The following is a 115,343-nucleotide window of genomic DNA, read 5'->3' as shown; positions in this document are numbered from 1 at the left end:
TTATTTTCAAGATTTTTAATATCAACATTTAAAATATTTTTCTTTTTATCTTCTAAATCTTTTATTTTAATTGTCGTAATATTTTCAAGGTCAAATTCTAATTTTGGAATAGTTTCATTTTTAATTACTTCAATTTCTAATTCTAAATCCTTTATTTCATTTTGTGCATTTGTTATTAGATTTTGATAATTTAATATTTGAACAGAAGCTATCATAGATGATGTGTTATCTAATTTTTCTATATATTGATTAATCTTATTAGTTTCTGAAATATACTTTTGTAAATTTTTTGAATAATACTCAATTTTATTTTCTAAAGATTTTATATGTGTTTTAGACAAAAAATTTATATGTTTTTTTAAAGTTGGAACTTCTTGTGATTTAAGTAAATTTATTTCTCTATCTATATTTTTAATATTTTGTGTTTTCAAAATATCAATTTGTCTATCAATATCCTTTATTTCCTGCTCTTTTATTATATTTATTTGTGATTTTATATCTTTCACATTAACATTTTGTATAAAATCTATCTCTCTTTTTGTATCCGAAATACTATTATCAAGTGATGTTTTATACTCTTTTATTTTCTCTACGGATAAGTCTTGAATAAATTCTAAAACTTCTTTATTTTTAACAATTGCAACTTCATTTGTAAATGCTTCAGTTTTTATTTCTAAAAAGTTTTTTACACCTTTTACTTGTTTGATTGATGTAACAACACCTTTTTCAAAACTATTAGCTTCAGATTTCACATCTTCAATTGAAAATACTACTTTTAATTTTTGTTCTAAGGAATTAATATCTTCAATTATTTCTTTATTTATATAACCTAATTCTACATGTGATTTCACTTCAAATATTGGTGTTTTAGAATAAATATAAAAGGCTGAAATTATAGTTATGCATAAAGTAAAAAATATAATAAATACTTTTTTATTCCACACTATTTGAAATAACTCTCTTAAGTCTATTTCCTCTTCCGTAATGTTCTTATTTTCTTTCATTTTCATCCTAATAAAGTTGAAGAAAAAACAAAATAAAAAATACTAATTAATAAAGTGGCTGTTAAAAGCATACCTATAAAATATATTTTTGTTTTTTTATTCATTTTAATAATCCAAATTTTTTCTTGTATTATAGAATAATTCTATTTATATAGCCTTAATTATAGATTATTCCTTATTATAGGGATTAATTATATATAAAATTTCTATAAAAGGCTGAAAATATGGAAGTTTATGAAAAAATAAATCTATTAATAAAAGAAAAAAAAATAAATAAGAAAAATTTTGCATTAAAACTTATCACTCTCGAACCGAAATTAAAAAGTACTGGAGAAATTCCTACAGTTAAAGCTATTTATGCATATCTAAATGGTGATATTGCACTTAAAATCGAACTTATCCCATATATAGCAGAAGTTTTAGAGATTCCTGAGCAGTTACTTTTTGATGATAGCGGTCGTGCTAGAAAAATTTATTTGAAGCATATTTTACAAAATGCTTCTAGTGAGGAAAAAGAGTTTATCAAATCAAAGGTTTGTTCGGAGCAAACTTCTAAAATTTATATCCCAAAAGACAGATTTCATACTATTCAAGATTTACTTGTATATGCACCTGAGATATTTCTTGAAAATCTAGAAAACACTTTGAAGAACTACAAAGATTTAACTATAAAATTCACAAAATAATATAAGGTGAGATTAAATATATTTTTTAATCTCGTCTGCCCATAACACATAAGCTTTCCCATTTATATGTAAATCATCCGATGTAAACTCATGTTTTAGCATTTTATTTGATGATAATATTTTATTTAAATCTATAAAAATCAAATTATTATGACTTGCAAATTGTTTTAATTTTGTATTTAAATTTTCAACTTTTATATTAAAATTCTCTGCTCTTTTTTCACCAACATAAAGAGTTGATTGAATATACACTTTTATATCTTTTTCTTTTAATATTTGAACTATTTTTTGATAATTCGTAAAAATCTCATCAACAGATTTTCCTCTCATAATATCATTTACACCTATCATTATAAAAACTTGTTTTACGCTTTTATTGATACTATCAAGTCTTTGTAAAACTCCATCTGTTGTATCACCACTAATTCCTCTATTTTGAATCAATCTTGAATCCAATAACTCAGCCCATTCGCCCTCATCAGTAATTGAATCACCCAACATAACTACTTTATATTTATCATTTTGGGCTAACATTTCAAATTGGCTTTTTTTGTGTTTATAATATGGGTCATCTTGTATTTTCCACTCTTGTACTTGTTTGGGTTCTTTCATATTACATCCACTTAATAAAAGTGCAAATAAAAACCCTGATAATATTTTTTTTTTCATTTTATACTCCTAAAAAACTCTCTACTTTTTTTGTAACTTGCTCTTTTGTAAGTCCATTAATTGCCGCATAACATAAAGCTCCACCACAACCAACACCCTCTTTTGCTTCACCTTCATCATATAATTTTAATGCAGGATGAGAAGATTCACTAAAATCAAAATCACTAGCATAAGCATTTATTGGGAAATCAAGTTGCTCTAAAAGTGCTTTAATATTTGAGTTTTCATCTTTATTTATCCATTTTGTGGTACTTAGTGCTAAATTTGAAGAATCAATAACTCCACCCATACTTCTTAAAATAGAGTTCACCACAAGTAAAACAGCTGCCATTTGAGTTCCACCTGCTAGAATAATTTTTAGATTATTTACCCTACTTCCTAAAATAAATCCAGCATTAAAAATAATCATATTATCACTTATACTTGAAAGTATTTCAAATAAATCACCATTTAAATCTACTCTTTTTAAAGCTTTTTGCATTGTTTGATTTTTTATATCACTTGGATTATTTTTATATGAACTTGAAAAATATCCCTCACATTCATATTTTAAACCCAAAGCTGTTGCATTTGCTGTTGTTGTTCCTGCTGGAATTGATTCTGCAAGAATTACATAATCGTCATTAATTTGATAATTTTGACCAAATTCAATACCTTTTTGGAAAATTTCCAAAGCAGGAATTTTTGCTCCATCATCAATTCTAGCACTTGGTTTTATTGCAAAATCATGAATTTTAAAATAATCAATTTGAGGAACTACATCTAACCCCAAATCTAATATTTCTATATTTGAATAAGCTTTTAACTCATGAACAGCTCTTGTAATAAGTGCAGGTGTTGGAACACCTTTTGGAGTTTGCGCAATATCAGGCATTGAACGAACTTGTTTTGTACACAAAAATTCTGCATCTAAAGTTGGTGTTAAATATAATTTGCCAGGAATTCCAGCTTGTGAAATATTTGGAATCTCACAAGTTTTTGTAACACTTGCACTTAATAAAAATGTTGCTTTTTTACCTCTTAGAAATTCTAAAAAATCAACTTTTCCTAAAATCGTTTCAAAGTTCATCTGAACCCTTTATTTATAATTTTTATGAAGTATATCAAATCTTAGATATAAATAATTAATGAATTATTATTCAATTTATGAGTATTTCAGTTATTTTAAAATTTTTATAACCTTATTTGTATTCAAATAATAATATAATATGAAAAATTCATTAGGAGGATTTTATGTCTAGTAAAGCAATAAAAATGATTATTCCAATCGCGCTTATACTTATACTTTGGTTTATTCCAGCACCAACGGGATTAACACAAAATGGTTGGCATTTCTTAGCAATCTTTTTTGCTGTTGTTGTTGGTCTTATTTTAGAACCAGTTCCAGCGGCACTTGTTGGTTTTACAGGTATTTGTTTGGTTGCTCTTTTAGGACTAATTGGAAGTCCAAAAGATGGTATAGCTTGGGCTTTGTCTGGTTTTTCAAATAGTGTTATTTGGTTAATTTTTGCAGCATTTATGTTTGCACTTGGTTACAAAAAAACAGGTCTTGGAAAAAGAGTATCATTAATTATGATTAGATATATGGGTAAAAGCTCACTTGGTCTTGGATATGCAGTTGCATTTTCAGATTTAGTTTTAGCTCCATTTATGCCATCAAATACAGCGAGAAGTGGTGGTTCTGTTTACCCTGTTGCTATTAATATTCCGCATATTTTTGATTCATATCCGGATAAGGATCCAAGAAAATTAGGTGCTTATATTTCATGGGTTGCAATTGCGACTACTTGTGTTACAAGTTCTATGTTCTTAACAGCTCTTGCTCCAAACTTACTTGCAGTTGATTTAATCACTAAAAGTACAGGTCATGCAATTAGTTGGGTTGAGTGGTCATCTGTTATGTTACCACTTATGATTCCACTTTTTTTATTAACTCCTTGGTTAGCTTATGTAGTTTATCCACCAACTCAAAAAAAATCTCCAGAAGCTCCAGCTTGGGCAAAAGAAGAACTTAAAACATTAGGTCCTGTTACATTTAAAGAGTATTTAATGGGTATTCTTGCTACTGTTGCTTTGATTCTTTGGATATTTGGAAAAGAGTTTGGTGTAGATGCAACAACTGTTGCTATCTCAATTGTTGCTATTATGGTTTTAACAAATGTAATTACTTGGGATGATTTAATTTCAAACAAAGCAGCATTTGATGTATTAATTTGGTTCTCATCTTTAGTTGCAATGGCATCTGGACTTCAAAAAGTTGGTGTTTTAGCTTGGATTGGAGCAAATACACAAACAATGTTATCAGGTATGGCTCCAACAACTCTTATTATTTCATTACTTGTTTTATTTTTCTTGTTACACTACTTTTTTGCTAGTGTTACAGCACATGTTACTGCACTTATTCCAATCTTTATGGCAATTGCAGTTAATTTATTAACTCCTGAACAAATTGTTCCATTTACAATTATTCTTGCAGGAAGTTTAGGTGTTATGGGAATTATAACTCCTTATGGAACTGGTCCATCACCTATTTGGTATGGAGCTGGATATATTTCTCAAGGCAAATGGTGGGCTTTAGGCGCAATATTTGGATCTTTATATCTTGCAGTTATGATTTTAGGTGCATTTATATTTATTTAGTACTTTAAAAAAGAGAAAGAAATTTCTCTTTTTTAAATCATTGTTTGATAAATCAAAACACAAGCTATCAAAAATAAAACTACTTTTACAACTTTTACATAACTCTCTTTTGGAATCTTATCTTTTATTTTAAGCCCAACAAACATAGCAATTACAACAATAATCAAACTACTAAAAGATAAAGTTAACAACTCCTGATTAAAAGAACCATGAAAAGTAAAAAGCACTATTTGAGTGATTTTACCAAATAAAAAACATAAATTTGTAGATTGGATTATCTCTTTTTTTGAGTGTTTTGATTCAAGTGAATAAATTATCAAAATTGAAGCCATAACATTTGTCAAACCACCTATTATTCCAGCAATTAATCCAAAAACTACCATTGATAATGTTTTCTTTTCTTTTATCCACTTCATTTGTATTTTAAACTTTTGAATAAAAAGATACAAAAGAATTGAAAAAGCTAACAATAATTTAAAAAGTTCAGAACTAGAATAAATAAGTATTTGTGTACCTATTGCACTCCCAATCATTCCAATAATTGCCAAAGGATAAAATCTTTTTATAGCTTGTAAAAAATTCCCCTCACTATAAATTGAGATAAGATTTATCAAAAGTGTGGGAATTGCTATATATAAAATTGCAGTTTTCATATCTGTAACCATAGCCAATAAAGGCGTTGCAATCATAGGAAATCCAAAACCAATACTTCCATGAACTAAAGAAGAAACAAATATAATTAGTGAAAAAATGATTAAAAAATCAGTTGAGAGTTCCATAATAAATCCTAAAAGATTTATTATAGAGAAATATTATTTAAAAGAAGAGTTTTCTTCTTTTAAAAGTTTTTATTTAGTATTTCTAAAAATTCTTTTGGATTTTTATATCCAACAATTTTTGATGAATTAAGCTCTTTTTTATCTTTATCCCAAAAAATAAGTGCAGGAGGACCTACAACTCCAAACATTTTTTGCAAAGCTTTATCTTCATCACTATTAGCTGTAACATCAGCTTTTAAAAGTGTAAAGTTTTGAAGTTTTTTCATAACCTCTTCGTCTTTAAAAGTTATCTCTTCAAACTCTTTACAAGCAACACACCAAGAAGCCCAAAAATCTAAAAGCACTGGTTTATTTGAGTTTTTGATTGCAAGTTCCAGCTCTTTTATATTTTTTATTTTATGAAAAACTAATTCATTTTCTTTTGATATATTTGCAGAGCCTGTCAACTTTTCAAGTGGTTTTAATGGATTTGTAGAACCACTTATAAGACCCACCAACAAAACCACTCCTAAAATAAATAAAACCGAACTAGCTAATTCAGCAATCATATTTGATTGAGTTTTTAAATATATTGCTGTTGCTAGGAATAATAATGCCCATAAAGACATAATAATTGAAGCACTCAAAACTCTATCAAGGAGCCAAATAGCAACTCCTAACATTATAATTCCAAAGATTTTGGTAATATTTTCCATCCAACCACCTGGTTTTGGCATAAATCTTCCAGCACCTAAACCAATAAGTAAAAGAGGAACTCCCATTCCTAAACTCATAACAAATAAAGCCATTCCACCAAGAAGTGCATCACCTGTTTGACCTATATAAACCAAAGCACCTGCAAGTGGTGGAGCAACACATGGACCAACTATTAAAGCTGATAAAAATCCCATTATTGCAATTCCAACTATTCCTTGTTTTTCTTTTCCATCTGTTGTTTTATTCAGTTTTGTTTGTAAAGATTGAGGAAGTTTTATTTCAAAATATCCGAACAGTGAAAATGCAAGTGCCACAAAAACTAAAGCAAAAACAACTAAAACATAAGGATTTTGAAGTGCAACTTGTAAGTTTGCGCCAAAGACTCCTGCAATAATTCCAGCAATTGTGTAAGCCAAACTCATTGAAAGTACATATATTAAAGATAAGAAGAAACCTTTTTTTGCTGTCATATCCTCATTTTTTGAAGCACCCACAATAATAGATGATAAAATTGGAATCATTGGAAAAACACAAGGTGTTAAAGAAAGTAATAATCCAAAACCAAAAAAAGTTGCTAAAACCAGAATTAAATTTCCATCTTTTAAACTATTTGCAATTGAATCTGTTTCATTTAAAGTTGTGGCTTCAGCTTTTTGTTCTTCTTTTATAGTCTGTATTTTTGAAATATTATTGTCAAATGTAAGTAAATATTTTTCACTCATAGGAGCATAACAAAGTCCAAGTTTTGAGCATCCTTGAAATTTGATTTCTATTTCATAATCATTTGATTCAGCTTTTAATTTTAATAAACTAATAGGAATAGTTAAATCTAAATTACTAAAATGGACTACATATTCTTCATAAGCCACTGGGTTTGGGACATTTATCTCTTTTGTAATCTCTATTTTTTCAGGTTTAGAAATAAAGATTTTTAATTTATCAGAATACAAATAAATATCTTTGCCTAAATCTAATTTAAAATTTACACTATCTTCATTTTTTGAAAATGTTGGTTTAAAAGCCTCATTAGGTTCTAAAAATTCTTGGTTTAACCCAGCTGCAAATGAGTATATAAAAACACATATTAATAATAAAAGTTTTTTCATCAAATATCTTTATTTAAAGTTTTCTTTTGATGCTTGAAGTAACTCAGCAGAGTCTAAAACACCAACATAATCTTTTACAACTTTCCCATTTTTAAAATAAATCAAAGTTGGAAGAGCAGAAACTCCATATTTTTTAGCAAGATTTAACTCATCATCAACATTTACTTTATAAACATGTACATTTTTAGGTTTTGAAGTACTAAAATTTTCTAAATTTTCTGCCACAATTTTACAAGGTGGACACCATGGAGCATAAAAATCAACAATTACATTTTTGCCTTTTATTTTTTCTTCAAAATTATCTATATTTAACTCTTCATAGGCATAAGCACCCATTACACTAATTAAAATTATTAGAAATATCTTTTTCATTCTCAACCTTTTTATTTTTTTTATTATATTTAATCTTTGTAAAGAGTTTGTTTACATCATAGTTTTATAATCTGATACTTATTTAATATTATAAGATTTTATTATATATTTTATGTTAATATAAAATTTATCAAAAGGACAATAATGAATATGTTAGCTGAATTACAACCCAAAATAGTAGAAAAAATGATTGATGATAATATTATAATGATTGATGTTAGAAGAAAAGAAGAATTCAAAAGAACAGGAGTTATACGAAATGCTCATTTATTAACTTTTTTTGATGAATTTGGAGAGTATGATATAAAAAATTGGATGAAAGAGTTCAATAAATTAGTTACTTCAAAAGAGCAAACTTTTATTTTAATTTGTGCTCATGCAAATAGAACAAAAGTTATTGGAAATTTTTTAATAGAGCAAGGGTACAAAAATGCAGCTCATTTGTTTGGTGGGATGGCTTTATGGAAACAAGAACTAAAAGAAACTTTGACTTACAATTAGAGTATTTATAGGAGCAAATTATGCTCCTATATTATCTTTTTTTATTCTTCTTTTTTGCGGATTACTTGAACAACTAACTTTTAGGCTTTTTTCAATAAATTCCATAATTCTTTCTGCAATATTAATATTTGTAGATTTTTCAATTCCTTCCAAACCTGGGCTTGAATTTACTTCCATTACAAGTGGTCCTCTTTTTGATGGAATCATATCAACTCCACAAACACCAAGTCCCATAGCCCTTGCAGCTGCTATTGCTGTTGCTTTTTCTTTTCTATTAAGTTTATATGCAACGGCACTTCCACCTTGATGTAAGTTTGATCTGAAATCTCCCTCAGCACCTTGTCTTTTCATTGCACCAACAACTTCATTATTTACTACAAATGCTCTAATATCAGCTCCACCTGCTTCTTCGATATACTCTTGAACAAGTAAATTTACATCCATTCCATAAAATGCATCTAAAACAGATTTTGCTGCTTTTTCACTATCAACTAAAACAACACCAACACCTTGTGTTCCTTCAAGAATTTTTAATACTAAAGGAGCTCCTCCACTTAGAGCAATCACATCTTTAGCATTTGATTTATTTGAAGCAAAAACAGTTCTTGGCATATCAACACCATTTTTTGATAATACTTGCAAACTTCTTAATTTGTCTCTACTTCTAGTAAGCGCTAAATTTCCTGTTGTACTAAATACATCTATCATTTCAAAGTGTCTTACCATTGCAGCACCATAAAATGTTCTACTAGCACCAATTCTTGGTATTATTGCATCAGGAGTTGGTAGTACTTTTCCTTCATAATTTACAACTAACTCATTTTTCATAATTTCAATAGTACATTTCAAATAATCTATTACTCTAACTTCCCAACCTTTTGCAGTCGCTTCTTCAACTAACCTTCTTGTTGAATATAGATCTTTATTTCTTGATAATATATAAATTCTCATATTAATCTCTTTTAATTTACTTTTGTAAGATATTCTTTTGAAACATCAACTAAAAACCGCTCAGTTAAAAACTTTCTTCCTATTAACATAGGATACTTCATATCAGAACGATCAGTCAAAGAAATAACTGTTTTATATTTTTTACCAAAAAACAATATATCTACTTTTATAGATGCTCTTAATTGTACAGTTCCATTTGAACTTTTTACTCTTTTATATTTATAAAGTGGCATTTTCATTTTTTTGCCATGATAAGCTGGATGAATTTCATCTAATAATGTAAAATTAACAAATTTCTCATCGTCAATAAAAATATCATCGCAATGTAGGGAATTAGAATCAGCTCCTGTGTCAATTTTTACATCTAAATCAAACAGTTCTAAATCTAAGATAGATACTATTTCTCTTCTTCCTATAATTCTTTTTTGTGACATAATATACCTCTTTAAAAGGATATTATATCACAAAATTATTTCATAAAATTATGAATTTTATTTTTTAGTATCTAATGCTTTTTGAAGTATTGAAATCACATCTGCTAAGTTTTCATAAGGGATATGAGATTTCCATTGAATATCTTGTCCATTTAAAGAAATACCAATACTAACTATATCCTCTGTATCTTTTCCATAAGGTTCAGTTACATTTGAAATAGAAATTTTTCCTTTTTTAGTACCAGATAAATCTAATGTTCCTAATTCTGTAATAGTTGACATTTTAATCCTTTTTATTTTACTTTAATTCTACAACAATAAACTTGTTTTTAATTAAAACTAAAGAAAATCTGGCGCTGGTTCAGCTAAATAAAAACCTTGTAATTCATCAACACCTAATTCAACCAATGAATCAAATACTTCTTGAGAATGAACAAACTCAGCAATTACTCTTATGTTTAAAGCTTTACTAAAATCAATAATTGATTTGACCATTTCATATGAGTTTTTATCTGAATAAATATTTTTAATTAATGAGCCATCTATTTTTATATAATTTGGTCTAATTTTTAGAATATGTGCAAAATTTGAATATCCTGTTCCAAAATCATCAATTGCAATTTTTATGCCTTGTTTTCTATACTTACTAATAAAATCCTCAAGCAAAGTATAATCACTAATATAATCACTTTCTAAAATTTCAAAAACGACTCTTGATTTATCTTCATTAGTAATTTTATCAAGACTTTCATCTAAAAAATTTATAAACTCCCCATCTAAAATATCTTTAAAACTTAAATTTATAGATATTTGTTTATCGGTTTTTCCTAAATCTTTTAAAGCTTTTGATATAACTTGATTCGATAATTGAAGATATTGTTTCGTTTTAACAGAAATATCAAGGAAAAAATTAGGACTTAAATATATATTTTCACCCTTTTCATTTATATCTTTTATTCTCATCAAAGTTTCATATTTAACAATATTTTTATCTACATCAAAAATAGCTTGATAAAAAGGTACAACACTATCATTTTTAAGTGCTTCTTTTATTTTCTCTCGCCAATATATAGACTTTTCAATCATCTCTTTTGTATCAATATCATTGTTATAAACAAAATAAGGAATATTGTTCTTTTTAGCTTTTTTGAGTGCAATTCCTGCTGTTTTTATAGATTCTTCTTGAGCAATTGAAATACCCAAAGTTATATTTACGAAAATATCAAGGTCAAGATGTTCAATATAAAGCGGTTTATTTTTAAAAAGTATAGTTAAGTCTTCTATTAATTCATTAAATCTAAAAAATCCCATCATTTTTTTATCAGCTAAACAATATACATTTCCATATATTCTATAAACTGAAACATCATATTCTAATGAAAATTCATTTAATATTTTTCCAACTTCAATTAAAACTAAATTACCAGTTGAAAACCCATAAAGTTCGTTTATATCGTCAAAAGAATCTATATCAATTAAAGTTATTGATACAAAATCATTCTCTTTTATCTCTTCTTCTAAAGCATATCTATTTTTTAAATTTGTCAATTCATCAAAGTATAATTTATTCTCTATCTCTTTTGTTTTTATACAAACCTGTTCATCAAAAGTTTTTTTATTTGTTTCAACTTGATTAATTGAAGCAATTATTTTTATAATCGCAAATGCTGTAATTACTAAAAATACAACAAATGCAAATATTAAACTATACAATATAAAATAATTTATTTTAGGAGATAATAAAAATACTACAAAAGATACATATAGTAAAAAAATTATAATAAACAACCAAGCTATTTTTAAAGATATTTTATTATTCAAGCAATCTCTCTTTTATTTTATAAAAAATTTGCTATTTTTTGTCCAAATCTCACATTTTTATCGAGTAAATCTTCAAGTTCTACCATTTCTTTTTCCCAAATCATAACAACAGTTGAACCCATTTTGAAATACCCTAAACATTCACCTTTAGTTATTTCAATATTTTCATAAGTATATACTTTCATCTCTTTTGCATTTGTGTTTGTTTCAACTCTATCTTCAAATTCAAACACCATTTGTCCAACATTTAAAGCTCCTACAAAAACCATATAAAAGATTTTTCCATTTGTTTCACACTCTAAAATTACTCTTTCATTTTGAACAAAAAGTTCAAATTCTTTATTTAAGTATTTTAGATTTACAGGATAGAGTTTCCCTGGAACATGAATTAACTTTAATAATTTAAAATCACATGGAGCATGGTATCTGTGGTAATCTTTTGGTGATAAATAAAAATTCATAAAAGAACCGTCTTTAACTTTTTCAAAGTTTGAAGAACAATAATAAGTTAGCAATTCTTCAACGCTATATTGCATTCCTTTTATTTGTAAAGCAATATCATTTTTAATTTCTCCACATTGTGTGATTAAACTGTCAGTTGGAGAAATAATTACATTTTTATTTTCATCTATAACTCTTTTTATGATTAATTCTCTTGTGAATAAATCATTTAAAGATTTATAATATCTTGAATGTTTAAATTCGCTCATATTTAAACCCATAAGTTTTACATAAGAAGCATTTATGATTTTTTGAATAAATGAGGGAAACTCTTTTTTAGCGAACTTTCCAAAATTTAAAGAGATAAGATTTGTAATATGCATTATTTTCCTTTATTAAAATCAATTATTACTATATTTTATCTATTTTTTCTTCTTAAATTGCTTTAATAAATATTTAGCTAATCTTGCAACATTAATTTATCAAATTTTTAAGGATTATTTATGTACAAAATAGTAATTGCAAATCAATGCGCATGTTTTAAAAAAAGCAATTTAGAAAATAATTTAACTTTTGAATCAAAAGACGAAGCTTTAAGCAAAGCAATAGAAATGAAAAATTTTATGAATAAAGATTTTTGTAAAAAACATGAATTTGAACTTCAAGAAATGTTCAATAATTTTGTGATTTCATTTTATAGTGAAGCTAGAGATAATTGCTGTGGAAATGGTTGTTGCATGTAAGCAACAACTATTTTTTAGGCATTAAAATATACATTTTCCCTTTTTCTTTCATCTTCCCAGCATAAGCAAAAGCATCTTCTCCATATCCCCAAAAGAAATCAGCTCGAATATTACCTTTTATAGCTCCACCAACATCAGCAGCTACCATTAACTGATTTATAGGTTTTTTATCAATAGGATTTTTTGTACTAAGAAAAACAGGCATTCCAAGAGGAATAACACTTCTATCTACTGCCAAATTTCTTTTAGCTGTAAGTTGTGTTCCTAAACTTCCGGTTGCTCCTTGATTTGATTTATGAAAAAATACATAACTTTCATTTTGATTTAAAACTTCATCCATTTTTGAAGGATTTTTATCTAAATATTTTTTCATTCCCTGAGCTGATAATTCATCTTTTCCTATATAACCATGATTGAGCATATAAGTCCCAATTCCTTTGAATTTTCTTCCATTTTGCTCAGCATAACCAACATTAATTAATTCACCATTGTCTAATAGTATTTTCCCTGAACCTTGAACATGAAGTAAAAATAAATCAACTTTATTATCCACATAAGCAATAATTTCAAGATTTTTACTAGGATTACTTTCTATTTGAGCTCTTGAATCATAAGGAATTACTTTATTATCAACTATTTTTCCTCTTAATTTATAAGTTTTTAATTCAGGATAAGCTGATACAAAATCAACAATCATCATATCTTTTGGAGTTTTATAAACTGGATATTTGTATCTATTATTTTTTTTCAAACTTCCGTAAAGAAGTGGTTCATAATAACCTGTAATAATTCCTTCATCCAAAGCGTTATCATCTAAAAGTTTATATGGTTGAAAATTTATAGTAAAAAACTTTCTTCCATCTGTTTCATTTTCAGCTTTTTGGCAAACTTCTCTAAATAATTCATTTCTTTTAGATTTTGTACAATCTTTTTTAAAAACATCTAATGCATGAGCTAAATCATCACTATAAAAACCTTCAATTTCATTAAACCCAACAGCTTGCATTTTTTTTGTATCAGTTTTTACTTCTTTTTCAATCTTTTGTTCTTCAGGAATTACTTTTTCTTTTGTTGCACACCCTGAGAAAATAAATAATGCTATTAATGATATAAATACTAAAGATTTCATGAGTCACAAGAAGTAGGTAATAAGTTTGTGGAATGTACTTCTTTTAATCCACATGAATCACAAATAAATTCAACATCATTTACTCCTGAACAGCCATGATTTTGAACAGTTCTTGATTTTATGATTTCAGATTTAAATGTCGTTTTTGTTTTTTCATCAAAAAAGACTTTTGCTTTTTGCCCACAAGATGGACATTCACCAGTAAGTAATTTTTCTAGCCTCGAGGTTTTACTTTTTAAGTATAAAAGGACAGAAAAAATAACTATTAAGAATAGTATTAGTAAAAAAAACAAATTTTGCATGAAGCAGAGATTTACTCTACTTCAGCATCGATAACATCATCGTCATCTTTTTTTGCTTTTTGGTTTGGTTGAGCACCAGCTTCACCACCCTCTTTCTTGTACATAGCTTCTGCTAATTTATGAGATTTTTCAGTTAATGTTTTTAATTTTTCTTCAATTTGTTCTTTTGAAGCATTATCATCTTTTAAAGTCTCTTCTAATTCAGCAGCTGCATCAATAATAGCTTTTTTCTCTTCTTCTGAAACAGCGTTTTCATTTTCTTCTAAAGTTTTTCTTGTTGAATGTAATAATCCATCAGCTTGATTTCTTACTTCAATTAATGCTTTTTTCTTAGCATCAACATCTTTATTTGCTTCTGCTTCTTGAACCATTTTTTCAATTTCAGCATCACTTAATCCAGATGAACCAGAAATAGTAATTTTATTTTCTTTACCAGTTCCTTTATCTTTAGCAGATACATTTAAAACACCATTTGCATCAATATCAAATGTTACTTCAATTTGTGGAACTCCTCTTCTTGCTGCTGGAATATCCGAAAGTTCAAACATACCTAAAGATTTATTATCTTTTGCAAATTCTCTCTCACCTTGTGAAACATGAATAGAAACAGCAGGTTGATTATCTTCAGCTGTTGAGAAAACTTGAGATTTTTTAACAGGAATTGTTGTACCTTTTTCGATTAATTTAGTCATAACTCCACCTAAAGTTTCAATTCCAAGTGAAAGTGGCGTAACATCAAGTAAAAGTACATCTTTAACATCACCTTTTAAAACTCCAGCTTGAACAGCAGCACCAGCAGCTACAACTTCATCAGGATTTACACCTTTATTTAAATCTTTTCCAAAGAAATCTCTTACAACTTTATTTGCTTTTGGAAGTCTTGTACTTCCTCCAACCATAATAATTTCTTGAATTTCACTTTTATCCAATCCAGCATCTTTAAGTGCAATTTTGATGTGATCTAAAGTTTCAGTAATTAAATCTTCTGTCATAGACTCAAATTTTGCTCTTGTTAATGATTTAACTAAGTGAACAGGACCTGCATTTCCCATTGAAATAAATGGTAAATTGATTTCTGTTGATTCAGCTGATGATAACTCTTTTTTAGCATTTTCAGCAGCATCTTTTAATCTTTGTAATGCCATTTTGTCATTTTTAACATCAAAACCATTTTCATCTTTAAACTCTTTTGCTAACCAATCAATAATTCTATTATCAAAGTCATCTCCACCTAAAAATGCATTTCCATCAGTTGATAAAACTTCAAAAGTCCCATCACCAATTTCTAAAACAGTAACATCAAATGTTCCTCCACCTAAATCGTAAACTAGAACTTTTTCTTCACCTTTTTTATCTAAACCATAAGCTAAAGATGCAGCTGTTGGTTCATTGATGATTCTAAGAACATTAAGACCAGCGATTGTTCCAGCTTCTTGAGTTGCTTTTCTTTGTGCATCATTAAAATATGCAGGAACTGTAATAACAGCTTCTGTTACTGTTTGACCTAAATATTCTTCCGCATCAGCTTTTAGTTTTCCTAAAATTTTTGCAGAAATTTCTTGAGGTGTATAAACTTTCCCACCAATTTCAACAGCTGCTGCTCCATTTCTATCAACAATTTTATATCCAACTTTTGATTGAGCTTCTTTTGCATTTGGCTCATCCATCATAAGACCCATAATTCTTTTAATAGAATAAATAGTTTTTTCAGGATTTGTAATCGCTTGTCTTTTTGCAGGATCACCTACTAAAACTTCACCTTTATCTGTAAATGCCACGATTGAAGGAGTTGTATTTTTACCTTCTTTATTAGGGATAATTTTAGCTTCCCCACCTTCATAAACTGCAATACAAGAGTTTGTTGTTCCTAAATCTATTCCAATTACTTTACTCATTTTTTGTCCTTTTATTAAGTTTTAATTTTTTATTTAATTTATATCTTTTCAAATCTATCTAGTTTTATGACATCACGGTCAAAGTGCTTATTTTTTACAGATTGAAACCATTGCTGGTCTTAATAATCTATCTTTTAATAAATAACCCTTTTGTAACTCAGATACAATTGCACCATCTTCATGATCAGCACTATCAACTTGCATTACAGCATTGTGTACATTTGGATCAAATTCACCATCTGTTTCAATTTTTGAAATATTATGTTTTTCGAAAGTTGTATTAAAACTTTTTATTGTTAAAGCTATTCCTTCTTTTACTTTTTCAAGTAATTCTTGCGCATCTACTTGTGAATTTGAAGATGCTAAAGCTAGCTCCAATGTATCAATTGGTGTTAATAAATCTTTTGCGAATTTTTCACTTGCATAATCAATAGCTTGATATTTTTCTTTTTCTAATCTTTTTTTAATATTCTCAAAATCCGCATGAACTCTTAAATATTTATCTTCACTATCTTTTAATTGTTGTTCTAACGAAGCAATTTTATCTTCTAAAGTCTCTTCTTTTGTAGTTTCTTCAACTACTTCTGCTTGAACTTCTTCTTGTATTAATTCTTCTTTTGTTTCTTCACTCATTTTATCTCCTAAAAAGTTGTAATTTTTTCATAAAAATATTCATAATCTTTTGGTAATTCACCAATAACTAACATTTTAACATCTTCATTATTGATTTTACAGTAGTTACAAATTCCAATATAATTTGATGGTAAAAACTTATCAAAATATAAACCTTCTTTTAATTCATCTAAAATTTGACCTTTTAGAAAACTATTTATTGTATATTCATCAAAGTCATAATTTAAAGCTAAATTTAAAAACTCTTTGTAATTAAAAATCTGAAAATCTGAATTCTGCAAAGTTTGATTTATTGATTCATAAACCTCATAAGCACCCACATCTTTTGAAATCTTTGTAATATCTTTTAAATCTAAACCTATCATATCATTCAAAAATCGATAAAGTGCATCTGAATATTTTACACTAATTGCAAATGAAGAAAATTCTAATATCATATATTTATTTTCAACATTTAAAATGTTTTTTAATACATCAGATTTCTCTTTTTTTATAAAAACAGACAGCCCTATTTCTGAAGCAAAATATTCCAATGCTCGTAAGTTTACACTTTTTAGTTCAAAATTAAGTTTTGATTGCCAATATTGTTTTAAAGCTTCAGTAGTTGGAGTTCGTCCACTACTTATATGTTCTTGTGCAAGATAACCCTCATCACCTAACTTTTTAAAGTAACCTCTAATAGTTGCTGGTGAGTAAGTAATATCGTACATAGATTTTAATTGAGTTGAACCAATTGGTTCTAAATGCTCAATATAAGCTTTAATAATATATTGTAATAAAAACTCTTTTTTATCTATCACTAATTACGACCATTTTTATAATTTAGCACTCAGTATCTTAAACTGCTAAAGAATTATAACCTATTGAGTCTTTATTTGTCAAGTATTTTATCATCAATTAATATTTTATTTTTGTAAGATAAAGACCATTGGCAATTACTGGCATTTTAAAGATTTTTTTTTCTAATCTTAATTGTTTTTTTAAGTCTTCAATGGTTAGTTTTTTATCATTAATAGCCAATAAAAATCCAACCATTAATCTAATTTGAGATCTCAAATATGAGTTTGCAGTAAATTTAAAAACAAAAATATCTTTATATTTATAAAAAACTGTATTATAAATTTCTCTTGTTGTAATATCTTTGTCACTTCCTGTTTTGTGAAAATATTTAAAATCATAAACTCCAATAAACTCTTTTATTGCTTTTTTAATAAGTTCTTCATCAACATTTTCTACATAAGTAATAAATTTATCATTAAAAGGAGTTGTAGGTTTTGAAGTAATTATATATCTATAATCTCTTTTTTTAGCATGAAATCGTGAGTGAAAATCATCTTTTACTTTTGATATTTTAAGAATTTTTATTGAAGATGGAAGATTTCTATTTAAAACTTCTTTTAATTTAGAAAAATCATTCCAGAAATCAGGAACTAAACAATTAAAAACTTGTCCTGTTGCATGAACTTCTTTATCAGTTCGTCCACTTAAAACTATATTTGTTTCTATATTTATTTTTTTAAATGCAAATAAAAGTTTGTCTTCAATTGTTTTGCCATTTGGTTGCTTTTGGCTTCCTTGGTATAAACTTCCATCGTAAGCCAGAGTAAATTTTAAATTCATAAATTTATATTAATACTCTTTTCTAACTGTTTTAAAATACAACAAATATGTTCCAGCAAGCCAAAAAATAGGGATTGCATATAAAGCATGTAATAAAATCTTATCACCAATTAATTTAATTAAAACATAATATAGAACTACCGAAATCAAAGAGTAAAAAACTGCTCTATTTTTTTCATATCTTGGATTAAAATATCCAAAAGTAATAACTAAGAAAAGTGATATTATAGGAAATAATGAAGTTAACATAAAAAATGTTAAGTCATCAATATTAGTATTTTGCTGAATATTTTTTTTCCAGTATTCATAAGAATTAGTAAAAATATCTGTCTTACTATCTGCAATAGAATCATTTATATACATAGATTTAAAATCAATTTGATTAAACTCTTTTTCATCAATAACAAAAGCTTTACCATCATTTAATTTAAAACTCAAAGAACCTTTATCATTATCTAAAACTGCTGTTTGACTAACAATGAATTGATCTTTTTTATCTTCTGTTTTAAAAAGTTTTACTTCATCGTAAACTTTATCATTTTTTTCACTTATATAAATTAACCAATCACCAAACTTTTGTCCAAATTCACTAGCTTTTATATTAAAATTTGCTTCTGTTTTCTTTTTATCTAAAAATTGTTTTGTTAAAAATTTTGTTTTTGGAATTAATCCAACAGAAATTACCAATAACATAACAGATAAAAGAAGAGTTACAGGTACAAATATTTTTAAAATTTTTATAGGATTTAATCCAAAAGATGTAATAACTGTTAATTCATATTCTCCTGCTAATTTTGCCAATGTAATAACTAATGACAAAAAAAATGAAATAGGCATAGTAAAAAATATAATTTGAGGTATAACATACGAAAATAGCGTAAATAATTCAAAAAAATCAAGAGTGATAATAGAAGTTAAAGCTGCAATTTTCACTAAAAAAATAACTGAAGTTATAAAAAATAGTCCTAAAAATATTGGGAAAAATGTAATAGCTAATTGAGAATGTAAATATTGTTTTAATTTCAAAAAAAGACCTTTATAATTGTTTCTAAGTCAAAAAAATATTCTGTAAAAAATCCCAAAACTAAATAGGGAATAAATGGAGTTTGAATATCTTTTTTTACAAAATTTGAATAGATTGCGGGAATTATAGCGAAAATTGCAGCTAAAAATATAGCAATTAAACCACCATTTATTCCAAGAATAATTCCCATCATTGCAATTATTGGAATATCACCCTCACCTAAGGCTTCTTGAGTTTTTAAACTCTCATCTTTTAGAATTCTTGATTTTATATTTTGTATATAAAAAGTGATTACAAAATTTAATAAAACAAAAGCTCCTGTAAATAAAAAGGCATTTTTAAAAGCTTCGATTATAGAAAAATTTGTGGCAATTAATGAGAGAATAAAAACTATTAAAAGCAAATAATCAGGAACGGCTTTATATTTAAAATCAATAAAAGATAGAGTTATTAAAACATAAGATAATAAAACCATAAAAATAAATTCTTGATTTAAACCTAATTTTAGGAATAAAGCTAAAGTTATAATTCCACTTATTAACTCAATAAAAAAATATAAAAAAGATATTTTTGTTCCACAATAAGAACATTTTCCCAAAAGAAATAAATATGAAAAAAGAGGAATATTATGGTACCAATAAATCACATGGTTACATTTTGGACAATGACTTCGAGCTGTCATTAAAGATTCATTTTGGGGTAATCTTAAAATTAGTACATTTAAAAAAGAACCAATACATATACCAAAAATAAAACTAAATAGCTCCAAAGCGTCTCTCTCTTTTAGAAAAATCACTTAAAATATCATCAAGTTCTACTTTTGAAAAATCAGGCCAATAAGTTTGAGTAAAAAACATTTCAGCATAAGCGTTTTGCCACAACAAATAATTTGAAAGTCTCACTTCTCCACTTGTACGAATCAAAATATCCACATCACCCATTCCAGCTGTATCAAGGCAAGATTCTAAATTTTGTTCTGTTACTTCAAGATTTTTTTCATTTAGTTTTTTAATAGCTCGTATTATTTCGTTTTTTGAACCATAATTTAAGGCTAAAACTTGAGTTAAACCTTTACAATGTGAAGTTTTTTCTTCTGTATTTGATATTGTTTTTTGTAAAGATTTTGAAAATCTTGTTAAATCTCCAATTGCTTTAAATTTAACATTTTGTTTTAAATAAACTTCTAACTCTTTTTTTAAATATCTTTCAAGAAGTTTCATCAAAAACTCAACTTCAAGTTTTGGTCGTTCCCAGTTTTCTGTGGAAAAAGCGTATAAAGTTAGATATTTAATTCCAATATCAGAACAATATGTAGTGATTTCTCGCACAACCTTTGCACCCTCTTCATGTCCTGCGGTTCGATTTAATCCTCGCTCTTTTGCCCATCTTCCATTTCCATCCATAATAATGGCAATATGTTTAGGAATATTTGAATCACCCATAAATTTCAAACTCTTTTTCTAATTTTTCTAAAATTTCTAAAGAAATATCTAATTTTGAACCTTTGAATTCATAAGAGTTATCTTTTAAAATAAGCTCTATATTATTGTTTTCACTTCCAAAACTATTTTCTTCATTTAAAATATTCAAACAAACTCCATCAAGATTTTTATTTTCTAACATTCTTGTAGCACTGTTTATTGCAGTTGTTTCATCCATTTCAGCTTTAAATCCAATTGAAATAATGCCATCTTTATCAAGAGATTTTAAAATATCCATATTTTGTTTTAACTCTAAATTCCAAGAAGTACCAATTAACTCTTTTTTTAATTTTCCATTTTGAGCAAATGAGGGAACATAATCACTAACAGCCGCCACCATAAATAAAAATGGTTTTTTTAGTATTAATGTAGGAGTTGAATTATCCATTAAAGTGGGTTTTGTAAGAATTCCTTTTTTAGCAACTCTTATTGAATCAACCAAATATTCATACATTTCACTTGAACTTTCCACTTTTATAATATGAATATCTTTTGGTAAATTTTCATAACCTCTTGAACTAACAAAACAAACATCACCACCTTTGTAATACAAAGCCTTTGCAAGATTTGAAGCCATTTTTCCAGATGAAAAGTTTGAAAGGTATCTTACATCATCAATTTTTTCAATTGTTCCACCACCACTTATTACTACTTTTCTATTTGTCCAATAATCTTGCTTTAAAAGTTCTTTACAAGTAACATCAAAAATATCAGCAGGTTCCGCCATAGCTCCATCACCCACATCTTTACAAACCAACTCTTTTGTTTGTGAAGAAATAATCTCATAATTACAAAGTTTTAACATTTTAAGACTTGATTGTGTGATTGGATTTTTTAGCATATTTGTATTAGCTGCTGGTGCAATTAGTTTCATTCTTGGATATGCAAGTGCAGTTTGAAGTAAAAGGTTATTTCCAAGTCCATTTGCAAGTGCATTTATAGTGTTTGCACTAGCTGGTGCAATTACGAAAATATCTGACCATTTTCCAATATCTATGTGATTATAATCTTGGCTTTTATCCCAGTTTTCACTACTTTCATCAAGAACTTTATTTTGTGAAATTGCTTCAAAAGTTATAGGATTTATAAACTTTTTAGCACTTTCTGTCATAATAACTCGAACTATCGCCCCCGCTTTTATATAAAGTCTTATTAAATCCAAAGCCTTATAAATAGCGATTGAGCCAGTAACTCCAACTAATATTTTTTTATTTTTTAATAACATTTGAAATCTTTATTTTTTACTTGAAAAATGCTTGTAAAAGTAACCATCAATAACTTTTGCTTTTGCACGAGTAAGATATAATTCACCTTTTTTTACATTTCCAGTTACAGTTGAACCAGCACCAATTAGAACATCATCTTCAATATTTACAGGTGCCACAAACTGTGTATCGCTTCCTACAAATACATTTTTTCCTATAATTGTTTGATGTTTATTAACTCCATCATAATTACAAGTTATTGTTCCACATCCGATGTTTGTTCCCTCATCAATAGTACAATCTCCAAGATAAGATAAATGACCAGCTTTTACACCATTTAAAATAGCTTTTTTTGTCTCTACAAAGTTTCCAATATGAGTTTTATTAAGTTCACTTCCAGGTCTTATTCGCGCCATTGGTCCAACATCACTATCTTTGATGATTGAATCTTCAACAACTGAATTTGTTTTAATATGTGAATTTATGATTTTTGAGTTTCCAAGAATACTAACACCATTTTCAATGATACTTTCACCAAGAATTTCAACACCCTCTTCAATATAAATAGTATCAGGCAACCTCATAATAACACCCTCTTTCATAAAATCTTTTTTGATTCTATTTTGATGAATAACCTCAGCATCAGCTAATTCAACTTTTGAGTTTACACCTTTGAAATTTTCTTCATTCACAACAAGTGGTTTTAAAGTTTTTCCTTCTTTAATCGCCATTTCCACTAAATCTGTGATGTAATACTCTTTTTGAGCATTGTTATTATTTAGTTTTGCTAAGTTTTCAAGTAAAAACTTTGTTTCAAACTGATAAATTCCTGCGTTTGCAGTTGTAACTTTTAACTCATCTTCGTTTGCATCTTTTTGTTCAACTATTTTTTTAACATTTCCATTTTCAATAATAACTCTTCCATAACCATCAGCACTTTGTAGTTCTAAAACAGACATAACAATAGTTGCATTTATGTCAAACTTTTCTAATTCACTTGCTTGAATTAAAGGCATATCACCATTTAGAACCAATACTTTTTCATATTTTGGAAGAATTCCCATAACCGCTCCACCAGTTCCTGGAAAATTTATATGGTCTTGAATAACAAAATTTATATTTGAAAAATATTTTTCCATTTCTGCTTGTACTCTTGAAGCTTGATGAAATAAAACCACTGTAATATCATCACTAAGTTTTAGTGCTTCTTTGATTGAATAATATAACATTGGTTTCCCAGAAATTCTATGTAATACCTTTGGAGTATCTGATTTCATTCTAGTACCTGCACCTGCTGCTAAAACTATAATTGATTTATTAAACATTTTTTTCCTTATTAAATTAAAGCTTCATTTATCTCATTTTTGAGATTTTGAACAACTTCTTTAAATGCAAGTTGCATTTTATCATCTGTAATATTACTTGAAAGCAATTTTTCTATTTTATTCTCTCTATTTTTAAAAAATAAAGCAACTTTTTTATTTTTTGGATTTCGATTATACATTAAAACTCCTGAGGCAATAAGTGCAACAATAAGTCTTGTATGTCCAAAAGTTGCAGCATAATTTAATAAAGTAAATCCAGAATTATCAGGTAAATTCATATCCGCACCAGCTGCAATTAACCATCTTGCAATTTTATAATTTCCATGCCATTGAGTATGATGAAGTGCTGTTCGTCCATGAATATCTTTTATACTTAAATCTGCTTTTTTTGTTAAAAGTTTTTCTACAATTACTAAATCATTCGCAATTACAGCTTTATGAATTACGGTTCTGCCATCATTATCTTGAGTATCAATATTTACTCTGTATTTTAAAAAATAAATCAATCTTTCGATAAAAGCATCTTTCTCTTTTTTGTCACTTATTTTTAAGCCTTCTTCAACCATATACATAAGTGGTGTGTAACCTCTTTTGTCTTTAATATTTAAATTTATTCCATAATTTATAATAGTTTTTAGAGTCTCAAAGTCATTATATAAAACCATATCAAATAAAATATTTGTTCCATCTAATCTTTGTCGTTCAATATTTGGTCTGTAAGTAAGAACTTTCTTTAGTAAAATATCGTATTTTTCATCATATTTTATTTCATTTGAAAAAAAAGCATGTGGTTTTTTAAACCCTTTTATAATTGCAATTATTTCAACAATATCATCAACTACGCCTTTTTCATCTAAATCTCTTGCATCAATATTTGCTCCATGAGATACTAAAAAATCTATCATTTTATAATTTGAGTAACCTTTTAATATCTCTTTATGAACTATATTTTTCTCAAATTCATCACAAATATTTACATCAGCTCCACAATTTAATAAGAATTCTACATTTGTAAAATTTTTATTTTCAACTTCTTTTTGTAATTTTGTTTTTCCATTTTCATCTATTTTATCAATCTCAAAACCATGTTCTAAAAATAAAAAACCTAAAGGCAAATACTCTTTATCTTCTGTTATGATTTTATATTTTCCCTCCGGTTCTTTTGATGAGTTTTTTTGCAAATCAAAAACATATAAAAGCTCATCAATTATGTTTTTATGATGATTATCAATAATATTTGTATTAATACCTTTTTTTATTAAAAGTTCAATTAAAGGTAAATTTTTAACTCCTTGTAAAATTGCATTAAAAAGTACATTTTGTCCATCTTTATCTAAAAAATTTACATTTATTCCATTTAAAATTAACTCAGTAGCCAAAGAAGTATCATCTTTTAAAACTGCACTAAAAAGTGCGTTTTGATGATTTTCATCTAATATATTTAAATTGTTTATATTATTTATCACATCCTTTAAAATATCAAGATTCCCACCCTCAACAGCATCAAATAAAACTGTTTTTCCATGGCTATCTTTTATATTAAAATCTGCATTATAGTTCATAAAAATCTGGAAAATTTTATTATTTCCCATAAGTGCAACATTTTGAAAAACCGTTCTTCCTGAATTATTTTTATGATTTATATGGAATCCATTATCAAGTAAAAAACGAATCATCATTCCGTCATTTCTATTTATTGCTTCATCTAAAATAGTTTTTTTATGAAGGTCTTCTATTGTTAAATTTGCACCGTTTTTTATTAAGATTTTTAAAGCTTCGAGTTTTCTTTTTGCAGCAAGAGAAAAAAGAATCGTTTGTCCTTTTTCATCTTTTTTGTTTATATTTACGCCCTTATTTATGTATTTTTCAATTTTATCTATATCCATGTCATCTGATAATAATTCTTCAAAAAATAAATCTTCATTGACTTTAAAAAATCCAAACACGATATTAAATCCTTCTACATTTTAGAGCTTTGGTAAGTATATAATTCTAGCTAATTTTATATTAAATTGTTTTTCGTCTTCTTGGTCGATAACTTTTTTTAGAATTAACTGCTTCTTTAGAATCGTTTTCTTTTCGCGGGAATGGTTTTGAAAAAGTTTTTTTAGGACTTTCTTCTTCAATCAAATTTCCTTTTAAAGATTTTTCAATAAATGAATTAAAAGAGTTTCTTAAAATATACGCCTTATCATGATCAGGAAAAAGATCAGGAAGTTTATATGAAAGCCATAAATATAAAGATATTTTTTTAACCTCATCCTCTACCAAAAGTAAATCTCTTTGTGTTATCGCTTTTTTTGGCAATGTAATAGATGGTTTATAATGGCAAACTTTTTTCTTAATAACACTTGCAATATAAGCTTCATAAGCTTGTAAAATGATATTTGATTTTGTTGTTATTGGAGCTTGTGCTAAAAGATATTTATCTTCAAGTTTTAGATTAAATCTTGTATCAACAATGGCTGCAGCTTCAAGCATTGAAGAAATATTAGCAGCTATAAATGGACCTGAGAAATACATATTATCAGCAAAAAACTTTAATACTTTTGTTAAAGAGTTTGTTTTTATGTGAGCTGCTAGTGCTTCAAGTTGGTTATTATTTATTTTTACTTTAAAAGGTGGTTTTATAGTTTTTATAGGGCTTTCAAATTCAACTCTTACATGTTCTAAAATATCTCTTCTTGTAGCTCCCAAATATCCAGCTTCAAAGTGTCCAAATCTTCCTGCTCGACCTGCTATTTGAGTGATTTCATTTACCGTTATTTTTCTTTTACTAACACCATCAAATTTTGTATCAGTTGTAAATAAAATAGTTTTAATCGGAAGATTTAATCCCATGGCAATGGCATCGGTTGCTATTAAAATTTGGCTTTTTTTTTCTCTAAATCTTTTTGCTTCATCTCGTCTTACTTCTGGTGATAAATTTCCATAAATAACGGAAACTGTATATTTTTTTTGAAGTTTTTGTTTTAACTGTAAAACATCTCTTCTTGAAAAAGCAATAAGTGCTGTTCCATCTTCAAGTCTGTCTAAAGATGTCCATTTTGGTAAAACTATTAATTCATTTTTTCTTTGATGTTTTACAATTTCTAAATCTTCCTCAAGATAAGCAGCTATTCTTTTAACTGCATCAAGAGCATTTACACTTCCAGTCATAATGATTTTTTTTGCAGGACAACCAATAATTGCATTTACCCAAGCCCAACCACGATCAGCATCATCAAGCATTTGAACTTCATCAATAACAGCCACATCAACATCTAAATCAAAATCTATCATTTCAATAGTTGAGCAAACATGAGCCGCATCTTCATGAAGCATTTGTTCTTCACCAGTTATTAGTGAAGCTTGAATATTTGAAGCTTTTAAATCTTCATAACCTTCCAATGCCAAAAGCCGTAAAGGCGCCAAATAAAGTCCAGAATTAGCCTCTTTTAATTGCTGCATTGCATTATAAGTTTTACCTGAGTTTGTAGGTCCTACATAAAATTCTAATTTTCTGTTTAGACTTCGCGCCAATGGATATAAAGTTTTTAAATCACAATTTAATAGTGATTGTAGTTGTTGTTGCCAGTTTTCTTTCATGGGCGTATTATAATCAATTCAATATAATACAAGTTTAAATAACTAAGGATTTTAATGAATTGTGAATATTTTGGGAAATGCGCTTCTTGCGTTTTATATGATAAATCTTATGAAGAGCAACTAAACTTTAAAGAACAAAGAGAAAAACAGAGATTTTCAAACTTTACTACAAAACCATTTGATATTATAAAAAGTGAAAAAAAAGCTTTTAGAAATAGAGCTGAGTTTAGAATTTGGTGGGAAAAAGATGCAAATGAAAAAGTAGTTTATTCTTATGCTATGAATGATTTTAATAAAAATATTTTAGAAATAAACTCTTGCCAAATAGTAAGTTCACATATTCAAGAAATTATGCCAAAACTTCTAGCCCTTGTTAGTTCAAATGAAGAACTTTCATCAAAACTCTTTGCAGTTGAGTTTTTAGGTAGTTCTACAAAAGATTTATTGGTAACTTTAATTTATCACAAAAAACTTGAAGAATCTTGGAATCACTTAGTAAGAGGACTTGAAGAAAAATTAAATATCAAAATCATGGGAAGAAGTAGAAAACAAAAAATTATAATAAATAGTGATTCAATAAATGAAAGCCTAAATATAAATAATCAAGAGTTTAAATTTGTTTATCAAGAGGGTGGATTTACCCAACCAAATACAAATGTAAATATTCAAATGATTGAATGGGTTTTAAATAATATAGAAACTTCGTCAAAAGATTTATGTGAACTTTATTGTGGTGGTGGAAATTTTACAATTCCATTATCTACTAAATTTAATAAAGTTTTAGCTACAGAAATTTCAAAAACATCTATAAAATCAGCTTTAAACAACTGCCAATTAAACAATATCTCAAATATTAGTTTTATTCGTATGAGTGCTGAAGAGTTTGTACAAGGTCTTCAAGAAGTGCGAGTTTTCAATAGGTTAAAAGATATAAATCTAAAAGATTATAACTTTGATACTATTTTTGTAGATCCACCAAGATCAGGACTTGATGATACAACCAGAGCATTAGCAAAAGATTTTGAACAAATTATATATATCTCATGTAATCCAGAAACTCTTCATAGAGATTTAGAAACACTCTCACTTACCCATAAAATCGTAAGATTTGCACTATTTGATCAGTTTGCATATACAAATCATATAGAATGTGGTGTAATTCTAAAAAAGATTACATAATTTAATCTAACTTTAAGAAATGGTGTGCAATAATTTCAATATAAAGATTAGGGACCAATGGGTTCCGAAGAGAAGATTTTTTCCTCTCTATGCTTGGGACTTTTAAAGAGAAACAAGAAGGTACTAGGATGTGAGTCAAATCACAATGTGTCATATTAAAAAGGATTTATTATGAGAATTAATACAAATGTTTCATCTTTAACAGCTCAAGAAGCTGCACAAAATACAAGTAAAAATATAACTGGTTCATTAGAAAAACTTTCTACTGGTTTAAGAATTAATAAAGCTTCTGATGATGCTTCTGGTTTAGCAATTGCTGATAAATTAAGAACTCAAGCAACTTCTATTAATCAAGGTATTGCAAATGGTAATTCAGCTGTTTCTTTACTACAAATTGCTGATAAATCAATGGCTGAACAATCGAATATTCTTGATACTATTAAAGCTAAATTAATTCAAGCAAATACTGATACTACATCAAATGATGGTAAATTATCTATTGCAAAAGATGTTAATAAACTTTTAGAACAATTAAATAATATTGCTAAACAAACTAACTATAATGGTACATCTTTATTACAATCTGGTAGAGGAAGTGCTCAAGAATCAAAAGGGTTATCATTCCAAGTTGGTGAAGATAGAGCAGATTTAATTAAAACAAAAACTATTCAAGCTAACTCTACAGGTCTTAAGTTAACTACACTTAAAGGTGGGGCAAGTGCCGCTGCTGTTTTAACAGCAGGTGCTGTTTCAACAAAATTTGGTAAAACTATTATATCAGCATCACAAAAATTAATTGATAATGCTATTTCAAAATTAAATGGATATAGAGGTGACATTGGTTCTACTCAAAATCAAGTTGAATCTGCTGTTAGAAACTTAATGACTCAATCTACTAATGTTAAAGCTGCTGAATCTATTATTAGAGATGTTGATTATGCGCAAGAGTCTGCGAATTTTAATAAACAAAACATTATTTCTCAAGCTGGTTCTTATGCAATCAGTCAAGCAAATTCTGTTCAACAAAATGTATTGAAATTGCTACAATAATTTCTAGGTTTGAAATAACTTTCAAACCTAAAAATTCAAAAAAGGAGATTCTTTTAGTCTCCTTTTTTATTAAATTACTCTTTCTAAGCATAAAATATAATCATCAATAACTTTTTCTATTTGTTTTACAAAAACTTCTTTTATTTTCTTTACTTTATTTTTTTCATTCTTAATTTTTATATCATTAAAATGATAAGATAAATATGGAACTACCATTTGAAAATAATTACTAATTATTTGGTAAAGTAAGGGTATTCTACCCTCTACTATTTTTGTTGGTATTATGAATATTTTCTCATAAAATTCATTATAAGATTTAAATGTTTCACCTTTTATATCATTTAGAATCTCTTTAATCTCTTTATTTAAAAATAATATCTCTTTTCTAAAATGTTTTTTTGATTCTTTAGATATTTCTTTAAATGAGTTTTGCTGTAAGAATTTTGTTAAATCTTCATTTATTGATTTAACATTATTTAAATTTTCTACTTTTACATCTTTTATTTTTTTAGATATCGTACCTTGAAAGTATGCACCATTAGTTGAAAGATTATATATTGATAAATTCTTATTCTTTCTTGATATTTTAAGTTCTGCACTCTTTATAGAACTATAGAAAAGTGATGTTGTAAAAACTTCTTTTTTAAAATTACCTTTTACTTTTATCAAACTTTCATCGACAATAAAAATATCCCTATTTTGTTTTTTTTCAAGATTTAATACTTGTACATTTGAACCTGATGCCTTTGAATGAGATTCTCCAGTTGTTTGATTTAATGCTAAATCAAGTCCAATTAAGTATATTTTCTTTGGATTAAAATTCATCAAAAGAGCTAATGTTATTTCACCAACACTAAAACCATCATAAACAATATTATTTAAATGAAAAGGTGTAAATATTTCAAATAAGAAAAGTTTTTTCTCATTAAACTTTTTCAAAATTTTTTCATTTGTCATAACTGATGCCAGAATAATTGTATCATTACTAATTTTTGCTACACTTTCATTATCAAACTGTAATTTTTCTAAAATATCACTTTCATCAATAGTTGAAATCATATCTATCTTTATATTATTTAATAGTAACTTTTTATATGCGGCACCTATTGTTACAATAAAGAACTTATTTTGATTTACTTTTATCCATTCTAAATTTTCATCCAAAGAAGGTCCTGCCGCAATATATAAAATTGGAACATCTTTAAAAAGTTTAGATTTCTCACTTATTTGATTTAAAAGTAAAGTCTTATATCCATTATTAAAAACTTTTGTTGATCTATTAATATGAATATATAGCATTCTTATATAGTCATATGCAGTTGGTCTCGCAGATTGTAATATACTTAGTATATTATCAATATATCCATCAATATTTATTCCAGTTGATGAAATCTTAATTAAATAATTTTCTAAATTCTCATAATTAATAAAATTAGATATTTTATTTTCTTCTTCTAAAACATTATCCATTATTGAAAAAATTGCACCTTTATTTGCAAGAATAGTATAATCAACAGTAAACAAAGACAATCTAAATATTTCAAGATTTCGTTCAAGAATTAAATATACCTTGGCATCCACTTTTTTAGCAATTCGTGGTATATGTCGTCCTAAAAGGGTACCTAAGAAAATAAATTTTTTTATTTTCTTTACTCCTTTTTTATTTTTCTCTAAAAAATCATTTAATGCATTTGCATATTCCCACATATTATTACTTGTCAATGAAATAGATTCACTTATCTTTTCATGATTAAATCTATTATTTATATCTATTTCTACCTGATTTTTAAAAAGAAAATATTCTGGAAGGTTAAAAATAGAATTTTTTTCATTAAATTCTATTTTCTTAACTATCTCATCATTCATCTTTTTTGGATTCTTATTATATAAATATTTATTATTTATAATGTCATATATATCAAAATCTCCACTTTCTAAAACAAATTCGAGTGCATATTTTTCTTTATAAGTTCCATTTTCTATCATCATTGAAAGTTGTTCAACTCTATGATAAAGTTCATTATCATATTCACTTAAAAAAACTAGATTTGCTAGAAAAGTAGTTGTTAATGCATTTTGTAATTGTATTTGTGCTTCTGTCATAAAATTCCTCTTATTCTCAATAATTTGTATAGTATTAAATATTTGCTATCTTATTTTTTATAAACTCTCTAATTTCCTTAATCATATAATTTATAGCATCTTCACCCATACCTGGATATAATCCAATCCAAAAGCTATCATTCATAATTTTATCAGTAACTGTTAATTCACCAACAATTCTATAATCAGTATCTAAAATCATACTATCAAACATAGGATGTCTTGTCATATTTCCTGCAAAAAGATTTCTTGTTTGAATTTTATTTTCTTCTAAAAATTCTACTATTTCATTTCTAGTGAAGTTTACGCCATCTTTTAATGTCATCATAAATCCAAACCAACTTGGGTCTGAGTTTGGTTGAGTCTCTACTAATTGAAGTTCTTTTAAATCTTTAAGTCCATCATATAATTTCTTTTGATTTTCTTTTCTTTTTTCTACAAAGCTTGGGAATTTTTCAAGTTGTGCGCATCCAATAGCTGCTTGCATATCAGAAACTTTTAAATTAAATCCAAAGTGTGAATACACATATTTATGATCATAACCTTTTGGTAATGTTCCAAAACTTTGTGAAAATCTACATCCACAAGTATTATCAATACCACTTTCACACCAACAATCTCTTCCCCAATCTCGCATACTAAGCATGATTTTTTTTAGAAGTAAATTATCTGTATAAGTAGCTCCTCCCTCACCCATAGTCATATGATGTGGTGGATAAAATGAACTTGTTCCAATATCTCCCCAAGTTCCTGTTAGTTTTCCCTCATAAGTTGAACCAAGAGCATCACAGTTATCTTCTATTAACCAAAGATTATGTTTATCACAAAACTCTCTTACAGCTCGTAAATTAAAAGGATTACCTAAACTATGAGCTATCATAACAGCTTTTGTTTTAGCACTAAGTGCTAGTTCAAGTTTAGTTACATCAACATTTGCATAAGTTAAATCCATATCTATAAATACAGGTACCGCACCATATTGAACTATTGGAGCTACTGTGGTAGGAAATCCGGCTGCAACAGTTATAACTTCGTCCCCTCTTTTAACTTGTCTCTCTTTCAAAAAGGGAGAAGTAAGTGCATAAAAAGCAAGAAGATTTGCCGAACTTCCAGAATTAACTAAAAAAGTCCATCTTACACCTAAATATTTTGATAATTGTTTTTCAAATTTCTTAGAGTAGTTACCATAAGTTAACCAAAAATCTAAAGAACTATCTACTAGATATTGCATCTCTGTCTCGTCAAATACTCGCCCTGCATAATTTACTCTTGTTTCACCATCTACAAATTTTTGCTCTTGTTTTGGTTTATGCACTAGTTCATAATACTCTTTTGTCTTTTCTAATATTTCTTTTTTTAGTTGTTCTTGTTTTGTCATTACTTATCTTTCCAAATATTATCTATCTTTTTTAAATAGGGGTCTTCTATTATTACTTTTACATCTAAATTATTCAAATTATTTTTAAAATATTTTCTCATTTTTATGATTGCATTTTTATGAGAAGTAAAATCAAAATCACCAATTTCATTTAAAAGTCTTTCATTATTAGATGTATATTCATTATTTAATCCATCATTTAAAACTCTTGTTTCTGATTTAAAATCACTTGTTTCATTTACAATATTTACTAAACTAAGTAAATCTATTTTTTGACCCGTAGTTACATTATAAATCTTTTCTTTCGCTTCATTGTGAATAAACCAATCAATCATTTTAACTAAATCATCAATATAAATATAATCAAAATAAACATTTTTATTTATTACTATTGGTAAATTCAAAAGATTTTTAACTATTGCATTTGATATAAATTTATATCTATAATTCTCATATTCACCATAAGCCCCAAATATTCGTAATTGTAGAATATTATCGGATTTCTCAATATATTTTGAAGTAACAGATTTATAAAATCCATATTCATCCAATGGCTGAGATAAAAGATATTCTTCTTCTTTTGCATCAACTATTGGTTTATGTTTACAATATTCTGCACCACTACCAAATGATATTATTTTTTTAACATTTCTTTCATGTTTTGCAATATTGAAAAATATTCTAAGATTATATTCTGTAATATTTTTCATATCAAAAGTATCTCTTCCTCCTCCACGATTTGCAAGATGAATAATAATATCTATCTTATTTAATAATATATATTTATCAACAGCACATTCATCGACTAAATCAAGTTCTTTACTTGATGGTATAAATAATATGTAGTTTGAATAGTTACATAATAAATATTTCTTTAAATGAGTACCTACAAAACCATTTGAGCCTGTTATCAAAATATTCATATTAATTCTTTAATTTTTTGTATAATTTGTTCAGCAGTAAAATTAAATTTTTCTCGTATAAACATTTGACTACCTACATAATGAGAATATTCATCAGGTAAAGCAAATCTTTTAAATACTGGATTTTGCGATGATTCTGCTATATATTCTGAGACTACACTACCTAATCCCCCAATTATACTATGCTCTTCTATTGTAAATACATATTTTTTTGTATTTATTATATTTTCTAATGTCATATAATCAAATGGTTTAATAGTATGCATACTTATTAAATCTATATCAATATTATTATTTTCTAAATCTTTTGAGATTTCAAGAGCTATATCAGAAGCATTACTTGTAAATAAAATTGCTATATTACTATTTTCTTTTTTTTGTATATAGTTAGCTTTTCCTAGTTTTATTTTCTTTAAAATATCACTTATTGTGGGTTCACCTCTTTTAGCTAATCTAAAATATATTGGTCCAGTATGATTAATAGACTCTTTGGTAATTTCTTCTACTTCATAAGGATCACATGGACAGAAAACTGTCATATTTGGTAACGCTCTCATAATTGCTATATCTTCTATGGCATGATGTGTTGCTCCAGCTGGTCCATAAGTAATACCTGCTCCAACACCTACTAGCCTAACATTAGTATTCATATATGCTACATCAACTCTTATTTGTTCAAAAGGTCTCATTGTTACAAATGGAATAATGCTATAAACATAAACTATTTTACCACTTAGTGCTAAACCTGATGCAATACTTATAGCATTTGCTTCTGCAATTCCAACATTTAAAAACCTATCTGGGAATTTTTGTTCAAATTCCTCTAAAACAGAAAACCCAAGATCAGGAGTTATAACGAAAATTCTTTCATCTTTTTCTGCAAGTTGAGTTAATATTTTTACAAAAGTATTTCGCATTATTCTCCAATAATTGCGTATGAAATATATGAATCATACTTTGTTTTACGAAGTTTTAAATTATTTATACCTATTGTTTCAAGAACAGCCATTGTCTCACCTGGGAAATTTTTTGTATTTAACTCATCAAATGCAATTATCGAACCTTTTGCCATTCTTGTAATAAAATTATTTATAGCAATTTTTGTAGGCTCATATATATCAAAATCTAAATATAATAAAGATATCATCAAATGCTTATTCGATTCGATGTAAGCAGGAATAGTTTTTGTTGCATCACCTTTAATCAATTCGATTTTTTCAATATGATTTAAAGGTCTATTTTTATCAAATAATTGAATTGAAGTTTTTAATTCTTCATATATATCTTTATGAGTAGATAGGTCACCCGATTTATAATCTATCTCATCATTTTTATCTTCTATTGATACCTCAGGAAAACCTTCAAAAGTATCAAATACAATAATTTTTCTATTATGATTATAAGGCTCATTTATACTACTCAATTGTCCAAATGACAATGCACCACCACCCATATATGTTCCACATTCAACAATACTACCAGGTATATCTAGTTGCATATTAAATATTTCATTTTTTGCTAAAAATCTAGATAAATCTTGTCTTCTAATATATTTAGTGAAATTTTGCAACTTATTAATTGTAGGGATTGCTGATGATTCAAAATAATTTGAATAATCCTTAAATAATTCTTGCTCAACATTAGTGTGTTTATTTATATTACCCTGAAAATACATTTATTGTTCCTTTTATTTATTTTAATTCTTTTAAAGCTTGGATTAATTCTTCTTTATTTGGTGATTTATAGTGCCAAAGAAATTCATTTTCCATAAAACTAATTCCTTTACCTTTAATTGTATGAGCTATGATAACTTTCGGTTTAGAGTTTTTTCTAAGCAATGCTTCTTCTATCTCTTCAAAATTATGTCCATCGATTTCTATTACATCCCAATTAAAAGCTTTAAGTTTTTCATTTAGAGGTTCAAGATTTATTACTTCATTTGTTTTACCATAACCTTGTAATTTATTATAATCTATGATAAGTGTTAAATTGTTAAGTTGCTGATGTGGTGCAAACATAATAGCTTCCCAAACAGAGCCTTCATTTAATTCTCCATCTCCACACATAACATAAACATGATTATCAAGTTTATCTACTTTATTAGCTATTGCCATACCTAGTCCTATTGATAAACCATGTCCCAAAGAACCAGAAGAAACTTCTACCCCAGGAACAGCTTCTTTATCCAAATGACCAGGCAAAAGACCGCCATCAATATAAAATCCATCCAGAAGTTTTTTATCAAAAAAACCTTTTTCTGCCAAAGTGGCATAAAGAGCAGAACTTCCATGACCTTTACTTAAAATAAATTTATCTCTATTTTTTAATAAAGAATTTTTTTCATCTATATTCATTATTTTAAAATACAAAATTACTAAAATATCTACCGTAGAAAGTGCCGTTCCCGAATGAGAGGCAAAAGATCTTGAATTCATTTGAAGAATAGATTTTCTTATATTTTTTGATATTTGTACTAAATCCATACTATTTACTCCATTCTATATCTTTTAATCTGGTATTAAAAAATACTCATATTAATTTTCTAAAGGCTTAACTATCATTAAAGAATGTAACTTTTCTTTCGAGATAAAAGGATGCATATCTTCAATTGGTTTATTAACAATAAGTTTTGGCTCAACTGAAGTCATTTTTTTGTCCAAAATGATATTTATTAACTCAGGTCTATTAGTAGAAAAAATATCTTTTAACTCATCATCTATATTATTCAAATCGTCAATATTCCTACCATTTAATCCATAAGCTTTTGCTATTTCAACTAAATTTGGAACACTATAATCATCTACTGTTCCCGAATATTTTTTATCAAAATATAATTCTTGAAATTGTCTTACCATTCCTAAATTTTGATTATTTAATACAAATATCTTTATAGGTAAATTTCTTCTTTTTATTACTTCTAATTCTTGAATATTCATCTGAATACCACCATCACCAGCAATTACAACAACTCTTTTCTCAGATGCAATACATGCACCAATAGCACTTGGTAAAGAAAATCCCATTGCACCCATCCCACCAGAAAAGAGTACTTGCTGGGATTGTTTAATATTTAAAGATTGTGCTGTCCACATTTGATGTTGTCCAACATCAACTGCAATAACTTCATTAGTTAAATAATTTGATATTTTAGAAATTATTAAATTAGGAACTTTTATATTTTTATCAATCCCCTCAATTGAAGAAAATTCATTTTTATAGACTTCAAGTGTTTTCAGCCAATCACTTATATTTATTTCAATTCTTTCTTTATTTAATTCATTTATAAAAACTGCTATATCACTATTAATAGCTATATCAACATTAATTTTAGAACCTAATTCATTTTTATCTATATCAACTTGTATTATTTTTGCCTCTCTTGCAAATGTTTCTAAATTTGTACCTGTTTGTCTTGTGTCCAATCTAGAACCTAATACTAAAATTAAATCACTATTTGCTAATGTTAAGTTCCCATATCTATTTCCATATGAACCAATTAGTCCCATATTATACATATATTCATCACTTATTGCATCTTTCCCCATTAATGAATATACAACTGGAATTCTAGTTAATTCTAGCCAATTTAAGAGTTCATTTTGTGCATTAGATAATCTAACGCCACCACCTATTAAAATAACTGGTCTTTTAGAATTATTCAGACTTTTAATAACTTCTTCTATTTGAGTGTCTACATTCGCTTTTTCTAATTCTTTATATTCATCAGAACCAACAAAGGAATCTAATGTATTTATATCTACTTCATTTCTTTGTATATCCATAGGAATATCAACAAGTACAGGACCTTTTCTTCCATTTTGAGATAAATAATAAGCTTTTTCTAATTCATATCTTAATTCACTAATATTATTAATCATTACTGCATATTTAGTAATAGGTTTTACAATACTAACAATATCTGTTTCTTGAAAACCTATTTGTCGAACTGGTTTATCATATTTATATTCATAAGTATTTACTTGTCCTGTTATAAACAAAGTAGGTACAGAATCAAAGAAACAACTACCAATTGGCGTTATTAAATTTGTAGCTCCAGGTCCACTGGTTGCCATAGCAACACCACTTTTTCCACTAACTCGAGCATATCCTTCCGCAGCAAATCCAGCACCTTGTTCATTTATGCAATTTATCATTTCTATATTTTCATATTTATCTATAGAATGATATAAGTGAGCCACTGCTCCACCAATATATCCAAATACTTTATTTATATTTTTTTCAAGTAAAAATTCAATAATATAATCTGATATTTTAGTCATTATTTCGTCCACTCAATATTTTTATTTCGAGCATCTTTTACATAATTTTCTAAATCATCTTTTGTCAAAACATTTCTATCTTCTTCATAATAAGCTTTATACCATTTTACAGTTTTCTCAAATGTAGTTTCACTATCCCATACATCTTTCCATTTAAGTAAAATATGAGCTTTTGAACAATCAAGTTTCAGCAAATTTGCTTCATGAAGTTGATTTGGGTCACGATGAATTTCGTAATCAATTTTATCCCAATGTTTCTTAACATTTTTAACTACTTCTTCTACCGTAATATTTCCCTCATCTGATGGGCCAAAGTTCCAAGCATCGCCAAACTCTTGCTTTTCTTCGAGAAGTTTTTGTCCTATGTGTAAGTATCCACTTAGAGGCTCTAACACATGTTGCCATGGTCTTGTAGCATGTGGGTTTCTGATGCTTACTTTTTTACCTTGTGAAACAGAAAGCATAATGTCAGGCAGAAGTCTATCTTTTGCCCAATCTCCGCCACCAATTACATTTCCAGCTCTACATGATGAGAGTAAAGTATTATGTTTAGTTTTATAATCACTGATATTAAAATAAGAATTCCTATATGATGATGCTAAAATATCTGCACATCCCTTAGATGAACTATATGGATCATATCCACCCATTGGGTCATTTTCTCTGTATCCCCATATCCACTCTTTATTTTCATAAGCTTTATCACTTGTGATATTTACAATAGCTTTTACATCAGCTTTTCGGCAAGCTTCAAAAACTTTTAGCGTTCCAATAACATTTGTTTCATATGTCTCAATAGGATTTTCATACGAAAGTCTCACAAGAGGCTGAGCAGCAAGATGAAAAACAATATCTGGTTTATAAGTTTCAAAAGTTTGATTTAATTTATCTAAATCTCTAATATCACCAATTATTGAGATAATATCAAGATTTAATAGCTCTATATGATTTGGAATTGTTGGTGCTTCAAGGGAATATCCTACAACTTTTGCACCCATTTGATTTAACCAATAAACAAGCCAAGAGCCTTTAAATCCAGTATGTCCAGTAACCAATACTGTTTTATCTTTATATATCCCAGAAAAAAGATTTTGCATTACCATACTTTCCATGGTGCTTTATTGTTATCCCAAAGTTTATTTAAATCATTTTTATCTTTTAAACTATCCATGGGTGACCAAAATCCTTCATGTTTGTAAGTAAAAAGTTCACCATCTAGTGCAAGATTTTTAAGTGGAGCTTGTTCAAATACAGTATTATCTCCCTCTGTAATATAATCAAATACTTTGGGCTCACATACAAAATAACCAGCATTTATCCAATGCCCATCACCTTTTGGTTTTTCTTTAAACTCTTGTACTTGATTATTTCCATCAATATTTAATGCTCCAAATCTTCCATCTGGAAGATGCGCAGTTAAAGTCATGGCCTTTCCATGTGATTTATGAAATTTAATTAATTCATAAATATCTATATCACTAACTCCATCTCCATATGTAAGCATAAAAGGTTCATTTCCTACTATATCTTGAGCTCTTTTTATCCGTCCACCTGTCATACTATTTAGACCCGTGTCAAGAAGAGTTACTTTCCATGGTTCACTCGAGTTGTTTAAAACTTCCATCTTGCCATTTTGCATATCAATCGTTACATCACTTTGATAAAGAAAATAATTTGCAAAATATTCTTTTATATAATAACCTTTATATCCAAGAAGAATAACAAAATCATTAAATCCATACTTTGAATAAATTTTCATAATATGCCATAAAATTGGCTTACCACCTATTTCAACCATTGGTTTTGGTCTTATATCTGTTTCCTCCGATAGTCTTGTTCCATATCCCCCTGCTAATAACAATACCTTCAATTAATTTCCTTTTACTCATTTAAAAAATATTTAATCATTTTATTAAGATTATATCAAACTATTTTTTTATTTTAACTCTAATTAAAATAATATTTATGTAGAATCATTATAAATAACTATTAAAAGAGGCTTTAATGATATTTGATTTTACTATTTGTATAATAACATTTAATAGAGGTAAAAGGGTATTAAGTTTAGTAAATACATTGTTGGAAAATTTAGAAAAAAACTGGTGTGTACTCATTTTAGATAATGCTTCCACAAATGGAGTTGAATACTATCAAAAAATACATAATATTTCTAAAATAAATAAACAAGTTGATTATATTAAACATGATGTAAATGGTCAATTTCATGGTAATTATTTATCTTGTTTTAAACATACAAAAACGAAGCATTTTATGATTTTAAGTGATGAAGATTTTATTAATCATTCAGGAGTAAAATCAGTTTTAGAAGATATAAAATTAAAAGAAAACTTGGGTATGTGTAGAGCTTCAATTGGAACACATGAATCTTTAAAAGTAGACTTAAATAGTTTTGTTTTTGCTAATTCTTTTTACAAAGCAGGGGAAGAAGCGATGAAAGGTATTTGTTTCTCAGGGAACTATATCTCAGGAATAATTTACAATTTAGATTTAATTAAAAAATATGATTTAATCCCAATTTTAGAAAAAAATATTGAAAAACATGCTGCATATCCTCATATATACTTTGATTTATTAATTAGTGCAAAATGTGATGTAATGAGAAGTTCTGAAATCGTTGTTTTAGAGGGTGTTCCTGAAAAAACACTTGATGAAAGAGGAATTGAATATACAACATTTGAACATGTAGGTATGTATGGTTTTGGAGCAAGAATTAACCAATTTTTTTCACTTAGAGATGGAATTTTTGATGCTGTTAATCTCCTTAAAAAAGAAAATTCAACTGATGAATTTATTATATTCTTAGGTATTTATTTATTATTAGTTCAAAAATATTTCTACTTAATTGCCGATTGTAATATGCATAGTTATAAAAAGAATTTCTTAGAAGAAAGTCTCCTAAAAGAATCTTTTTATTATATCACGACATCTGCTGTTTTTGCATATCCGCAAATCGAACCTTTTAAAGAAACAGTACTAAGTGCTTTAACAGATATCTATCAAAGCCATAAATAATATTTAAATTTAAAATCAATCAATATATTATTTGATTGATTTTAAGATTTCTTGCGAAATTAGAAAATCTATTTCTTCATCTATATCAATAGAATTTTTTCTATCCATTTTATAAGCAAAAATATTTTCTTTTAAAAAAAGGTTCTCTTCTTCTAGCAACTTATTTGTTTTACATATATAAATAGCACCATTTAATCTATAGTATTTTTCTAAATCTTGGCTTCGTTTGTTAAAAATATCTTCTCTTAAAAAATTTTCCATTGATAAATCATTGTTCAAAGTATTACACCATAAAGGAGAGTGTTCAGTTTCACATACACTTATCACTGCATCTGCATTTTTTTCTTCTAAAAGCTCTATTGCTTCATCTATATGTTTTTCAGTTCTAAGAGGGCTTGTAGGTTGAAGTAAAATTATATAATCATACTTTTTTTTTATATTTTCAATAGTATGTTTAATTGTATCAAATGTTGTAGCTGTATCACTTGATAACTCATTTGGTCTAATAATAGTACCTACTTTATATTTTTTTGAAATTTCTAAAATTTCAGAATCATCACTTGATACAATAATATTATCCAAATACTTACTTTTTAAACCTGCTTCAATAGTATGAACAATTAAAGGTTTCCCACATAAATCAAGAATATTTTTTCGAGGTAAGCGTTTACTTCCACCTCTAGCTGGTATTATTGCTAAAAAAGTTTTATTTTTATACATTAAAAAACTTCTCCATACTCTTCATTAGCTTTTTTATACTCTTCAATTCTTCCAATATCTAACCAATACTCTCGCAAAGGGAAAGATATTGTATTTTTACTTTCATTTATTAATTTTTCAAAAAGTGTTGGCATATCATAGAATTCATTTTGAGGAATATAGTCTAAAGATTCAGAAGAAAGCATATATATGCCTGCACTAATAAAAAATTTATGTATGGGTTTTTCTTCTATTGAAAGTATTTTATTATCATCAACTTTTACAACACCATAAGGCACTTGAAAATCATATTCTCTTACACACATAGTTGCAATCGAACTATTTTCTAGATGATAATCATGTAAATGTTCAAAATTTACATTTGTAAGTAAATCTCCATTCATTACAAAAAAAGGCTCATTTGGTTTCTTTGGCAAAAGGCTCAGTGCTCCTGCTGTCCCCATTCGTTGTTCTTCAAATATATATTCTATATCTACTCCAAACTGCTTTCCATCACCAAAATAATCTTGTATAATATCGGATTTGTAATTCACACACATTATTATATTTGTGTATCCATACTGTGCAAACTTTTCAACAATAGTTTGAAGTATTGGTTTATTTCCAACTTTAAGCATAGGTTTAGGGGTGTTTTCAGTAAGTGGTCGTAATCTTGTGCCTAATCCTCCTACCATTAAAACTACTTTATTAGTTTTAATTTTTGGTTTTAATAGTTCATCTATTTGCTGAATTCCTATAACTTTACCATCATCATCCACCACAGGTATTTGGTGTAATTTTTTAATAAGTGCTAATTGAAGAATCTCTTCTTTTGTATCACTTATCTTTGCAATAGTAGGTGATTTAAATATAATTGTCTCTATAGAACTATTTAATCCAAGACCTTTTATCAATCCTCTTCTTATATCACCATCGGTTAATGTCCCTAAAAGTTTGTTATTTTCATCTACAATTAAAGCTATCTGCATTGAACCTTTATCTATTAAAATTAGAGCTTCTTTTATGGTTGCGCTTGGCTTTAATTTTATATTTTCTATATTTTTCATAAATTTACCTTTAAATTATAAAAACTCTTTTTTAAAATATTATCTAAATCTATTTTTTTTATCTCTTCAATAATTTTTTTACTAGCACAACCCTCACCATAAGGATTTCTTGTTGTTTGAAGTATATCTTGGAATTCTTGTGTATAAAGTTTTTCAAATGCTTTTGAAATAGATAATTTTACAGGTTCACAATCTATTACACTATCTGCTTTTATACGCCCTTTTTGTCTATCACCAATATTTATTGTAGCAATTTTAAAACTAGGAGCTTCCGCCAAACCACTTGAGCTATTTCCTACCATTGCATCTACATATTGTAATGCACTTAAGTATCTTAATTGTCCAAGAGATGTAAACCCAATCGCTTTATAAGAATTTTTATTTACATACTCATCAATCATCTTATTTATAACTCTTCCATCTGTATCACTATTTGCTTTTGTGAAAATTATATTTGTATCTTTTAGTTCATCAATAACATCTAAAAGTTCTTGAAATTGTTCGCGTGTAGTTGAACTTTCTAAAGTTACTGGATGAAAAGTTACTAAGATATTTTCTTTATTTAATTTAAAATCAATCGACTTTTCAAATTCTTCTTTTGTTAAAAGTTTTAGTTTTTTAATATTTTCAATCCCTAATCCACCAACATTAAAAACTCTTGAAGGATGTTCACCTAATTGAATAACTCTATTTTTGTATTCATTTGTAGCAGTAAAATGCAAATGGCTCATTTTTGTAATACTATGACGAATTGATTCATCAAATGCACCTTCAGTAGTTTCACCACCATGCAAATGTGCAATAGGAATTTGTGCAATCATTGCAGCACTAACACATGAAAATATTTCATATCTATCCCCAAGGACTATTAAAACATCTGGTTTTAATTCTTCATAAGCTTCAGAAAAAGAAATTTGTGCAAGACCGATTGATTTTGAAATACCCACAGGAGTATCAGAAGATAAAAGCATCTCTATTTTTTTATTTATTTTAAATTCTTTTTCTATTTCTTTATAAGTGAGCCCAAATTCTGGGCTTAGATGCATACCTGTAACTATAAGTTGAAGTTGAAGCTCTTTATCTGCTTCAATTTCTTTCATAAGCCAATAAAGTAATCCATATTCAGCTCTTGTTCCTGTAACTACACATACTTTTTTCATATAATTTCATCTTTGTTATAATCTTTACTTGACACAGTTCCAATTATTTCATCCCATCGCATTGGATTTATTCCATTTCCTGGTCTTTTTACAGCTAAATTTGTTTCATTTAATGTATCGCCTTTTTTTATAGCTGTTTTTGCTACTATACTTTTTCTTGCAATTGATATGTTTGGCATTTCACTCTTTGATGGTTTTTTAATACTATTTCCAAGAGCTAATTCAATATTTCTAATTGCTTTAACCATTGCTTTTAATTCATATGGTTCTAAACTTGCTTTATGATCAGGTCCTTCCATAGTACAATCAAGTGTAAAATGTTTTTCTATACAAGATGCACCCATTGCAACTGCAGCTGTTGGTACTTCTATTCCTAAAGTGTGGTCACTATATCCGTAAGCCACATCAAATGTATTTCCTATAGTTATCATTGCTCTTAAATTTACATCTTCCATTGGAGTTGGATACATAGTATTTGCATGTAGTACTGTAATATTTTCTTTTCTTGTTCCAGCTTTATATAATACATCTAAAGCATCTTCAATTTCACCAATATCAGCCATTCCTGTTGAAAGAATTACTTTTTTATTTAGTTTTCCTATATGTCTTAAATATGGAAGATTTGTTATTTCTCCACTTGGGATTTTAAATATTTCAAGTCCTAAATCATTTAAAAGCTCAATACTATCATGATCAAAAGGAGTTGATAGAAACATAATATTTTTGCTATTACAATATGAAATAAGTTCTTTATGAGTTTCAAGATCAAGTTCTAGCTTTTTAAGCATATTAAACTGTGAATCATCTGCATCATTCATATTATTTTTTTGATAATCTGCTTTTTGTGCATTTTTACTTACAAGATTAGAAGCTTTGAAAGTTTGAAACTTAACGGCATCCACTTGTGCTTCCACTGCTACATCTATTAACTTTTTTGCCAGTTCGATTGAGCCGTTATGATTTACCCCTGCTTCTGCAATAATAAAAACTTTTTTAATTTTATCTTTCATTTTACTAAACTCCCCGCTTTTACAAATCCATTTATTTCTATATATTGTTTTGAAGTAGTATTACTTCCAACAAAAGTATTTGCTTTTACAATAACTCCACCATTTATAACACTTGCAGTTGAAATATGACAATTATCTTCGATAATAACATCATGTTCAATTAGTGCCTTTGTATTAATTATACAATTTTTTCCAATTTTTGCATTTGCATTTACTAGTACATGATGCATAATTACAGTTCCTTCTTCTATGAAAGAGTGTTTTGAGACATATGAAAGTGGTGAAATTATCGCAGGAAGATTAAATCCTATCTCTTTTAATTTATTAAATAATTTTACTCTTATGTGGTTTGATTCTATTTGTCCTACTGTAATTATTGCATTTTTACAAGTTTCAAATATCTCTTCTAAGTCATCATCACAAGCAATGATTTTATACCCTAAAATATCACTTCCGATTAACTCTTTTTTATCTATAATTCCAATAATTTGATATTTGTCTTCTTGCTCAAGTACATCAATTACACTATGACAATGTCCCCCACCACCTAATAAAACTATTTTCTCTTTCATTATAATATTACCGAGCTTGGAATATTTACAACTCTTTCTTCAAGATATTTAGAGTTCTTTAAATCATCCTTTTGACAATCTTTGAACATTTCTAATTCATTCATTAGACGCCAAATAGGTCTTGTCATAACGCCATTTTTATTTGTAAATTCTAAAAATTCATCTCTTTGATTCTTATCTTTTAATAAAATAGCTTGAAGCCAATAGTTTGCTTTTGAGTCTTTTGGCTCTTCTATAAAAATGATATCTTCTTTTGCAAAAAATTCTTTATATTTTAAAGCTAGTTCTCTTTTAGATTCTAAAAATCCATTTAGTTGTTCTAATTGTGCTACAAGTAATGCTGCATTTAGATTTGGAAGTCTATAATTATAAGCTATTTCATCATGTACATATTCGTACGGATGAGGAATTTTTGCTGTTGTTGTTATATGTTTTGCTCTTTTGGCTAAGACTTCATCATCTGTTACAATTACTCCACCACCACCTGAAGTTATGATTTTATTTCCATTAAAAGAAAAAGCTGCAATTTTCCCAAAAGTACCTGTGTGTTTTTCTTTATAGTAACTTCCAAGAGATTCTGCTGCATCTTCTACTAAAATTATATTCCAAGTATCGCATATCTCTTTTATTTCATCAATTCTACATGGATGTCCAAAAGTATGCATTGGAACACATGCTTTTATTATCTTTTTTGTAGTTTTATTTATACATTGCTTATTTACAAGTTCACAATTTGATTCTAAAAACTCTTTTAATGATTTAGGACTCATTCCCATTGTGTCTAAATCAACATCAACAAAAATAGGCTTCGCTCCAATATAAGAAATTGCATTACATGTTGCTATAAATGTAAGAGCTTGAGTTATAACTTCATCATCTTTTTGAACATCTGCTAAAATAAGTGAGATATGAAGTGCAGCTGTTCCATTTACAGTAGCTATCGCATATTTACTTCCTACTTTTTTAGCAAACTCTTTTTCAAAGGTATCTACATATTTTCCTACACTTGATACAAATGTAGAATCTATACAATCATTTAAATATTTCTTTTCATTTCCTACAAATCGAGGTTCATGTAAAGGAATAAACTCATTTGTTTTAAATGTTTGTTTTATAAAATCTGTTATGTTTTGCATAAACAGCCTCCAATTATGCTTACGCATATAATTTCTGGTTCCGAATCTAAAAGAGTGAAAATATTCACTCTTTTTTTACGATTCTCACATCTTTCCATCAAGATATTTACCTGTTTCTTTATGTCCAAAATCAGGAATCATTGTGAAAAATTCTTTTATGATATCTTCTTTTGTCCATGATAATTCTTGCTTATATTTTTTTATTATTGTTTCAAAATGATTTAATTTTGTTTCATCATAAATTGCTTCATTTTTAATTATTCCTAGATTTTCAAATCTATTCATATCTAAAACTTCAGAATCAGTAAAAAACTCTTCAAAATCTTTTTCACCTGTTGTATCACTTGAAGTAAACAAACATGGCCACTGTTTTTTTAATTTGGTATTATTATTATTTTGTTGTTGTGAAAAGAAATTTCTTGCTTCTTCTTCATCTTTACATAGGTATGGTTCATATCCTAAATCTTCAAGATATTTTACTGCAATATTTGCAAAAGTTATAAGATGTAGATTCTCACTAAGTTTTGGGAAAAATATATCTCTATTTTCTCCAAAAATACAAGACATAAGGCAAAGTTCACCCGATTCTTGTGGTGTTACAAAATATCTTTTTATATCATTTGGTGCAACTATTGGTTGATTTTTTTTGATTCGTTGATCAAATCCATGAAGAAGACTTCCATCAGAAAAGGCAACATTTGCAAATCTTGCCATTGAAACATTTATTTTTTTTGATTTTTTCATTACAAACATTTCCATAATTCTTTTACTTGCGCCCATCATATTTACAGGATTTGCAGCTTTATCTGTACTTACACAAAAATATTTTTTTACTCCTTTATCAATTGATTGTTGAAGTGTTTTATCTGTATTAAAAACATTTGTTTCAATCATTCGCATAAGAGTAAATGGATCTTTTTCACTTCGTACATGCTTTAATGCTGATAAGTTTAAAACATAATCATATTTTCCATCAGATTTTATAAAAGCATCATATTCAAATGAACCAATATCTAAAGCAAATGTTTGGAAATCTCCATCAATATATCCAAAGCTACTTCTAATATCTCGAACTAATTCCACCATATTATTTTCACTAATATCAACAATGTGAAGTTTTTTAGGATTTCTTTTAAAAATTTCTTTTGTAACAGCTTGTCCAATACTTCCTGCTCCACCTAGAACTAAAAAGGTTGAATCAGAAACTCTTTTATATAGTTCTTCATTTCTATTATTTATATCTTCTGAAAAAAGCTCTTTAGTTCGACCAATTAGTTCTAATATATTTATCATTTTTTAGCTTTAAGTAAATTTTTAATAGAATATACCTAAATTATATTTAGGTTATACTAATGATAAACAACTCAATCCCAGAAGATATTATAAAAATACAAAAAAAATTAATTATCCTTGAAAAAGATTCTAGAAATTACAAAAAATATACAAAAATTCTTGCTAAACATGTAAAATCATATACTATGAAAAAAAGAGTAAATTCGCATATTAAAACTATTGAAAGTATAGAAAAAATAGAAAAAGAAAATAATTAAAATAAAAAATATTACAAATTGTAATAGAATTCTTTAGCTTGTAAAAAACCTGCTAAAATTCCAACATAAAATAAGAAGAAACAAACATAGGAAATAACATGGATGACAATCAAAGAAAATCATTAGACTTGGCAATTAAACAAATAGATAAAACATTTGGTAAAGGAACACTTATTAGATTAGGTGACAAAGTTGTAGTTCCTATGGAAACTATTAGTACAGGTTCTTTAGGGCTTGACTTAGCACTAGGTGTTGGTGGTCTTCCAAAAGGAAGAGTTGTTGAGATTTATGGACCTGAAAGTTCTGGAAAAACAACACTTACATTACATGCCATTGCAGAGTGTCAAAAAGCTGGTGGAGTTTGTGCATTTATTGATGCGGAACATGCTTTAGATGTTGGATATGCAAAAAACTTGGGTGTTGATACTGATAATTTACTTGTTTCACAACCTGATTTTGGGGAACAAGCTTTAGAGATTTTAGAAACAGTTATTAGAAGTGGTGCTGTTGATTTAGTTGTAATTGACTCAGTTGCTGCTTTAACTCCAAAAGTTGAGATTGATGGAGATATGGATGACCAACAAGTTGGTGTTCAAGCTAGACTTATGTCAAAAGCATTAAGAAAAATCACTGGTTTATTAAACAAAATGAACTGTACAGTTATTTTTATTAACCAAATAAGAATGAAAATTGGAATGACAGGTTATGGAAGTCCTGAAACTACAACAGGTGGAAATGCACTTAAATTTTACTCATCAGTAAGACTTGATATTAGAAGAATTGCTACACTTAAACAAGGTGAAAATTCAATCGGAAATAGAGTAAAAGTTAAAGTTGTAAAAAATAAAGTTGCAGCTCCATTTAAATTAGCAGAATTTGACATTATGTTTGGAGAGGGAATTTCAAAAACTGGAGAATTAGTTGATTATGGTGTTAAACTTGACATTGTTGATAAAGCTGGTGCTTGGTTCTCATATGGTGATTCAAAAATTGGACAAGGAAGAGAAAATTCAAAAGTATTCCTAAGAGAAAACCCAGAAATTGCAAAAGAAATAGAGAAAAAAATCCTTGATTCTATGGGAATTAATGATGCTTTAATCACTGGAAGCTCTGATGATCTTGATGATGCATCTGAAATAGACGAATAAAAAATACTTTAACCAAATAGGAATTTTTTCCTTTGGTTAAAATCCCTGCACTTTAAATACTCAAAAAAACTACAAAAGCAAACAACAAATTTATTTTAGCTATAATCTATAAAATATATGAATATAGGAGACCTAAGTGGTATTTATCGATAATGTATACGCTAATGAAGTATTAGATTCAAGAGGAAATCCAACTGTAAAAGCAACAGTTATATTAAGTGATGGTACAAAAGGTAGCGCAATAGTACCAAGTGGTGCTAGTACAGGTAAAAGAGAAGTTTTAGAATTAAGAGATGGTGATAATAGATTTTTAGGAAAAGGTGTTTTAAAAGCTGTTGAAAATGTAAATACTACAATTGCTAACGAATTAATCGGATTAAGCCCTTTTAATCAAGCAGAAATTGATGCAACTATGAAAGATATTGATGGAACAAATAACTACTCAAATCTTGGTGCAAATGCTGTTTTAGGTGTTTCTATGGCAACTGCACGAGCAGCAGCTGAATCTTTAAAAATCCCATTATATAGATATTTAGGTGGAGCAAATGCTATGACTATGCCTGTTCCTATGTTTAATATCATAAATGGTGGAGAACATGCAAATAACTCTGTAGACTTCCAAGAATATATGATTTTACCTGTTGGCTTTGAAAACTTCAATGAAGGATTAAGAGCTGTTGCAGAAATTTATCAACACTTAAAAAAAGTTATTGATTCTATGGGTGAAAGTACTGCAGTTGGTGATGAAGGTGGATTTGCTCCAAATTTAAAATCAAACGAAGAACCAATCACTGTAATTATGACTGCTATTGAAAAAGCAGGATATAAAGCTGGTGAACAAATTGCTATCGCACTTGATGTTGCGGCATCTGAGTTAATTAATGAAAAAGGTTTATATGTTCTTAAATCTGAAAATAAAGAACTAACTTCTGCGCAACTTGTGGATTATTATGCTAATTTATGTGCAAAATATCCAATTGTTTCTATTGAAGATGGATTAAGTGAAGATGACTGGGACGGATGGAAAATTCTAACTGATGTTTTAGGACATAAAGTTCAATTAGTTGGAGATGATTTATTTGTAACTAATGCTTCAATTTTAAGTGAGGGAATTAAAAAAGGAATTGCAAATTCTATTTTAATTAAACCAAATCAAATTGGAACTGTAAGTGAAACGATGCAAACAATCAGACTTGCACAAAGAAATAACTACAATTGTGTAATGTCACACAGATCAGGAGAAAGTGAAGATGCATTTATTGCAGATTTTGCTGTTGCTTTAAATTGTGGTCAAATTAAAACTGGAAGTACTGCCAGAAGTGATAGAATTGCTAAATACAATAGACTTATTGAAATTGGCGCTGAAATCGGTTATAGTGAATATTTAGGGAAAGAACCTTTTAAAAAATAATAATGATTGATGAAGCAAAAAATGCGTGTTTATAATAAGTTTATATTAATTGCTCTATTTTCTTTAGCACTTACTATTTATCTTTCATATCACGCAACAAATGTTCTTTTTGGAGATAACTCTTTACAAGTTTATAATTCTTTGAAAAATAAAAAAGAGTATCTCGAAGAAGAGATTTTACGATTGCAAAAAGAAAATGCTTACTTACAAAAAGAGTATTTTGAATTAAAAAACTTGGAGCCAGAAGAATGAAAACTTTATTTTTATTTATACTAACTGTTATTTTAGCCTTAAACCTAAATGCAAGAGAAAATCCATTTGAACCAACAGATTCCTTTGAAGATGAAGTTGGGAAAATTGTACAAATGGATGAGAATTCAGTAAGGAAATCTATGGAAGAAACTCCATATATTAAAGAAATGCAAGAAAAAATGTCAAATGTTACAGGTCAAAATAAAACTAAAGTTGAAGAAAATATAAATAAAGCTATGCCAGCAGTTGAGCCAAAAACTTACTCAAAAAAAGAAGTTGATACTCTAATTCAAAAAACTCAAAAACAAACTGAACAAAAAGCTAAAGAATTAGTTAAAAAAGAAGTTCAAAAAACAACTGAACCAACGCAGGTTGTTTATGTAAAACCAAGAAGTGATGTAGCTGATGATGAATCTTTATTAACTAAAACTATCTTGCCATATTTAAAAGTTGAATATAACGATAATAAATTTATAATACATTCTGAGCATAAAGTTTCAAAAAAGTTTTCTATTGATAAAGAAAATAAAATTATTATTGATTACAAAGGTTTAGTTGAATTTAACACAAAAAAAGACTCTTTAGAATCACAAAGTTTTAAAAAGATTGCTGTAGGAAATCATAAAAAAGAAGGATATTATAGAATTGCTATTGAATTAATTGATAAACCGTCAAAATTTGAAGTAGACTATAAAGATGACATAATTACTATTACTAAAAAGAATTAAAAAAGAGTAGATAATAATCTACCTCTTTTTTAATTAAATAATTCCTATTTCTCGTCAGGCATTATATGAAAATTTTTAGCTATTTTATAACCAAATGATTCAAGTGCTTCAACATCATCTTTTGGAGTTTTTCCACTAGTTGTTAAATAATCTCCAATAACAAAAGCATTAGCACCTCTTTTAAAAATTTCATATTGCTCTTCCCCAAACATTAATTCTCTTCCTCCTGCAACCATAATTTTATGTGCATTTGGAATCATCTTTCTAGCAAGTGTGATTAAATCAAAAGCTTCTTCTCTAGTAATTGTATTTTCAACAATTGGTAAAGCTTCATTTGGATGGAAAAAGTTTAAAGGAACATTCATAGGATCCAATGAATTAATAGCTTCAATCATTGAAATTCTATCTTCTTGAGTTTCTCCCATTCCAAAAATACCACCACAAACAAGTTTTAAACCTGCTTCTTTAACATTTAAACATGTTTGGTATCTTTCATCCCATGAGTGCGTTGTACAAATTGTTGGGTAAAAATCTCTTGATGTTTCTAAGTTGTGGTTATAATTATCAACACCTGCTGCTTTTAACTCTTTTAATTGCTCAACAGACGCCGTTCCATTACAGGCAATTAATCTAAGACCAATATTTTCAGCTTTTATAGCTCTTGCAGCTTGGGCTATAAATTTTGTTTTTTTCTCAGTTAATCCAAGTCCAGCTGTTACTAAACAAAATCCAACAGCTCCATTTGCTCTAGCAATTTTGGCCTCTTTGATAATTTGCTCTATACTTTTTAGTGTATATCTTTGAATATCAGCTTTGTATCTTACACTTTGTGTACAGAATTTGCAATCTTCATTACATGTACCACTTTCAACATTGCAAATAGCACATAAAAATATTTCTTCATTATTATCGTTCATACTTTTTCTCTTCTTTTGTAAAATTTATTTCATTAATTTTTTTAAAATAACGGGAGATTATATACTCATTTTCTTTAATCTCTAGTTGTACACATTCAATCAAAGGCTTTTCTCTAGCACATACTTCTCCAGGATTTATAAAAAGTGTTTTGTTTTTATAGTCACACTCAAAGATATGAGTATGCCCAAAAATCACTACATCACTATCAGGATTTAAGTAATATGGCAAATGCATTAGTTTAAAAGTTGTATCTTTTATTTTAAAATAATAAGGCTCTTGTTTAATGTTATAATTTGAAGCTAAAGACAATAAATGCCTATCATTATTTCCAAAAACTGCCATATATTTTAAACCAGATTCTTCTAATAGTTGAAGATTCTTTTCCAAACATAAATCACCCGCATGAACCAAATAATCACTCTCTATCTCTTTTAAAAAATCAATAACTTCTTTTGTATAGTCACTTTTTAGGTGACTATCCGATAAAATGCCGATTTTCATAATTATTTATCAGCACTCTTTTTTGTTGTAGTTTTTTTAGCTGTTGTTTTCTTTGGAGCTGCTTTTTTAGCTGGTGCTTTTTTTGCACTTGTAGATTTTGATGATCTAGGAGATTTCGCATCTTTTTCAATTATTTCTAAACATTGTTCAAGAGTTAAATCATTTGCTTCTATTCCTTTTGGAATTTTGTAGTTTTTTCTACCTTGTTTTATATAAGGTCCATATTGACCTATTAAAACTTGGATTTTTTCTTTATCAAATGATTTTATTGTAGATTTTTCTTTTGCTTCATCTAAATCTTTAATTATTTCTAATGCTCTTGGTAATTCAACGGTATAAGGATCATCAGTTTTTAACGAATAATATTTAGTTTTTACTTGTAAATATGGACCAAATCTTCCAATATTTGCTTTTATCTCTTCTCCGTTTGCATCAACTCCCACAACTCTTGGAAGTGTAAATAAAAACATTGCTTCTTCAAATGTGATTGAATCCATATTCAAATGATCAGGAATTGCTACAAATTTTGGTTTTTCTTCATCATCTTTTGTCCCAATTTGAATAAATGGTCCAAATCTTCCAACTCTAGCACTAACAGGTTTTCCAGATTTTGGATCAGTTCCTATTTCTCGTACTTGTAAATAATCTTCTTTATTTACACTTGTCTCTTTTTCATCAATAATTTTTTTGAAATTACCATAAAAATCTCTCATTACTTGTTCCCAAGTAATTTTACCCTCAGCAATTTCATCAAACTCTTCTTCAATTTTTGCAGTAAAACCTAAATCAATAATATAAGAAAAATGATCAACTAAAAAACTATTTACAACTTCACCCGTTGGAGTTGGAATTAGTTTTTTATCTTCTGTTTTACTCACATATTCTCTTGCTTGAATAGTTGAGATTGTTGGAGCATAAGTTGAAGGTCTTCCTATTCCCTCACTTTCAAGTTTTTTAACCAATGAAGCTTCTGTATATCTTGCTGGTGGTTTTGTAAAGTTTTGTTCACATTCAAGATTTTCTAACTCTAAAATTGTTCCTACTTCAATATTTGGTAAGATTTTTTCAGTACTATCAAGTGCAGATTCTGGATTATCACTTCCCTCTGTATAGGCTTTCATAAATCCTGCAAAAATAATTCTTTGACCTTTTACTTGAAATTCATACTCTTTATTTTTCCCTGCTTCAATTTTATAAGTAGTATTTGCAATTTTTGCTTGTGCCATTTGAGTTGCAAGTGTTCTTTTCCAAATTAAACTATAAAGTTTGTATTGAATATTTTCCACATATGACTTAATCATACTTGGTCTTAAAGCTAAATTTACAGGTCTAATTGCTTCGTGGGCTTCTTGAGCGCCTTTTGCTTTTGATTTGTAAATTCTAGGTTTTGATAATGAATACTCTTTTCCATACTCTTCATCAATTACGGCTTTTGCAGCTGTTGTAGCAACCACAGAAAGATTTAATGAGTCAGTTCTCATATAAGTGATTAAACCGCCTGTGTGTCCTGGAATATTCCCTACATTCCCCTCATAAAGTTGTTGGGCAACAATCATTGTTTGTTTTACTGAAAGTCCAAGTTTTCTACTTGCTTCTTGTTGTAATGTTGAAGTTGTAAATGGAGCTGCTGGATTTCTTGTGCTATCTTTTTCTTCAATATCAGTTAATTTATAAATACCTTGATTTAAAGAATCTTCAATTTTTAAAGCTTCTTGTTCATTATTTACTTTTGAAGTTTTTCCATTTATTTTTGCTAATTCAGCTTTTAATTCTGGATTTATAAAATCTGCTTTTACTCTCCAATATTCTTCTGGAATAAAAGCTCTTATTTCATTTTCTCTATCAACGATAATTCTAACAGCAACTGATTGAACTCGACCTGCGCTTAAACCATATCTTACTTTTTTCCATAAAAGTGGTGAAAGTTCATATCCAACGGCTCTATCTAAAATTCTTCTTGCTTGTTGAGCATCAACTAAATTTTGGTCAACATCTCTTGGATTTGCTAAAGCTGCTAAAATTGCATCTTTTGTAATTTCATGAAATACAATTCTTTTTATAGGATTTTTTTCGATTTTAAGTGCAGGAATTAAATGCCAAGCTATGGCCTCACCTTCCCTATCCTCATCGGCCGCTAGGTAGATGGTTGTATCTTTGTCTATATGTTTTCTTAAATCGCTTATTACTTTTTTCTTATCTGTTGAAACTAAATATTTTGGTTTAAAGTTATCATCTGGATCAAACCCTAATTGAGATTTTGGTAAGTCTCTTACATGACCCATTGAGGCCATTACTGTATAATCACTACCTAAAAATTTCGATATTGTTTTCGCTTTTGCTGGGGACTCCACTATTACTAAATTCTTCACTAAAAAACCTTACATTATTTTTAAAGTTTGCATTCTAACATAAATAAATTAATTTTACTTGTAAATTATAATCTCTTCTTCTATATCTATACTAAACTCTTCTTTTATCTTTTTCTTCGCCAAATCAATCAAATATATCGCATCTTCGAAAGTTCCAGCACCATTATTTACTAAAAAATTTGCATGTTGTTCTGAGAAACTCATGTCCCCTTGCCTCAGACCTTTTAAATTAATCGCTTCAATTAATCTTCCTGCAAAATCACCTTTTGGGTTTTTAAAACAGCTTCCAGCACTTGGCACATGAGGTTGATTGTCTCTCATTTTATTAAACTCTTTTAGTTTTTCTTTACAAAAACCAAACTCAATATTAAAAACTACTTCATAAACTATGGTATCTATTTTAGTATGTCTATATGAAAAATCAACATCTTCTTTTTTTATATATCCATCTTTTGTTTTTATACTATTTATATAATTAAACATTTCCCAAGATTTAAGTCCAGCATTCATTTTAACCAAACCACCTAAATTTCCAGGTAGTTTTGCTAAAAATTCCAAATTTGCAATATCATTATTTCTAGTATAGGTAAGAAGTTTACCAGAAGTTGTGGCACAGCCAACAAAAAGTTGATTTCCCTCTTGTTTTATATAATCAAAGTTTTCACCTAAAACTGCAAACTTTTTATTTGTATTTGGAGATATTAGAAGATTATTAGCACGACCTATAATTTGATAATCACTATAATCGCCTATTTCATTTATTTCTAAAACATCTAAAACAGGACCTATTTTTATTGAAGAATATTTTTTAAAATCTATTGTTTTTATACTATTTGACATCTATTATTTGGCTCTTAACTCTTCATATTCACTTGGGATTAAAAAATCTTGCGATTTTACAAGATTTTCATAAAAACCATTTTTATATCCAAGTTCATACAATTTATCCAAAGCTTTATATTGTAACTCGCTCATTTTTACTGAGTTATCATTTGCATATAAATCTAAATATTTATCTAAAGTTTCAGCATTTACTCTAATTAATCCTTTTTCAATTAACATAGGAGCTAAGACTTTTCTGTTTTTATTTGCAACTTCAACTGCTTTTATTAAAGTATTTTCATAATTTATAGCATCACTTAGAGGAAGTGATCGTCTTAAACACATTCCACCAAGTGGTAATGGTAAATCTCCACCACTTAATTCAACCCAAATATCCCAAATTTCTCGTTCAACTTCTAACTGCTCGTTATAATTCAAAATTGATTCATGAATTAAAACACCAGCATCTACAGTTCCATTTAAAACAGCTTCTTCAATTTCTAAAAAATTTAAATAAGTAATTCTTGCATTTGGATATGCGATTTTAAAGATAAGTGCATTAGTTGTAAATTCTCCACTAAGAGCAACTTTAAAATTCTTTTTTAAAGTAGTTCCTTTTTTCTTTATAAGTTTAGGTCCATAACCCTCACCAAAAGAAACGGCTGTTTTTAATAAGGCATAATCATCTTTTACAAAAGGATACAAAGCAAAAGAAATTGCACAAATGTCATATTCACCCTTTAGCGTTGCTTGATTTAAACTTTCTATGTCATCTGCGATATTTTCAAACTTTGCATCTTTTGGAGTAACCCAACCAAATTTAATGGCGTAATACATAAAAATATCATCAGCATCTGGTGAATGAGCTACACTTATAGTTTTCAATTTCTTATCCTTGACTTTTTTCTTTGGGGATTGTAACAAGTTATGGTTTATTGTTTGGTTATATTGATTTTATTATAAGAAATTCTAACCATTTTTCATTAATGATTAGAATTCTTATTAATTAAAATCCTGAGTTTGAGACTAATGTTGAAATTATATTTAAAAGTGGATCTATTAATAAAACTGCAATTATTGTTAAAAAAACTGCAAAACCAACGATTGATTTTGTTGGAGTTGTTGCATTTTGCATAAACTCAGTATTCGCACCTTGTTCAACATCTCTTAAAAACATATAAGAAATTGGTCTTAAATAATAATAAGCAGCAATTACAGAATTTAATACCATTATAATAGCTAAAGCAATATGTCCTGAATTAACAGCACTTGATATTAAATACATTTTCCCCCAAAATAATGCAAAAGGAGGAAGACCTGATAATGCAAATAAGAATAAAGCTAAAATTGAAGCACTAAATGGCGATATTTGAGCAAGTCCTGAGAATTTAACAAAAGTATATGGAGATTCATAATCTTTAAACTCTTTTCCTCTATTAAGCCATAACATACCAAAAGCACCAAAATTTGTAATTGTAAATAAAATCCAATATAAAAATAAAGCATTTGTTGCTTGTTGTGTTCCAATTGCAATTGCTGCCATCGCCATACCTGTATTTGAAATTGAAGAGTAAGCAAGCATTCTTTTAATATCTTTTTGTTGTAATGCAATTAAATTTGGAATAGTCATTGTTAAAATTACTGTTACATAAAGTATAGTTTGAATGATAATATCATTAGCATGAATAAATATTTCAAAAAATCTCAAAGCTACTACAAAACCAGCAATCTTTGGTACAACAGAAATAAATCCAGCTAATGCAGAAGTTGATCCTTGATAAACATCAGGAACCCAAACATGATATGGGAATAATGATAATTTAAATCCAATAGCCGCAAACATAAACGCAAAACCAACTAATACTAAAATATAATTAGAGTAATTTTCCATTGATAAAAAACCATCTTGAGTTAAAACTTGAGCCATTTGAGCTAATTCAACTGTTCCTGTAATTGCATAAAATATCATTGAACCAAATACAAAAAATGCAGCTGCTAAGGCACCCATTGTAAAATATTTGACAGCAGCTTCTATTGATACCATTCTATTATGCATTGCTATTAATGTATATAAAGCAAGTGAAGATGTTTCAAGCCCTACAAAAATTAAAATCAATGAATCTGAACTAACCATAAATTGAAATCCAGCAACTGCAAATAAATAAAGTGCAAAATATTCAGCATATCTAAATTCTTGAAGTCTTAGTTTTGATAATCCCAATAAAATAAATAATATTGAACCTCCAATGATTATACATTGAGATAAAATAGCTATTCCATCAACTAACATTAAATCAAATAAACCTCTTGGTTCTCCATTAAAAGACAAAAGAGTAAACAAATCAAAAATTAAAAATAAAACAACCAAAATTACATAAAGTGATTTATGTTTATTTTTATTAAATATATCTGTTAATAAAATTCCTAAAGCCCCAATTATCGCGATTGATATTGGTGCTATTGTTCCTAAATTTAAACTATCTAAACTTATATTTATAGGCTCAATCATTATTTAATCTCCCCAATAGAGTTTAAAGCTCTTAATTTTTCTTTTGAATCATTATTAACTGCTTTTATTTCCATTACTTTTGTAAGTTGAGTTACTGTTGTATTTAAAGGATCTAATACTACTTTTGGATATATCCCAAGTGCTATAATCAAAATAACTAAAGACCCAAGCGCTATTAATTCTCTTCCTAAAATATCTTTCATACTTTTATTTTCTTCTTTTACAAGGTTTCCAAAGAAAGTTCTTTTGTACATTGCTAACATATAAACAGCACTTAAAACAATCGTTAAAGATCCAATAAATGCAAGTATTGGTGAGAATTTAAAGAATCCTAAGAGTGATAAAAATTCACCAATAAATCCAATAGTTAAAGGTAATCCAATTGAAGCCATTAAAACTATTCCATAAACTAGGGCAAACATTGGCATATTATGGGCTAATCCTCCAAACTCTTTTATCATTTTGGTTTTTCTTCTATCATATAACACACCAACACACATAAAAAGCGCTCCTGAAACAATTCCATGACCTATCATCAAATAAACAGCACCTGAAACTCCCTCAACATTTAAAGCAAATACTCCAAGAGTAATAACTCCCATGTGAGAAATTGATGAATAAGCAATCATTTGTTTCATATCTTCTTGTGCATAAGCAATCATTGCCGTATAAATAATCGCTATTAATCCTAAAGTTGCCATAAATCCAGCAAAATATACACTAGCATCTGGGAATAAAGGAAGAGAGAAACGAATAAATCCATAAGTTTCCATTTTTAGTAACACTGCTGCTAAAATAATAGAACCAATTGTTGGTGCTTGTCCATGTGCTAATGGTAACCATGTATGAAATGGGAACATTGGAACTTTTACTGCAAATGCCATAAAAAATGCGATAAATAACCAAAGTTGTAAGTCAAAAGGAAGAATTAAACTATTCCAATCAAGGAAACTAAAACTCCAAACTCCTGTTGCTTCATGAAAAATATATCCAAAATACAAAATCCCAACAAGCATTATTAATGAACCTGTGAATGTATATAAAAAGTATTTAATTGCTGCGTAAAATCTTTTTTCTGCACCCCAAAATCCAATAATATAAAACATTGGAATAAGTGTAAATTCCCAAAATACATAAAATAAAATTAAATCTAAAGAAACAAAAACTCCTACCATTGTCATTTCTAAAAACAACATTGTAATAATTAAGTTTTTTACACCTTTTTTTTCTGTTAAACCTATAACTGCAATCATTGTCATAAATGCAATCATAATTATTAAAAATAGACTTATACCATCAACACCAACTAAATAATTAATTCCATAAGTACTAATAAGTGGAAGACTTTGAACAAACTGCATACCAGCAACACTTGGGTCAAAATAGTACCAAAGTAATAATGATAAAATAAATTCAACTACAGTTACAACAACTCCGTATTGTCTCATAGAATCTTTATCTATTAAAAATCCAACAATCGCTGCTGCTGCTGGAAAAAATATCAACATTGATAAAATATGTTCCATTTACATAACCCCTTAAAGTACTGATAAAACTAAGGCAAAAACTAATCCTAGGATTAATCCAACCGCCATAAGTCTTAACGATGATGATAAATTTCCAGTTTGAATAGGTCTTGCTTTTACACCTAATTTATTAATAAGGTGAGCTAAACTATCAACTGTTGTATCAATTAATTTTATTTCAATTGTTCTCCATGCCCAAACACAAATCGCATAATATGGTTTTGAAATAACATTTTCATAAATTTTTGGAATAAAATATTGGTTAATTAACAATTTATAAATTGCTGTATCTTCCCAAGATTTACTAAATCCACCTTTTTTATATTTAAACACTGCAAGTAAAATTCCACCAATTGCCACAGCACTTGTAAGTAAAATCAATATCCAAGTTGTTGAATGTTTAATATTAGTAGCTTCCCAAGTTGGAAGGACTCTTGTAACAAACTCAATAAATGAATGTTCAAACCAACCCGCAATTACTGCTAATATAGCAAGTGGAATCATTGCTGCAATTACAAAGTTTTTAGCTTCATGTGGATGAAATTCTTCATTTGAATAATTTTGAGTTCCAAAGAAAATTTTCATTACAAGTCTAAATGAATAAAATGCTGTTAAACCAGCTGTTATCCATAATATTGTCCATAAAATAATAGCATCAGCATTAAATGCAACTTCAAGAATTTTATCTTTTGAAAAGAATCCAGCAAGTGGAAAAATTCCGGCAAGTGCTAAAGAAGCGATAATCATAATAATTGAAGTTCCTTTCATTTTATTATGAAGACCACCCATTTTTCTAATGTCTAATTCATCATCCATAGCATGCATCACATTTCCAGCACCCAAAAATAATACTGATTTAAAAAATGCATGAGCAGCTAAGTGAAAAAGTGCTACCCAATAAGCTCCAAGTCCAGCTGCTACAAACATATATCCAAGTTGTGATAGTGTTGAATAAGCAATAATTCTTTTCATATCATTATTTACTAAAGCCATTGAAGCTGCAAAAATTGCCACAAAAGCGCCAAGAGCTGCTATTGTGTATCCAACTTCAGGAACAAGAGTATAAAGTTCATTTGCTCTTACAACTAAATAAACTCCAGCTGTTACCATTGTTGCGGCATGAATTAAAGCAGAAACAGGAGTTGGTCCCTCCATCGCATCTGCTAACCATGTATGAAGTGGAAATTGTGCTGATTTTCCCATGGCTCCTAAAAATAACAATCCAGCTATCCATACTAAAGTGCTATTTTCCAAAGTAGAAATTTGAGCAAATACAATATCATATTGTAAACTTCCAATATTCCAATAAATTAAAAACATTCCAAGAAGTAAACCTAAATCTCCAACTCTATTCATAATAAAAGCTTCATTAGCAGCCCATGATGCTGATTCTTTGTGATACCAAAAACCAATCAATAACCAAGAACAAACTCCAACACCTTCCCATCCTATGAATAAAACAGCAAAGTTATCACTCATTACAAGAACTAACATTGAAAATACAAAAGCTGAAAGATATGAAAAATATCTATTAAAACCCTTATCATGTTCCATATAACCAATAGAATGAATATGAACCATTGTTGATACAACTGTTACTACACTCATCATTACAACACTTACTTGATCAACCACAAATCCAAAAGGAATATCTAGATTTCCTATTACTATCCAATCAAATAGATTTATAATTAAAGTAGTATCTGTTGTATAAACAAAATACAAAAGAGTTAAAGATGCATACATTGATACAGCTAACATAAAAGATGTAAATAATCCAGTAAATAAAGTCTTTTTTTGCATTGAAAATAATGCTGCTATTAAAGAACCTACAAGTGGGGTAAAAAGTGCAATATATATATATTTTTCCATGCTTACCCTTTCATTCTTGCAATATCATCTAAATTCATAGAACCTGTTCTTTTGTACCATAAGATAAGTAATCCAAGACCAACAGCAACTTCACTAGCAGCAACGGCAATGATAAAAAATGCAAACATTTGTCCTGTTAAATCTCCATGAAATTTTGAAATAGCTGCAAATCCTACATTTACCGCATTTAGCATAATTTCTGTTGAGAAAAATAACATTAATACATTTTTTCTTCTCATTACTCCTATTAAACCAATACAAAATAGAATTGTTGAAAGTATTAAATACGCATTAAGAGTCATTTAATCTCCTTTTGAGATGCATTCTCAAGTCTGATTTTTTCATCTATTTCTTCTTCTTTCATTTCCGAATATGATTCGTTCATCTTTTTACCTGCAAGTACAATTCCACCAATCATTGCAACTAAAAGCATGATGGCTGCTAATTCAAAAGCTACTAAATATTTTGTAAATAATATAATCCCAATATCAGCAGTATTCCCATATTCAGGATGTATTGGATAATCAGCTTCAAGATTTTGTCCAATAACTGGCGCAATTAATACAATAACTACAATTAAAGCAATAATTCCTGAAAGTAAAAATACTAATCTTGGATTTTTTATTTTCTCTTTTACTTCTGATAATGAGTCAAAAAACATCATTCCAAATGCGTATAAAGCCATAACTGCACCTGTATAAACTACGATTTGAACTGCACCTAAAAAATCTGCATTTAATAAAAAGAAAAATGCTGAGATAAAAATCATTCCAGCAGCTAGTGAACTTAATGCATATAAAGCATTATTTGTTAAAACTGTAATACTAAACATACTAATAGTTAACACGGAAAATATTATAAAAGCTATAATTTCAAACATTCAAACTCCTCTTAGTATGATAATGGTGTTTTTTTAATTTTTTTATCTGCATCTGGTGATACTGAACCATATCCTTCAAATTCAAGTTGCGCTCCTAAGCCATTTTTCGAAGTTAAAATATCTTCTTTTAATGAAAAATGAGCTCTTTGTTCACTTGAGTTTTCATATCTTCCCCCATGAACGATTGCTAATTCTGGACAAACCTCAGCACAATATCCACAGAAAATACATCTTCCCATATTTATTGTATATTGCAGCACTTCTTTTCTAGAATTTTCATCAATTCTAGTTTCCATTCTAATACAATTTGCAATACAAATTTTTTCACAAAGACCACAACCAATACATCTTTCTTCTCCAGATTCTAAAAGTCTAAGAAGTTTATGAACAGCTCTATATCTTGGACCAATTGGAAGTTTTTCTTTTGGATATTGAACTGTTGCCATTTCACCTTTAAATAATGCTCGATACATTATTCCAAAAGTGATTCTCATACCAACAAAAAGTTCACCTTTTATAGAACGAGCAAATACTTGTTTTAACATATCCCATGAAGTTTCAGGATAATTATCTTCTTGAACGGTGATATAGTTATCTGATATATTTCTATTTTTAAAATCTTTTAGTTCCATTTTAACTCCTAAAACATCATCACAAAACCAGTAACTAAAATATTTAGTACTGCAAGTGGCATTAATATTTTCCAACATAACCACATTAATTGATCAGGTCTAATATGAGGCCAAGAAGCTCTTGTCCATAAAAAGATAAAAATCAAAAACATAACTTTTAATACAATTGCAAATCCACCTGGAATAAACCATAAATCATTAAATCCACCTAAAAATATAAGTGTAATTAAAAATGAAATTGTAAAAAGGTTCGCATATTCTCCAATAAAAAACATACCCCATCTCATACCTGAATATTCAGTTGCATAACCAGCAACCAGTTCAGCTTCATGCTCAAGTAAATCAAATGGAGTTCTATTAGTTTCAGCAAATCCAGCAATTGTAAATAACACAAAAGCCAAAGGTTGTGACCAAATTATCCAGTCAGTTATTCCACCTGCTTGATAGTTATTAATATCAATTAAAGATAAACTTCCAACCATCATAAGTGGAGCTAAAAGTGAAAGTCCTGATACCACTTCATAAGATAAAAGCTGAATTGCAGTTCTAGCACCTCCAAGTAATGCCCATTTATTTGCACTACTCATTCCTCCAAGTAATGGTCCATAAAGTCCAACAGCTCCCACAGACATTACAAATAAAACACCCACATTAATATCAGAAATAATTGGTCTTACTGTATATCCAAACATTTCAAATTCAGGGAAAAATGGAACTGCACTCATTGCTATAAATGCAGTTGCAGCAGTAATTAAAGGTGCCACCATAAAAACTGGTTTATTTGCATTTGCAGGAATAAAATCTTCTTTACAGAATAGTTTAATCCCATCCGCTGCTATTTGTAATAACCCATAAGGACCAACATTTGTGGGTCCAAGTCTTCGTTGCATAAATGCTAAAACTTTTCTTTCAATATAAGTTGTAAATCCAGCAAGTGCTGAAAAAACTGATAAAACAACAACTACTTTTACAATTGTTTCTACAATAATACTTGTTTCCATTTTATGCCTTTACTACTTTTGCTTTATTAAATCTATAAGTATTAAATAAGGCATTTGATGGGCTATTTTTCATAAATGTTGATACATAAGGAATATTTCCATCTATTTGAATATCAATAAAAGCAAATAATTCTAACTCTTGATTATTAGCCTTTACTTTTACTTTATCGCCTTTTGTTAATTCAAGTTTTTCAAATAAAGCTTTTGAGAAAAATATTCCATCTTGTAAATTTTCTTTAAATTCATGGCTAATTGCTGTAAATTCATTAAATTGATTAATTGGATTTGCTTTATAAATCAAAATCTCATCAGAAGCTAAAGTGATTTTTTCTATATTTATTTGTTTTGTTGTATCTTGAACAAAAGTATCATTTGCTCTTATTTCATAACCTCTATATTCAACTTGGTCATTTCCAAATTTATTTGGTAAATTATCAAAATCAATAGCTTCATAACCTTTTTCTTTTGGAAGTTTTGCTGTGTATTCTATTGTATATTCCACATCTTCATTTAAAAGTTCATTTGCAATTTCGTTTAATGTATAACCATTAAATCCTAAAGCTGCATTTGTAGGAATCACTTTTTTATCAATATTTGTAAAAGTTCCCTCTTGTTGATTTAGTGCTGGAATATCTAAGTTTCCATCACCTAAAGCTGAAAGTTCAAAATCTGCTTTCATATTATAACCCACAGAAAAACCATCAACTTCATTTGAAAGGGTACAGATTTGTGCAACTCCTAAAGTATTTGTTTGAGATGGAATAATTACTACACTAAAAGGCGTACATTTATCAATTAATCCACAAAGTTTTGCAAGATTTTCAGCATTTGGATGAGTGATTAAATCCTCTCCTACTATTAAAGAAAAAGTATCTTTTTTAGCTAACATTTCATCAAGTAAATCTATAAATGATTCATCTTTTCCAAAATCAGCCAATAAAGAAATATATTCGTAAGAAACTTCTTTTGAAACATTTGTAGAAACTACTTTTTTAACTTCTTTTTCTTCACCCGTTGTTTCATCAACCACGATTTCAACAACATTTTCTTTTACAACTTCTATTAAAGTTTTAGTTCTTGTTTCTTTTAAAGAGTTGATATATTCTTGAACTTCTTCTGGTAAATTTTTTCCAAATTTATATAATATAAAATATAAAATCGACTCTTCAACCATTGCATCATGATAGATAAATTCAGTTGTTTTACCTTTTTTACCAATTTTTTCCATAACTGGGTCAGATATAGGATGAAAATATAATCCACTTCCTTTATTCATAGAAACTGAATTATTAAAAGCATATCTTGCATTTGGTAAATCAGATTTCAAATAAGAACCCACAGAAATTACAAAGTTTGCATTATGTACATCTGCTAATTTTGAAGAATAAAGAGATTTTCCTGAAGTTTTAGAGTAGTTTTTTAAAAATTCTTGGTATCTTTTTGCATCTTCATTTACAAGATTTGCTCCCATTTTAGAAGCTATTTTTTCTAAAATCAAAGCTTCTTCATTTGTGATATATGAATTAAATCTAATATTTTTTGCTTTTTTGAAAGCTTCTAGCGCTTTTGCAAAAGCATCTTTATCTTTTGATTCAACTTTATTTTCAAAATCATAAGCAAATCTTCCTGCTCCATTTACAGTTGAAAAATGTGGTTCATTTGTAACTCTATAGATTTTTTTAGTGCTGTGTTTATCTATTGATTCATGTTTAATTTCATAATACATAAAAGCACAATCACTTGAGTGAGGATTTGCAGCTGGTATTTTTTTAAGTTCCCAAGCATTTGAAGTATATTGAAAATCATGAGAAACTAAAGCTCCAACAGGACAAGCTGAAATACACTCTCCACAGTTAGTACAGGCATCAGCATCATAACCAATAAGTGATTTATTAAGTTTATTCCACATAGCATAAGCATCTTTTGGCATCTCATCTTTAAACACTTTATCAATATTATCAGAATCTCTTTTTACCGTACTAAGTGCTTTTGAACCTACCATATCTTCACATACAGTTACACATCTTTCACAAACAATACATAAAGCTGGGTCATAATTCATAACTCCCCAATGTTGTGTTGGTCTGTGAATATCTTTTATGCTAAAACTTTGAGAATCAACTTTCATATATAAAGAATAATTTTGTAATTCACACTCACCACTTTGGTCACAAACACCACATTGTAATGGATGATTTACATCATAAACTTCCATTATCGCTCGTCGTTCTTTTTCTATATTTTCAGTGTTAGTTGAAATATTCATATCAGCTTTAACTTTTGTATTACAGCCATATACTTGTTTACCATCAGCTTCAACTAAACACAATCTACAGGCAAGTGTTGGCGAACATCTTGTCAAATAACAAACAGCAGGAACAAATACATTATTTGCCCTTGCTACATTTAAAATAGATTCACCATCTTTGGCTTGAACTTCTTTTCCATCAATTGTTAGGGTAATCATATCGCTCATTATGCTTCGACCTTTTCAATTTTTACTTGTTTATATTTATATCCTGAAAAAATATCTTCATCATTTTTCATTTTTAATATGGCAATTGTTCCATTTAAATTTTCATCAATTTTTATTATTCTTTTTATTTTTTCATTTTTTGATATTACAAAAACTTCATTTCCATTTGATACTTTTGAAATGTTTGCAAAAGTTTGACTCGCTACTAATTCATTATTATTTTCATCAATTAATTTATAAACCAAAGTTCCATTAAATGACTTTAATTCTTCTAATTCTTTTAAATCAAAATTCTTGCAAGAATCTATTTTTTTTGCTAAGTCTTCATTTAAAACAACTAAATTAAAATCTGAATATTTTTTTATTAAAGCAAGTAATTGAATAATATTTTCTATTTTTTCATGATTTGATAAATCATCTCCAATAATTAAAGTTTTAACTTTTGCATTTAAAGAGTTTTCAAAAGCTTCTTCAAACTCTTCTTCTCCCGCACTACTTTCAGCACTAACATATCCTAAGTCTAAATCATCTAAATAATTTTTGACATTTTCATCACAATTTGAAGTAAAACTATTTAATAATAAAGCACTAATGCCCTCTTCACTTCCAACTTCATATTTTATTATTTGAGAATAAAAAGGTTTTAAAGTTGAATTATCAATAGGATGCATATAAACAAACTTTGCACCATTATTTTCAACAGCTTTTAAAATAGAATCTTTTAATTTTTCATCTTCAATAAAAGTTCCAAAAGAGATAATGAAATCACTATTTAAAATTTGTTTTATATTATTCATCTTTTTCACTCTCTTCAACTATAATTTTTAGTTCGGGTTTTGTTTTTTTTACTACTATTGTCCAATCTACTTCATTAAATTTTAATGAATTCATTAATGTATATCCAGCTTCATAAACCACATCTGCTGATTTTTGAATATGGCTAAAATCTCCAATTTCAAACAAAATAATTGCAGTTTCTTCAGGTGTTATTTGTTTATCAAGAAGTTCCAACATTCTAGTGTAGAAGTCATCTTTTAAATATCTTAAATCAAATCTTTTCATAATATTTCCTCTACCTATCTATTTCACCAAAAACGATATTTAAATTACCAATAATTGTAACAACATCGGCTAATTGGCATCCAACTAAAAGTTCTTCTAAAAGTGCTGTATGTTGAAAACTAGGTGTTCTCAGTTTCATTCTGTAAGCATAAGGAGTTCCATCACTTACAACAAAATATCCCAACTCACCTTTTGGCGATTCAGTAGCCACATATACTTCACCAACAGGTGGTCTCATACCTTGTGTTACTAAAACAAAATGTTGCATTAAAGAGTAATTTTGAGTCATAATTTGCTCTTTTGGAGCTGAAATATAATTTGGTGCATGGGCCATTAATTGAGTATCTGATTCTTCGTACATAGGAACTAATTGTTTTAGAATTTTTGCAGATTCCCTAATTTCAGCAATACAGATTTTATATCTTCCATAAGAATCACAAGTTTGTGAAACTGGAATATCAAAATCAAGTTCAGGATAAATACCATAAGGCATCTCTTTTCTTAAATCCCATTTGATTCCACTTCCTCTTAAAACAACACCTGAACAGCCCCAACTTTTTGCCATAAGAGGTGTAATAACTCCAACATTCTCAAGTCTCATTTTCCAGATTCTATTTTCTGTTAAAAGCCCTTCGTAAGTTTCTAACTCTTTTGCTAATATTTCCAAAAATGATAAACAATCATCCGTCCAGTTTGCTGGTAAATCCAAAGGAACTCCACCAATTCGTACAGCACTGTGAGTTAGTCTTGCACCACAATAGTCTTCAATTAAGTCCATTGCGTATTCTCTTTCTCTAAAACAATAAAGGAACATAGACATGGCACCCACATCAAGTGCGTGTGTTGCTAACCAAAAAAGATGTGAAGTGATTCTGTTTAACTCTAAAAGCATAGTTCTTATAATCTCAGCTCTTCTTGGAGCCTCAATTCCTAAAAGTTTCTCAATTGCAAGTGCATATCCATAGTTATTTGAAGTTGCTGCTATATAATCCATTCTATCGGTTGTTGGTAAAAATTCGTTATACATCATATTCTCAGCCATTTTTTCCATACCTCGGTGAAGGTATCCAATCATTGGTCTTGATTTTACAACTTCTTCACCTTGAAGCTCTAAAATAAGTCTTAATTGTCCATGAGCAGATGGATGTTGTGGTCCGAAGTTTACCATCATGGTATTATCTTCTCGTTCAAAATGAATATTTTCAAAAAAAGGTTTTAGTCTATTTGGTTGTTGCATATTTTCTACCTTCTTCTTTTTAAAACAACTGATTCTTCAGGTTTTAATTTTTTCATAATTTTAGAAGTATTTTCTTCTTGATAAGAGATATTTGTTTCAGGCTCATATAAAGAAATATCAGTATCAAATGGAACTTCATGTCCAAGTCTTGCAAATCTTGTAGTATCGTATCTATCAATTGCCGCTGGATCTCGTTGTTCTGGTCCAATAATACTTCTAGCTTCTTTTCCAAAAATTTTATCAACTTCGTACCACGAAGCTGTTTCATCACCTTGAAGTGGATAAGTTTTTTTCAAAGGATGGTCATACCAATCATCTGGCATAATTAATCTTTTTAAATTTGGATGATTTATTACTTTTACACCCAACATATCGTACATTTCTCTCTCAGACCAATTTGCTGATTTAAAAAGTGATGTTACAGATTCCAAAGATTCATCTTTTTGTAAAAAACATTTAATTCTTATTCTTTTATGTTTACTCAAAGATAAAAATTCATAAAAAATTTCATAACCATCTCTTGAAGCTAAATAATCAATCGCCGATAATTCCATCAACATGTCATATTCTAATTTTTCTTTTAAAAGCTTAATACATGAAATCAAAAAACTTTTATCAATAATAATTACTAAATGAGTATGTTCGATAAAAGCCTCTTGAACATTAATACTATAATTGATTTCTTCAAAATCTTTTGAAAAAGTTTCATCACTATTGGGATTAAATCTAGGAACACTTGGAGATACAAAAAATCTGTCTGAAAAATAAGCTTCTTTTTGTACACTATCTTTAGGAGTATATTTTCTCATTATACTAACCTCTTTTTTTTATGAGCTCTAAAAATTGATTCTTTTCTAATTTTTTGTTGAAGTGCCATTAGGGCATATTGTAAAGTTTCAGGTCTTGGTGCACAACCTGGAAGATAAATATCAACTGGAATAATTCTATCTGCACCTTGAACAGTTGCATAAGTATTAAACATTCCACCTGTATTTGCACATGATCCCATAGAAATTACCCATTTAGGATCTGGCATTTGATCATATAATCTTCTCATAAATTCAGCGTGTTTTTTTGTTAAAGTTCCTGCAATTATCAAAACATCAGATTGTCTTGGACTTGCTCTAAAAATTGTACCAAACCTATCAAAATCATACCTTGATGCGCCGGTTGCCATCATCTCAATAGCGCAACAGGCTAAACCATAAGTCATTGGCCATAAAGAGTTAGAACGCCCAAAATTAACTAATTTATCAATAGTTGTTAATTTAACAGCAGCTCCATTATCTTGTAAATAATTTATTTTATGCTGTGCCATTCAAGTGCTCCTTTTCTCCATGCGTATAAAAATCCAATTGCTAAAAGTGTAATAAATAATATCATTTCCACAAACCCAAACCATCCTAAAATTTTAAAGTTAATTGCCCATGGAAACATAAATATAATTTCAACATCAAATAAAATAAATAATAATGCTGTTAAATAAAATTGAGTAGAAATACTATTAGGTTGTTTTGTAACTTCAGGTCCACACTCGTATAAAGTTGTTTTTAGTTTTTCAGTATCAAGTCTAGCAATCTTTCTACTTATATATCGTGAAAGCCATACTGTTGCACCAAATGCACTAAATGTTACAATAAACATAACAAATGCACCAAAATAGGGATGTGCAAATTCCATATGTGTCATTTAATCTATCCTTTTAAAGCTAAAAAGTTCTCTTATTTTACAAATATAATATCTTATTTGTAATAAATAGTGACTTATTAATAATGTATGCAATGATATTCTAACCTAATAAAAATTAGCTTATTGTTTAATCTTTTTCTAAGGATTAGAAACAAACTGGTACAAAAAGAAACATAAAATCTTTAGTAAAGATTTTGAAAATAAAATCTATTATTTTTTGTATTCTTAAAATATTATAAAATATATCAATTAATTATACTTTTTAAAGATGAAATATTTATGATATTTATTTATACATCAAAACTAAAATAGATTTAGAAAAACCCAACTTTATTTTCGCTGTCAAATTGACCTTTTTGTTCTTTAGTAATTTGCTCTTTAAAATTCTCAACTTTGAATAAAGGTTCGTCACTAACAGCTATTTTATATGCTGTATTTTTAATAACTAACTCTATTTGTCCACCTGTTAATTCATATTTTGCTAATTCTTCAATATCAAAATTTTCTTCAAGTGGTAAATTTACAGGAATTAGTTTTTTCCAAAGGTCAATTCTTTGGGCTTTATTTGGTTTTACAAACTCTATTTTGTAATTAAATCTTCTTGAAAATGCTTTATCTAAGTTCTCAAGTAAGTTTGTAGTTGCAATTAATATTCCATCAAATCTTTCAATTTGTTCCAAGAAAATATTTTGCATTTGATTATGCATTTTATCACTACTACTAACTCCTCCAGAAGCTCTTGAGCTTAAAAACTGATCTGCTTCATTTAAAAGTAAAACTGGCTCTGATTTTGTTTGAGTTCTAAGTTCATAATATTTATCAAAAATACTTCTAACATTTTTTTCACTTTCACCAATATACATTGATAAAATCTTTGAACAGTCAAAACTTAAAACATCTTTTTTAAGAGATTTTGCTAAAGCTAATGCTGTAAGTGTTTTTCCAGTTCCAGCAACTCCGTAAAAAATTATTTTTGCTTCAATTCCTCTTTTTTTGTCCTTTATTCCCCATTGTTTCAAACGATTTATTACATTTTTATCAACTTGTTTTAAAAGTGCATCTAAAGTCTCTTTTGTTTTTTCATTTAAAACAACATCTTCCAAAGTTTTTGTTGTTGAAATTAACTCAAACATATCTTGTTCTTTTATGATTGTATCTAATTTTATTTTTCCAACATTTGTACTTTTTTTAGTTGGATGTGAAATTTTATATAAAACCTCATCAGGAATATAAAAATTTCTATTAATCCCACCAAATGGAGTTAAAACCTCATCATAATCAATCAAAGATTTTGAAACTAAAGTTGAACTTTCTTCCAATAAACTTCTATATTTTATCTTTTCATAATCATCACTTGAAATTAATTCAATCAAAGAATTCATATCTCGCAGACTTCCATCTCCACCTGAATATTCTTCTTTTAAAAGTGCTAAAAATAGAGTTTGTTCTTGTTCATTTAACTCATTATTTTTGAAAAAATCTTCAAGCATTATTGAATTACTTGTAACTTTTATTCTCTCTTTTATTCTATTTTCAAGAAGTACTAATTTTGATTTTAATCTATTTGAACTAGGACTATTTACATCAAAGTTTTTTCTAACAACATTTAACTGTTGTGCCAAATCTATTCTAAAAAATTGGTCTTGTAAATATTCTAAGTGGTCACTATAATTTTTGATTTCAGGAAGAACAAAATCATTACTTCCATTTTCAAGCATTTTTAAATACGCACTTGATAAAGAAACACTTGAATTAATAAGTTCAAGTTTAGAAACTTCACTTAATTTTACTTGTTCAAAAGATACTTGAACCAACCATCCAAATTCCAAAAGTGATTTTATTAAATCAAGTTTTTCCAGATGTTTATATGTTTTTAAATCATAAAATTCACCTAAAATATCTATTACACCTAATGTATCTCTACCATTTACATACTCTTTTGACATAAATTGTAAAATTTTTGCTTCTTCTTGTGAACATTTTAATTGTCCAAAAAAATTTGTTGTTTCAACATTTTGCGCTTTTATAAAATTAATTACTTCTTTCATTCTTATTTTATTATCCTAGTTATTTATTTTTTCTGATATTTTTTTATAATAATCATTTAACTCTTCTTTTTCTTTAAAAGTTATTTTGTGAGTTTTATTTATTATTAGATTAAGTTGATTTATTTCTAGATTATTTATATCTTTATATTTAAAAATTGTTGAGTTTTCATCAATATTTACGACAAAACTATTTTTTATTTCAATAAAAGAATCATCACAAAAAGCCTTGTATGAACCCTTTGAATATGCATATTCTTGACAGTTATTTTTTTTCAAATATTCTTCAATATAATCTAAGTTTGTATGGTTATAAATATTTAGCGAAATAGCCACAAATGCTATAAATAAAAAAAGTCCTATTAAAATCATTTAATCTCCCCTTAAGTACAATATAATACAGCAATCTGTCTTAACTACTTATGAATATAAAACTTGCTAGAATTAAGCAATTATACAAGTAACTTAAAAAAAAGGAATATTATGCTCAAGACTATCTCATCTTCATTTGCTTTAACAACTCTTTGCTTATTAGCGTTAACTAGCTGTTCTAGTCATAACGAATTTTTAAAAGCTTCATCAAATGAACTTCAAATTGCTGATGATTGTAGAAATACAAATAAACATTTAGAGATGGATTGTTATGACTTAATTTCTTATAAAAACTCTTTTGCTCAATTAAGACTAGGATTAAATGCTCAATTAAGAGGTGATTTTACAGAAGCAATTCAAAGATTAAATATCTCTAAACAAAAAGGTAATTTTTATGCAAATGCAGCATTAGCAGATATTTATAAAAATGGATTTGGTGTTGCTGTTAATAATGATGAAGCTGTTAAACTTTTAGAAGATACAAAAGAAATCGACCCAATTGCAGCATATAGATTGTCTTTTTATTACCTTGATAAAAATAAAGTTGAAGATGCGTTAGAACTTCTAAATTATGCAGCAAAAAATGATGTGAAAGCTGCTCAACAAGAACTATCTAAACTATATTTAAATGGTGAGTTTATTGAAAGAAATACAGATAAATCAAGTTATTGGCAAGAACAATATGAAGATACATCAGCAAATTTTGCAAATAAAATTTATGGAATATAAATGTTAAAAAAACTACTACTACCAAGCTTATCAATATTCTTATTTACAGCTTGTTCTTTAAAAATGCCAGAGTTTTCAATGCCTTCTTTCTTGTCATTTTCTAACAATAAAGATGCCCTTGCACTTGAAAAAGCAAATGTTTGTCAAAAAATAGAAGATATTGATAATAAACTTTTTTGTTATAGAAAAATTGTAAATGAGAACTCTTATGCTCAACTTAGAATGGGAACATATAGTGTTGAGAAAAAAGATTACAAAAAAGCAATTGATTATTTAAACCAATCAATCGATAATAAAAATGCTTACGCAAATTTAGCTTTAGCATTTTTATATTATAAAGGGGATGGAGTTGAGAAAGATATAGATAAAGCTTTTAAACTTCTAAAAGATTCAAGCGATATTGACCCAAATTCAGCTTATCAATTATCAAGATTTTATTTACAAGGAATAAATACAAAAGTTGATGTTGATAAAGGAATAGATTTATTAGAATTTGCAGCTTCAAAAAATATGTTAGCTGCTCAAAAAATGCTTGTTAATATCTATAAAGAAGGATTATTCTCTCAAGATAAAAATGCTAAAAAAGTTAAACAATGGGAAGATATAATCAAAAAAGATATAAAAGATACAAATTTCGAGATTTATAAACTCTAAAAACTAAATAATATTACTTTTTTTCTAAACCATAGAAAAAAAGTTTTATTGTATTTTCCACAATATCTTTTGTATCATACTTTTCTAATAAATAACTCTCTATAAATCCATCTGATAACTTTTTGAAAAGTATTACTATATGTTTATAATCCATCTTAGAATCTGGATATAAACTTTTAAATTGTCTTATTAAAAACTCATAAATTTCATTAACTATTGCATGATTTGAAATATCTAATTTATGAAAGAAATATGGATCATTTGTTAGTGTTTCATCTCTATTATTATCTATTTGAATAAATATTTCATATTTACAAGATAAATATAATTCAAGATTTTGCATAGGATTAGTAGTTTCTTTTTCATTTAATTTATCTAAAAAACTTTGTAACTTTAAAATCAAATATTCCAAATATAAATCTTCTTTTGAAGTAAAAAGATTATATATAGTTCCTACTGAAGTTTCCAATTCAATAGCTAGTTGTGAAATTTTAAAATTTTTATACCCACACTTATCAAAATATACAGCAGCAGCTTTTAGGTATAACTCCCTTTTTACTTTACTTAATTCGTCATTTATTTTACTTTTCATTCTAATCCATATTTTTTTTTGAATTATATTTTAATTAATATTAAAACATCAAATGAACTAACAAAATAATTTTGAACTTAATTCATTATTAAGTATTATTGATTTAAAATCCACAATCTTAATATTTAGGATTTAAATGAGCATTAATAATAAACCACAAATCTGCATAAAACTTCTTAGAGACATAAAAACTGATGCCTTACTCATCTACATAAAAACAGTAATTGAAGAACTTCTTGAAAATATAAAAACAAATAACTACAAAATTGATTTGGGATTTGAAGAATTCAATAAAGAAATAGAAAAAAATATAATAGAATTAAATGAGCAATTAGATAAAACAATAATAAATGCCTATGAATTAAAATCTTTTATGGCTTATCAACAAGCACGACAAACAAATCATAAACTACTTCCAAATGACGAAGCTTTGGTATTTTATTACAATACAATTGTAAAACAAATCGAAACTTATTTACTTGAAGGTGAACTTTGGATTCCGGAACAAATCATTTTAGCATTACTTAGTGAATGGATTTTAGAAGAAGAAAAATCAACGATTTTTTACTCTTTTTTAAATAATTTTGATTACATAAAACTTCTAGGATATTATGAAGTAGCAAGAAATAATGAGAAAAATATAAATCTAAAAAACAATATCCTAAAAATGTATCAAATTTCATCTTCTATGATAAAAAGACTCAAAAACTCAAAATATAAGATAAACTCTTCTAGAAAATCTAAAATGAGAAAAAAATGAAACATGATATTTTATCTGGTTTAACTGTTGGAATAATTGCACTTCCATTATCAATGGCATTAGCAATTGCTACAGGAGTTCCTCCACAACTTGGACTTTATACTGCAATTATTGCAGGAATAATAGCAGCTATTTTTGGAAGTAGTAAAATAAATATTTCAGGACCAACGGCTGCTTTTGTTGTTATTTTAATTCCAATTGTTCAACAATATGGAGTTACAGGACTTTTGCTTTGTGGTTTATTATCAGGAATTATTCTAGTATTCACAGGTCTTTTAAAATTAGGAACTTTAATAGAAGTTATACCTTATCCAGTAACCGTGGGATTCACCTCTGGAATTGCCGTTGTAATTGCTACTTTTCAGATAAAAGATTTTTTTGGTTTAACTATTGAAAATTTTGATGGTCACTATTTAAATAAAATTTATCTTATTTTTAGCTCAATGTCTACATTTAAAACTCCTGAATTACTTATTGGATTATTCACACTTTTTTTATTAATTTTATGGCAAAAAACAAAAAGTAGAATTCCATCAGCACTTGTGGCTTTGAGTTTTATAACAGTAATTGCTGCTTTTTTAAATATCTATTTCCCTTATCTTAACATTTCAACAATAGCTTCAACTTTTCATTACGATATAAATGGAATCCAAGGAAATGGAATTCCACCTGTTCCTTTACAATTTTCTCTACCTTGGAGTTATTTAAATCCAGAAGAAATAAACTTAGATTTAATATATAAACTTCTTCCTCATAGTATTGCAATAGCAATTTTAGGTGCATTAGAATCACTATTATGTGCTGTAATTAGTGATGGAATGACGGGAAATAAAACAAACCCAAATAAAGAGTTAATAGGTCAAGGAATTACAAATATGATTGTTCCATTTTTTGGCGGAATCCCCGCGACTGCTGCAATTGCACGAACTGTTGTAAATATTAAATCAGGTGGAACTACAAAACTAGCATCTATTATTCACTCTTTATTTATTTTAGTTTCAATTATGTTTTTATCACCATATTTATCATATTTACCAATGGCATCACTTTCTGCTTTACTTTTTGTAGTTGCTTGGAATATGTCAGAAGTTAAACACTTTATAAATATTATCAAAGTGGCACCCAAAAATGATGTTTATGTACTTCTTACTTGTTTTATTTTAACTGTTTTATTAGATATGCAAATTGCAGTTGCGGTTGGAATTGGTTTAGCTTCAATATTATTTATAAAAAGAACTATCGATTTATATTCTATTGAACTTGTAAATACAAAACTCTCTATTCATCCAGATATTCCTGAGAATATCTCTATTTATGATATAAATGGACCAATGTTTTTTGGGGCAGCTCAAAATGCTTTAAAAACTCTTTTAAACTCAAATGAAAATACAAATATAGTAATTTTAAATATGCAAAATGTACCAATGATTGATATGACGGCAATGGTTGCACTTAAATCAATAGTTGATAATTTTAAAAGTAGAAATAAAAAGCTAATTTTTTCTGGTTTAAATGAAAGAATTCTGAAAAAATTAACTAAAGCAAAATTTGAATTTGATGATGAAAATTTGAAAACTTTTAATAATTTAAAAGATTCAATTGATTATTCAAAATCTATAATATAGTATTAGTTGAAAAAATTATTTTTCAACTAAATCATAAAGTGCTTGAATTTCTTGCGCCCAAATCTCTTCATTTATTGTTTCTAAAACAAGTGGAATATCATTCATTCTATCATCATTCATAATAAATCTAAATGCATCCCAACCAATTTTTCCAAGGCCTAAAGAATCATGTCTATCAACCCTACTTCCAAGCTCTGGTTTTGAATCATTTATGTGCATTCCCATAAGATATTGACGTCCTACTATTTGGTCAAACTCATTCCAAGTTTTATCATAAGCTTCACGTGTTCTTATATCATAACCAGCTGTGAACATATGACAAGTATCAATACAAACTCCAACTCTGCTTTTATCTTCAATTTTGTCAATAATATAAGCTAAGTGTTCAAATTTATATCCAAGATTACTTCCTTGACCTGCTGTGTTTTCAATTACAAGTTTTACATCTTTTGTAATATCTATTGCTTTGTTCATAGACTCTGCAATATTATTTAAGCACTCTTCTTCACTTATTTTACGAAGGTGGCTACCTGGATGAAAATTTAATCTATCAAGTTTTAATATCTCACATCTTTCAATCTCATGAATAAATCCATTTAGAGACTTTTCTCTTGCTTCAAGTTCTGGATGTCCAAGATTTATAAGATATGAATCATGGGGTAAAATATGTTTTGCTTGAATCCCTGATTTTTCTAACTCTTTAAACCATTTATCAATTGTTTTTGTATCTAATTCTTTTGCAGCCCATTGTCTTTGATTTTTTGTAAAAAGTGCAAATGCTTTTGCTCCAATTGCCATAGCATTTATTGGTGCATTATAAACTCCACCACTTGCACTTACATGTGCGCCTACATATTTCATTATATATTCCTAATTATTTTATTTATTTTTATTTTACTTAAATATTCTGTGGCTAATTTTAAAAGTGACAATAAAGTGTCATTTATAAACATCTTTGATTTATATCAAGAAATATGTCAAAAATTTTCTTTTCTCACTAAAAGCATATTATACAATGACTCTTTAAATTTAAAAGTCGCTATAAATGGGCTATTAAATTTTTGTAATATTTCTAAAAAAATAAAGGATTAAATTATATGGAAAAAGTTGTAATTATTGGTGGTGGATATTCAGGAATTTACGCATTACAAGAATTAGTTAAAAATAAAAATATTAAAATTACCCTGATTGATAAACACACTTTTCACAATTTACAACCAGAAGTTTACGATTTAATTGCAAACAAATCTAACATCGCAGATGTTACTATTGATTTAACAACATTATGTATGGGATTAGATCATCCATATTTAGAGTATAAGAATTTAAAAGTTAGAAAAATAGATAAAGAAGCTAGAAAGATTTATACAGAAGAGCAAGAAATCGTTGAATATGATTATTTAGTAATGGCAGCGGGAACTAGAACTTTTTTCCCTCCTCAAATTCCAGGACTAAATAATGCCCACGATATTAAAAAACTTCATTGGGCAATGTTTTTTAAACAAAGTTTTGAAAACCAACTTTTTAAGAAAATTCAATTTGAAGCAAAACAGTGCGATGACACACATATTGTTGTTGTTGGAGCTGGTTTATCAGGTGTTGAAATCGCAGCTGAAATGGCATATAACTCTAAAATGTTTTTCAAAAGAGGAAACTTTTCTTGTGATAATCTAAAAATTTCACTGGTTAGTAGTTCAGATACCATTCTTCCTGGACTTACTCCTAAACTAATTAGTATGTCTCACGAAAGATTAAAATCTTTAGGAATTAATGTAATTACAAATACAAAATTACTAAAATGTAATGAAGACCATTTAGAGTTATCAAACGGTACAAAAATTCATCATTCATTTATTATTTTTACAGGTGGAATTGAAGCTTCTCCTATCACATCACAATTAGATGTTGATAAAAATTCAAGAGGTCAAGTTTTAGTAAACGAATATCTTCAAACCAATAAATATCCTAATATTTTTGCTATTGGTGATATTGCTGAGATTAAAAACAAAAAAGGCGAAATAATGCCTCCAAATGTTACAGTTGCTAGAATCAGTGGAACAAGTGCTGGTAAAAATATTTTAAGTATGATAAAAAACAAAAAATTAACTGCTTGTGATCCAAAACTAGAAGGTATTTTAATTGCACTTGGCGGAAAATTTGCAGCTGGAAACTTATATGGATTAATTCATGTTCAAGGAAGAATTGCATATGAAATCAAAAAATATGTATTTAGTTCATACAGAAAACCTTTACTAAAACTAATTAAAATGGGTTATAAAAAACTAAAAAGATTATAAAATAGACTTTAACTTTTTAAACTTTTGATTATAAAATCTAGAATCAAAAGTTTAAAATATTACTTTAAAGTAAATATCCTATATAATCTAAAAATATTTAATTATTTTTATGAAATGAGTGATTATGAATAAAACTACAAGCTACAATAACCTTATCTTAAAAATTATTATTATAACTCTTACTTTTTCATTAACAATTGCATTTGTTTACACTCATTATATGAAAAAAGAAGCTATTGAAAAACTATCAAAAGTTGATGCTAAAAAAACTACAGAACTTATCTTTCAATCTTTATACTCAGCAATGGAGAGAGGTTGGACAAGAACTGATTTAGAAAAAATAATCTCCAGACTAAATTCTGTTGATAAAAATATGGCTGTGCATGTTTATAGAGGTGAAGAAGTTGCCAAACAATTTGGAGATATTTTAAAAGATTCGCAGGCAAGAAAAACAGATGTTTTTATTCAATCAGCATTTGGGAATAATGATATTTTGAATGTAATTGATGACTCTACAATAGAATATTATTATCCAATTGTTGCAAAACAAGAGTGTTTAAAATGCCATACCCAAGCTCAAGAAGGAAATGTTTTAGGTGTTATAAACATAATGTATCCAATCGATGATTTAAAAATCTCTCTTTCATCAATTATTAACTTCTTTATTTTGTTTATAATTTTATTTTCAATTGTTATTTTTATTGCTTTATTTTTAGAATTTGATAGACATTTAGTAAAACCAATTAAAAAATTTATTACAAATATAGACTACATTTCAAACCATAAAGATATTACTAAAAGAGTGGGAACAAACAATAAAATAACAGAAATAGATTCAATGCAAAATGTATTTAATCATATGTTAGATTCTCTTGAATATCAATTTTATCACGATGAATTAACAACTCTTCCAAATAGAAAAAAATTAATAGAAACCTTGACTTTAGAAGATGATGCAATTTTAATGATTTTAAATATTGATAAATTTCAACATATAAATGATTTATATGGAGATAAAATCGGAAATGATATTATCAAAAATACTGCACTTATTATAAAAGAAAATGTTTCAAAAGATGCACAATTATTTAAACTTCATGCAGATGAATATGCTGTATATTTACCAATTGAAGGAGTTTATGAAGAGATTAAAACTCTTGCTTTACATCTTGCAAATTGTATAGAAAATCATACTTTTATTATAAATGATAATGAAATTTATGTAAATGCAACGATTGGAGTTGCCTATGGAAATTCATTTTTATTAAATAATGCAGATATGGCTTTAAAACTAGCAAAGAAAAAAAGAAAAAAATATCTAATCTATGAATCTTCAATGAATATAGAACATGATTATGAACAAAATCTAAAATGGGCTAAAAGAATAAAAGATGCAATAGAAAACAATAGAATTGAACCATTATTTCAGCCAATTGTTGACACAAAAACTTCAAAAATTGTTAAATATGAAGCATTAATGAGAATGATTGATGAAGAAGGGGAATATCTTTCTCCTATACATTTTTTAGAATTAGCTAAAAAAAATAAACTTTATCCTAAACTTACAAAAATTATTATTGAAAAAACTTTTGAGATTTTTAAAAATATTGATGCTCAAGTATCAATAAATTTATCTGTTTATGATGTTTTAAATGAAGATGTTTATGCAACTATTATTGAAAAATTATATGAGTATCAACTAGGAGACAAAATAGTTTTTGAACTTATAGAATCAGATGGTATTGAAAATTATAAAGAAGTTATTGAATTTATAAATGAAGTAAAAAAAACAGGTGCAAAAATCTCAATTGATGATTTTGGAACTGGTTACTCAAATTTTGAATATATTATGAAATTAAAAGTTGACTATATAAAAATCGATGCTTCAATGATAAAAGATATTGATCATAATATAAATTCTCAACTTGTTACAGAAACTATTATAGATTTTGCAAAAAAAATGAATATTCAAACAATCGCCGAGTTTGTCCATTCTCAAAGTGTTTTTGAAGTGGTTAAAAATATGGGAATTGATTTTGCACAAGGTTATTATTTTGGAAAACCGCAAAAATTAGATTAAGAAAATAAAAGGGGCAAAATGCACAAAAATCGTTTTACAAGAGTTGGATTTATTCTAGCAGCTGCAGGAAGTGCTGTTGGACTTGGAAATATTTGGAAGTTTCCTTATATTGCAGGAGATAATGGAGGAGGAGTTTTTGTATTAGTTTATCTAGCAACTGTTTTTCTAATTGGTATGTCGATATTTATTGGAGAAGTTTTACTTGGTAGTAACGCCCACAAAGATGGTGTATCAACATTTGAAATACTCTCACCTAAAAATAAAAAGTATTGGAAATATTCAGGATTTACCTTTTTAACTGGTTTTCTAATTTTGACCTTTTATTGCGTTGTTATTGGCTGGATTTTTAACTATATTGTTCTTTCATTAACTGCATTACCTGCTAGTTTTAAAGATTCAGAAGATTTATTTTCAAATTTCTTGAAAAATGATATTTATGCTCAACTAATTTATTACACATTAACTTTTATACTTATTGCTTTAACTATTTCAAAAGGCGTAAAAAAGGGTATTGAAAAATTAAACAATATATTAATGCCTGCACTTATAATCATTTTACTACTCTTGCTTGTTTATTCTATTCAATTAGATGGATTTATGAAAGCTGTTGATTTTATGTTTTATCCAAATTTTGAAAAATTTAAATCAAGTTCAATAATTGTGGCCGTTGGACATGCATTTTTCACCTTATCAATTGGTATGGTTACTATTTTAACTTACGCTTCTTCTTTAGATAAAGATGTAAATATAGTAAAAGCATCTGTTTGGGTTGTAGTTATGGATACTTTAATTGCTATTGTTGCTGGTTTAATTATCTTTTCAATTACATTTACAGCAGGGCAAGAACCAAGTAAAGGTGCTGGATTAGTATTTATTACACTTCCTGCGATTTTCCATGAAATGGGAACTATTGGTATTTTATTATCATTTTTATTTTTTGTGGCTTTAGCATTTGCAGCTATTACATCTGCTGTTTCAGTATTAGAACCAACAGTTATGTACTTAATCGAAAGAAGAAATATGGAAAGAAAAAAGGCAACTTATGGTGCTGCTTTTTTTGCTTATCTTATTGGAATAGTTGTTTTATTGTCAAATACAAATGCCTTTTCGGAAAGTTTAACCCTTGGAAGTAAAAATATTTTTGATTGGTTTGACTTTATAAGTTCAGCTATTTTATTACCACTTGGTGGAATGATAATCTCAATCTTTATTGGATTTGTTCTTGATAAAGAAGTTTCAAGAAATGCGATTGTTCCATATATTGGAGAGAATTATTACAAAATTTGGTTATTTATAATTAGATATGTTGCTCCAATTTCAATACTAATTATAATGCTAAATGAATTAGGCATAATAAATATCGAATAAAAGACTAGTTTTAAACTAGTCTCTTATTATTTTAATCAAAATGTCATTTTGTTTATCTCTATGAATAACTTCTTTTTGATTTCTCTCAAATAACTCTTTTATAAAATTATCAGGATATGTTGAAGATAAATTTTCTTTGTTAAATGTTTTTAAATCTTGACATTTAAAAGTAGCTTTACAAACTTTATCTTCATAAATTTTCATATCTAAAATAGCAGTTCCAGCACTAAAAATCTGAACTTGCGTATAATTTTTATATTTATAAATAAACCCTTTATCATAAAATTTCATTTGGGGAGTTTTGATTAATATTGTTGCGCTGTTCGAACTAATTTGTGGTTCATTTGTGCTAAAACATCCCGTAAAGATGAATATAGAAAAAATGAAAATCAATAAATTTTTTATGGCTAATCCTTTGTTTTAAAAACTTTTACTATAATTATATCAAATTATATAATTTAAAGGTTTTATATTGTTAGTTCATATTTGTTGCGCAGTTGATAGTCACTATTTTTTAGAAAAAATACAAGAAGAATTTCCAAATGAAGAATTAGTAGGTTATTTTTATGACCCTAATATTCATCCATATAGTGAATATAGACTTAGATATTTAGATGTAGAATATTCATGCCAAAAATTAGGCATAAAATTAATTGAAGGTGCTTATAACCTCGAAGAGTGGTTAAAAAAAGTTAAAGGAATGGAACATTTACCAGAAAAAGGCGATAGATGTACAGTTTGTTATGATGATAGACTCGATACAACTGTTCAAAAAGCTGCTGAATTAGGACATAATAAATTTACAACAACACTTCTAATTTCTCCCAAAAAATCCCAAGAAAAACTTGAAATAATTGGAAACAATTTATCCTCACTTACAGGTTTAGAGTTTATTTATAGGGATTACAAAGCCGGAAATGGAGCTGAAATTCAAGGGCAAAAAGTAAAAGAAAATTCACTTTATAGACAAAACTATTGTGGTTGTTTATTTGGTCTTAGTGCCCAAAGAGAAGCTCAAAAAAAGATTATGGATGAGATGTTTAATCCAATTTCAAATCAAATATTGCCAGAATCTATTGAAGAGAGACTAGAACTTTATAAAAAAAGAAACAAACTTGAAAAAGAAGGAGCAACTTATAAAATCATAAAACAAAGATTTTTAAACTATAGACTTCTTGGCTCGATTGTAAAAGTTGCTAAAAATATAGTTCCCTCATATATTTTTTGTTATTCAACAATAAATAGAAATAATACAAATGGAAGAATTGAATATGAAAAAGATGGGATAAACTACTTAAACAAAGACGAAGTTAAAATAATTGATATTACAACTTTTAATCTATTTGCAGACTCTTCATACAAAAATGTAAAAGAGCTTATGTACAATCCTCTAAGCTTTGAAAAAGAGTTAAATATACGAAATCAAATATTAAAAAATCCTTATGATTTAAGTGCTTTAATAGTTCTTGATGAGATAAAAAATGAAAAATATGAAATAGAAATAAATGCAACAACTTATGAAGATATTAAAGAAGAATTAGTATGAAATTATTAGTTTGTGCAATGGAAGCCTCTTCAAATATTCACTTAAAAGAGTTAAAAAAGTATTTATCTAAGGATGTGGAACTTTTTGGAGTTTTTGATAAGGAGCTTGGGAATCCACTTTATGATTTAACAGCATTGGCAATCATGGGAATTGTTGATGCTTTAAAAAAATTAAGATTCTTCTTTAAACTAAGAGACGAGTTAGTAGATTTAGCCAAAGATTGTGACAAAGTTTTACTAATGGATAGTTCAGGTTTTAATCTTCCACTTGCAAAAAAACTAAGGGAAACTTATCCAAATAAAGAAATTATTTATTATATTTTGCCACAAGCTTGGGCTTGGAAAAAAGGAAGAGTAAAAAAACTTGAACTTTATTGTTCAAAACTTTGTTCTATCATTCCTTTTGAAAGTGAAATGTATAGTGATAAAAATAAAATCACCTATGTTGGACATCCACTTTTAGATGAAATAAAAGAGTTTAAGCAAGATTTATCTGCTACAAATAAAATAGCTTTTATGCCAGGAAGTAGAAAAACAGAAATTACAAATCTTATACCAATTTTTAAAGAATTAATCAAAAAAATTCCAAACAAAGAGTATATTTTGATAATTCCAGCAAAATTTGATGATGAATATATTAAAAATATTTATGGAGATATTTCAGAGTTTACTATTTCAAAAAATACTCATAAAACTCTTCAAGAAGCTGAATATGCATTTATTTGTTCAGGAACAGCAACCCTTGAAGCAGCATTAATTGGAACACCATTTACACTTTCATATATTGCAAAAAAACTTGATTTTTTTATAGGAAGAATGTTTGTAAAACTAAACTATGTTGGCCTCGCAAATATCTTTTTTGAGAAAATGGGAAAACCTGCTTTACATAGTGAATTTTTACAAAATGAAGTTAGTGTTGAGAATTTATTTTTAGATTATACAAATATGGATAAAAAATTATTTTTTGATAATTCTAAAATATTAAGAGATTATCTAAAAAATGGAAGTTCGCGAAATGTTGCAGAGATAATTCAAAACTAATTATTTTTTAGATATAATATTTGCCATTCAATAAAAAAATCAGGATATTATATGTTAGATATTATGCAAATTCAAGAAATTCTTCCTCATAGATACCCAATGTTACTTGTGGATAGAATCACGGAAATGGAACTTAAAAAATCTATTAAAGGTTTCAAAAATGTTTCTATTTCAGAACCAGCTTTTCAAGGACATTTCCCAGGTCATCCAATTTATCCAGGTGTATTAATTTTAGAAGGTATGGCTCAATGTGGTGGTGTTTTAGCTCTTAAAAGTTCTGATTTAACAGACGAAGAGATGAAAAATAAAGTAATTTATTTTATGAGTATTGATAATGCTAAATTCAGAACTCCTGTACGACCAGGTGATAGATTAGATTATGAATTAGAAGTAATTAAAATGAAAAGCTCACTTATGGTTTTAAAAGGACAAGCATTTATAGATGGAAAAGTATGTGCTGAGGCTGAATTTAAAGCTATGATAGTTGATAAATAATAGGCAAATAAATGAACAATATTCATAAAACTGCAATAATTGAAGAAGGTGCCATATTAGGTGATAATATCACTATTGGTGCTTTTACAATTATTGGGAAAAATGTAAAAATTGGTGATGGAACAATTATAGATTCGCATACACTAATTGATGGTAAAACTACTATTGGGAAAAATAATCATATCTTCTCTCATGCTGCAATTGGAAGTATTCCTCAAGATTTAAAATTCAACGGTGAAGATGTAGAATTAGTAATTGGTGATAACAATAAAATAAGAGAATATACTTTATTTAATCCAGGAACAATTGGTGGTGGTTCAATCACAAAAATTGGAGACAACAACCTATTTATGGGTTATGTACATGTCGCTCACGATTGTATTATCGGAAATAATTGTATTTTTGCAAATGGTGCAACACTAGCAGGTCATGTTGAATGTGACGATTTTGTAGTAATTGGTGGATTAACACCTATTCACCAATTTTGTAAAATCGGAACTCAAGTTATGGTAGGTGGCGCATCAGCTGTTGCGCAAGATATTCCTCCATTTTGTTTAGCAGAGGGAAATAAAGCTGTTTTAAGAGGATTAAATCTAACTGGTTTACGAAGAAGATTTGAAAATAGAGAAGATATAGATGCTATAAAATCAGCATATAAAGAACTTTTTGAATCTGGAAAACCTCTTCAAGAAGTTGCTCGTGAATTATTTGAAACAAACGAAAATAAACATGTAAAAGAATTAGCAAGTTTTGTATTAAATACAAAACGAGGCATTCCTTTTAACAGAAAGTAATAGGTATAAAATGAGTAAGATTATATGTGATTTTTGTGGAACAACAGACACTAAAGATAATCCTGTAATTGCAGGAGATAATGCTTGTATTTGTAAAGCTTGTGTAACAGCTGCAAATGAAATAATGAGTGGAAATCTTCCAATAGAAGAGTTGGATAATAAGATTACAACTGCTGAAGCAAAAGAGATTAAAATCAAAACTCCTGCTGAACTAAAAAAAATATTAGATGAATATGTAATTGGACAAGATAGAGCTAAAAAAGTTCTAAGTGTTGCTGTTTATAATCACTACAAAAGAATTTTTAGACACCATGAAATTGATGATGATACAGAATTAAGCAAATCAAATGTTTTATTGATTGGACCAACTGGTTCAGGAAAAACACTTTTAGCTCAAACTATTTCTAAATATCTTGATGTTCCTTTAGCAATTGCAGATGCTACAAGTTTAACAGAAGCTGGATATGTTGGGGATGATGTTGAAAATGTAGTAACAAGACTTGTTCAAGCAGCAGATGGCGACATTAAAAAAGCTCAAAGAGGAATCATTTTTATTGATGAAGTTGATAAAGTAGCACGAATGAGTGAAAATAGATCAATTACAAGAGATGTTTCAGGAGAGGGAGTTCAACAAGCATTACTAAAAATTGTTGAAGGTGCTGTTGTAAATGTTCCTCCAAAAGGTGGAAGAAAACATCCAGGACAAGAAGCACTTCAAGTTGATACTACAAATATTTTATTTATTTGTGGTGGAGCATTTGATGGGCTTGAAGATATTATCAAGAAAAAGCAAGGTGCAAATGTACTTGGATTTAATCAAGATAAAAAAGGTAAAAATGACCACGATAAAGTTTTATCAAAAGTAGAAGCAGATGATTTAGTAAAATATGGTTTAATTCCTGAATTAATAGGAAGACTTCATATGGTTGCTACATTAAATGAAATAACAGAAGATGATATGGTTCATATTTTGACAGAACCAAAAAATGCGCTAATTAAGCAATATATCAAACTTTTCCAAATGGATGATGTTAAATTAGAATTTGAAAAAGATGCATTAAAAGAGTTAGCAAGACTTGCAATTGTTAGAAAAACAGGAGCTAGAGGATTGCGTTCTATACTAGAAGATATAATGTTAGATATAATGTTTGACCTTCCAAAATATAAAAATAAAACAATAACAATAACAAAAGAGGTTGTTCTTAAAACAAAAGAACCAAAAGTAGCATAGAAAGGATATAAAAGTGTTTTTAGATAAATTAATAGGTCTTTTTTCAAGTGATATGGCAATTGACTTGGGAACGGCAAATACGATTGTTTCAGTAAGAGGTAAAGGTATCATTATAAATGAACCATCAGTTGTTGCTGTTCAAAAAGACAAAAATGGTAGAGATAGAATTTTAGCAGTTGGTCAAGAAGCTAAACAAATGATTGGGAAAACTCCTTTAAATATTCAAGCTGTTCGTCCAATGCAAGATGGTGTAATTGCCGATTTTGAAATGACTGAAAGAATGATTAGATATTTTATTGAAAAAGCTCACTCAAGAAAATCATTTATTCGTCCAAGAATTATTATTTGTATTCCTTATGGTATTACTCAAGTTGAAAAAAAAGCAGTTGAAGAATCAGCAATGAGCGCAGGTGCGAGAGAAGTATTTTTAGTTGAAGAACCAATGGCAGCTGCTATTGGTGCTGGAATTCCTGTATCTGATCCAGCTGGTTACATTGTTGTTGATATTGGTGGAGGAACAACAGAAATTGGTGTTACTTCTCTTGGTGGATTAGTTTTATGCAAATCTATAAAAGTTGCTGGTGATAAATTTGATAAATCTATTATCGAACATGTTAGACAAAATTACAATTTATTTATTGGTGAAAGAACTGCTGAAAATATCAAAATAGAAATTGGAACTGCAATTAAACTTGATACTGAGTTAAAAATGAAAGTAAAAGGAAGAGATAATTCTGGTTTACTTTCTACAATTGAACTTGGAAGTGAAGGCGTAAGAATTGCTATTAAAGAACCACTAAAAGAGATTGTTTCATCAATTAAAAGTGTTCTTGAAAATATGCCTCCTGATTTAGCAAGTGATATTGTTGATAATGGTGTTATTATCACAGGTGGTGGTGCATTAATCAGAGGATTAGATGTATATTTAAGTGATATTATCAGACTTCCTGTTAAAATTGCTGATGAACCTTTATTATCAGTTGCATATGGAACAAGCCAAGTTCTTAACGAACCAGAGTTACTTAAACTAATAACTAATGCGTAAATTTATTTTTGCATTACTTTTTATAATTGCAGGAGCATCTTATCTTTTTCAGATAGATGAACTGCTAATTAAAAAATTCACTTTTCTAAATGATTTTAAAAATTTATATATTAGTAAAGTTATTAACTTTACTACATCTTTAGAAAAACATTTTAATCAAGCAGAAACAATTGAAAAATTGAAAATTGAAAATAGTGAATTAAAAGAATACAAAATATTATATACAAATGTACAAAATCAACTACATACACTAAAAGAATTTTTAGTTAACATTGATATTCCTGAAAATAAATCTAAAATCGAAATCGTTAAAGTTCTTTCTTACATAAATTACAATGACTTTACAAAAGTTTGGTTAGATAAAAAAATAGAAAATGATACTATTTTAGGTCTTATTACCGATAATTATTCAGCAGGAATTGTTGTAAATAAAAATGGTAATGCAGTTGGATTATTAAATGGGAATAAAGAGTGTTCTTATGCTGTTTTTATAGGTGAAGAAAAAGCTCCTGGAATTATTACTGCATCAAAAAATCAAGATGAATTAGAAATAAAATTTATTCCTGTTTGGGCTGAAATAAAAAAAGGTGATGAAGTTATAACTTCAGGTATGGATAATATCTTTTTTGAGGGTTTAAAAGTAGGAAGAGTTATTCAAGTTACAGATCTTACAGATATGAAAATTGCAACTGTAAAACCTTATGTAAATGTATTGAAGAAAAAATATTTTTATACTTATAAAAGTAATAATGAATCAATGAGCACTAATTTACTAAAAAGTGAAAACAAAAAATAAAATACTTTAGTATCTAGCCATAACTTTATCTACATCATCCCAAGATAATGCTTTTTCACTTTTGTTTACTTGAAACATATTATAAATATATCTAGCAAACATATCCGTCTCCAAATTTACTTTTGTTCCAACTTTATAATTTTTAAATAAAGTATTTTTAACAGTATGAGGAATTATAGTTAGTCTAAAAGAGTTTTCCATAACTTCATTTACAGTTAAAGAAACGCCATCAATACTCACACTTCCTTTTGGAATAATGTATTTTGAATATTCACTAGGTAAAGAGATAAAAAAATCAGTTGAATTTCCATTTGATTTAATAGCTTTTACCGTTCCCAAACAATCAACATGCCCTTGAACAATATGTCCTTCAAATCTATCACCCATCATCATAGCAGGTTCCATATGAACCTCATCTTTATAGTTTTCCATTGCTAAGATTTTTTGAGATTCAGGTGAAAGCTCAACAGTAAAAGTATCACTTGTAACTTTTACAACTGTTAAACAAGCTCCATTTATAGCTATTGAATCCCCTATTTTGGGATTATATTTTGCACTTAATGTCAAAAAATTGTTTTTAAAACTAACAACCTTTGCCATTTCTCGTATAAGTCCTGTAAACACTTAAAAAACCTTTTGATATATTTTAGATATAATATCGAAAAATTGTTAAGAAGCTAATTTTAACTACTTTTAATAAATTTTTTAGATAAATGGAAGAAAACATTTATCTAAGAAATTTCCCAAATATAAAATCAAAAAAAATTTATAAGGAATAACATGGATTATGATGTAATCGTTGTTGGTGGTGGTCATGCAGGGATTGAAGCCTCACTTGCAAGTGCTAGAATGGGTAAAAAAACTCTTTTAATTACTATGTTAGTAGAACAAATAGGAGCAGCAAGTTGTAACCCAGCTGTTGGTGGTCTTGCAAAAGGTCATTTAGTTCGAGAACTTGATGCAATTGGTGGAGAAATGGGACTTTGTACTGATGTTGCAGGTATTCAATTTAGAATATTAAATGCTTCAAAAGGTGCAGCGGTTCAAGGAAGCCGTGCTCAAATTGATATGGATAAATATAGAGAATATATGAGAAAAGTTTGTCATAATACTCCTAATTTATCAGTTTATCAAGATGAAGTATCTTCATTATTAGTAAAAAACGGAAATGAAGTTTATGGAGTTAAAACAAAATTAACAGAAGAGTTCACTTCAAAAAAAGTAATTATCACAACTGGTACTTTCATGAGAGGACTTATTCACATTGGTGAAAATAGATATGAAGCAGGTCGTGCGTGGGAATTACCATCTAGCACACTTTCAATTCAATTAAAAGAATTAGGTTTAAATGTTGGAAGACTAAAAACAGGAACTCCCTCAAGAATTGATGCAAACTCTATTGATTTTTCAGTTATGGATATGCATGGTGGTGATATTAATCCCTCACCATTTTCATTTAGAACTGATAAATCAAAATTCTCACCAACTCAATTTCCATGTTATATCACATATACAAATTTAGAAACTCACGAAAAAATCTCTTCAAACTTTTATCGAGCGCCACTTTTTACAGGTCAAATTGAAGGATTAGGTCCAAGATATTGCCCAAGTATTGAAGATAAAGTAAATAGATTTGCAGAACGAGATAGACACCAACTATTTTTAGAACCTCAAACTGCTATGTGTACGGAATATTACATAAATGGTTTATCAACTTCTCTTCCTATTGATGTTCAAAAAGATATGATTCACTCAATTGCTGGACTTGAAAATGCAAAAGTTGTTAGATATGGTTATGCAATTGAATATGATTATGTTGACCCTACTGAACTAAAACATACTTTAGAAACCAAAAAAATAAAAAATCTTTATAATGCAGGGCAAATAAATGCAACAACTGGTTATGAAGAAGCAGCAGCTCAAGGATTAATGGCAGGAATTAATGCAGCACTTGCAATTGATGAAAAAGAACCATTTATTTTAAGACGAGATGAAGCATATATTGGAGTTTTAATTGATGATTTAGTTACAAAAGGAACTAACGAACCTTATAGAATGTTTACTTCAAGAGCAGAATACAGGCTTCTTTTAAGAGAAGAAAATGCAGATTTAAGATTATCGCAATATGGTCATAATTTTGGTTTGATAGATGATATTACAATTGCAAAAGTTGAAAACAAAAGAAAAGTTATAGATGAAGCACTAGAATTTATGGCAAACGAATGGGTAACTTCTAAAAAAGAGACTTTAGAACTACTTGAAGCAATTGGTGAAGAAAGAATAAATGATAAAGTTTTACTTATAGATTTAATAGGTAGAAATAGTATTGATGCGGCAAAATTTGATAAATTAGTTCCTAATTATGCTTTTGTTGATGATTATTTAAAAGAGCAAATTATCATTGAAGCAAAATATTATAGATATATTCAAAAACAACAAAAACAAATTGAAAAAATGAAAAAAATGCTAAAAGCCACTATTCCTGAAAACTTTTCTTTCAAAGGACTTGCGGGATTATCAAATGAAGTTATAGAAAAGTTAGAAAGACACAGACCTCCAACACTTTTTAATGCAAGTTTAATTTCTGGAATTACGCCAGCGGCACTTGATATTATTCATCTAAACATTAATATAAAACAAAAAGAAGCATAAAATGCAAGTCTATTTATATGCAAAAAGTGGCCATACAGTTGGACTTGATGCTACAAGAAGATGTGCTGCTATTGCAAATGCACTAAAAGAATTTGAACCAATTTTATGTACAAGTGATTTTAGAGCAGGAGCATTTGCGAAAGATTATTTAGGTGTTAAAAAATATGTAAATATTGATGTTGTAAGAAATTTACATAATATAATGCAACGAAGAGATATTTTAATTTATGAAACACCCGAAGTAAATGATGCTATGAGAAGAGATATGAGTGAATTTTGTACTTTACTTTATGGAATAGGTGAAGAATTAAATGAAATTATTGTTGATGAATCTATTTACACAAAAAACAAAAATCCTTCTATTGAAAAAACTATCTTTTTTGGAGATGACGATTATCATAATCTCTTTTTAGGAATAATAGAAGAATCTAAAAAATATGATATTAATCTTTTAATGGGTCATTATTTCTTTTTGGGAAATGAAAAAATATTTGTTAATCATTTTTCAAATATTATTGATGAAGAAGAGTATGTTCAAACTATACAAAATTCAAAATATCTATTAACAGCATCTCTTCAAACAGCGTTAGAATCTCTTGCTTGTGGTAATAACCCTGTCTTATTTAAAAGAGTTGATAAAAGTTATGATGAAGAATTAATTAAAAAATTAAATCTTCCAGTTATTGAATCAGGAAATTTAAAAGAATTAATTAATCAATTCGAACTAATAATAAAAGATTACCCTACAATTGCAAATTTTAAGTGTACAGACCTTTCAATTATCCTTTTAGAAATAAAAGAAAAAATTGAATTATTTAATAAATTAGTAAGAATGTAACTAATAAGAATATTTTTATATAAGTAAATCTTATAATTTATTATGCAAATTATAAGCTTACTTTATATAAAATTATAAAAATTATAGAAGGTTTTATAATGAATAAAGAAAATGAATTTTTAAAAAAAACTCCTTACAGATATAAAAGGTATATTGGTTACTTAATAGCTAGTATTGTTGCGTTAAGTTTACCCTTCATTAAGATTAATGGAAATCACATTTTTCTATTATCTTTTGATAAAAAGCAATTGCATTTATTAGGGACTGCTTTTGATATGCAAGAACTTTACTTAATGCCATTTTTATTAATGCTTTTATTTTTAGGAATTTTTGCAGCTACTTCACTTGGTGGAAGAGCTTGGTGTGGCTGGGCTTGTCCACAAACTATTTTTAGGGTAATTTATAGAGATTTAATTGAAGCAACACTTTTAGGCTTAAGAAGAATCAAAAACAAACAAAAAGATCCAGATTTATCAAAAGCAGAAAATAAAACAAAAAAAGTTATTGGTTTAATTCTTTGGACATGTTTATCACTTCTTGCAGCATCTAACTTTTTATGGTTTTTTGTTCCTCCTGAAGATTTTTTTACTTATTTACAAGATCCAACTGAACATCTATTTTTAATCGGATTTGTTTTAGCAATTGCAGCATTTTTGGTTTATGATATAGTATTTTTAAAAGAAGATTTCTGTATTTATATCTGTCCTTATTCAAGGGTTCAATCTGTTTTATATGATAATGATACATATCAAGCAATTTACTCTACAAATAGAGGTGGAACAATTTATAATGAACATCATGAAAAAATTATTTTTAAAGTAAAAGATTTACCTGAACCAACAAATGAATGTACAACATGTGAATCATGTGTAACTGTTTGCCCTACTCACATTGATATTAGAAAAGGTTTACAACTTGAATGTATAAACTGTTTAGAGTGTGTAGATGCTTGTACAACGGTAATGGGAAAATTAGGAAAACCATCTTTAGTTCAATGGTCAAGTACAAATCAAGTTAAAAACGACATTCCAACAAAACTAATTAGAAAATCATCTATTATGTATTTTGTTGCTTTAGTTGTTGTAATTGGATTATTATTTGTAATGGGTGGTGAAAAAGAGTATATGCTTTTAAATATTAATAAAACTACACAGCTTTATAAAGTAAAAGAAGATAATCTGGTTACTAATAATTATGTTTTATTATTCCAAAATACAGAATCAAAAACATTAACTTATGATTTAGAAATTGTTGATAATCCAGATATTAAAATCACAAGATTCGAATCATTTACTTTAAGTCCAGGAAAACTTGCAAAAAAAGTTGTTATTCTTGAAACTGACAAAATTTTAGTTAGTGATAATACTAAAGATACACCTATATCAGTTACATTAAAAGCCTTTGCAAAAGAAGACCCAACTAAAATTGTGGTATTCAGAAAAGCCGTATTTATCTATCCTAGATTAGATAAACTACAACAATAAACACTAGATAAGAGAAATCTCTTATCTAGCCTAGCTTAACTTACTTATCAACAAAACTTAGATACAATCGCGATTATATATTTAACAACTATTTTTATGGAGTATTTTTAATGACAAAATTCATTTTTGTAACAGGTGGAGTTCTTAGTTCACTAGGAAAAGGTATAACTTCTGCTTCTATTGCAACAATATTAAAACAATCAGGCTTTAAAGTGAGTATGCTTAAAATCGACCCTTACTTAAATGTAGATCCAGGAACTATGAGTCCACTTGAACATGGGGAAGTTTTTGTTACAGCAGATGGTGCAGAAACAGACTTAGATTTAGGAAATTACGAAAGATTTATTGATAAAACTTTAACTAAAATAAATAGTTTTACAACAGGACAAGTTTACCAAAGTGTAATTAAAAGAGAAAGAGAAGGTGGATATTTGGGTAAAACTATTCAAGTAATCCCTCATGTAGTTGATGAAATTAAAGAAAGAATTTATGCAGCAACTGAAGATAATGATTTTTTAATTATTGAGCTTGGTGGAACAGTTGGAGACATTGAGGGCTTACCATTTATGGAAGCAATTAGATCAATTAGACATGAACTTCCAAAATCAAATACTATGAATATTCATTTAAGTTTAGTACCTTACATAAAAGCAGCAGGTGAACTTAAAACTAAACCAACTCAACATTCTGTTCAAGAATTAAGAAGAATTGGTATTACTCCTCATATGTTAGTTTGTAGAACTGAAAGAGAATTGCCAAAAAATTTAAAAGATAAACTTGCTCTTGCTTGTGATATTGATAGAAATGCAGTTATTGAAGCTGGTGATGCACAATCTATTTATCAAGTTCCTTTACAATTTATTAAAGAAGGAATTTTAACTCCTTTATCTGAACATTTCAATATTAAAATTAAACCAAATATGGAAAAATGGGATACTTTAGTAAAAAATATTTTACTTCCTCAAAATGAAGTAACTATTGCATTTGTTGGAAAATATTTAGATTTAAAAGAGTCATATAAATCACTTACAGAAGCGCTTATTCACGCAGGTGCACATTTAAGCACAAAAGTAAATATTCATTGGTGTGATAGTGAGCGAATAGAAGATGTTGGAGCTTACGATATTATAGGTAATTCTGATGCTATTTTAGTTGCAGGTGGTTTTGGACAAAGAGGTGTTAATGGTAAATTAGCAGCAATTAAATACGCAAGAGAGAATAAAGTTCCTTATTTAGGGATTTGTTTAGGAATGCAATTAGCAATTATCGAATTTGCAAAAAATGTGCTTGGTCTTGAAGATGCAAACTCAATCGAATTTGATCCTGCTACAAAAAATCCTTTAATTTATTTAATTGATGAATTTATTGATCAAAGTGGAAATAAACAATTAAGAACTCATGAATCACCAATGGGTGGAACAATGAGATTAGGTGAATATCCATTTGAGCCATTAAAAGGAACTCATCTTCAAAAAGCTTATGGTAATAATGATATTTATTATGAAAGACATAGACATAGATATGAAGCAAATCCTAAATATAAAGAACAATTAGAAAATGCGGGAATGATTATTTCAGGTCAATCAAATGGATTAATTGAAGCTGTTGAATTAAAAGATCATCCTTGGTTTGTTGGAGTTCAATTTCACCCTGAATTTACATCACATTTAGAAACGCCAAATCCTATTATTTTAGAGTTTGTAAAACAAGCAACTAAAAGAAAATAATGTCAAAAATCACAAAAAGTAGACTTTTTGAGATACTATCTGCAAGACATGTGAATAATCCTTATTCACGCCTTGCAGACCTTCCCTCACCTGAAAAATTCAAAGATATTGATATTGCAACCAAAAGAATCAAAAAAGCTATTTTAGAAAAAGAAACTATTACAATAGTTGGTGATTATGATGTTGATGGCGTAATTTCAACAACAATTATGTTAGATTTTTTTAATACTATTGGCGTAAAAGTAAATCATATAATTCCAAATAGATTTGAACATGGTTATGGTTTATCAACCAAAATTGTTGATTTAATAAATGATGGTTTAGTAATTACTGTTGATAATGGAATTTCTGCATATGAAGCTTCTGTTAAATTAAAAGAAAAAAATATTGATTTAATTATTACAGATCATCACACAGTTGGAAAAAGAATACCGATTGCATTAGCAATCATAAATCCAAAACAAGCTGATTGTAACTTTGAATTTAAAGATATTTGTGGCGCACAAGTTGCTTGGTATTTATGTGCTGCAATTAAAAAAGAGATGAACCTAGATGTAAATATGTCAAACTTTTTAGATTTACTTTGTGTGGCTATTATTGCTGATATTATGCCTATGACCGCACTTAATTATACTTTAGTAAAACAAGGTTTGAAAAAAATAAAAACCTCATCAAGGGAAGCTTTTAAAAGATTAAATGAAATTATGTCAAAAGAGATTTTTGTATCTGATGATGTTGGATTTTTTATTGCTCCTAAATTAAATAGTGCTGGAAGAATGGATGATGCAAGTGTCGCTTTGTCATTTTTACTTTCAAAAAACTCTTTTCAAGCAAATGAAAGCCTAGCCTTATTGGATGAGTTAAATAATTATAGAAAAACACTTCAAGAAGAAATCTCAAAAAAAGCAGAATCAAAAACAGATAAAAAAGATAATGCAGTTATTGTTTGGGGTGAAGATTGGCATGAGGGTGTAATTGGGATTGTTGCTTCAAAATTATCAAATTCACATAAAAAACCTGCTTTTATTTTTTCAATTCATAATGGAATTGCAAAAGGAAGCGCAAGAGCAAATTCTAATATAAATTTATATGACATTATCACAAAAGCAAATCATTTACTTCTTGGATATGGTGGTCATAAAAATGCAGCTGGATTGTCTTTAAAAGTAGAATTTCTTGAAGAGTTTAAATCTATTATAAATAAAGAATTAGAAGAGTTTAAAGAGGATTTACACATAGATCCTGTTACTTTAGGAGAACTTGATGTATCAAGTGTTGACTTAGAATTTTTATCAATCATTGAGCAATTTGAACCTTATGGTTTAGAAAATCATAGACCAATTTTTAAAATCTCAAACACTTCTTTAGTAAAATATGACTTGATCGGAAAAGATAAAAATCATTTAAAATTAACATTAAATAGTGATGGATTTGTATTTGAAGCTTTGAAATTTAATGACTCTAACATCAATATTTCTAAAAATTTAAATTTGATTGTATCAGTTAGTAAAAATGAGTTTAGAGGAGAAATAACTCCTCAATTTTTAATTCAAGATATTTTATAAAACAACATGTGGACGAGGAGTAGGAGTTTGTTTTTTATTCTCGTCTTGCAGTTTTTCACTTTGTAATCGTTCACCCTCTAATCCTAAAATCTCATCATCAATTTCAGTTCTTTCATAAGATGAAGATAAAATATTTCCATTTCTAATATCAACTAATTTAATAAATACATTTAAACTTTTACTAGTTAATGAATATGTTCCAACAACAGCATATTTTTCTTTTGTTATTTTAGAAGAAAGAATATTATCTTTGTTTCGTGTTAATAAGTTAAATCCATTTGGTCCATATTCAAACTCTTTTCCTAACTCTATTTCTCTTACAATTATATTTTCTGAAACCAAACTATCTTTTAACATACTAGAAAGTAAAAATCCTAACTGAGATTTATTTTTTAATTTATCTAAATTAACAAAATCAGATACTAAAACAGCTTCTTGTAATGAAATATTTTTTTTGATTTTACTTACAGAATCAGCAACAAGCCTTGAAACTAAATAGTGAAAATTATTTGACCCACTAATTGGATTTTTATAAACACAAGAGCTAAGAAAAAAAACTAAGAAAATTGGAATTATAAAAAATTTCAATTTTCCTAAAAAGCTAAATATCATTTTGATGATCGTTCTTTTACTATATTTATAGTTCTAGCAGGTGCACAATCTTTGAAAATTATACAATCATTTACAATACCATGCACATATGTTGCTCTAGCACTTGTAATGATTTTACCTGTAATATTATCTATTACTCTAGCATTTAACATGATTTTACCTGATAATCTTGAGTAAGTTCCTACAACTACATAAGTGTTAGGTATTTTATTTTTTAGCTCATGGGGTTTTCTTGAGATAAAATATTCACCTTCATCATTTATAGAAATAGCCATTTGACCTCTGAATTCAGTAATATCAAAACCTCTATTTGAAAGTTCATTAATCAAACTTTCACTAACAACTCTTCCGAATTCAGTAGTTTTTTTAAACTCATCTAATCTAACAAAAGAAGTAATTAATACAGGTTTATTTGTATCCATTTTTTTATTTTGTAACATTTGAGCTGCTAGTGATGCGATTGTTGATTCTAATGTATTCTGAGTAGTTACATTTTTTTGCATATCAGCTGCAACTTCTAAATGTTGCTTAGTAGTTTGTACTTTATCATATTCTTGTGCTATAGGATCATTAGTTCTACCTACTGTACATCCAGTTACAAAAAATAAAAATACACCTGCTAATATACTTGACTTAAGAATACTTTTAAACATTAAAAACCCCTTTTCATAATTATTTAAATTTTATTTAAAGTTTGCTTAGATATTCTTGAATGATTGTTTTATTACTTTAAAAGGACTATTATACCTTAGATTACAAAGCTTTGTGATTTAAATCATAATAATATATAATCAATAAAATTTATAAGGAAAAACTATGGCAAATATTTTAATACCAATCTCAAATGGATTTGAAGAAATTGAAGCTATTTCAATAATTGATATTTGTAGAAGAGCAAATATAAAAGTTACTATTGCAGGAGTTGAGGATTTAGAAATCGTAGGAGCACATGGTGTGAAAATTATTTCTGATGAAAAAATAGAAAATATTTCTAGTGATGATTTTGATATGATTGTTTTACCAGGCGGACTTCCTAATGCTTTTACACTTGCAGAAAATTCAAAAATTCAAAAATTATTAAAAGAATTTAAAGATAAAAACAAGAAAATTGCAGCAATTTGCGCAGCCCCTTATGCTTTACATAAAGCTGGTGTATTAAGTAAAAATTATACTTGTTATCCTAGTTTTGAGAAAAAAATAAAAGATGATGGTTATTTAGGCAATCAAGATATTGTTATTGATAACAATGTAATAACATCAAGAGGACCTGCAACAGCCATGAATTTTGCACTTGAAATTGTAAAAATACTTTGTGATGAAAAAATTTATATTGAAGTAAAAGATGGTTTATTAGTAAAATAATATGAAAATACCTACAAATAATCTAGCTCTTGCCCTTGGTGGTGGAGTTGCTCGTGGTGCTTTTCATTTAGGAGTTCTTGATTTTTGCGAAAATCATAATATTGATATAAAAGCTTATAGTGGTTCATCAATTGGTGCAATTATAAGTGCTTCTCACGCAAGTGGAATCAAAGCAAAAGAACAACTAAAAATATTTTCCTCAAAAGAGATAAGAGAAGTTTTAAAATTTAATTTTTTTAGAAACGGTTTGTTAAAAATTGATTCTACAAATAAATTAATTAAAGAACTTTTGCCAATAGAAAATATTGAAGATATTCCAAAACCTCTTTGGATTAGTGCGTATGATTTAAAGAAAAAGGAACTGCATTATTTTAATAGTGGAAATACTTTGACTTTATGTCTAGCTTCAAGTGCTTTATATCCAGTATTTAAGCCGATTTTTTATAATGGAATGTATTTAATTGATGGAGGATTATTTGATAATATTCCAATAAAACCTCTTGAAAACAGAGGTTATGATATTTATGCAGTTGATTTATTTGCAAAAAGCAAAGAACAAAAAAGCAAAAAATTTAATCCAATAAAATCTATAAAAAAATCACTTTTTAAACAACTTCATTCTAATCACAAATATTCTTTGGAAAATACAAACTATTATTTAGGAAGTCCACATATAAAAAGCTTCTCTTTATTTACCTTTAAAGAGTTGGAAGAATGTTTTAAATTAGGCATTAAAGAAGCTCAAAATCATTTTTTGGATACACTATAAATAAAAACTACAAAGATTTATATTATGTCTGATACACCAAAATTTACCCATCTTCATTTACATACAGAATATTCACTACTTGATGGTGCAAATAAAATAAAACCTCTTGCAAAAAAAATAAAAAAAATGGGAATGACAAGTGTTGCTATGACTGACCATGGAAATATGTTTGGTGCAATTGACTTTTACAATGCCATGAGAGCAGAGGGAATTAAACCAATTATTGGGATGGAAGCATATATTCACAATAGTGAAGATATTGGTGATAAAACAAATAGACAAAGATTTCACTTATGTTTATATGCCAAAAATGATGTTGGTTACAAAAATCTAATGTTCTTAAGTTCTCAAGCTTATATGTTTGGTTTTTATTATTATCCTCGAATTAATAAACAACTTTTAAGAGATAATTCTGAAGGTTTAGTTTGCTCAGCTGCTTGTTTGCAAGGTGAAGTTAACTGGCATTTAAATACTCAAAGTGAAAGAAATGTAAAAAATGGTGCAAAAGGTTATGAGGAAGCAAAAAGAGTTGCTTTAGAATATAAAGATATTTTTGGAGATGACTTTTATTTAGAAATTATGAGACATGGAATTGGTGACCAGCATTTTATTGATGACCAGATTTTAAGAATCTCAAAAGAGACAGGAATAAAAGTAGTAGCCACAAATGACACTCATTATTTAGAACAAAAAGATGCCGATGCACACGAAGCTTTTATGTGTATTGCTATGAATAAACTTTATGATGACCCAAAAAGATTAAGACATAGTGTTCATGAGTTTTATTTAAAATCACCACAACAAATAGCAAAATTATATGCAGATATTCCAGAAGCCCTAGAAGCAACTCAAGAAATCGCAGATAAATGTAATTTAGAAATAAAACTAGGAAATCCAACTCCTCCAAATTTTAAATTTACAAGACAAAAATCTGCGGAAGCAAATTTAACTCTTCCTGAACCAGATGTTGAATACTCTTTGGAAAATGACAAAATTTTATTTATTCATGAGTGCTGGAAAGGTTTAGAAGATAGATTAAAAATCGTTCCACCTGAACAACATGAAGAATATAAAGATAGATTAGCAGTTGAAATTGAAATTATTAATAATATGAGATTTCCAGGTTATATGCTTATTGTTTGGGATTTCGTAATTGTTGCAAAAAATATGGGAATTCCTGTGGGTCCTGGAAGAGGAAGTGCCGCGGGAAGTTTAGTTGCATTTTCTTTAAAAATCACAGATATTGACCCTATTCCTTATGGTTTACTTTTTGAAAGGTTTCTAAACCCAGAAAGAATTTCAATGCCCGATATTGATATGGATTTCTGTCAAGCAAGAAGAGGAGAAATTATTGATTATGTTGTTCAACAATATGGTCGTGCCAATGTTGCACAAATCATCACCTTTGGTAAACTTCTAGCAAAAGGAGTTATTCGAGATGTTGCAAGAGTTCTTGATATGCCATATGCAAGAGCTGATGCAATGGCAAAACTTATTCCTGATGAATTAGGAATAAATCTTACAAGTTCTTATGAAAAAGAGCCAAAAATAAAAGAACTTTGTGATGCAGACCCACAAGCTGCAAGAGTTTGGGAATACGCTCTTGCTTTAGAGGGCTTAAATAGAAATGCAGGAACTCACGCAGCTGGTGTTGTTATTTCAAATGAACCTTTATGGAAAAAAACTCCACTTTTTAAACCCTCAGGTCTTGATACACTAGCAACTCAATATAACGGTAAATATGTAGAAGATGTAGATTTAATCAAATTCGACTTCTTGGGTTTAAAAACCCTAACAGTTATTGAAGAAGCAAATAAATTAATTGAACAAAGACACGGCAAAAGAGTAGATTTTATCACAGCTGATGTAAATGATAAAGGTGTTTATGACCTGATTCAAACTGGAAATACGATGGGATTATTCCAAATCGAGTCAGATGGTATGCAAGATTTATGTAAAAGATTAAAACCCTCAAATTTTGAAGATATTATTGCCGTGCTAGCACTTTATAGACCAGGGCCAATGGAATCAGGAATGCTTGATGACTTTATTGATAGAAAACACGGTCGAGCTGAGATAAACTACTTCTATGATGAGTTTGATGCACCACTTCGACCAATTCTTGAAACAACTTATGGAGTTATTGTTTATCAAGAACAAGTTATGCAAATCGTGCAAACTATTGGTGGTTTTTCCCTTGGAGGCGCGGACTTAGTAAGACGAGCTATGGGTAAAAAAATCAAAGAAGAGATGGATAAATTAAAAGATGAGTTTGCTATTGGTGGAGTAAAAAAAGGTTACCAAAAAGCTCATTGTGAAGAACTATTCGATTTGATTGTAAAATTTGCTGGATATGGATTTAATAAATCTCACTCAGCAGCTTATGCACTAGTTACTTTTTATACTTCATATCTAAAAAAATATTATGCATCAGAGTTTATGGCAGCACTTTTAACCCTTGAAAAAGATAACACTGATAAAGTTGTTAAATATGTGGATGAAGTAAAAAGATTAGGACTTGATTTATTCCCACCTGATATTAATAAATCAGATTTAGTATTTTCTGCAAAAAAGATTGATGGGGAAGAAGTTGTAATGTTTGGAATGGGTGCCATAAAAGGTGCTGGTGATGTCGCAATTAATTCTATTTTAAAAGCTAGAAATGATGGTGGATTATTTGCAGATTTAGGTGATTTTATCTCAAGAATTGACGGTAGTAAAGTAAATAAAAGAGTAATTGAATCTTTAACAAAAGCAGGAGCTTTTGATAATTTTGGTTATTCAAGACAATCACTATTAAATCAAATAGAAAAAATAGTTGAAACTGTTGGAAAAGCAGCTCTTGCAAAAAAAATGGCAACAGGTTCTTTATTTGGAGATAGTGATGAACTTACAAAAATTGATATTGAACTTGAACATCTTCCAGAATTTGAAGCAAAAGAGATTTTGGAACTTGAAAAAGCCTCTTTAGGTTTTTATGTATCAGGGCATCCACTTGATGAATATAGAGAACAACTTGATAAAATAAACTATACTTTATCATCTCAGATTGATGAACTTGAAGATGGAAGTCAAGCTTTATTTGTTGGAAAAATTGAGAATATCACAGAAAGAATCTCTAAAAAAGGTAATAAATTTGGAATTGCGACAATTATGGATTTCCATGGGAATATCGAACTTATGCTTTTTGAAGATAGATTAAAAGAGTTAAAAGAAGATTATGATTTAAATGAACCAATAGCTTTTAAAGTAAGAATTTCAAAAGATGATAATTTTACAAGAATGAATATTCTAAAAATAGAAAGTATCAAAGAAGCTAAAAACGAAAAAATCAAAACAAAACAAAAAGAAGTAGTTGAACCACCAATTACTATTGCTATTCCTTTTTCAAATGATGAAAATCTAATGTACAAACTTTTTGATATTGTGGCAAATAATCAAGGGAAAAGAGAGTTAAAACTTTTGATTAAATCAAAACTTGCAGACTTAGAGCTGGAAACTGGCTTTAAAGTAACTTCTCAAGTAGAGAATTTAATACACCAATTAGAAGGAGTTTATATAGTAGCATGAAACATATCTTGCTAACAAATGATGATGGATTTGATGCTGTTGGACTAAAAGCTTTAATTGAAGCCTTAAAACCAATAGCAAAAATAACGGTAGTTGCACCTGCAAAAAATAAATCTGCATGTGGTCACTCATTAACCCTTGAAAGACCATTAAGAATGGTTTGTGTGGAAGATGATTTTTACAAAATAGATGATGGAAGTCCCACTGATTGTATTTTTATTTCAGTTAGTAATTTATTTAAAGATGGATTTAAACCTGATTTAGTAATAAGTGGCATAAATATTGGTGCAAATATGGGAGAAGATATTACATATAGTGGAACGGCATCAGCTGCAATGGAAGCTGTAATTCATGGAATTCCTGCAATTGCAATTTCCCAAGTATGTAATGATATGTGCCAAGATGTAAAAACCGATTGGGATTTTGCCCTTGCAAAAGAGGTTATAGTCGAACTTGCCTCTAGAATATTAAGTAATAATTTCCCATTAGATGAAAGAAAGTTTTTAAATGTTAATATTCCACCAATAAAGGCTATTGAGAGTAAAGGTATAAAAGTTACAAAAGCCGGATTTAGAGAATATGGAAATGATACTCATCGACATTTAAATCCAAGAGGTGAAGAGTATTATTGGATTGGATTACATCCATTGATTTGGAAACCCTCTGTAAACAAAGATTGCGACTTTGAAGCAATAAAAGCAAATTATGTATCAATTACACCAATTATGCTTGATATGACTTCTTACAATGATATAAAAGCCATAGAATCTTGGCTTACTAAATAAAAGGAAACAGATGAATTTTACAAAATCATTATTAAAACATATTGATAAACTGGTTGGATCATTAAGATCAGATGAGCAAATACAAGAAATCTTAAAAAGAAAATTTACAAAAAAAGAGTATAAGATTTTTGTTGCTATTGAAGAAGCAAAAGATATGGAAGAGATAAAAGCTCTTGTAAAAGAAGATGAAGAAGCAATACAAAAACACTATAAAATTGCTTGTAAAAAATTAAATCAAGAAAAATTTAAACAAGAATTAGTATCTTACGAATAAGATACTAATTAATCATAAAACCATTTTAATATTAGAATGGTCACCTAACATTTTATAAATTTCTGTTCTATCATCATCATTATGAACTAAAAGCTCTAAAGTATAACTTTTATATTTGCCTTTGGCACTAACTTTTGATTCTTGCACTTTATGCTCTCTGCTTAAAACAACTTCTTTTACTGTTACATGAATATCAATATGTTCTAAAACAACTAATTTATATTCCCAAGAACATGGATAATTTAATTCTAATTTTTCTTTACTTAAATCAATCATTATTTAAATCCTCTCTAATAAAATCGCCACTTTTCCCACCTGATTTTCTTTCTAATTGTACATTAGAAATAATCATAGATTTATCAATAGCTTTTACCATATCGTAAATAGTTAATAATCCAATAGAAACTCCCGTTAAAGCTTCCATTTCAACACCTGTTTGACCATTTAATTTAGCTGTAACAATTAGTTTAAATCCAGGTAATTCAGGTTTTTCTTCCACATCACAATTTATTCCACTTAATAATAAAGGATGGCACATAGGAATTAACTCACTTGTTTTCTTAACTCCCATAATTGCTGCAATTACAGCAGTTTGAAGAACTGGGCCTTTTTTAGTATTATTTGAAATAATTGCATCAAATGCTTCTTGAGACATAGTAATATCTCCTGATGCAATTGCAACTCTTTTAGTTTCATATTTGTCAGAAACATCAACCATTTTTGGTCTATTATTATCATCTAAGTGTGTTAAATTCAAAATATTCCTTTTTGTTAAAAATTAATTATATTCTAATATTTGTTAAAGTTAAATAAGGATTAAGTAAACTTTAAATATAATCCAAACCTAAAATTTATAAAAGAAAGTAGGTGATTTTAGTGCCAGGCATAAAAGTTAAAGATAGCGAATCTTTCGACGAAGCTTATAGAAGATTTAAAAAACAATGTGATAGAAATCTTATTGTTACAGAAACTAGAGCAAGAAGATATTTTGAACCAAATACAGAAATTAGAAAAAAACAAAAAATATCTGCTAGAAAGAAAATGTTAAAAAGATTATACATGTTAAGAAGATACGAATCAAGATTATAATATTTTGATTTGTAACAACAAAACTCTATTTATAGGGTTTTGTTTCTTACATTAAAACTTATTTTAACTCAAACTGAGAGCTATATTCTTTTCCTCTATAAATTATTTTAAAATCCCATTTTCCATTTTCCCTACCATCTATATATCGATAATCATACGCTGAACTATCACCTGCTGGAATTAACATTTCTCTTGTTCTTGAAATTTCGCCAGTTGGACTAATCCAATTAATAATAATTTGTTGTTCATTTTCATCTCTAATTATTTCAAACTTACATATAATCGAATTTTCATCTTCTAAAATCAAACAATCTACATTTGGATTGTAAGGTATATTTCCAGCTACTTCTTGTTTATTTGTTAAATTATCTTCTGCAAATAGTACATTAATAAGTAATAAAAAAGAAACTACATACTTAATCATTTTTCTCTCTTTCTTCTATATTCATATATTTCATTAAAATATATTTTATAGGTGCATAAAATGTTGTCATTGATACTATTGTTAATATTAATTGAATAATCTTAAAAAAACTGTTCTTTTCACCCATTGTAAAAAGTACTAAATAATAGCTAATAAACATGGAGATTATAGCACAAATTATTACACTTACAATAACCACGATATTATAATTCATTTTTTTTCCAAATTGGCGTTTCATCAAGAGTTGGTCTATTTTTTAATATCTCAAATGGAGAATATGCTTCTTTATATCCCATAGAAAAATGATCTTTTATCCAATAGCCTAAATATATATAAGGGATATTTAACTCTTTTGCTATTTTAATTTGAGCTAATATTGAGAATTTTCCTATTGATAAATCTGAATAAAAATGATCATAATAACAATAAATAGCAGAAATTGAATTAGGCAAAATATCAACCAATGCAACTCCAATTAATTTATCATCTTTGATATACAAAAATTCTTTTGCATATTCTTCTTTTGTTTCAACATAAGATTTCATATATTCATCAGGAGAAATAGGAGTATAAGGCCAATCTTTTTTATCATTCATAAATCTATGATATTTATCATAAAGATTTAGATGCTCCATTGTAACAGAAGGTGGTCTTATATAAAGTTTTGTATCTTTATTTTTTGATATTACTCTTTTTTCTGATTTAGAAAATTTATAATTGGCTACATCAATTCTCATTGAAACACATTTGTTACAAAATTTACACTCTGGAACAAAATGCATTCGTCCAAATCTTCGCCAACCTCTTTCTAACATATTTTGATAACTTGAAGTTGAACAAGAATAAATATATTTATATCTAATATCAGATATTTTATTTTCAAAATAAGAGCAACTTCTATCTTCTTCTAAAAATTCAATATCTTGGTTAAGTATTTGCATAATTATTCGTTTATTTTTTCTTTTATCTCTTTTGCAATTGCAGAGATTCTTTTAATTTTTTCGTCATTTGATAAACTATCATCAATTATATGTTTTACAAAAGCGCTTCCCACAATAACACCATCAACACCCATGATTTTTTCTTTACAAGTTTTTTCATCAACTCCAAAACCAATATATAAAGGTGTAGAAGAATATTTTCTTACATTTTCTATTATTTGTGATAAATCTTCTTTTTGACCACTTCCTGTGATTCCAGCATAAGCAACCATATAAATGAATTTTTTAGAGTTTTCAACAATTGTTTTTATTCGCTCAGGACTATCTGTGGGAGCCACAAAAGAGATATTTGCTTTATTATATTTATTAAATAAATCTTCATAATCTTTCGCCATTTCATATGGAAGATCAGGAATAATAGTTCCTTGAATATTATATTCAGCAGCCTTTTGTAATATTTTTTCCATTCCATAATGATAAAAAGGATTCATATATCCCATCCATAAAGTATCAATATCTTTGGCAATTTTTGAAGAAACTTCAAATAAATCTTTTAATTTAAATCCATTATTTAATGCAATTAAATTCGCTTTTTCAATTACAGGTCCATCAGCCACTGGATCAGAAAATGGAATTCCCAATTCTAAAGTATCAACTCCAGCATCTTTCATACTATATGCTAAATCTATTGTAAAATTATTATTTGGAAGAGAGGATGTAATATAACCTACTAATTTTTTCAAAATTCTTATCCTATGTTTAAAATTTTTCTTATTTTATCTAAAATCTTCTTTTAAACTATTATTTAATATCTTCATCATTATTTTGTGATTTCTTTCTACTTTTAATAATTATTAGTTTAATAATTCTTTGCATATTAATAAAAAATCTTGTAGTATAGGTGGTTTCTGTATTTTCTAATTCTTCACCTAATTTTATATTTATTGCCTCTGATTTTTTCATTGATAATACCTGAGATGGAAATACACTTCTGTGTCCTGTCATTAAAAAAGCAATAATAATAGATATTGCAGCATAATGTCCAACATCCATTCCGAATAATTCAACAGACATTATCATGGCAGCTATTGGCGCACTTGTAGTTCCAGCAAGAACACTCACAAATCCAAGAGCTGCAAACAAAGGAATATATCCATTAACTAAATATCCAAAAAAATTACCACTTGTTGCACCCACATAAAAAATAGGAGTAATAACTCCTCCACTTCCACCAAAAGAAAGAGTTAAAGAAGTAAAAATCGTTTTTAAAATAAATGTGTACCAAGGAATATTTTCATAAATCATTTCATCCGAAGACAAGGCATCTTTTATGGTATGAAAACCTAATCCCAAATATTCATCTCCAACAATTAAAGTCAAAATCACAATAATAATTCCGCCTAAAAATGCCTTAAGAATATAATTTATTTTTATCATTTTTATATATTTATGTAATTCACTTAATGTTGTAATAATAAAATCTGCAACTAAACCAAAAAATATTCCACCAATAATTACTTTTGAAAGTAACACATAATTAAAATCAAAATTGGAAAAAAATGCAATATAAAAGTATGTATAATTTATTCCCATCATTTTTGCAACAAAAAAGGCAGAAAAACCAGCAACAATCGATGGCAATAAAATATCATACATTAATGCACCAACAATTAATATCTCAACTCCAAAAATTGCTCCAGCAAGTGGAGTTCCAAAAACAGATGCAAATCCAGCACTAATTCCACAAATAACAATTTTTTTTCTATCTCTATTTGAAAATTTTAATTTCATAGCAATAAAAGAAGCTAGTGATGCACCAATTTGCGCGCCAGGTCCTTCTTTTCCAACTGAACCACCTGCAAAAATTGTTAATACTGTTGCAAAAAGTTTTGTGGGAACCACACTTAAATTTATTTTTCCTGCATTTTTATGAATTGCTTCAATTACTTTTTCTGTTCCATGACCCTCGGCACTTGGAGCAAATTTCTTGACGATAATTACAGTTAAAGCCAAAGCAAAAGGTAAAGTGTAATAATAATCAAAAGGCAACAAACTCCTTGATTTTTCACAATATTCTAAAAGTTTCAAAAATAAAGCTACAACAGCACCAATTAGTGCGCCAATTAATGATGAGAGGATAATCCATTTTGTGATACTTGCAAACATAATAGTTTGCTCTGCTAGGTGGTTTTGAATATTTTTTTCTTTGTTCATAGGAATACTTTGTTATTACTTGAATTTTATATAAGTTATATTAACTGAACACATATTTAGTTGTTCTTTAATTTTTTACTTTTTTTTACAAATATAAAAATTTTATTAAAAAAGTTAGTTTTGGATATAATCGTTATAAATTATTAATAATTATTAGGGGAAAAAATGAGCATTATAAAAAACGATTTTGAAAAAATGAATATTACAAAAATTAAAAACTCTAAGAATAATAAAAAACTAACAGTTATTACAGCATACGATGCACTTTTTGCAAAACTGTTTGAAGATACAGCGGATATGATTCTTGTAGGTGACAGTCTAAATATGAGTTTTGCAGGAAAATCAGACACTCTTTCAGCAACTCTTGAGCAAATGATTTATCATACAAATGCAGTTTGTGCTGGTGCTAAAAGTGCTTTTGTAATCACAGATATGCCTTTTGGAACATATATAAACAAAGATCAAGCCTTAGAAAATGCTATCAAAGTTTATCGAGAAACAAATGCTGCTGCTATAAAAATAGAAGGTGGTGAAGATAGAGCTGATATTATTAAACATCTTACATCAAATTCAATTGCAGTTATGGGACATATTGGATTAATGCCTCAATATGTAAGAAGTGAAGGTGGATATAAAGTAAGAGGGAAAACGCCACAAGATGAAGAACAATTAATTCGTGATGCAATTGCAGTTGAAAAAGCAGGAGCTTTTTCAATAGTTGTTGAGGGCGTTATGAGTAGTGTTGCAAAAAAAATAACTGAAGCTGTAAATATTCCAATTATTGGAATAGGAGCTGGAAATGTTACAGATGGACAAGTTTTAGTTTGGTCTGATATGTTAGGATTTTTTGAAGAGTTTAAACCAAAATTTGTAAGACATTATATGCAAGGAGCATTATTGGTAAAAGAAGCTGTAAATCAATATAGAAATGATGTTCAAGATAGTTCTTTTCCATCAAAAGAAGAAGAGTACTAACAAGTGGAAAGAATAGTAGAAGTTGAGTCAGTATCTTTTGAAGAAGAAAATACAGAAGTAAGTTTACGACCCTCAAATTGGGATGATTATATCGGTCAAGAAAAAATCAAAAAAAACCTAAAAGTATTTATAGAAGCTAGTAAAAAAAGAAAAGAAGCGCTGGATCATATTTTATTTTATGGACCTCCAGGACTTGGAAAAACTACGCTTTCTTATCTTATTTCAAATGAAATGAATACAAATATAAAAGTAACAGCTGGTCCAATGATTGAAAAAAGTGGCGATTTAGCTGCAATTTTAACAAACCTTGAAGAAGGAGATATTTTATTTATTGATGAAATACACCGTCTTTCTCCAACTGTTGAAGAGATTTTATATCCTGCGATGGAAGATTACAGACTTGATATAATAATTGGTTCAGGACCAGCGGCACAAACAGTGAAAATCGATTTACCAAGATTTACATTAATAGGTGCAACAACAAGAGCTGGAATGCTTTCAAATCCCTTAAGAGAGAGATTTGGAATGCATTTTAGAATGCAGTTTTATAATCAAGAAGAATTATCAAAAATTATTCAAAAAGCAGCAGTAAAACTATCAAAATCATGCGAAAATGATGCATCTTATGAAATATCAAGAAGAAGTAGAGGAACTCCAAGAGTTGCTTTACGACTTTTAAAAAGAGTAAGAGACTTTGCTGAAGTTGAAAATGAGAATTCAATTAAACTAAAAAGATGCAAATATGCTTTAGATGAATTAGGTGTAAATGAAACAGGTTTTGATGAAATGGATATAAATTTACTTGAACTGTTAGTTTCAAATAGAGGAAAACCGATGGGACTTTCTACATTAGCAGCAGCACTAAGTGAAGATGAGGGAACAATTGAAGATGCAATTGAACCTTATTTACTTGCAAATGGATATATAGAAAGAACTGCTCGTGGAAGAATAGCTTCACTAAAAACTTATGAAATGTTTAGACTTTCATATCCAGGAAGTGAAAAACTAGATGATGACTTAACTCAAGGAAAACTATTTTGAAAGCAGCCTATTTCTTAATTGCAATTGCAATTGTAATGATTTTTTTTATGGTGGAACTTTTTGATCCATTTTTAAAAGCAATTTTTGTATCACTTTTATTAGTAGTTGCAACAAGTACTTTAACTTTATACTTAGAAAAGAATTTAAAAAGTAGATTTTTTGCTACAACTATTATGACAGTAGCATTAACATCACTATTTTTTATACCTATTTTATATTGTATATTCTCATTTGCTGATTTTTTCACTAAAGTTGATCAATCATCTTTAATCAAAAATCTTAATGATATGAAGATTATTATTCAAGACTCATTAAAAGATTTTATTTTCTTAAATGATTTACTAACACAAATAATATCAAAATTTGATGTGGCGAAAACAGTTCAAGATATGTTAACATTTGGAGCTTATTTAGGTAAAAACTCTGTTAAGTTCATGATGGATATGATTATGATTTTAATATTCTTCTTTTTCTTTACACTTTATTCAACATCAATTTCAACTTTTATAAAAGAGTTATTACCAATAAAAAAAGAAGATTCAAATATTTTATTTTATGAATCATCAAATGTAATGACAGTAGTTTTATATTCTATATTAGTTACCGCAATATTTGAAGGACTTTTATTTGGAGTTTTCTTGACATATTTTGGTTATGATGGATTATTATTTGGTGTTTTATATGGTTTTGCATCTTTAATTCCAGTAATTGGTGGAATCATTATGTGGCTTCCAATTGTAATATTTGAAGCTACAACAAATTTAACAAATGCCTTCATAATTGCAATTTATTCAATTGTAGTTATTTCGATTGTTGCAGATACTTTTATAAAACCAATGATTATAAAATACATAAATAAAAAAATTGTTAAAACACCTACAAATATAAATGAACTTTTAATTTTCTTCTCTATTGTTGCTGGTCTTTCAACTTTTGGTTTTTGGGGAATGATTATAGGTCCAGCAATGGTGACATTTTTTATATCAATTATGAACTTATTAAAAAAATATTCAGATGATTTAAAAGATAATGTATCCTAAAAAGGATACATTAAAACTAAAGTTCTCCTCTTTCTTTTTCACCACCATAAGATGATATTCCATAATCTAGATTAGCAACTGAACTAAAACCTAAATCTTTCATTATTCGTTGACAATAAGCACTTCTACTGCCACTTAAACAATAAACAACTACTGGTATATCTTTTTTACTTGTTATTTGCTCTAATGCATCATAAAATGATGTTGTAGGAATTAAATAATCAGTTCCTTTAATTCTATTAGAAACCCATTCCATCCACTCTCGTGTATCAACTAAAGTAAAATCAATAAAACCTAAATCTCTAGCTTCCAATAAAGATTCTAATTCAATCGAACTAACTTCATTTTTTGCTAATAATTTTTTTCCTTCTTCCTTAGTTAACCCTCTTGAGTGAGTTGCAACCACATCATGCAAATTATTTTCTTTTTCAATTTCTAAAGCTTTTTCATTAGTACAGAAAATTCCACAGTGACATGAACCAGTATTAGGTATTTCATTAGTTAATGCAGGTGTACATGGGCACAATCTATTTTCACTTTTTTCTTGCTCTTCTGCATTTTGTCCTATAACCATAAAACAAGGGCAAAATTTCTTACCATAAATCAATTGATTTCTTGTAAGTCCCATTTGAATTGATTGATTGATTTCTTTATCTGGATTATAAACAAAGTCGTATTCTGATAATACATTATCTGTAAATTTTTTAGTTAGCTCAAATTCATTTAAAAATTCTTCACTATTTGTATCTATTTTTCTAATCATATTGAATATCCTATTTTATTATAAAAAAGAATAATAGTGTAATAATGTTTAGATATAAATATAGCTTGTATTAATAATCAAAAAGAGTTCAAGAATAGAGTTTCAATTTTTTTTCTGGCCCAAGGGGTTTTTCTAAGGAAAGTAAGACTAGATTTAATAGAGGGGTTGTTGTAAAAACATCTAATGTTAATTTTGTGAGATAATTCTTCCCATCCATATTTGTCTAAAAGAGAATTAAGGATCATTTCTAAAGTAATTCCGTGTAATGGATTGTTTGGTTGCTCGGTCAAATTAAAATCCTGTAATGTAATATATACCAGATGAGATTGTATCGAAAGAAGAGTAATAAAAGAATAAAAAGCAAAGTAAAGAAGTAAAAGATGAAGCGGGTAAAAGAGTAGACTAAAAAAAAGCTTCTTCCTAAAAGAACTAATAATAAGTTCAAATAAGAAAAAGCTTTGTAAAAAAACTCAAGAGCTGGCAGCGGCCTACGTTTCCACCAGGGGACCCGGCAGTATTATCGGCGATGAA

116 protein-coding genes (1 of these 116 running past the window's edge) are annotated in these 115,343 nt (G+C 27.8%); 40 read left to right on the top strand and 76 right to left on the bottom strand.

Features of this window, described 5'->3' with window-relative positions; translation table 11 throughout:
- On the bottom strand, positions 1-1,004 hold the 5' portion of the coding sequence (locus B0174_RS06530; protein ID WP_165790398.1) for a GNVR domain-containing protein. Its footprint begins 289 nt before the window's first position; 1,004 of the gene's 1,293 nt are visible here — the first part of the coding sequence; it begins with the start codon at positions 1,002-1,004; its stop codon lies beyond the left edge, outside the window.
- 224 nt (positions 1,005-1,228) lie between these two features.
- Here B0174_RS06530 and B0174_RS06525 point away from each other — a divergent pair, with 224 nt between their 5' ends.
- The gene (locus B0174_RS06525; protein ID WP_108558862.1) at positions 1,229-1,690 is read left to right on the top strand and encodes a hypothetical protein; all 462 of its coding nucleotides are present in this window, start codon (positions 1,229-1,231) and stop codon (positions 1,688-1,690) included.
- 12 nt (positions 1,691-1,702) lie between these two features.
- Here B0174_RS06525 and B0174_RS06520 read toward each other — a convergent pair whose 3' ends face one another.
- Both B0174_RS06520 and cobT read right to left on the bottom strand, forming a co-directional pair.
- A complete protein-coding gene (locus B0174_RS06520) occupies positions 1,703-2,359 on the bottom strand; it encodes a GDSL-type esterase/lipase family protein (RefSeq protein ID WP_108558861.1) in 657 nt (218 codons plus the stop codon).
- Position 2,360: 1 nt separating this feature from the next.
- Positions 2,361-3,428: a nicotinate mononucleotide-dependent phosphoribosyltransferase CobT gene (gene cobT / locus B0174_RS06515; RefSeq protein ID WP_108558860.1), complete on the bottom strand. Its 1,068-nt coding sequence runs from the start codon at positions 3,426-3,428 to the stop codon at positions 2,361-2,363.
- A gap of 164 nt (positions 3,429-3,592) precedes the next feature.
- Between cobT and B0174_RS06510 the strand changes: the two genes are divergently transcribed.
- Complete coding sequence (locus tag B0174_RS06510) at positions 3,593-4,999, top strand: DASS family sodium-coupled anion symporter (protein ID WP_108558859.1); 1,407 nt, start codon at positions 3,593-3,595, stop codon at positions 4,997-4,999.
- Positions 5,000-5,031: 32 nt separating this feature from the next.
- Here B0174_RS06510 and B0174_RS06505 read toward each other — a convergent pair whose 3' ends face one another.
- The 3 genes from B0174_RS06505 to trxA are packed head-to-tail and all read right to left on the bottom strand — an operon-like array spanning position 5,032 to position 7,952.
- Positions 5,032-5,778 carry a sulfite exporter TauE/SafE family protein gene (locus tag B0174_RS06505; protein ID WP_108558858.1) on the bottom strand — a complete coding sequence of 249 codons (747 nt, stop codon included), beginning with the start codon at positions 5,776-5,778 and terminating at the stop codon, positions 5,032-5,034.
- Between the two features lie 59 nt (positions 5,779-5,837).
- A complete protein-coding gene (dsbD, locus tag B0174_RS06500; protein ID WP_108558857.1) occupies positions 5,838-7,580 on the bottom strand; it encodes a protein-disulfide reductase DsbD in 1,743 nt (580 codons plus the stop codon).
- A 9-nt stretch (positions 7,581-7,589) separates the two neighbouring features.
- Positions 7,590-7,952, bottom strand: coding sequence for a thioredoxin (gene trxA / locus B0174_RS06495; protein ID WP_108558856.1), 363 nt, complete (start codon positions 7,950-7,952; stop codon positions 7,590-7,592).
- 144 nt (positions 7,953-8,096) lie between these two features.
- On the opposite strand from trxA, the gene B0174_RS06490 reads away from it, so the two are divergent.
- The gene (locus tag B0174_RS06490; RefSeq protein WP_108558855.1) at positions 8,097-8,453 is read left to right on the top strand and encodes a rhodanese-like domain-containing protein; all 357 of its coding nucleotides are present in this window, start codon (positions 8,097-8,099) and stop codon (positions 8,451-8,453) included.
- Between the two features lie 18 nt (positions 8,454-8,471).
- On the opposite strand, the gene rimK is transcribed toward B0174_RS06490, so the two are convergent.
- From rimK to B0174_RS06465, 5 genes are read right to left on the bottom strand one after another with little or no spacing between them, the layout of a single operon-like run.
- Positions 8,472-9,404: a 30S ribosomal protein S6--L-glutamate ligase gene (gene rimK, locus B0174_RS06485; protein WP_108558854.1), complete on the bottom strand. Its 933-nt coding sequence runs from the start codon at positions 9,402-9,404 to the stop codon at positions 8,472-8,474.
- A gap of 11 nt (positions 9,405-9,415) precedes the next feature.
- On the bottom strand, positions 9,416-9,838 hold the full coding sequence (locus B0174_RS06480; protein ID WP_108558853.1) for an ATP-dependent zinc protease family protein: 423 nt from the start codon (positions 9,836-9,838) through the stop codon (positions 9,416-9,418).
- Between the two features lie 57 nt (positions 9,839-9,895).
- Entirely contained in the window at positions 9,896-10,120 is a 225-nt protein-coding gene (locus B0174_RS06475) for a hypothetical protein (RefSeq protein WP_108558852.1), read from the bottom strand.
- 57 nt (positions 10,121-10,177) lie between these two features.
- Complete coding sequence (locus tag B0174_RS06470; protein ID WP_205663501.1) at positions 10,178-11,659, bottom strand: EAL domain-containing protein; 1,482 nt, start codon at positions 11,657-11,659, stop codon at positions 10,178-10,180.
- Between the two features lie 17 nt (positions 11,660-11,676).
- Positions 11,677-12,483, bottom strand: a complete 807-nt coding sequence (locus B0174_RS06465) for a phosphatidylserine decarboxylase (protein ID WP_108558851.1) — start codon at positions 12,481-12,483, stop codon at positions 11,677-11,679.
- Between the two features lie 120 nt (positions 12,484-12,603).
- Between B0174_RS06465 and B0174_RS06460 the strand changes: the two genes are divergently transcribed.
- Positions 12,604-12,843: a hypothetical protein gene (locus tag B0174_RS06460; RefSeq protein WP_108558850.1), complete on the top strand. Its 240-nt coding sequence runs from the start codon at positions 12,604-12,606 to the stop codon at positions 12,841-12,843.
- Between the two features lie 7 nt (positions 12,844-12,850).
- Here the strand turns inward: B0174_RS06460 and mltA are convergent, their stop codons facing one another.
- From mltA to B0174_RS06395, 13 genes are all read right to left on the bottom strand, one after another.
- On the bottom strand, positions 12,851-13,972 hold the full coding sequence (mltA, locus tag B0174_RS06455; protein ID WP_108558849.1) for a murein transglycosylase A: 1,122 nt from the start codon (positions 13,970-13,972) through the stop codon (positions 12,851-12,853).
- Positions 13,969-14,274 carry a hypothetical protein gene (locus B0174_RS06450; protein WP_108558848.1) on the bottom strand — a complete coding sequence of 102 codons (306 nt, stop codon included), beginning with the start codon at positions 14,272-14,274 and terminating at the stop codon, positions 13,969-13,971. The genes mltA and B0174_RS06450 overlap by 4 nt, the downstream gene beginning before the upstream one ends.
- A gap of 11 nt (positions 14,275-14,285) precedes the next feature.
- Positions 14,286-16,169 carry a molecular chaperone DnaK gene (gene dnaK / locus B0174_RS06445; RefSeq protein WP_108558847.1) on the bottom strand — a complete coding sequence of 628 codons (1,884 nt, stop codon included), beginning with the start codon at positions 16,167-16,169 and terminating at the stop codon, positions 14,286-14,288.
- A gap of 87 nt (positions 16,170-16,256) precedes the next feature.
- Positions 16,257-16,802, bottom strand: a complete 546-nt coding sequence (gene grpE / locus B0174_RS06440; protein WP_108558846.1) for a nucleotide exchange factor GrpE — start codon at positions 16,800-16,802, stop codon at positions 16,257-16,259.
- Positions 16,803-16,810: 8 nt separating this feature from the next.
- Complete coding sequence (locus B0174_RS06435) at positions 16,811-17,602, bottom strand: heat-shock protein (RefSeq protein ID WP_108558845.1); 792 nt, start codon at positions 17,600-17,602, stop codon at positions 16,811-16,813.
- Positions 17,603-17,699: 97 nt separating this feature from the next.
- Positions 17,700-18,422: a tRNA pseudouridine(38-40) synthase TruA gene (gene truA, locus B0174_RS06430; protein ID WP_108558844.1), complete on the bottom strand. Its 723-nt coding sequence runs from the start codon at positions 18,420-18,422 to the stop codon at positions 17,700-17,702.
- Positions 18,423-18,431: 9 nt separating this feature from the next.
- Positions 18,432-19,448 (bottom strand): LptF/LptG family permease, encoded by a 1,017-nt coding sequence (locus B0174_RS06425; RefSeq protein ID WP_108558843.1) that lies wholly within the window; start codon positions 19,446-19,448, stop codon positions 18,432-18,434.
- The gene (locus B0174_RS06420; RefSeq protein ID WP_228156427.1) at positions 19,445-20,242 is read right to left on the bottom strand and encodes a prepilin peptidase; all 798 of its coding nucleotides are present in this window, start codon (positions 20,240-20,242) and stop codon (positions 19,445-19,447) included. The genes B0174_RS06425 and B0174_RS06420 overlap by 4 nt, the downstream gene beginning before the upstream one ends.
- Positions 20,202-20,888 carry a di-trans,poly-cis-decaprenylcistransferase gene (locus B0174_RS06415; protein WP_108558841.1) on the bottom strand — a complete coding sequence of 229 codons (687 nt, stop codon included), beginning with the start codon at positions 20,886-20,888 and terminating at the stop codon, positions 20,202-20,204. Before B0174_RS06415 ends, B0174_RS06420 begins: the two co-directional genes overlap by 41 nt.
- Positions 20,881-22,152, bottom strand: a complete 1,272-nt coding sequence (coaBC, locus tag B0174_RS06410) for a bifunctional phosphopantothenoylcysteine decarboxylase/phosphopantothenate--cysteine ligase CoaBC (RefSeq protein ID WP_108558840.1) — start codon at positions 22,150-22,152, stop codon at positions 20,881-20,883. The genes B0174_RS06415 and coaBC overlap by 8 nt, the downstream gene beginning before the upstream one ends.
- A gap of 9 nt (positions 22,153-22,161) precedes the next feature.
- Complete coding sequence (glmU, locus tag B0174_RS06405; RefSeq protein WP_108558839.1) at positions 22,162-23,457, bottom strand: bifunctional UDP-N-acetylglucosamine diphosphorylase/glucosamine-1-phosphate N-acetyltransferase GlmU; 1,296 nt, start codon at positions 23,455-23,457, stop codon at positions 22,162-22,164.
- Positions 23,458-23,468: 11 nt separating this feature from the next.
- The gene (locus tag B0174_RS06400) at positions 23,469-25,403 is read right to left on the bottom strand and encodes an ankyrin repeat domain-containing protein (RefSeq protein WP_108558838.1); all 1,935 of its coding nucleotides are present in this window, start codon (positions 25,401-25,403) and stop codon (positions 23,469-23,471) included.
- Between the two features lie 61 nt (positions 25,404-25,464).
- Positions 25,465-27,045, bottom strand: coding sequence for a helicase-related protein (locus B0174_RS06395; RefSeq protein ID WP_108558837.1), 1,581 nt, complete (start codon positions 27,043-27,045; stop codon positions 25,465-25,467).
- Between the two features lie 54 nt (positions 27,046-27,099).
- Between B0174_RS06395 and trmA the strand changes: the two genes are divergently transcribed.
- Positions 27,100-28,224, top strand: a complete 1,125-nt coding sequence (trmA, locus tag B0174_RS06390; protein ID WP_108558836.1) for a tRNA (uridine(54)-C5)-methyltransferase TrmA — start codon at positions 27,100-27,102, stop codon at positions 28,222-28,224.
- A gap of 171 nt (positions 28,225-28,395) precedes the next feature.
- Positions 28,396-29,274: a flagellin N-terminal helical domain-containing protein gene (locus tag B0174_RS06385; RefSeq protein ID WP_108558835.1), complete on the top strand. Its 879-nt coding sequence runs from the start codon at positions 28,396-28,398 to the stop codon at positions 29,272-29,274.
- A 69-nt stretch (positions 29,275-29,343) separates the two neighbouring features.
- Here the strand turns inward: B0174_RS06385 and B0174_RS06380 are convergent, their stop codons facing one another.
- From B0174_RS06380 to rfbF, 9 genes are read right to left on the bottom strand one after another with little or no spacing between them, the layout of a single operon-like run.
- A complete protein-coding gene (locus B0174_RS06380; RefSeq protein WP_108558834.1) occupies positions 29,344-31,377 on the bottom strand; it encodes a motility associated factor glycosyltransferase family protein in 2,034 nt (677 codons plus the stop codon).
- A gap of 34 nt (positions 31,378-31,411) precedes the next feature.
- Positions 31,412-32,755, bottom strand: coding sequence for a lipopolysaccharide biosynthesis protein RfbH (rfbH, locus tag B0174_RS06375; protein ID WP_108558833.1), 1,344 nt, complete (start codon positions 32,753-32,755; stop codon positions 31,412-31,414).
- A complete protein-coding gene (locus B0174_RS06370; RefSeq protein WP_108558832.1) occupies positions 32,755-33,678 on the bottom strand; it encodes an NAD-dependent epimerase/dehydratase family protein in 924 nt (307 codons plus the stop codon). The genes rfbH and B0174_RS06370 overlap by 1 nt, the downstream gene beginning before the upstream one ends.
- Positions 33,675-34,595 (bottom strand): transketolase family protein, encoded by a 921-nt coding sequence (locus tag B0174_RS06365; RefSeq protein WP_108558831.1) that lies wholly within the window; start codon positions 34,593-34,595, stop codon positions 33,675-33,677. The genes B0174_RS06370 and B0174_RS06365 overlap by 4 nt, the downstream gene beginning before the upstream one ends.
- Complete coding sequence (locus tag B0174_RS06360) at positions 34,595-35,353, bottom strand: TylF/MycF/NovP-related O-methyltransferase (protein WP_108558830.1); 759 nt, start codon at positions 35,351-35,353, stop codon at positions 34,595-34,597. The genes B0174_RS06365 and B0174_RS06360 overlap by 1 nt, the downstream gene beginning before the upstream one ends.
- 16 nt (positions 35,354-35,369) lie before the next feature.
- Positions 35,370-36,161, bottom strand: coding sequence for a transketolase (locus tag B0174_RS06355; protein WP_108558829.1), 792 nt, complete (start codon positions 36,159-36,161; stop codon positions 35,370-35,372).
- 51 nt (positions 36,162-36,212) lie between these two features.
- Positions 36,213-37,958 carry a thiamine pyrophosphate-binding protein gene (locus B0174_RS06350; protein ID WP_108558828.1) on the bottom strand — a complete coding sequence of 582 codons (1,746 nt, stop codon included), beginning with the start codon at positions 37,956-37,958 and terminating at the stop codon, positions 36,213-36,215.
- Entirely contained in the window at positions 37,958-39,055 is a 1,098-nt protein-coding gene (gene rfbG, locus B0174_RS06345; RefSeq protein WP_119187494.1) for a CDP-glucose 4,6-dehydratase, read from the bottom strand. Before rfbG ends, B0174_RS06350 begins: the two co-directional genes overlap by 1 nt.
- The gene (gene rfbF, locus B0174_RS06340; RefSeq protein WP_108558826.1) at positions 39,055-39,828 is read right to left on the bottom strand and encodes a glucose-1-phosphate cytidylyltransferase; all 774 of its coding nucleotides are present in this window, start codon (positions 39,826-39,828) and stop codon (positions 39,055-39,057) included. Before rfbF ends, rfbG begins: the two co-directional genes overlap by 1 nt.
- A 134-nt stretch (positions 39,829-39,962) precedes the next feature.
- On the opposite strand from rfbF, the gene B0174_RS06335 reads away from it, so the two are divergent.
- On the top strand, positions 39,963-40,991 hold the full coding sequence (locus B0174_RS06335) for a glycosyltransferase (protein ID WP_108558825.1): 1,029 nt from the start codon (positions 39,963-39,965) through the stop codon (positions 40,989-40,991).
- A gap of 27 nt (positions 40,992-41,018) precedes the next feature.
- Here the strand turns inward: B0174_RS06335 and B0174_RS06330 are convergent, their stop codons facing one another.
- The 7 genes from B0174_RS06330 to B0174_RS06300 all read right to left on the bottom strand — a co-directional run bounded on the left by B0174_RS06330 (position 41,019) and on the right by B0174_RS06300 (position 47,928).
- Positions 41,019-41,711, bottom strand: coding sequence for an acylneuraminate cytidylyltransferase family protein (locus B0174_RS06330; RefSeq protein WP_108558824.1), 693 nt, complete (start codon positions 41,709-41,711; stop codon positions 41,019-41,021).
- Positions 41,711-42,757 (bottom strand): nucleotidyltransferase family protein, encoded by a 1,047-nt coding sequence (locus tag B0174_RS06325; RefSeq protein ID WP_108558823.1) that lies wholly within the window; start codon positions 42,755-42,757, stop codon positions 41,711-41,713. Before B0174_RS06325 ends, B0174_RS06330 begins: the two co-directional genes overlap by 1 nt.
- Positions 42,754-43,917 (bottom strand): UDP-N-acetylglucosamine 2-epimerase, encoded by a 1,164-nt coding sequence (gene neuC, locus B0174_RS06320; RefSeq protein ID WP_108558822.1) that lies wholly within the window; start codon positions 43,915-43,917, stop codon positions 42,754-42,756. The genes B0174_RS06325 and neuC overlap by 4 nt, the downstream gene beginning before the upstream one ends.
- Positions 43,914-44,915, bottom strand: a complete 1,002-nt coding sequence (gene neuB / locus B0174_RS06315) for an N-acetylneuraminate synthase (RefSeq protein WP_108558882.1) — start codon at positions 44,913-44,915, stop codon at positions 43,914-43,916. Before neuB ends, neuC begins: the two co-directional genes overlap by 4 nt.
- Positions 44,916-44,923: 8 nt before the next feature.
- Positions 44,924-45,499 (bottom strand): NeuD/PglB/VioB family sugar acetyltransferase, encoded by a 576-nt coding sequence (locus tag B0174_RS06310; protein ID WP_205663500.1) that lies wholly within the window; start codon positions 45,497-45,499, stop codon positions 44,924-44,926.
- Complete coding sequence (locus tag B0174_RS06305; protein ID WP_108558820.1) at positions 45,499-46,635, bottom strand: LegC family aminotransferase; 1,137 nt, start codon at positions 46,633-46,635, stop codon at positions 45,499-45,501. The genes B0174_RS06310 and B0174_RS06305 overlap by 1 nt, the downstream gene beginning before the upstream one ends.
- Positions 46,636-46,719: 84 nt before the next feature.
- On the bottom strand, positions 46,720-47,928 hold the full coding sequence (locus B0174_RS06300) for a UDP-N-acetylglucosamine 4,6-dehydratase (RefSeq protein WP_108558819.1): 1,209 nt from the start codon (positions 47,926-47,928) through the stop codon (positions 46,720-46,722).
- Positions 47,929-47,987: 59 nt separating this feature from the next.
- On the opposite strand from B0174_RS06300, the gene B0174_RS06295 reads away from it, so the two are divergent.
- From B0174_RS06295 to B0174_RS06275, 5 genes are all read left to right on the top strand, one after another.
- Complete coding sequence (locus tag B0174_RS06295; RefSeq protein WP_205663499.1) at positions 47,988-48,185, top strand: hypothetical protein; 198 nt, start codon at positions 47,988-47,990, stop codon at positions 48,183-48,185.
- Between the two features lie 98 nt (positions 48,186-48,283).
- Positions 48,284-49,333: a recombinase RecA gene (recA, locus tag B0174_RS06290; protein ID WP_108558818.1), complete on the top strand. Its 1,050-nt coding sequence runs from the start codon at positions 48,284-48,286 to the stop codon at positions 49,331-49,333.
- Between the two features lie 136 nt (positions 49,334-49,469).
- Entirely contained in the window at positions 49,470-50,744 is a 1,275-nt protein-coding gene (gene eno, locus B0174_RS06285) for a phosphopyruvate hydratase (RefSeq protein WP_108558817.1), read from the top strand.
- Positions 50,745-50,765: 21 nt separating this feature from the next.
- Positions 50,766-50,996 carry an FtsB family cell division protein gene (locus tag B0174_RS06280; RefSeq protein WP_228156426.1) on the top strand — a complete coding sequence of 77 codons (231 nt, stop codon included), beginning with the start codon at positions 50,766-50,768 and terminating at the stop codon, positions 50,994-50,996.
- Positions 50,993-51,724 carry an AMIN domain-containing protein gene (locus tag B0174_RS06275; protein ID WP_108558815.1) on the top strand — a complete coding sequence of 244 codons (732 nt, stop codon included), beginning with the start codon at positions 50,993-50,995 and terminating at the stop codon, positions 51,722-51,724. Before B0174_RS06280 ends, B0174_RS06275 begins: the two co-directional genes overlap by 4 nt.
- A 44-nt stretch (positions 51,725-51,768) precedes the next feature.
- Here B0174_RS06275 and B0174_RS06270 read toward each other — a convergent pair whose 3' ends face one another.
- The 21 genes from B0174_RS06270 to B0174_RS06170 form a co-directional block, all read right to left on the bottom strand.
- Positions 51,769-52,641, bottom strand: a complete 873-nt coding sequence (locus tag B0174_RS06270) for a biotin synthase (protein WP_108558814.1) — start codon at positions 52,639-52,641, stop codon at positions 51,769-51,771.
- A complete protein-coding gene (locus B0174_RS06265) occupies positions 52,631-53,143 on the bottom strand; it encodes a YfcE family phosphodiesterase (RefSeq protein WP_108558813.1) in 513 nt (170 codons plus the stop codon). Before B0174_RS06265 ends, B0174_RS06270 begins: the two co-directional genes overlap by 11 nt.
- A gap of 2 nt (positions 53,144-53,145) precedes the next feature.
- A complete protein-coding gene (gene topA / locus B0174_RS06260) occupies positions 53,146-55,512 on the bottom strand; it encodes a type I DNA topoisomerase (RefSeq protein WP_108558812.1) in 2,367 nt (788 codons plus the stop codon).
- 54 nt (positions 55,513-55,566) lie between these two features.
- On the bottom strand, positions 55,567-56,352 hold the full coding sequence (locus B0174_RS06255; protein ID WP_108558811.1) for a UDP-N-acetylmuramate dehydrogenase: 786 nt from the start codon (positions 56,350-56,352) through the stop codon (positions 55,567-55,569).
- Between the two features lie 3 nt (positions 56,353-56,355).
- Positions 56,356-57,219, bottom strand: a complete 864-nt coding sequence (locus B0174_RS06250; protein WP_108558810.1) for a menaquinone biosynthesis family protein — start codon at positions 57,217-57,219, stop codon at positions 56,356-56,358.
- 121 nt (positions 57,220-57,340) lie between these two features.
- Entirely contained in the window at positions 57,341-58,843 is a 1,503-nt protein-coding gene (nuoN, locus tag B0174_RS06245) for an NADH-quinone oxidoreductase subunit NuoN (RefSeq protein WP_108558809.1), read from the bottom strand.
- Positions 58,843-60,369, bottom strand: coding sequence for an NADH-quinone oxidoreductase subunit M (locus tag B0174_RS06240; protein WP_108558808.1), 1,527 nt, complete (start codon positions 60,367-60,369; stop codon positions 58,843-58,845). Before B0174_RS06240 ends, nuoN begins: the two co-directional genes overlap by 1 nt.
- Before the next feature lie 12 nt (positions 60,370-60,381).
- Positions 60,382-62,241 (bottom strand): NADH-quinone oxidoreductase subunit L, encoded by a 1,860-nt coding sequence (nuoL, locus tag B0174_RS06235; RefSeq protein ID WP_108558807.1) that lies wholly within the window; start codon positions 62,239-62,241, stop codon positions 60,382-60,384.
- Positions 62,242-62,243: 2 nt separating this feature from the next.
- Complete coding sequence (nuoK, locus tag B0174_RS06230; protein ID WP_108558806.1) at positions 62,244-62,543, bottom strand: NADH-quinone oxidoreductase subunit NuoK; 300 nt, start codon at positions 62,541-62,543, stop codon at positions 62,244-62,246.
- Positions 62,540-63,121, bottom strand: a complete 582-nt coding sequence (locus B0174_RS06225) for an NADH-quinone oxidoreductase subunit J (RefSeq protein WP_108558805.1) — start codon at positions 63,119-63,121, stop codon at positions 62,540-62,542. Before B0174_RS06225 ends, nuoK begins: the two co-directional genes overlap by 4 nt.
- An 11-nt stretch (positions 63,122-63,132) precedes the next feature.
- Positions 63,133-63,753, bottom strand: coding sequence for an NADH-quinone oxidoreductase subunit NuoI (gene nuoI / locus B0174_RS06220; RefSeq protein ID WP_108558804.1), 621 nt, complete (start codon positions 63,751-63,753; stop codon positions 63,133-63,135).
- A gap of 8 nt (positions 63,754-63,761) precedes the next feature.
- Positions 63,762-64,754, bottom strand: coding sequence for an NADH-quinone oxidoreductase subunit NuoH (gene nuoH, locus B0174_RS06215; RefSeq protein WP_108558803.1), 993 nt, complete (start codon positions 64,752-64,754; stop codon positions 63,762-63,764).
- Between the two features lies 1 nt (position 64,755).
- Positions 64,756-67,230 (bottom strand): NADH-quinone oxidoreductase subunit G, encoded by a 2,475-nt coding sequence (locus tag B0174_RS06210; protein ID WP_108558802.1) that lies wholly within the window; start codon positions 67,228-67,230, stop codon positions 64,756-64,758.
- Positions 67,230-68,027, bottom strand: a complete 798-nt coding sequence (locus B0174_RS06205) for a hypothetical protein (protein WP_108558801.1) — start codon at positions 68,025-68,027, stop codon at positions 67,230-67,232. Before B0174_RS06205 ends, B0174_RS06210 begins: the two co-directional genes overlap by 1 nt.
- Positions 68,020-68,292, bottom strand: coding sequence for an NADH-ubiquinone oxidoreductase subunit E family protein (locus B0174_RS06200; protein WP_108558800.1), 273 nt, complete (start codon positions 68,290-68,292; stop codon positions 68,020-68,022). The genes B0174_RS06205 and B0174_RS06200 overlap by 8 nt, the downstream gene beginning before the upstream one ends.
- Positions 68,293-68,302: 10 nt before the next feature.
- On the bottom strand, positions 68,303-69,529 hold the full coding sequence (nuoD, locus tag B0174_RS06195; RefSeq protein ID WP_108558799.1) for an NADH dehydrogenase (quinone) subunit D: 1,227 nt from the start codon (positions 69,527-69,529) through the stop codon (positions 68,303-68,305).
- Between the two features lie 5 nt (positions 69,530-69,534).
- Entirely contained in the window at positions 69,535-70,338 is an 804-nt protein-coding gene (locus B0174_RS06190) for an NADH-quinone oxidoreductase subunit C (RefSeq protein ID WP_108558798.1), read from the bottom strand.
- Positions 70,338-70,847, bottom strand: a complete 510-nt coding sequence (locus B0174_RS06185; protein WP_108558797.1) for a NuoB/complex I 20 kDa subunit family protein — start codon at positions 70,845-70,847, stop codon at positions 70,338-70,340. Before B0174_RS06185 ends, B0174_RS06190 begins: the two co-directional genes overlap by 1 nt.
- On the bottom strand, positions 70,829-71,218 hold the full coding sequence (locus B0174_RS06180; RefSeq protein WP_108558796.1) for an NAD(P)H-quinone oxidoreductase subunit 3: 390 nt from the start codon (positions 71,216-71,218) through the stop codon (positions 70,829-70,831). Before B0174_RS06180 ends, B0174_RS06185 begins: the two co-directional genes overlap by 19 nt.
- 314 nt (positions 71,219-71,532) lie before the next feature.
- Entirely contained in the window at positions 71,533-73,266 is a 1,734-nt protein-coding gene (locus B0174_RS06175; protein WP_108558795.1) for an ATP-binding protein, read from the bottom strand.
- A 15-nt stretch (positions 73,267-73,281) separates the two neighbouring features.
- Positions 73,282-73,635, bottom strand: a complete 354-nt coding sequence (locus B0174_RS06170) for a hypothetical protein (RefSeq protein WP_108558794.1) — start codon at positions 73,633-73,635, stop codon at positions 73,282-73,284.
- Positions 73,636-73,746: 111 nt separating this feature from the next.
- Here B0174_RS06170 and B0174_RS06165 point away from each other — a divergent pair, with 111 nt between their 5' ends.
- Together B0174_RS06165 and B0174_RS06160 are read left to right on the top strand one after the other, a co-directional pair.
- Positions 73,747-74,364 (top strand): tetratricopeptide repeat protein, encoded by a 618-nt coding sequence (locus B0174_RS06165; protein ID WP_108558793.1) that lies wholly within the window; start codon positions 73,747-73,749, stop codon positions 74,362-74,364.
- Complete coding sequence (locus B0174_RS06160; protein ID WP_108558792.1) at positions 74,365-75,018, top strand: tetratricopeptide repeat protein; 654 nt, start codon at positions 74,365-74,367, stop codon at positions 75,016-75,018. It begins immediately after the preceding gene.
- Between the two features lie 13 nt (positions 75,019-75,031).
- Here the strand turns inward: B0174_RS06160 and B0174_RS06155 are convergent, their stop codons facing one another.
- On the bottom strand, positions 75,032-75,610 hold the full coding sequence (locus tag B0174_RS06155; RefSeq protein WP_108558791.1) for a TetR/AcrR family transcriptional regulator: 579 nt from the start codon (positions 75,608-75,610) through the stop codon (positions 75,032-75,034).
- A gap of 136 nt (positions 75,611-75,746) precedes the next feature.
- Here B0174_RS06155 and B0174_RS06150 point away from each other — a divergent pair, with 136 nt between their 5' ends.
- Together B0174_RS06150 and dauA are read left to right on the top strand one after the other, a co-directional pair.
- Positions 75,747-76,370 (top strand): hypothetical protein, encoded by a 624-nt coding sequence (locus B0174_RS06150; RefSeq protein WP_108558790.1) that lies wholly within the window; start codon positions 75,747-75,749, stop codon positions 76,368-76,370.
- Positions 76,367-77,995, top strand: a complete 1,629-nt coding sequence (gene dauA, locus B0174_RS06145) for a C4-dicarboxylic acid transporter DauA (RefSeq protein WP_108558789.1) — start codon at positions 76,367-76,369, stop codon at positions 77,993-77,995. The genes B0174_RS06150 and dauA overlap by 4 nt, the downstream gene beginning before the upstream one ends.
- A gap of 15 nt (positions 77,996-78,010) precedes the next feature.
- Here dauA and nfo read toward each other — a convergent pair whose 3' ends face one another.
- A complete protein-coding gene (gene nfo / locus B0174_RS06140) occupies positions 78,011-78,856 on the bottom strand; it encodes a deoxyribonuclease IV (RefSeq protein ID WP_108558788.1) in 846 nt (281 codons plus the stop codon).
- A 236-nt stretch (positions 78,857-79,092) separates the two neighbouring features.
- Between nfo and B0174_RS06135 the strand changes: the two genes are divergently transcribed.
- From B0174_RS06135 to B0174_RS06125, 3 genes are all read left to right on the top strand, one after another.
- Positions 79,093-80,292: an NAD(P)/FAD-dependent oxidoreductase gene (locus B0174_RS06135; RefSeq protein WP_108558787.1), complete on the top strand. Its 1,200-nt coding sequence runs from the start codon at positions 79,093-79,095 to the stop codon at positions 80,290-80,292.
- Positions 80,293-80,416: 124 nt separating this feature from the next.
- Positions 80,417-82,372 (top strand): EAL domain-containing protein, encoded by a 1,956-nt coding sequence (locus B0174_RS06130; RefSeq protein ID WP_228156425.1) that lies wholly within the window; start codon positions 80,417-80,419, stop codon positions 82,370-82,372.
- An 18-nt stretch (positions 82,373-82,390) separates the two neighbouring features.
- Positions 82,391-83,740, top strand: a complete 1,350-nt coding sequence (locus B0174_RS06125; protein WP_108558786.1) for a sodium-dependent transporter — start codon at positions 82,391-82,393, stop codon at positions 83,738-83,740.
- Between the two features lie 15 nt (positions 83,741-83,755).
- On the opposite strand, the gene B0174_RS06120 is transcribed toward B0174_RS06125, so the two are convergent.
- Positions 83,756-84,031, bottom strand: a complete 276-nt coding sequence (locus B0174_RS06120) for a hypothetical protein (RefSeq protein ID WP_108558875.1) — start codon at positions 84,029-84,031, stop codon at positions 83,756-83,758.
- A gap of 181 nt (positions 84,032-84,212) precedes the next feature.
- Here B0174_RS06120 and B0174_RS06115 point away from each other — a divergent pair, with 181 nt between their 5' ends.
- The 7 genes from B0174_RS06115 to mreC are packed head-to-tail and all read left to right on the top strand — an operon-like array spanning position 84,213 to position 90,687.
- Complete coding sequence (locus B0174_RS06115) at positions 84,213-85,286, top strand: epoxyqueuosine reductase QueH (protein ID WP_108558785.1); 1,074 nt, start codon at positions 84,213-84,215, stop codon at positions 85,284-85,286.
- Complete coding sequence (gene lpxB / locus B0174_RS06110) at positions 85,283-86,326, top strand: lipid-A-disaccharide synthase (RefSeq protein WP_108558784.1); 1,044 nt, start codon at positions 85,283-85,285, stop codon at positions 86,324-86,326. The genes B0174_RS06115 and lpxB overlap by 4 nt, the downstream gene beginning before the upstream one ends.
- 51 nt (positions 86,327-86,377) lie before the next feature.
- On the top strand, positions 86,378-86,821 hold the full coding sequence (fabZ, locus tag B0174_RS06105; RefSeq protein ID WP_108558783.1) for a 3-hydroxyacyl-ACP dehydratase FabZ: 444 nt from the start codon (positions 86,378-86,380) through the stop codon (positions 86,819-86,821).
- Between the two features lie 11 nt (positions 86,822-86,832).
- Complete coding sequence (gene lpxA / locus B0174_RS06100) at positions 86,833-87,615, top strand: acyl-ACP--UDP-N-acetylglucosamine O-acyltransferase (RefSeq protein WP_108558782.1); 783 nt, start codon at positions 86,833-86,835, stop codon at positions 87,613-87,615.
- Positions 87,616-87,625: 10 nt separating this feature from the next.
- A complete protein-coding gene (gene clpX, locus B0174_RS06095; protein ID WP_108558781.1) occupies positions 87,626-88,846 on the top strand; it encodes an ATP-dependent Clp protease ATP-binding subunit ClpX in 1,221 nt (406 codons plus the stop codon).
- A gap of 13 nt (positions 88,847-88,859) precedes the next feature.
- Positions 88,860-89,891 (top strand): rod shape-determining protein, encoded by a 1,032-nt coding sequence (locus B0174_RS06090; protein ID WP_108558780.1) that lies wholly within the window; start codon positions 88,860-88,862, stop codon positions 89,889-89,891.
- Positions 89,884-90,687, top strand: coding sequence for a rod shape-determining protein MreC (gene mreC / locus B0174_RS06085; protein WP_108558779.1), 804 nt, complete (start codon positions 89,884-89,886; stop codon positions 90,685-90,687). Before B0174_RS06090 ends, mreC begins: the two co-directional genes overlap by 8 nt.
- A gap of 6 nt (positions 90,688-90,693) precedes the next feature.
- Here mreC and ribE read toward each other — a convergent pair whose 3' ends face one another.
- Positions 90,694-91,311 carry a riboflavin synthase gene (ribE, locus tag B0174_RS06080; protein WP_108558778.1) on the bottom strand — a complete coding sequence of 206 codons (618 nt, stop codon included), beginning with the start codon at positions 91,309-91,311 and terminating at the stop codon, positions 90,694-90,696.
- Between the two features lie 156 nt (positions 91,312-91,467).
- On the opposite strand from ribE, the gene mnmG reads away from it, so the two are divergent.
- The 5 genes from mnmG (at position 91,468) to recJ (ending at position 98,953) form a co-directional block, all read left to right on the top strand.
- A complete protein-coding gene (gene mnmG, locus B0174_RS06075; RefSeq protein WP_108558777.1) occupies positions 91,468-93,339 on the top strand; it encodes a tRNA uridine-5-carboxymethylaminomethyl(34) synthesis enzyme MnmG in 1,872 nt (623 codons plus the stop codon).
- A 1-nt stretch (position 93,340) separates the two neighbouring features.
- Positions 93,341-94,177 carry a hypothetical protein gene (locus B0174_RS06070; RefSeq protein WP_108558776.1) on the top strand — a complete coding sequence of 279 codons (837 nt, stop codon included), beginning with the start codon at positions 93,341-93,343 and terminating at the stop codon, positions 94,175-94,177.
- A gap of 98 nt (positions 94,178-94,275) precedes the next feature.
- Positions 94,276-95,661, top strand: coding sequence for a cytochrome c oxidase accessory protein CcoG (ccoG, locus tag B0174_RS06065; RefSeq protein ID WP_108558775.1), 1,386 nt, complete (start codon positions 94,276-94,278; stop codon positions 95,659-95,661).
- A 110-nt stretch (positions 95,662-95,771) separates the two neighbouring features.
- Positions 95,772-97,388, top strand: coding sequence for a CTP synthase (locus B0174_RS06060; RefSeq protein ID WP_108558774.1), 1,617 nt, complete (start codon positions 95,772-95,774; stop codon positions 97,386-97,388).
- Complete coding sequence (gene recJ, locus B0174_RS06055; RefSeq protein WP_108558773.1) at positions 97,388-98,953, top strand: single-stranded-DNA-specific exonuclease RecJ; 1,566 nt, start codon at positions 97,388-97,390, stop codon at positions 98,951-98,953. Before B0174_RS06060 ends, recJ begins: the two co-directional genes overlap by 1 nt.
- Here the strand turns inward: recJ and B0174_RS06050 are convergent.
- Together B0174_RS06050 and B0174_RS06045 are read right to left on the bottom strand one after the other, a co-directional pair.
- Positions 98,948-99,541 (bottom strand): FlgO family outer membrane protein, encoded by a 594-nt coding sequence (locus B0174_RS06050; protein WP_228156424.1) that lies wholly within the window; start codon positions 99,539-99,541, stop codon positions 98,948-98,950. The genes recJ and B0174_RS06050 overlap by 6 nt on opposite strands.
- A 20-nt stretch (positions 99,542-99,561) precedes the next feature.
- A complete protein-coding gene (locus B0174_RS06045; protein ID WP_108558771.1) occupies positions 99,562-100,218 on the bottom strand; it encodes a FlgO family outer membrane protein in 657 nt (218 codons plus the stop codon).
- A gap of 163 nt (positions 100,219-100,381) precedes the next feature.
- Between B0174_RS06045 and B0174_RS06040 the strand changes: the two genes are divergently transcribed.
- From B0174_RS06040 to B0174_RS06020, 5 genes are read left to right on the top strand one after another with little or no spacing between them, the layout of a single operon-like run.
- Positions 100,382-100,927 (top strand): DJ-1 family glyoxalase III, encoded by a 546-nt coding sequence (locus tag B0174_RS06040; protein ID WP_108558770.1) that lies wholly within the window; start codon positions 100,382-100,384, stop codon positions 100,925-100,927.
- A gap of 1 nt (position 100,928) precedes the next feature.
- Positions 100,929-101,696, top strand: a complete 768-nt coding sequence (locus B0174_RS06035; protein ID WP_205663498.1) for a patatin-like phospholipase family protein — start codon at positions 100,929-100,931, stop codon at positions 101,694-101,696.
- Between the two features lie 24 nt (positions 101,697-101,720).
- Entirely contained in the window at positions 101,721-105,266 is a 3,546-nt protein-coding gene (gene dnaE / locus B0174_RS06030; protein WP_108558769.1) for a DNA polymerase III subunit alpha, read from the top strand.
- Positions 105,263-106,051 carry a 5'/3'-nucleotidase SurE gene (gene surE / locus B0174_RS06025; RefSeq protein ID WP_108558768.1) on the top strand — a complete coding sequence of 263 codons (789 nt, stop codon included), beginning with the start codon at positions 105,263-105,265 and terminating at the stop codon, positions 106,049-106,051. Before dnaE ends, surE begins: the two co-directional genes overlap by 4 nt.
- 10 nt (positions 106,052-106,061) lie before the next feature.
- Positions 106,062-106,325, top strand: coding sequence for a hypothetical protein (locus B0174_RS06020; protein WP_108558767.1), 264 nt, complete (start codon positions 106,062-106,064; stop codon positions 106,323-106,325).
- Between the two features lie 12 nt (positions 106,326-106,337).
- Here the strand turns inward: B0174_RS06020 and B0174_RS06015 are convergent, their stop codons facing one another.
- Both B0174_RS06015 and moaC read right to left on the bottom strand, forming a co-directional pair.
- Positions 106,338-106,601 carry an HP0495 family protein gene (locus tag B0174_RS06015; RefSeq protein ID WP_108558766.1) on the bottom strand — a complete coding sequence of 88 codons (264 nt, stop codon included), beginning with the start codon at positions 106,599-106,601 and terminating at the stop codon, positions 106,338-106,340.
- The gene (gene moaC / locus B0174_RS06010) at positions 106,594-107,082 is read right to left on the bottom strand and encodes a cyclic pyranopterin monophosphate synthase MoaC (RefSeq protein WP_108558765.1); all 489 of its coding nucleotides are present in this window, start codon (positions 107,080-107,082) and stop codon (positions 106,594-106,596) included. Before moaC ends, B0174_RS06015 begins: the two co-directional genes overlap by 8 nt.
- Positions 107,083-107,201: 119 nt before the next feature.
- Between moaC and rpsU the strand changes: the two genes are divergently transcribed.
- Positions 107,202-107,414 (top strand): 30S ribosomal protein S21, encoded by a 213-nt coding sequence (gene rpsU, locus B0174_RS06005; protein ID WP_108558764.1) that lies wholly within the window; start codon positions 107,202-107,204, stop codon positions 107,412-107,414.
- 58 nt (positions 107,415-107,472) lie between these two features.
- Here the strand turns inward: rpsU and B0174_RS06000 are convergent, their stop codons facing one another.
- Genes B0174_RS06000 through B0174_RS05980 form a run of 5 tightly spaced genes read right to left on the bottom strand, consistent with a single transcriptional unit; the run spans position 107,473 to position 110,993 of the window.
- Entirely contained in the window at positions 107,473-107,838 is a 366-nt protein-coding gene (locus B0174_RS06000; protein ID WP_108558763.1) for a hypothetical protein, read from the bottom strand.
- A complete protein-coding gene (locus B0174_RS05995; RefSeq protein ID WP_108558762.1) occupies positions 107,831-108,052 on the bottom strand; it encodes a hypothetical protein in 222 nt (73 codons plus the stop codon). The genes B0174_RS06000 and B0174_RS05995 overlap by 8 nt, the downstream gene beginning before the upstream one ends.
- A complete protein-coding gene (locus B0174_RS05990; protein WP_108558761.1) occupies positions 108,042-108,779 on the bottom strand; it encodes an arginyltransferase in 738 nt (245 codons plus the stop codon). The genes B0174_RS05995 and B0174_RS05990 overlap by 11 nt, the downstream gene beginning before the upstream one ends.
- 2 nt (positions 108,780-108,781) lie before the next feature.
- Complete coding sequence (gene trpA, locus B0174_RS05985) at positions 108,782-109,522, bottom strand: tryptophan synthase subunit alpha (RefSeq protein WP_108558760.1); 741 nt, start codon at positions 109,520-109,522, stop codon at positions 108,782-108,784.
- 58 nt (positions 109,523-109,580) lie between these two features.
- The gene (locus B0174_RS05980; protein ID WP_108558759.1) at positions 109,581-110,993 is read right to left on the bottom strand and encodes a chloride channel protein; all 1,413 of its coding nucleotides are present in this window, start codon (positions 110,991-110,993) and stop codon (positions 109,581-109,583) included.
- Positions 110,994-111,158: 165 nt separating this feature from the next.
- Between B0174_RS05980 and panB the strand changes: the two genes are divergently transcribed.
- From panB to B0174_RS05965, 3 genes are read left to right on the top strand one after another with little or no spacing between them, the layout of a single operon-like run.
- The gene (gene panB / locus B0174_RS05975) at positions 111,159-111,968 is read left to right on the top strand and encodes a 3-methyl-2-oxobutanoate hydroxymethyltransferase (RefSeq protein WP_108558758.1); all 810 of its coding nucleotides are present in this window, start codon (positions 111,159-111,161) and stop codon (positions 111,966-111,968) included.
- 3 nt (positions 111,969-111,971) lie between these two features.
- Positions 111,972-113,009 (top strand): Holliday junction branch migration DNA helicase RuvB, encoded by a 1,038-nt coding sequence (gene ruvB / locus B0174_RS05970; RefSeq protein WP_108558757.1) that lies wholly within the window; start codon positions 111,972-111,974, stop codon positions 113,007-113,009.
- Positions 113,006-114,049 carry an AI-2E family transporter gene (locus B0174_RS05965; RefSeq protein WP_108558756.1) on the top strand — a complete coding sequence of 348 codons (1,044 nt, stop codon included), beginning with the start codon at positions 113,006-113,008 and terminating at the stop codon, positions 114,047-114,049. Before ruvB ends, B0174_RS05965 begins: the two co-directional genes overlap by 4 nt.
- A 16-nt stretch (positions 114,050-114,065) precedes the next feature.
- On the opposite strand, the gene B0174_RS05960 is transcribed toward B0174_RS05965, so the two are convergent.
- A complete protein-coding gene (locus B0174_RS05960; RefSeq protein WP_108558755.1) occupies positions 114,066-114,812 on the bottom strand; it encodes a ferredoxin-thioredoxin reductase catalytic domain-containing protein in 747 nt (248 codons plus the stop codon).
- 77 nt (positions 114,813-114,889) lie between these two features.
- Positions 114,890-115,102 carry a VF530 family protein gene (locus B0174_RS05955; RefSeq protein ID WP_108558754.1) on the bottom strand — a complete coding sequence of 71 codons (213 nt, stop codon included), beginning with the start codon at positions 115,100-115,102 and terminating at the stop codon, positions 114,890-114,892.
- Positions 115,103-115,343 lie beyond the last annotated feature (241 nt).

Origin of the sequence: Arcobacter caeni, from assembly GCF_003063245.1 — a bacterium.
GTDB classification, from domain to species: domain Bacteria; phylum Campylobacterota; class Campylobacteria; order Campylobacterales; family Arcobacteraceae; genus Aliarcobacter; species Aliarcobacter caeni.
This window is presented reverse-complemented; position numbering and strand designations above follow the sequence as displayed.

Bases quoted from the DNA above. Each gene is read 5' to 3' on its own strand.
- B0174_RS06525 (WP_108558862.1), top strand. From the start codon at position 1,229: ATGGAAGTTTATGAAAAAATAAATCTATTAATAAAAGAAAAAAAAATA.
- B0174_RS06520 (WP_108558861.1), bottom strand. From the start codon at position 2,359: ATGAAAAAAAAAATATTATCAGGGTTTTTATTTGCACTTTTATTAAGT.
- cobT (WP_108558860.1), bottom strand. From the start codon at position 3,428: ATGAACTTTGAAACGATTTTAGGAAAAGTTGATTTTTTAGAATTTCTA.
- B0174_RS06510 (WP_108558859.1), top strand. From the start codon at position 3,593: ATGTCTAGTAAAGCAATAAAAATGATTATTCCAATCGCGCTTATACTT.
- B0174_RS06505 (WP_108558858.1), bottom strand. From the start codon at position 5,778: ATGGAACTCTCAACTGATTTTTTAATCATTTTTTCACTAATTATATTT.
- dsbD (WP_108558857.1), bottom strand. From the start codon at position 7,580: ATGAAAAAACTTTTATTATTAATATGTGTTTTTATATACTCATTTGCA.
- trxA (WP_108558856.1), bottom strand. From the start codon at position 7,952: ATGAAAAAGATATTTCTAATAATTTTAATTAGTGTAATGGGTGCTTAT.
- B0174_RS06490 (WP_108558855.1), top strand. From the start codon at position 8,097: ATGAATATGTTAGCTGAATTACAACCCAAAATAGTAGAAAAAATGATT.
- rimK (WP_108558854.1), bottom strand. From the start codon at position 9,404: ATGAGAATTTATATATTATCAAGAAATAAAGATCTATATTCAACAAGA.
- B0174_RS06480 (WP_108558853.1), bottom strand. From the start codon at position 9,838: ATGTCACAAAAAAGAATTATAGGAAGAAGAGAAATAGTATCTATCTTA.
- B0174_RS06475 (WP_108558852.1), bottom strand. From the start codon at position 10,120: ATGTCAACTATTACAGAATTAGGAACATTAGATTTATCTGGTACTAAA.
- B0174_RS06465 (WP_108558851.1), bottom strand. From the start codon at position 12,483: ATGCATATTACAAATCTTATCTCTTTAAATTTTGGAAAGTTCGCTAAA.
- B0174_RS06460 (WP_108558850.1), top strand. From the start codon at position 12,604: ATGTACAAAATAGTAATTGCAAATCAATGCGCATGTTTTAAAAAAAGC.
- mltA (WP_108558849.1), bottom strand. From the start codon at position 13,972: ATGAAATCTTTAGTATTTATATCATTAATAGCATTATTTATTTTCTCA.
- B0174_RS06450 (WP_108558848.1), bottom strand. From the start codon at position 14,274: ATGCAAAATTTGTTTTTTTTACTAATACTATTCTTAATAGTTATTTTT.
- dnaK (WP_108558847.1), bottom strand. From the start codon at position 16,169: ATGAGTAAAGTAATTGGAATAGATTTAGGAACAACAAACTCTTGTATT.
- grpE (WP_108558846.1), bottom strand. From the start codon at position 16,802: ATGAGTGAAGAAACAAAAGAAGAATTAATACAAGAAGAAGTTCAAGCA.
- truA (WP_108558844.1), bottom strand. From the start codon at position 18,422: ATGAATTTAAAATTTACTCTGGCTTACGATGGAAGTTTATACCAAGGA.
- B0174_RS06415 (WP_108558841.1), bottom strand. From the start codon at position 20,888: ATGGGTGATTCAAATATTCCTAAACATATTGCCATTATTATGGATGGA.
- coaBC (WP_108558840.1), bottom strand. From the start codon at position 22,152: ATGTTATTAAAAAATAAAAAAATATTAGTTGGAGTTACTGGCTCAATC.
- glmU (WP_108558839.1), bottom strand. From the start codon at position 23,457: ATGTTTAATAAATCAATTATAGTTTTAGCAGCAGGTGCAGGTACTAGA.
- B0174_RS06395 (WP_108558837.1), bottom strand. From the start codon at position 27,045: ATGAAAGAAAACTGGCAACAACAACTACAATCACTATTAAATTGTGAT.
- trmA (WP_108558836.1), top strand. From the start codon at position 27,100: ATGAATTGTGAATATTTTGGGAAATGCGCTTCTTGCGTTTTATATGAT.
- B0174_RS06385 (WP_108558835.1), top strand. From the start codon at position 28,396: ATGAGAATTAATACAAATGTTTCATCTTTAACAGCTCAAGAAGCTGCA.
- B0174_RS06380 (WP_108558834.1), bottom strand. From the start codon at position 31,377: ATGACAGAAGCACAAATACAATTACAAAATGCATTAACAACTACTTTT.
- rfbH (WP_108558833.1), bottom strand. From the start codon at position 32,755: ATGACAAAACAAGAACAACTAAAAAAAGAAATATTAGAAAAGACAAAA.
- B0174_RS06370 (WP_108558832.1), bottom strand. From the start codon at position 33,678: ATGAATATTTTGATAACAGGCTCAAATGGTTTTGTAGGTACTCATTTA.
- B0174_RS06365 (WP_108558831.1), bottom strand. From the start codon at position 34,595: ATGCGAAATACTTTTGTAAAAATATTAACTCAACTTGCAGAAAAAGAT.
- B0174_RS06360 (WP_108558830.1), bottom strand. From the start codon at position 35,353: ATGTATTTTCAGGGTAATATAAATAAACACACTAATGTTGAGCAAGAA.
- B0174_RS06355 (WP_108558829.1), bottom strand. From the start codon at position 36,161: ATGGATTTAGTACAAATATCAAAAAATATAAGAAAATCTATTCTTCAA.
- B0174_RS06350 (WP_108558828.1), bottom strand. From the start codon at position 37,958: ATGACTAAAATATCAGATTATATTATTGAATTTTTACTTGAAAAAAAT.
- rfbG (WP_119187494.1), bottom strand. From the start codon at position 39,055: ATGCAAAATCTTTTTTCTGGGATATATAAAGATAAAACAGTATTGGTT.
- B0174_RS06335 (WP_108558825.1), top strand. From the start codon at position 39,963: ATGATATTTGATTTTACTATTTGTATAATAACATTTAATAGAGGTAAA.
- B0174_RS06330 (WP_108558824.1), bottom strand. From the start codon at position 41,711: ATGTATAAAAATAAAACTTTTTTAGCAATAATACCAGCTAGAGGTGGA.
- B0174_RS06325 (WP_108558823.1), bottom strand. From the start codon at position 42,757: ATGAAAAATATAGAAAATATAAAATTAAAGCCAAGCGCAACCATAAAA.
- neuC (WP_108558822.1), bottom strand. From the start codon at position 43,917: ATGAAAAAAGTATGTGTAGTTACAGGAACAAGAGCTGAATATGGATTA.
- B0174_RS06310 (WP_205663500.1), bottom strand. From the start codon at position 45,499: ATGAAAGAGAAAATAGTTTTATTAGGTGGTGGGGGACATTGTCATAGT.
- B0174_RS06305 (WP_108558820.1), bottom strand. From the start codon at position 46,635: ATGCAAAACATAACAGATTTTATAAAACAAACATTTAAAACAAATGAG.
- B0174_RS06300 (WP_108558819.1), bottom strand. From the start codon at position 47,928: ATGATAAATATATTAGAACTAATTGGTCGAACTAAAGAGCTTTTTTCA.
- B0174_RS06295 (WP_205663499.1), top strand. From the start codon at position 47,988: ATGATAAACAACTCAATCCCAGAAGATATTATAAAAATACAAAAAAAA.
- recA (WP_108558818.1), top strand. From the start codon at position 48,284: ATGGATGACAATCAAAGAAAATCATTAGACTTGGCAATTAAACAAATA.
- B0174_RS06280 (WP_228156426.1), top strand. From the start codon at position 50,766: ATGCGTGTTTATAATAAGTTTATATTAATTGCTCTATTTTCTTTAGCA.
- B0174_RS06275 (WP_108558815.1), top strand. From the start codon at position 50,993: ATGAAAACTTTATTTTTATTTATACTAACTGTTATTTTAGCCTTAAAC.
- B0174_RS06270 (WP_108558814.1), bottom strand. From the start codon at position 52,641: ATGAACGATAATAATGAAGAAATATTTTTATGTGCTATTTGCAATGTT.
- B0174_RS06265 (WP_108558813.1), bottom strand. From the start codon at position 53,143: ATGAAAATCGGCATTTTATCGGATAGTCACCTAAAAAGTGACTATACA.
- B0174_RS06255 (WP_108558811.1), bottom strand. From the start codon at position 56,352: ATGTCAAATAGTATAAAAACAATAGATTTTAAAAAATATTCTTCAATA.
- nuoN (WP_108558809.1), bottom strand. From the start codon at position 58,843: ATGATTGAGCCTATAAATATAAGTTTAGATAGTTTAAATTTAGGAACA.
- B0174_RS06240 (WP_108558808.1), bottom strand. From the start codon at position 60,369: ATGGAACATATTTTATCAATGTTGATATTTTTTCCAGCAGCAGCAGCG.
- nuoL (WP_108558807.1), bottom strand. From the start codon at position 62,241: ATGGAAAAATATATATATATTGCACTTTTTACCCCACTTGTAGGTTCT.
- nuoK (WP_108558806.1), bottom strand. From the start codon at position 62,543: ATGACTCTTAATGCGTATTTAATACTTTCAACAATTCTATTTTGTATT.
- B0174_RS06225 (WP_108558805.1), bottom strand. From the start codon at position 63,121: ATGTTTGAAATTATAGCTTTTATAATATTTTCCGTGTTAACTATTAGT.
- nuoI (WP_108558804.1), bottom strand. From the start codon at position 63,753: ATGGAACTAAAAGATTTTAAAAATAGAAATATATCAGATAACTATATC.
- nuoH (WP_108558803.1), bottom strand. From the start codon at position 64,754: ATGGAAACAAGTATTATTGTAGAAACAATTGTAAAAGTAGTTGTTGTT.
- B0174_RS06210 (WP_108558802.1), bottom strand. From the start codon at position 67,230: ATGAGCGATATGATTACCCTAACAATTGATGGAAAAGAAGTTCAAGCC.
- B0174_RS06205 (WP_108558801.1), bottom strand. From the start codon at position 68,027: ATGAATAATATAAAACAAATTTTAAATAGTGATTTCATTATCTCTTTT.
- B0174_RS06200 (WP_108558800.1), bottom strand. From the start codon at position 68,292: ATGAAAAGATTTGATTTAAGATATTTAAAAGATGACTTCTACACTAGA.
- nuoD (WP_108558799.1), bottom strand. From the start codon at position 69,529: ATGCAACAACCAAATAGACTAAAACCTTTTTTTGAAAATATTCATTTT.
- B0174_RS06190 (WP_108558798.1), bottom strand. From the start codon at position 70,338: ATGAGAAAATATACTCCTAAAGATAGTGTACAAAAAGAAGCTTATTTT.
- B0174_RS06185 (WP_108558797.1), bottom strand. From the start codon at position 70,847: ATGGCACAGCATAAAATAAATTATTTACAAGATAATGGAGCTGCTGTT.
- B0174_RS06180 (WP_108558796.1), bottom strand. From the start codon at position 71,218: ATGACACATATGGAATTTGCACATCCCTATTTTGGTGCATTTGTTATG.
- B0174_RS06175 (WP_108558795.1), bottom strand. From the start codon at position 73,266: ATGAAAGAAGTAATTAATTTTATAAAAGCGCAAAATGTTGAAACAACA.
- B0174_RS06170 (WP_108558794.1), bottom strand. From the start codon at position 73,635: ATGATTTTAATAGGACTTTTTTTATTTATAGCATTTGTGGCTATTTCG.
- B0174_RS06165 (WP_108558793.1), top strand. From the start codon at position 73,747: ATGCTCAAGACTATCTCATCTTCATTTGCTTTAACAACTCTTTGCTTA.
- B0174_RS06160 (WP_108558792.1), top strand. From the start codon at position 74,365: ATGTTAAAAAAACTACTACTACCAAGCTTATCAATATTCTTATTTACA.
- B0174_RS06155 (WP_108558791.1), bottom strand. From the start codon at position 75,610: ATGAAAAGTAAAATAAATGACGAATTAAGTAAAGTAAAAAGGGAGTTA.
- B0174_RS06150 (WP_108558790.1), top strand. From the start codon at position 75,747: ATGAGCATTAATAATAAACCACAAATCTGCATAAAACTTCTTAGAGAC.
- dauA (WP_108558789.1), top strand. From the start codon at position 76,367: ATGAAACATGATATTTTATCTGGTTTAACTGTTGGAATAATTGCACTT.
- nfo (WP_108558788.1), bottom strand. From the start codon at position 78,856: ATGAAATATGTAGGCGCACATGTAAGTGCAAGTGGTGGAGTTTATAAT.
- B0174_RS06135 (WP_108558787.1), top strand. From the start codon at position 79,093: ATGGAAAAAGTTGTAATTATTGGTGGTGGATATTCAGGAATTTACGCA.
- B0174_RS06130 (WP_228156425.1), top strand. From the start codon at position 80,417: ATGAATAAAACTACAAGCTACAATAACCTTATCTTAAAAATTATTATT.
- B0174_RS06125 (WP_108558786.1), top strand. From the start codon at position 82,391: ATGCACAAAAATCGTTTTACAAGAGTTGGATTTATTCTAGCAGCTGCA.
- B0174_RS06120 (WP_108558875.1), bottom strand. From the start codon at position 84,031: ATGAAATTTTATGATAAAGGGTTTATTTATAAATATAAAAATTATACG.
- lpxB (WP_108558784.1), top strand. From the start codon at position 85,283: ATGAAATTATTAGTTTGTGCAATGGAAGCCTCTTCAAATATTCACTTA.
- fabZ (WP_108558783.1), top strand. From the start codon at position 86,378: ATGTTAGATATTATGCAAATTCAAGAAATTCTTCCTCATAGATACCCA.
- lpxA (WP_108558782.1), top strand. From the start codon at position 86,833: ATGAACAATATTCATAAAACTGCAATAATTGAAGAAGGTGCCATATTA.
- clpX (WP_108558781.1), top strand. From the start codon at position 87,626: ATGAGTAAGATTATATGTGATTTTTGTGGAACAACAGACACTAAAGAT.
- mreC (WP_108558779.1), top strand. From the start codon at position 89,884: ATGCGTAAATTTATTTTTGCATTACTTTTTATAATTGCAGGAGCATCT.
- mnmG (WP_108558777.1), top strand. From the start codon at position 91,468: ATGGATTATGATGTAATCGTTGTTGGTGGTGGTCATGCAGGGATTGAA.
- B0174_RS06070 (WP_108558776.1), top strand. From the start codon at position 93,341: ATGCAAGTCTATTTATATGCAAAAAGTGGCCATACAGTTGGACTTGAT.
- ccoG (WP_108558775.1), top strand. From the start codon at position 94,276: ATGAATAAAGAAAATGAATTTTTAAAAAAAACTCCTTACAGATATAAA.
- B0174_RS06060 (WP_108558774.1), top strand. From the start codon at position 95,772: ATGACAAAATTCATTTTTGTAACAGGTGGAGTTCTTAGTTCACTAGGA.
- recJ (WP_108558773.1), top strand. From the start codon at position 97,388: ATGTCAAAAATCACAAAAAGTAGACTTTTTGAGATACTATCTGCAAGA.
- B0174_RS06045 (WP_108558771.1), bottom strand. From the start codon at position 100,218: ATGTTTAAAAGTATTCTTAAGTCAAGTATATTAGCAGGTGTATTTTTA.
- B0174_RS06040 (WP_108558770.1), top strand. From the start codon at position 100,382: ATGGCAAATATTTTAATACCAATCTCAAATGGATTTGAAGAAATTGAA.
- B0174_RS06035 (WP_205663498.1), top strand. From the start codon at position 100,929: ATGAAAATACCTACAAATAATCTAGCTCTTGCCCTTGGTGGTGGAGTT.
- dnaE (WP_108558769.1), top strand. From the start codon at position 101,721: ATGTCTGATACACCAAAATTTACCCATCTTCATTTACATACAGAATAT.
- surE (WP_108558768.1), top strand. From the start codon at position 105,263: ATGAAACATATCTTGCTAACAAATGATGATGGATTTGATGCTGTTGGA.
- B0174_RS06020 (WP_108558767.1), top strand. From the start codon at position 106,062: ATGAATTTTACAAAATCATTATTAAAACATATTGATAAACTGGTTGGA.
- B0174_RS06015 (WP_108558766.1), bottom strand. From the start codon at position 106,601: ATGATTGATTTAAGTAAAGAAAAATTAGAATTAAATTATCCATGTTCT.
- B0174_RS06000 (WP_108558763.1), bottom strand. From the start codon at position 107,838: ATGATTAAGTATGTAGTTTCTTTTTTATTACTTATTAATGTACTATTT.
- B0174_RS05995 (WP_108558762.1), bottom strand. From the start codon at position 108,052: ATGAATTATAATATCGTGGTTATTGTAAGTGTAATAATTTGTGCTATA.
- B0174_RS05990 (WP_108558761.1), bottom strand. From the start codon at position 108,779: ATGCAAATACTTAACCAAGATATTGAATTTTTAGAAGAAGATAGAAGT.
- B0174_RS05980 (WP_108558759.1), bottom strand. From the start codon at position 110,993: ATGAACAAAGAAAAAAATATTCAAAACCACCTAGCAGAGCAAACTATT.
- panB (WP_108558758.1), top strand. From the start codon at position 111,159: ATGAGCATTATAAAAAACGATTTTGAAAAAATGAATATTACAAAAATT.
- B0174_RS05960 (WP_108558755.1), bottom strand. From the start codon at position 114,812: ATGATTAGAAAAATAGATACAAATAGTGAAGAATTTTTAAATGAATTT.